The following is a 113,578-nucleotide window of genomic DNA, read 5'->3' as shown; positions in this document are numbered from 1 at the left end:
GGCCCGGATGCTCAGAAGCTGGCTGCATGCGCCGGCCCTGCGCCACCGGAAGCGGCTTGTCGCCGCGCCGGCCCTGTGGCGGGCGCGGACCGTCCTGAAAGACAAGCCGGGATCGCTGCAAAGACTGACCCAGGCCCTGGCCGGACTCAACACGAACATCCTGAGCATTCATGTCCACCCCGTGGCCGGCGGCGTGCTGGACGAGTTTGTGCTCTCGGCGCCGGGTGAGGTCCGTGAGACCGAGCTGCTCCGGGCACTGCGGGCAGGCGGCGGCGCGGATCCGCACGTCTGGCCCACTACGGCCCTGGCCATGGCCGACGGGCAGACCGGTGCACTGAGCCTTGCCGCCCGGATCGCCGCCAGCCCCGAGGAGCTGCCCCTGGCGGTCGCGGAACTGCTGCGGGCCCGGATCATCCCGGGGCCCGCCGCCGGCAGCCCGGAGTCGCCATCCCCAGCCGACGCGGACGGGACCGTCCTGAAGATCCCGACGGCGTGGCAGGGGCCCATCGCGTTTTCAAGGCCCGGCGAGCCGTTCACGCCGGCCGAGTCCGCCCGCGCGCACCGGCTGGCCGAACTCGCTGAGATCCTCGCGCACCGCCCGGACCACACCGGACCGGGACGGTAGCCCGGCCGGCCCGGCACTGCGGGCGGCGGGTCAGATGGCTGTCATCCGGATGCTGAGGACCCCGGGCTCCACCGTGACGCTGAGGTGCTTGGCCTTGCCGAGCGGGTCGCCGTCGAGCTGGAAATCCTGCTCGTGGGCGAGCTCGATCTCAGCCGACTTTCCGGCGAAGTATTCCACCGAGGCATCCTTGGGCTTGTTCCGGCCGAAGACCCCGGCCAGCACTCCCAGCCAGCCCAGGCGGCCGACGGGCGCCAGGATCACGACGTCGAGGATTCCGTCGTCGATCTTGGCTTTGGGGAAGATCTCCACGCCGCCCATGATCTTGCCGCAGTTGCCCACCATCACGCTGCGGATCCGGCGGCGCACGGCGTGCCCTCCGTCAATGCTGATCCTCGCCCGGATGGGCTTGCCCGGCAGGTGCCGGATGCCGGCTTCAACATAGGCGAGCCAACCCACGCGGTCCTTGAGTTCATCCACGGTGTTCGCCATGATGGCGGCGTCGTAGCCAAGCCCTGCCATGACAAGGAAGAGGTGTTCGTCCTCGGCGTGGTCCAGCCTGGCCTTCACCACGTCCACCTTGACGTCCGTGCCGCTCAGGACGTCGTAGCTGGCGGCCACGGGGTCGGTGATGTCGACGCCCAGATTGCGGGCCAGCAGGTTGCCGGTGCCCATAGGCACCAGGCCCATCGGTGTGCCGGTGCCCGCAAGGACCTCCGCCACGCAGCGGACGGTTCCGTCGCCGCCCGCGGCGATGACGACGTCGACCCCGGCGTCCAGGGCCTGGCGCGCCTGGCCAAGCCCGGTGTCCTCTTTGGTGGTTTCCAGCCACAGCGGCTCGGCCCAGCCCTGGGTCTCGCACAGGCGGAAGAAGGAGGCCCGAAAGCTCTCGCCGGGAGATTTCATCGGGTTGATAACCACTGCGGCCCGCAGGGAGGCGGTGGTATCGGGGGTCTCCGGCGTCGCCGTTTTGTTCTCTGTCATGACGTCCTTAGGGCAATTAGGCGGGAGAAGTCCCTAACGTGAAATCCTAGCCGCAGTGTCCGCGCAACCTCCGCAGCACCGGCGCCAATCGTGGACGTCGGCTCGTGTGCCTCACTAGACTGGGCTTCGTGATGTGCCGGAGCCTGCGCTCCGGACGCCGAAAGTGGGAGCAGATGACTGAACCAGAGAACTATTCGGCTACCGCTGAATCCTCCAGCATGGATCCCCATGACTGGGGCCGGGCGATGGCCCTGGCGCTCACCCGGCTGGCCGAGCAGCTGGCCCCCGGCGACAGCGAGGACATCCATTCCTCGATAGTGGGCCGGGGACTGCATCTGAAAATCAGTGACGAACCCGGGGGCGTCACCATCACGGTTTCAACAGGGCCCGTCCCGGATTCCGCCCCCTGAACTGACGGCGCTCTTCCGGCCGTCCTGTCGGAGGGGTGTTTCACCGCCCCGAGGTCAGGTCCTCCGAGATGAGTTCCGCCGTTGCCACCGTCGCGTCGCGCACGGCATCGAGGTAGGCAGCGGGGTCGGGCTGTGCCGAAACGCTCTGGGCCTGCAGCGAGACGTTGATCGCCGCCACCACTTTGGGCCCGTCATGGACCGGCGCCGCGATGGACATCAGTCCCAGCTCGAGTTCCTGGTCCAGCAGGCACCAGCCCTGGGCACGGACAGTGTCCAGTTCCGCCAGGAGTGCGGCCCTCGTTCCGATGGACCCGGGGGTCAGGGGCCGGATGTCGGCGGCCGCGAGGTACTCTTCCAGCTTCGCCGGGGCCAGGGCCGCCAGCAGCACCCTGCCCATGGAGGTTGCGTAGGCGGGGAAGCGGGTGCCCACCGTGATGCCCACCGTCATGATCCGCCGGGTGGACACCCGCGCGATGTAGGCGATGTCGGTGCCTTCGAGCACCGCTGCCGACGTCGACTCCCCCAGCTCGAGCGAGAGCTCCTCCAGGTGCGGTTGGGCGAGCTGCGGCAGGGACAGTCCGGACAGGTAGGCGTAGCCGAGCTGCAGCACTTTGGCGGTCAGGGCGAAGATCTTGCCATCGGTGCGGACATAGCCCAGCTCCACCAGGGTGTGCAGGAACCGCCGGGCCGTGGCCCGGGTCAGTTCGGTCCGGGCCGCCACCTCGGTCAGCGTCATTTTGGGGTGTTCCGTGTCGAAGGCACGGATCACGGCAAGCCCGCGCGCCAGCGATTGCACGTATTGGTCGCTGGCCGCGGGCGCGCCGCCGCTCCTGGCTGGCTCAATCATTTTTCGCCTTTCGGTCCCGCATCACTTTAGCGGGGCGCAAGGTCTCCGGCCGCAGGACTGTCAGCGTGGATCCGCCGGACGCAGCGGCACGGGGACCATGGCCTGGAGTTCCTCGAGGGTGCAGCCGAACGTCTCGCGCACCTGGACGCCGTCGGGCCCGGTCAGGAAGACGGCCTTGTCCGTGTAGACGCGGGTGACGCAGCCGATCCCGGTGAGCGGGTAGGTGCACGCCTCGACGATCTTGGATGCGCCGTCGCGGGTCAGAAGCGTCATCATGACGAACACGTCCTTGGCCCCGGTGGCGAGGTCCATGGCGCCGCCGACGGCGGGGATCGCGTCCGGGGCGCCGGTGTGCCAGTTGGCGAGGTCACCCGTGGCGGAGACCTGGAAGGCGCCAAGCACGCAGATGTCCAGATGGCCGCCGCGCATGATCGCGAAGGAGTCTGCGTGGTGGAAGTAGGATGCGCCCGGCAGTTCGGTCACGGGGATCTTGCCGGCGTTGATGAGGTCGCCGTCGATCTGGTCCCCGGCGGCTTCCGGGCCCATGCCCAGCATGCCGTTCTCGGTGTGGAGCGTGATGTTCTGCTCCGGCTCGAGGTAGTTCGAGACCAGGGTGGGCTGGCCGATGCCGAGGTTCACGAAGGATCCGGGCTCGATGTCGCGGGCCACGAGGCGGGCGAGATCGTCCCGGCCCAGGGGTTTGTCGGAGGTCTGGATCGTGGTTTGGATGCTCATCTCAGGCCACCTTCACAATGCTGTTGACGTAGATTCCGGGGGTCACGATGACCTCCGGGTCCAGGCCGCCGGTGGGGACGATCTCGGAGACCTGGACGATGCTGTGCTTGGCCGCGGCGGCCATGATGGGACCGAAGTTCCGTGCGGTCTTGCGGTAGACGAGGTTGCCCTTCCCGTCGGCCGTGAGCGCCTTGATAAGGGCGACGTCGGCGTGGATGGGCGTCTCGAACACCTGCCATTTGCCATCCAGGAAGCGGGTTTCCTTGCCCTCGGCGAGCATGGTGCCGTAGCCGGTGGGCGTGAAGAACCCGCCGATCCCGGCGCCGGCGGCCCGGATCCTCTCGGCCAGGTTTCCCTGCGGGACGAGTTCGAGCTCGATCTCACCGGCCTTGTACTTGGCGTCAAAGTGCCAGGAGTCGGACTGCCGGGGGAACGAGCAGATCATCTTCTTCACCCGGCCCTCCTTGATGAGCAGGGCCAGGCCCTGGTCGCCCTGGCCGGCGTTGTTGTTCACCACGGTCAGGTCGGTGGCGCCGCACTCCAGCAGCGCGTCGATCAGTTCGAAGGGCTGGCCGGCGTTGCCGAACCCGCCGATCATCACGGTGGAGCCGTCGTTGATCCCGGCGACGGCCTCGCCGACGGTGTCAATGAAATTCAGCATCGCTTACGCCTTTCCTGTGTTGGTTCCGGCAGCGGTCATGTTTTCGAGGACGACGGCGAGGCCCTGGCCGACGCCGATGCAGATCGCGGCGACGCCCCAGCGTTCGCCGGAGGCCTGCAGGCTCCGGGCCAGGGTGCCCAGGATCCGGCCGCCGGAGGCGCCGAGCGGGTGGCCCATGGCGATCGCGCCGCCGTGCCGGTTCACGATTCCCGGGTCGATGGCCCAGGCGTTGATGCAGGCCAGGGACTGCGCGGCGAAGGCCTCGTTCAGTTCGACGGCGCCCACTTGGTCCCAGCCGATCCCGGCCTTCGCGAGGGCCTTGTTGGCGGCCTCCACCGGGGCGTAGCCGAAGTACTGGGGGTCGTTGGCGTGCGCGCCGCGGCCGGCGATGCGGGCCAGCGGGTCCAGGCCGAGCAGCCCGGCGGCGGCCTCGGATCCCAGCCAGGCCGCGGAGGCGCCGTCGGAGAGCGGGGAGGCGTTCCCTGCCGTGACGGTGCCGTTTTCGGTGCGGAACACCGTCTTGAGCCCGGCGAGCTTCTCCGCCGAGGACCCGGGCCGGATGCCCTCGTCGCGGACCAGGTCCGTGCCCGGGACCGGGGCCACGAGGGTGTCGTAGAAGCCCTCGTCCCAGGCCGCTGCGGCGAGGTTGTGGGAGTTCGCGGCGAATTCGTCCTGCGCCTCGCGGGCCACGCCGTATTTCTCCGCGAGCCGTTCAGTGGCCTCGCCCAGGGAGATAGTCCAGTCCTTGGGCATGGCCGGGTTCACCAGGCGCCAGCCCAGAGTGGTGGAGGCCAGGGTCATGTCCCCGGCCGGGTAGGGCTTCTCGATCTTGGGTAGCACCCAGGGAGCCCGGGACATGGACTCGGCGCCGCCGATCAGCATCAGCTCCGCGTCGCCGGTGCTGATCTGCCGGGAGCCGATCATCGCCGCGTCCAGGGAGGAGCCGCAGAGCCGGTTGACCGTGGTGCCCGGGATCGAGACCGGCAGCCCGGCCAGCAGGGTGCCCATCCGGGCGATGTTCCGGTTCTCCTCGCCGGCGCCGTTGGCGTTGCCGAACACCACCTCGTCGATCCGTTCGACGTCGAGCTTGGGTGCCCGCTTGACGATCTCGCGGATCACGTGGGCGGCGAGATCGTCCGGGCGGACGGCGGCCAGGCCGGACCCGAACTTGCCGAAAGGCGTCCTCACGGCGTCGTAGATAAAGGCCTGGTTCATGCGTTTGTATCCATTTCTGTCTCGTCCATGGAATGGAACACCTGCTGGGCGGTCTTGAAGGCGGTGTTGGCGGAGGGTACCCCGCAGTAGATGGCGGTCTGGAGCAGGATTTCCTTGATCTCGTCCCGGCTCAGGCCGTTGGTGATGGCGGCGCGGATGTGCATGGCCAGTTCTTCCCAGTGCCCGTGGGCCACCATGGCGGTTATGGTGACGGCCGAGCGCATCTGGCGGCTGATCCCGGGCCGGGTCCAGATCCCGCCCCAAGCGATCCGGGTGATCATGTCCTGGAAGTCCTCGGTGAAGGAATCCTTGTTGGCGTTGGCGCGGTCCACGTGCGCGGCGCCCAGGACCTCGCGGCGGACCTTCATGCCGCCGTCGTAGATTTCCTGGCTGGTCGCGCCGGGCTGGACTACACCATTCCGTTCTGGGCCGGTCATGCGCCCGCTCCCTGCGACTCGGTCCAGGTGATGAGGCCCTTCAGCAGTTCGGCGATGTGGCCCGGCGCCTCAAACGGTGCCAGGTGTGCCACTCCCTCCAGGCTGACGGCCGTGGCCGTACCGCCGCCGGAGGTGATGCCGGCGGCCACCTCCTGGGCCATCGACGGCGGCGCCACCGCGTCCAGGACGCCGGCGACAACCTGGGTGGGGACGCGGATGGTGCCCAGCTGGTCCCGCACGTCGAAGCCGGCCAGGGCCTCGCAGCAGAAGGCGTAGCTGAAGCGGTCGGCGTCCCGGAGGGTGTGCAGGAGCCGGCTGCTGAGCTCCGGCTGGCTGTCCATGAATCCCGGGGCGAACCAGCGCTGCGCGGAGCCCTGGATCATGACGGGGGTTCCCTGGGTGCGCACGGTTTCGGCGCGCTCCAGCCAGCCCTCGGGGGTGCCGATCTTCGCGCCGGAGCACTGCACGGACAGGCTCTTGAGCCGGTCGCCGTGTTTGATGCCAAGCTGCAGGCCGGTGGCGCCGCCGAGGGACACCCCGGCGTAGTGGAAACGCGCACCGGGGGCGATCGAATCGACCAGGGCGATCACTGCGTCGGCGAGGTCAGCGACCGTGAAGATCTCCTGGGCCGCCGGTGAGACGCCGTGCCCGGGCAGGTCCCAGGCGACGACGTCGACGACGTCGCCCAGCGCGGCGCCGGCCTGGCTCCACACGAGGGAGGATGTTCCGAGCGAGGGGCCAACGATGAGGAGGGGCTTCTCGCCCAGCGGGCGCTGGGGCGAGAGCAGGACTGCTTTGACGGTGGGTCTAGCCACGGGAGGCTCCATTCTGGAGTTGGTGGGCGGTGGCGCGGTCATCTTCCGGTGAGGCATCTTCCGGTGAGGAATCTTCCGGTGAGGCCGGGCCGGCGGTGTATTCCGGATACGCCGCAAGGATGCGGCGCGAGATGTCAGCGGCCTGGCCCAGGTAGTTGGCCGGGTCCAGAAGCTCCTCCAGCCGGGTGTCGGTGAGCAGGTCTTCCGGGACGGCCGCGCGGAGCAGTGCCCGGTAAGTGGCCGCCTGTTCCGCGGCCGGGGCCTGGAGCGTTGCGTCCACGACGGCCTGCAGACGCTGCTTCCCGGTCCTGCCCGGCTCCGCCTCGGCGCTGTTTGCGTCCAAAAGCGGAGGCACGTCCAAAAGCGGCGCGACGGCCGCGTTGACGGCTTCGGAGAGCAGCAGCGGACCGGCGAGGTCCAGGTTGCGGCGCATCGCCGCCGGGAAGACCTGCAGCCCCTCGGCCAGTTCGCGGAGCTGGTCCGCGGCGCCGAGGGCCAGGCGCAGCAGCTGGCGCAGGGCCGACCATTCGCTGTGCCATGCGCCGTCGGGGCGTTCGTCGTTGAAATTGGCCGCCGCGAGGTGCAGCTGTGCGGCCAGGGCCGGGGACTGCAGGGCCGCGCTGCGGATCAGCACGGACAGCACGGGATTCTGCTTCTGCGGCATGGCCGAGGACACGCCCCGCCCCGCGGCGCGCGGTTCCGCGAGCTCCGCCACTTCCGGCCGGCTCAGGAACAGGACATCCGCGGCCATCTTGCCGGCGGCGTCCGTCACGGCCGCCAGGGCGTCACCGAGGGAGGTCACGGCCAGCCGGTTGGTGTGCCAGGGCGCCGGAACGGTGGCGAGGCCCAGGCGGGCGGCGAGCCGGTCCGCGAGGTCCAAAGGGGTCAGCCCGGCTCCGGCGGTCCACCCACCGGCGGTCAACAGCGTCCCGGCGGCGAGAGTCCCGGCGGCGCCTCCGGTCTGCACGGGCAGTTCGAGGGCTTCGAGCCGGCGCGCCGCGGCGGCCAGGCCGCCGAACCACTGCGCCGCCCGCAGCCCGAAGCTGTAGGGCAGCGAGTGCTGGGTCAGGCTGCGGGCCACGCACAGCGTATGCGCATGGGCCTCGGCAAGGCCGGCGAGAGCGGACGTGGCCGCCCTGAGCTCGGCGAGGAGCTCTCGCACGGCCCCTGCAGCCAGCAGCATCAGGGCCGAATCGAGCACGTCCTGGCTGGTCAGCGACGTGTGGACAGCCTGGACCGCGCCAATTCCGGCAGCGTCCAGGTCCCTGACCTGTTCCCGGAGGTCCGCGAGCAGCGGGATGACGGGGTTGCCGCCGCCCTGGGCGCGGACGGCGAGGTCCGCGACGTCGTAGCGCTGCACGTCCGCGGCGGCGGCCACCACCGCGGCGGATCCGGCCGGGACGAGCCCGGCATCCTCCAGGACCGCAGCCCAGGCGGCCTCGACGGTGAGCATGGCCGCGAGCACGGCGCAGTCACCGGTCAGCGCTGCCACGCGGGGCGACGCCGACACCGGACTCAGCAGGCCAACGTCGCCGTCGGTCTCGAAGGACGTCACTTTGAGGCGCCCGCGGCGTCGCTGAAATCCAGGAACACGGTTTCGCCCTCGCCCTGCAGGCGGATGTCCCAGCTCAGGCCGCCGTCGGGATCCCTGCGCGCGATCAGCGTCCGGCGCCGGTCCGGTTCCAGCGAGCTGAGCAGCCGGTCCTGGGCCAGGGCGGCCTCGTCCTCGGGCAGGTAGACCCTGGTGAACAGGCGGTTCATGAGGCCGCGGGCAAACACAGCCACGGCGATGAACGGTGCCACCCCGGGTTCGGTGGGGCCAGGGTTGAGGGTGGTGAACGTGAAGGTGCCGGTGTTCCCCACGGCTGAGCGGCCGAAGCCGGTGAAGGTGTAGCCGTCGCGGACCAGGGAGCCGGTACGCTGCGGGACCTTGCCGTCCGCGTCCGCCTGCCAGATCTCCAGGATTGCGTCAGGGATCGGGTGGCCTGCGCCGTCGTACACGGTGCCCTGGAGCCGGATGGATCCCGGGGAACCGGGCGGCAGGAGCTCGCGGTCCTTGGCGTAGGGCAGGGCGTAGCCGAAGAACGGCCCGACCGTCTGCCCGGGGGTGGGGGCCAGTTTGCTGGGGTTACTCATGGCGCTCCTATTCATCCTCGTCGCCTCCTGCGCCCAGGGCCTCGTTTTCGGTCCAGGTCCGCTTGGATCCGGTCAGGACGATGTCCCAGTTGTAGGCCATGGCCCATTCCGGTTTGGTCTGCTCGTGGTTGTAGGTGGCCACGAGGCGGTCGCGGGCGTCCTGGTCCACGATCGACTGGTAGATCGGATCCAGCGGGAACAGCTGGTCACCGGGGAAGTACATCTGGGTGATGATCCGCTGGGTGAATTCGGAGCCGAACAAAGAGAAATGGATGTGGGCCGGCCGCCAGGCGTTCAGGTGGTTCTTCCACGGGTAAGCGCCGGGTTTGATGGTGGTGAAGCTGTAGCTGCCATCGGCCGCCGTGATGCAGCGGCCGACGCCGGTGAAGTTGGGGTCGGTCGGCGCCGGGTGCTGGTCGCGCTTGTGGATGTAGCGGCCGGCGGAGTTTGCCTGCCAGATTTCGACGAGCTGGCCGGCGACGGGGCGGCCGTCGCCGTCGAGCACGCGGCCGGAGACCACGATGCGTTCGCCCAGCGGCTCGCCGTTGTGCGCGATGGTGAGGTCGGATTCGAGCGAATGGACGTCCATGTGCCCGAACGCGGGCGAGTACAGCTCGATCGTTTCCGGATCTGCGTGGTGCAGGCTCTTCGTCGGATGGCGCAGGACGCTGCTGCGGTAGGGCGCGTAGTCGAGCCGCGGCTGGACCTCGGCCGGGGCTCCGTCTTTAAGGGCCCGCGCGTAGGCCTCGCCGATCGCCTTCATCTCGGCGCTGAGGTCCGCCTGGGACTCCGCTGCGGCATCGAGCGGCGCGTACGTCTTTGGTGCGGCCTCCGTGGCTTCGTCGGACACGTCCTCGGTGATGGGGTCGGCATTGAATATCTCGAGGTTGATTTCTTCAGGCACAGCAGCCTCCTTTCGATGGTGTGATTGTTGTTCGGGTGGGGATCAGGAACGGCGGGTCAGTTCGTGGACATGGTCGTATTGGACGGCGTGCCGCACGGGGGCGTTCGGAGCGCCGTAGCCGTCGTAGCTGCCGCGGCGTTCCACCATTTCGAAGAACACGCTGCCCACGGTGGCGGTGTAGAAATGCAGGAATTCGCCGTCGGCGTCGCGGTCGTAAAGCAGGTTGAGCTCGCGGAGCGTCGCCAGGAATTCCGGGTCCAGCGCGAACCGGGCATCGAGGTCCTCGTAGTAGTTCGCGGGGATCTGCAGGAAATCCAGTCCGCGGTCCCGGGCGGACCGGGCCGTCGCCACGAGGTCGCCCACTGCGAATGCCACGTGTTCCTGGTAGGTGCGGCGCTGGCCCGTTCCTGGTGTGTCCGTTCCGGACGTTCCGGCGGGGGCTTCCTGCTGCAGCAGCGGCGCCAGGTTCAGCACCAGGCGGACGCCCCGGTCCTGCGTCAGCATCACCTGCGACCGGACCAGCCCGGTGGGGCTGGCCACCTCGGCATACGGCTGCGGTTCCAGCGCGAGGGCGCTGGTGTAGAACAGCACGGCCTCGTCAAAGTGCTGCCACGGCTGGGCCAGGTTCACGTGGTCGATCACGGCACCGTCACCGCCGGCTGCGGGGGCCTCCAGGCCGTCGCCGAATTCCCGGGTCCACGCCGCGGTGCCATCGGGGTTGCCCTGGCACAGGAAGATCTCGGTGGAGTCGGGGGCAGCGAACCCCTGGAATATCTCCTCGTTGGCCTGGCTCTTGCGCGGCACGGCCGGGGCCTTGAGCTGCTGGGCGCGGGCGGCGGCGATCACGGGGGAATCGACGTCGAAGCCCAACGCGGAGATCGCTGGCGGCGCTGCCGCCGTTCCGGCGGACGGCTCTTCGTTGATGACAACGCGGGCGTGGCCCATGGTCCACAATTGCACGTTCTTGGTCCGATGCCGGCCGTTGGAGGCGAAGCCGAGCTGGCCCAGCAGGGTCTCGAGCGCGGCCGTGTCCGTTGCCCTGACTTCGGCGAAGTTGAAGCCGGCGGGCTCGGCCACCCGGGGAAGCGTGGCGAGTTCCATGGGATAGCGGCGGCGGCCCGGGGCGCCTGCCGCCGGCCCTGCCACCCCGCCTGCGGCGGGGACAGGGTTTGCCTCAAGCCAGGCGGCGCTCTGTTCTTCGAGCCAGATCAGCGACCGCATCGCGTCGACGGCGGTGCGTTCGACGTCGGACTGGCGGAAGACATCGTTGAACACCTCCAGCGATACCGGGCCGGTGTAGCCGGCGCGGACCACGTGGCCCATGAACTTGGCGAGTTCGAACTGGCCCTCGCCGGGGAACACCCGGTAGTGCCGGCTCCAGGACAGCACGTCCATGGACAGCTTGGGGGCGTCGGCCACCTGGACGAAGAAGATCTTCTCCGGGTTGAAGGCCTCGATCGGCGCGGTGTCCCAGTCGCGGGAGAGGATGTGGAAGGAGTCCAGGCAGGTGCCCAGGTTGGGGTGGTCCACGAGCTCCACGAGCCGGTGGGCGTGCTCGTAGTCGTTGACGTACTTGCCCCAAGCCAGGGCCTCGTAGGCGACCTTGACGCCGTGGTCGCCCGCGAGCTCCGCGAGCCGGGAGAGCTGGGCGGCCCGGAGCTCGTCGTCGTCGATCGTGGCCGTGCCGACGTTGGAGCACAGCAGCATGGTGTCCATGCCCAGCCGGGACATGAGCCGGAACTTGGCGTCCGCGCGGCGAAGGTTGGCGGCGAGCAAGTCCTCGGGAACGCTGTCGAAGTCGCGAAACGGCTGGTAGAGGTCCAGCGTGAGGCCAAGGTCGGCGGCAAGTTTCCGGACGTCCTCCGGGCTTAGCGGGGACGTCACGAGGTCCTGTTCGAAGATTTCGATCCCGTCGAAGCCGGCCACGGCGCAGGCCTGCATTTTTTCCCGCAGGGTCCCGGCGAGGCAGACGGTGGCGATTCCGGTGCGCATCAGGCGGACACTTCTTCCGCGGCGACCAGTTCCAGGAAGTGGGAGCGCATGCGCTCGGCGTCGGCCTGGCGCCCGGTGAAGATCCGGAAGGCGTCCGCCGCCTGGCCCACGGCCATCCGGCCGCCGTCGAGCACGTCGCAGCCCTTGGCGCGGGCCTCACGCACCAACTCGGTTTCGATCGGCCGGTACACGATGTCGGCCACCCAGTGCCGGGACTGTACGAGGGACATGTCCAGTGGAACACCCGGATGGGCGGCCATACCCACTGGAGTGCAGTGCACCAGGCCGTCGGCCTGCGGCATGAGCCGCGGCAGCTCCGCCGTCGTCCGGGCGGTAACGGTCTGGTCCGGGAAGAATCCGGCGAGTTCGGCCGCCCGGTCAGCGCAGCGGGCCGGGTCGGTGTCCACGAGGTCAAGCTGGCGGACACCGGCGGTGAGCAGGGCGTAGGCGACGGCGGATCCGGCGCCGCCGGCCCCCAGCTGCACCACTCGGTCCAGGGTGGCGCCGGGGAGTCCGGAGGCCAGCGCCGCCGCGAAGCCGGAAAAGTCGGTGTTGTGGCCGATGAACCGGCCGTCGCGGATAACCACGGTGTTGACGGCGCCCAGGCGACGGGCGTCGGCGGAGACCTCGTCGAGGTAGTCGAGCACGAGCTGCTTGCAGGGGTGGGTGATGTTCAATCCGTTGAAGCCCAGGTTCCGGGCGCCGGCCAGCAGCTCCCCCACGGCTTTGCCCGGCAGGCCGAGCTCGGTCAGGTCGATGGGGCGGTAGAGGTACCGGAGGCCCTGGACGTCCCCTTCCCGTTCATGCATGTAGGGCGTGAGGGAGGGCATGACGCCGTCTCCCACGAGGCCTACGAGGAAGGACTCTGCTCGATTGCTCATCCGGTTAGCTCCTTTGACAGCGGCACTCGGCGGGCTCGGGACGCTTGCGGCGTCTCCGGCGGGCCGGTGACAGGGATTACATTACAGACTTTGTTCACATGTTGCACTGTTGTTCGAATCACGAACTTTTTGTTACAGCGGCGCCGGCTTCAGCCGGCAGCGCCCGTCACTGCTGGGGCAGCCTTGCCGACAGCTCGGCGGCGGCCGCCTGAAGCAGCGGCACGAGGGCCACGAGGGCCTCCATGCTGAGCCGAAACACCGGGACGGCCGTGGCCAGGGAGGCGAAGGCGTGCCCCTGGTCGTTGAAGACCGGGACGGCGACGGCCCGCATGCCGAGCTCGTTTTCCTCGTCCATCGTGGCGTAGCCCTGGCGCCGTATCTGCTCGATTTCCGCCCGGAATGCCTCGCGGTCCGTGATCGAGAGCGCCGTCAGCGGCTCGAGCGGCAGCTCCTCGACGAGCTGCGCGCGCGTGGCGTCGTCGGCGAACGCCACGAGCGCCTTGCCCACCGAGGTGGTGTGCAGGGCGCCGAGATGCCCGGGATCACTCGTGACCCGGAAGGTCTGCGGGCCGTCCACCTTGTTCACCGTCAGGTGATGGATGCCGTCCCGGACGGAGAGGATGGTCGCTTCGCCCGACTCCTCGGTCACGCGCCGCAGGATGGGCAGCGCCGTGCCCGCGAAGCCGTGGTGGTTGGAGACCCGCTGGCCGAGCTGGAAGACCCGCAGGCCCAGGTGGTAGCGGCGGCCGTCCGGCTCATAGTCCACAAAGCCGTCCCGGGTCAGGGAGCCGAGCAGGCGGTACGTGGTGCTGAACGGCAGCGCGGCCCGCCGCGAGATCTCCGCGGCACTGGCGCCCCGCGGTTCATCGCCCAGGAGGACCAGCAGACCCAGGGCCTTGCCCACCATGTCCGTCCGCGAGTCGTCCTTGGCGGCTTTGGCCGGTTTTGCAGCGGCTTCCGGCTCGGCGGCGGCCTGCTCGAGGGATCCGGAAACGGCGGCCGTATCTGTGGCTTGATTCACACTCATGTATCGATGTTCCCACATAGTGAGAGCTATTTCTAGATGGTGATTATTTTTCTTGACAAGTGACTGCGCTCACAGTCATGATTGCTACATCGCACAAGTAGCTTCCACCATGTGGCTACTAGTCCGGGTCTTTCCACGGACCTCCGGTTGCACCACACTTAAACCAGTGGCAGCCGAGACCTTCCTGATCCATCCGCGACAACGTCGTCACACCAAAGGAACACCATGAGCCACACAGTCCCGTCCACGACGCCGGGTACCGTCACAGGAGGGACGCCGAAGAAGGCGGCCCTTGCCAGCTTCCTGGGCAGCGCCGTCGAGTATTACGACTTCTTCATCTTCGGTTCCGCAGCGGCACTGATCTTCCCGCACGTGTTCTTCCCTGATGCGGACACCAACGCGGCCATCATGTCCTTCGCTACCTTCGGCTTCGCCTACGTGGCCCGTCCGGTCGGCGCCGTCGTCCTTGGCCACTTCGGGGACCGGGTGGGCCGCCGAAAGGTCCTGATGTTCACGCTGCTGCTGATGGGAGCCTCCACGTTCGTTATCGGCTGCCTTCCGGACTTCAAGACGGTCGGCTGGTGGGCTCCGGCGCTGCTGGTGCTGGCCCGGCTTTGCCAGGGCCTGTCCGCAGCCGGCGAGCAGGCCGGCGCGTCGTCCATGACGCTCGAGCACGCCCCGGACGGCCGCCGCTCCTTCTTCACCTCCTGGACCCTGACCGGAACCCAGGGCGGCCAGATCCTCGCCGCCCTCGTCTTCATCCCCGTCCTGGCCCTGCCCGACGAGATCAAGTACACCATCGGCTGGCGCATCCCGTTCTGGCTCAGCGCCGTGGTTGTGCTGATCGCGTTCTTCATCCGCCGCACCCTGCATGAGCCGCCGGCGTTCGAGGAAGCCAGGAAGACCGCGCAGATCTCCAAGCTCCCGGTTGCCGACCTCCTCAAGGACCACTGGCGCGATGTCCTCCGCGTCATCGCCTGCGCCTTCATCGCCGCCGTGTCCACCGTTTTCGGCACACTCGCCATCAGCTACGCCAAGAACGTCGCCGGCGTGGACGGCACCACCACGCTCTGGCTCGTGGTGGGCGCCAACTTCATGGCCCTGGGCACCCAGCCGCTCTTCGGCATGCTCGCGGACAAGATCGGCCGCAAGCCGGTCTTCATCTACGGCGCACTGTCCAGTGCGGTCCTGACCCCGGTATTCCTGCTGAGCCTCGAATCCGGCAGCGTCCCCCTGATGTTCCTCGCGGCAGTCGGGTTCTTCTCCTTCGGCTACGCTGCAGCCAACGCGGTCTGGCCCTCCTTCTACGCCGAAATGTTCAGCACCAACGTCCGCTTCTCCGGCCTCGCGATCGGCACCCAGCTGGGCTTCCTGATGGCCGGGTTCGCCCCGGCGATCGTTGCGGCCATGGGCGGCATCCAGCCCGGCGGCTGGGTCCAGATCAGCATCTTCACCGGCATCATCTGCCTGATTGCCACGGTTGCGGCCCTGACAGCCAAGGAAACCTTCAAGGTCCCCACCCGGGAGCTCGGCCAGCACTAGTTTCCCGCCCGGCGCAGCCGGCAGTTCCGCACCGTACGACGGCGGCCCGTCCCTTCTGGGGCGGGCCGCCGCCTGTTTTTGGGGTTGCCGGCGCTTTGGGTCTCGCCGCCGCCCGGGCGTCAGGGAGTGGCGCCGAGCACCGCGGCGAGATCGAACTTCACCGGCTCCTCCAGCTGGCCGTAAGTGCAGGAGCGGGGTTCCCGGTCCGGACGCCAGCGGACGAACTGCGCGGTGTGGCGGAACCGCTCGCCCTCCATGTGGTCGTACTTCACTTCCACCACGCGCTCGGGCCGGAGCGGGGTGAAGGACAGGTCCTTGCTGCCGCTCCACCGGCTCCCCTCGGCGTTCCGCGGCGTCCGCGCACCGTCCTCCTGCCGGGCCCAGGCCCAGGGGTGGTCCTCGAACCCGGTGACCAGCTCCTGCAGCTCGGCAAACAACCCCTGGCGCCGCGCCATCGGGAAGGCGCCCACCACCCCGACACTTGCCAGCACCCCCGCGTCGTCGTAGAGCCCCAGCAGCAACGAACCGATCCGTTCAGGGCCCGACGTGTGCACCCGGTAGCCGGCGAGCACGCAATCGGCGGTGCGCTCGTGCTTGACCTTGACCATGGCGCGCTTGTCCGGCTGGTACGTGCCCTCCAGCGTCTTGGCCACAATGCCGTCGAGTCCGGCGCCCTCGAACTGCCGGAACCAGCGCTGCGCCGTGTCCCGGTCTGGCGTGGCGGCCGTGACGTGGACGGGGGCCGCGCTTGCCGCCAGGGCGCGTTCGAGTTCACTCCGGCGCTCGGCAAAGGGTTTGCCCGTCAGGTCCTCATCCCCCAGGGCCAGCAGGTCGAAGGCCACGAACCGCGCCGGGGTCTGCTGCGCGAGCAGCTTCACGCGGCTTGCCGCCGGATGGATGCGCTGCTGCAGCGCATCGAAGTCGAGCCGGTCCCCGGAGGCCGCCACCAGGATGATCTCGCCGTCCACCACGCAGCGCTCCGGCAGCTCTGCTTTCAGCGCCTCGACGAGCTCGGGGAAGTAGCGCGTCATCGGTTTGCCGTTGCGGCTGCCGATCTCCACCTCGTCCCCGTCACGGAAGATGATCGAGCGGAAGCCGTCCCATTTCGGCTCGAACAGCCATCCCGTTCCGGCGTCCGTCGCCGGCAGGGCGGGGAGTGCTTTGGCCAGCATGGGCGCAATGGGAGGCATCAACGGCAGTCGCATAGCGCCCATTCTTGCGCCGCGGACCCGGTACCGCCAGCCCCGGGGGCGGGGATTCCTCGCGCGCCAGGGGTCAAGGCAGGGCGGGTAACCGCGGCGCCGTCGAAAACTAACCCGCCCCTTACCGTGCTGAAACGCCGACGCAACATTGGCGCAGGACACTGGAAGTGCCGGCAAGAGCAGGCACCAGCTCCAGTCCAGGAGGCCCCCGCCATGTTGAAGGAAGCCAAAGCCCATGTGACCCGTATCCGTGCCCTCGACCAGCTGCATCGCGGCGATGAGATCGAGGCCCGCCTCAGCGTGGGCCCTAACTACGACGACGTCGTGATCCGCCGCGGCCGCGTCCAGGAAACGGCCCCCGGAATCGGCGTCGTCTGGATCATGGACCGCCATACCGGCATGCGCAAGGCCATCAACACGGACGAATGCACCGTCTGGCGGGTTGCCTGAGGCTCAGCCTCCCGCCACTGACTGGATGATGAGGACTTCCTGGCCCGGGGCCACGGCAGTCACCAGGCCCTGCAGCCGCCGGATCTCATTCCCGTTGACGTATATATTCACGTAGCGGCGAACTGTTCCGGTCTCGTCCCGCAACCGCCGCGACAGCGCGGGGTAGTCCCCGGTCACGGTATCCAGCAACCACTCCACCGTCACCGCAGCCTCCGCGGGCGCAGTCAGGATGGACTGCCCGCCGGCCAGCGGCTGGAGAACGCTGGGCAGGACCACACTGATCGCGGACCCGGCAGGCACGGATTCGCCGTTGGCCGTGCCGCCGTTATTGCCCTCGCCGTCCATGCGCTTGTTCATCCCGTCACGGTTGCGCCGGTACGAGGGCCGCGGAAACCACGGCCGCGCGAACGCACAGCACGTCCGGAAGGTGCGAGGCGATTTCGGCGAAGTGTTCCCCCTCGTCAGCGCTGGCGTAGACACTCCCGCCCCGCGTCCCGAAGTAGACACCCGTGGGCTCGGCTTGGTCGACGCTGGCAGCATCGCGCAGCACAACGTTGTATTCGGCCCCGGGGAGCCCGGCGTCGAGCCGCTTCCAGCTGGCGCCGGCGTCATCCGTCCGGTGCACGGCCAACTTGCCGTCCGGCGGAATTCGCTCACCGTCTGCCTTCAGCGGGATCACCCAGGCCGTGCCGGACCGGCGCGGATGCGTCAGCATCACAAAGCCGAAGTCCGCCGGCAGCCCTTCGGCGATTGATACCCATGACTCGCCGCCGTCGTCGCTGCGGTAGACGCCGTGGTGGTTTTGCGCGTACAGGCGTCCGTCGTCGGCGGCGTCGGCCGCGATCTTGTGGACGCACTGGCCGAATTCCGGGTTGGGATCCGGCATGAAGTAGGCGGAGATCCCCTTGTTGCGCGGCTCCCAGGAGGCGCCGCCGTCGAGCGAGCGGTAGACCCCTCCCGTGCTCATGGCCACGTGGACCTTCTCGCCCGTGGGGTCCACGACAATCGAGTGCGCCGCGGCACCGCCGTAGCCTGCACCCCATTCGCTGCGGTGCGGATGGTCCCAGAGGCCGCGGTTAAGCTCGAAGTGCTCGCCGCCGTCGGTCGATTTCCAGACGGAGATCGGCTCGCAGCCTGCCCACACGACGCCCGGGCGGGACTCGGCGTCGGGGTGGATCTGCCAGATCCGTTCCAGGGCGGCGTCCGTGCCGTCGGGGAACGTGATGGCGCCGTTTTCGGGCTCGCTCCAGGTTCCGCCCAGGTCATCGGAGTGGAAAACCGTGGGACCCCAATGCTCGGAGCGGACCCCCACCAGGATCCGGGTCCTGCCATCGCGGGTGTCGATGCCGATGCTGGGCACCTCGTTCATGAGGAAGTGCGGCCCGGACAGGAACCAGTCCTTCCGGTCCGGGCTGGTGGCCAGCCAAAGGCCTTTTTTGGTCCCGATCGCCAGGACATAACTCTCTGCAGCAGTAGCCATGCCACCCATGCAACCATCCAGGCCCGAAGGCCGCAATGGTTTTATGCCGGCGCCACCGGCGCCGGCGCACCGGTGTCAGTCGACGAACTCCGACTGCGTCTCGATGAAGTCCCAATCCGCCGTCGTCAAGAGCACGGCGACTTCGGCGGACGATTCCGCGGGACTGGGCCCGCCGGCGTCGGCGATACCGCGCAGCACGGCCTCCGGCAGTTCGATGGTCCGGAGATTCTCCCGGAGCCATTCCTTGCTCGCCAAATCCAGATCCAACCACCACATGTAGATCTCCACGGGGGCCTCCTCCATCCTGTTTCTTCAACCGTAGGCCCCGGCCCCGGGGTGTTCAAGGGGCGCGCCTGCGCCGTCCCGGGCTGCGGGAACGGGAAGTAAGCCCCTGTTCAGGGCAGTGCCCCGGCGCCAGAATGAAGTATGTCTGAGAACTCCGGCAACAGCCCGGCGCCCCTTGTGGTGGGCGTGGTACCGGGGCAGCATCCCGAGGTGCTGCAGACGGCGGCATTCCTTGCCAAGAGCCTCGCCGCGCCCCTGATCTTCGCGTACGTGGACGAGGCAAGCTACCTCGTGGAATGGGACCCGGCGCGGTCCGCGCACCGCTTGTCGCTGCACCCGGACGCGGACAACGCCCGGATCCGGGAGACCACCCAGGAGTTGCGTTCCACCCTCGAGGCAGGCTGCGCAGACCTGGGAATCGAGTGGAGCCTGCGGACCCTGGCCGGGGATCCCGCGCGGGCGATCGGCAGGCTGTCCGCGGACGTCAACGCGCGCATGATCGTGGTGGGTACCCCCGAGCGCGGCATGGGCCACCGCATTTCCGCGGCCCTCAACGGCTCCGTGGCGGCGTGGTTGAGCCACCATCAGGAGCGTCCGATCCTGGTGGTCCCGGCGGCCGTTCCGGCGGGAAGAAAATAAAGCGAAAGTACTTATTCGGAGCGCTGGCGTTATCCCACTACCGCCGAGTAAGCTCGATGTGTAGGCCGGATGAGCCGCCTACCCCAAAGCTGCTCCGGAGTGCGTATCCCCCAATAACGCACTCCGGAGCTCTTTAACGTGCGCATCGCCCCGGCTTTTGCGCCGGCTCCTCCCCGGACCTTGAAACATACCCCTAGGGGGTATAGGTTGGGGGCATGAGCGAGTCAGAAGTTCCGCCGTCGGATTCAGCGACCTTGGATACAGCACCCTTGGATTCAGCGACCTTGGATTCAGCACCCCAGGAGCAGCACGGCTACACCTCCAACAAAGACGCCTACCTGCGCCGGCTCAAGCGAATCGAAGGGCAGGTCCGCGGCATCGCCCGGATGGTTGACGAGGACAAGTACTGCATCGACATCCTCACCCAGGTTGCCGCCGTCAACAAGGCCCTGCATGCCGTGAGCCTGGGGCTCGTCGAGGAGCACATCGGCCACTGCGTTGTCGGCGCCGCCGCCGAGCCGGATCCGGAGCTGCGGGCTGAGGCCATCGATTTCAAAGTCAAGGAAGCCACCGATGCCATCGGGCGCCTCCTGCGCTAGGACCTGCACCACCCACTACACCACCGGGCCGGGAGTCCATCCCCCGCCCAGCGACAAGGAGCACGCCATGGCCACCGTTTCCACTACCGTCAACGTTTCAGGCATGACCTGCGGCCACTGCGTGTCCTCCGTCAGCGAAGAACTCGAGGCGCTCTCCGGCGTCGAAAAGGTCGACGTCGACCTCAACGCCGGCGGCATCTCCACCGTCACGATCACCTCCAGCGAATCACTCTCGAACTCCGAGATCGGCGAGGCCGTCGCAGAGGCCGGCTACCTCGTGGTCGCCAGCGAGGCCTGACCGCCGCTCCCGGCAACGGCCGGCACAGCCAGGGAATCCAACAGAATCAGGAAGGCGCCGTGAGCAGGGAGCAGTTGTTGGACCAAGCCGGAAGCCGCGTCATTGACCTCGATATCGAGGGCATGACCTGTGCCTCCTGCGTCAACCGGGTCGAGCGCAAGCTCGGAAAGCTCGGCGGCGTCGAAGCCAGCGTCAACCTGCCCCTGGAGTCCGCCCGTGTCACGGTCCCGGCGGATATTTCCGACGAGCAAATCACCGCCACGGTTGCGGCCGCGGGTTACAAGGCCACCGTCAGGCCCTCCAGGTTCCCGGGCATGATGGCGGAGCCCACAGAACGCGCCGGCAGCGGTCTCGACGCTGGTCCCACAGCTGGTATCGAAGCTGGTCTCGAAGCTGGCGCCGCGGCTGGGGACCACCCGGCGTCGAACGCAGCCGCCAAACTCCGCCCGCGGCTCATCGTGGCGGCTGTGCTCACCGTCCCGGTGTTCGCGATCTCGATGATCCCGGCGTTGCGGTTCCCGGACTGGGGCTGGGTGGCCGCCGCCCTCGCCCTCCCGGTGGTCGCCTGGGCGGCGTGGCCGTTTCACCGGGCCGCGGCCATCAACGCCCGGCACCTGGCCTCGACCATGGACACACTGGTTTCCATCGGCGTGATTTCCGCCTATGCGTTCTCCGTCGGCCAGCTCCTTGCCGACCCGGGCATGACCGCACACCCGGCAGCGGAGGGCATGGGCTCCGGCGGCCTCTACTTCGAGGTCGCCTCCGTGGTCACCACCTTCCTGCTGCTGGGCCGCTACCTGGAGGCCACGGCCAAACTGAAGGCCGGCGACGCCCTCCGGGCCCTGCTCAGCCTCGGCGCCAAGGATGCCACCGTGCTGCGTGAGGGCCGCGAGGAGAAGATCCCCGCCGGGCAGCTGATGGTCGGAGACGTGCTCGTGGTCCGCCCGGGCGAGAAGATCGGCACGGACGGCGTGGTCCTGGACGGCTCCTCGGCCGTGGACGCCTCCCTGGTGACCGGAGAATCGGTGCCGGTGGAAGTCGGCCCGGGCAGCCAGGTCACCGGGGCCACCATCAACACCTCCGGCCGCCTCCTGGTCCGCGCCACCCGCGTCGGGTCTGAAACCACCCTGGCCCAGATGGGACGGCTTGTATCCGCGGCGCAGACCGGGAAGGCACCCATCGCCCGGCTCGCGGACCGCATCAGCGCGGTCTTCGTCCCCGTCGTCCTGGTGATCGCGGCCCTCACCTTCGGAGCCTGGCTGCTCGCCGCCGCGCCCGCCGGTGGCCCCGACGGGGTCCGCGCCGCCTTCACCGCCGCGGTAGCGGTCCTGGTCATCGCCTGCCCCTGCGCCCTGGGACTGGCCACGCCGGTGGGCCTGCTGGCGGGAACCGGCCGCGGCGCCCAGCTGGGCATCCTCATCAAGGGCCCGCAGGTCCTCGAGGACACCCGGACCGTGGATACCATCCTGCTGGACAAGACCGGCACCGTCACCACCGGCCGCCTTGCCGTGGAGGGTATCGAGGGCTTCGGAACGCACACCGAAGCCGAAGTCCTGCGCCTTGCCGGAGCGGTGGAACACGCCTCCGAGCACCCGATCGCCCGCGCCATCGCGGCCGCGGCACTGGCCGTGGAGCCGGGGCACGACGGCGCCGGCCCGGCCGCCGTCGCCGGCTTCCGGTCCGCGCCCGGCGGCGGGGTCCTGGGCACCGTGGAGGGCCGGCTGGTCGCCGCGGGGCGCACCGGCTGGCTGCTGGACAACGGCATCACGCCGTCCCCGGCACAGCAGGAGGCGTTCGCCGCCGCCGAAGACTCCGGCGCCACGGCCATCTGGGTCGCCGTGGACGGCGAACCCGCCGGAATCATCCGGCTGCGCGACACCCTCAAACCCGGCTCCCGGGCCGCGGTGGACCGGCTCCGCCAGCTGGGGCTGAGGCCCCTCCTGCTGACCGGGGACAACGCCGCGGTGGCCGCCCAGGTCGCTGCCGCCGTCGGAATCCCTCCGGAGGACGTGTTTGCCGGCGTGCTGCCCGAAGGCAAAGTCGAGGCCGTGAAGAGGCTGCAGGCCGCGGGCGCCACCGTGGCGGTGGCCGGCGACGGGGTCAACGACGCCGCGGCGCTGGCCCAGGCGGACTTGGGGGTGGCCATGGGCTCCGGGGCGGATGTTGCCATTGAAGCGGCGGACCTGACGGTCATGGGCAACGATCTGGGGCACGTGGCGCAGGCAATCGAACTTTCGCGCCGAACGCTGTCCACCATCAAGGCCAACCTCTTCTGGGCCTTCTTCTACAACGCCGTGGGCATTCCCGTGGCGGCCCTGGGGCTCCTGAACCCGATGATCGCCGGGGCAGCCATGGCCGCGAGCTCGGTGCTGGTGGTGGCCAACTCGCTGAGGCTGCGCAGCTTCGGCAGGTAGGCCGGCGCACAGGGGTCCGGCCTTCGTAGGCCGCGCCGTCGGGCCGTCCAATCAGGTCGCGCCGTCAGGCCGCGGCCTCAAGCCGCCCCGAAGCGGACGGCAGCCCTGGCTTTGGCCTTGGCGGCTTCCTCATCGCGGTCCCTGGCCGGAGCGTGGGTCACCAGGGCGTCGAGCAGGTGCTGCGTCGCGTGCGCGATCTCATGCACAGCCCGGTTGAAGGCCTCTTCATTGGCCTTGGACGGCTTGGTGCTGCCACTGATCTTGCGGACATATTGCAGCGCGGCGGCCTCCACCTCGGCGGTGGTCGCGTGCGGCTCAAAATTGTGGAGGGTCCGGATATTTCGGCACATATCCCCATGGTAAGTGCCTTCGCGTCCGGGAACGAGGGTCCCGGGAGCAAAAAGCGGCACCCGGCGGGCAAGGCCTGCCGGGTGCCGCAATGCGTGGCTTAGGGCACCGGCTCGCAGTCGTTCGCGTGGTCCAGCGCCGCCGCACTGGTGCCCGCCGGGGCCCGGAGCTCGTCCAGCCGGACCAGCACCACGCCGCCGACGATCAGCAGCCCGCCCAGGAGCTGGATGGGTCCGGGCAGTTCGCCGAGCAGCAGCCACGCCCAGATCACGGCGAACAGCACTTCGGTGAGCGAGACAAAGGACGCCACTTTCGAACCGAGCGCCCGCGCGGCGACAATTCCGGACACGTACGCCACCACAGTGGCCAGGACCACGAGGCCGCCCAGCGCCACCCACCACGGGGTGACCCAGGGTCCCAGGCGGGTGTCGGCGGTGCTGAAGGCCATCGGCAGCAGCCCGGTTGCCGCGGTCAGCCACATGACAACCGCACCCACCATGAGCCCGCCCGAGGCCAGGACAATGGGCGGGAGCGTGTCGTTTTCCTTGGCGGTGATGAAGAAGTAGATCGCGAGGCAGACGGCTGCTGCGATCCCCCACAGCACGCCGATGACGTCGATCTTCACGGCTCCCGTGAGGTCCAGGACCAGGACCAGCCCGCCGAGGGACAGGAGGGTTCCCGCGATGGTCAGCGGCCGGGGCCGTTTCCGGCTGGCGGCCCACAGCCAGAGCACAATGAGCACCGGTGCGAGATACTCCAGCAGCAAGGCGACGCCGACCGAGAGCCGGGACACGGCGTTGAAGTAGAACAGCTGGCAGGCGGCGACGCCGATGAATCCGAACAGCAGCACGGTCAGCCAGTTGTCGCGGAGCTGGTGCCAGCGCCCGCGCAGGGCGAAAACGGCGGGGACGGCCAGAATCAGCGCCGCGCCGGTGAGCCGGGCCGTGACCGCCGCTCCGGGTGTCCAGCCCGTTTCCAGAAGAGCCTTGGCGAAAGATCCGGAGAGCCCGAACACCGCGGAGGAAAACAAGGCGACGCCCAGGCCCGAGGCCATGAATCCGGACGAGGCGCCGGCCCGGCCGGCAGGCTGCGGGGTGTCCTGTTTGGTGCCCTGCTGGCGGTCCCGCGTGACGCCGGCCGGTTCGGAGGCAGCCCGCTGGGCGGCAAGGTCTCGTACCGGGGCGGCGGCGGAGCGCTGGGGGGCAGACACGGGCATTCTCCTGTCAGGAGTAAAGTAGGGTTATGGTCATGACGTTACGCCCCGGCGAGGTAAGGAGTCAAGATGGTTTTTGCCCCTGACACGGAAGTTGCCCTGCGTTCTGTGGTCAACCTCATAAACACCGCCGCCAACGGTGAGGAACATCTGGCCACCGGCAAGGACCTGGACGACTTCCTGGAGGCCGAGGGGTTCACCGGCTCCCGGACCCGGGACGAGGCGGAGCTGGCCAGCGTGCGGCACCTGCGCAACGAGCTCGCCGAGCTCTGGCTGGCGGACGAGGCCACGGCCGCGGAGACCGTGAACCGCCTGCTACGGGAGGCCCGGGCGCTGCCCCATCTGGTCAAGCATGATCCCTGGGACTGGCACCTGCACGCCACGACGCCGGAGGCCCCCCTGGCCGACCGGATGAGCACGGAGGCGGCCATGGCGATCGTCGATGTGATCCGCAGCAAGGAAATGGACCGTCTGCTGGTGTGCGCGGCGGACGACTGCGACGCCGTCGTACTGGATCTGAGCCGGAACCGCTCGAAGCGCTACTGCGACACGGGAAACTGCGCCAACCGCGCCCACGTGGCCGCGTACCGGGCCCGGAAAGCCGCGTCCTGACAGCGGCCGCGGGCCATTCTTTTCATGATCAGGACCGCGGGGTTAGGGCTGGGAAGTCAAGGCTGCGGGCTTAGGCCTGCGGGCCGCCGTCGCGGGTATCGGCGGGGCCCGCCTCGGGACGGGACTGCCCGCCGCGGCCGGAGGGCGTCCGCTTGGAACTGAGGTTGACGCCCGAGCCCTTCCCCAGGTCCGCGGGGTTGTCCTTGTGGCTCATCGCGAGCATGGCCGCCACCACCAGGATCACTATGAAGGCGATCCCGGCGCCGATGAGTGCCAGGTCGAAGCGGGGCGAGCGGGCGCTGCCGCCCGAGGCGAAGATCAGGACGCCGAAGAACACCACCACGGCCCAGAACGCGGAGAACATGAGCGGTCCCTTGACCGAGGTCCGCAGGCTGCGGGGCGCTCCGGGTTTCTGCTGTGCCAAGGTGATTTCCTCCTGCAGCCCGCGCGGGGAGGCGTGGCTGTCTTGTTACCGCAATTGTTCTACGCCGGGTAGAACCTGTCGGTACTAGTTTACGGCCTTTGCGGAATCGCCCCGAGCATCGTGCCGCAGGGTCAAGCCGGACAGCATCCAGAGGACGCCGCTGATGATGGCTCCGCCGCCCGCAACGCCGAGGAGGGCGTGCGGGCCCAGGCCGATGAAGAACGGCAGCGCGATCGCAGTGCCCAGTCCGATGACGCCGGAGGTGATCCAGTCGCGGGCCAGCACGGACCGGCCGCGGCCGAGGATGCCGGCGAACAGCTCAGCAGCGCCGGCCACGCCCAGGCCCAACGCGGCGATTGTTCCAAAGATGAGGGAGGCGGGAATCAGGGCCACGGCCGCTCCCGCGCCCGCCAGGGCTGCCCCGCCGGCGGAGAGGATCCGGCCGGCACCTTCCCGCGGGGAGTACCCGGTCTTGGGCACGGTCCAGATGATGACCACACCGGTGGCCAGCAGGTAGAGGCCGCCGGCCCAGCCCATGCCCGCCTCGGGCGGTGCGGCCCAGAACACGGTTACGGCGCCGAACACGAGCGCAACGGCGGCCCGGACAAGGACGGGCTTCCATAGGTCGGCCGCGGCGCGGATGGCAGGGGTCGCGTCAGGCGCTGCGGGAAGAGTCACCCGTCCAGTTTAGTGCGAAGCCGCCCCGGCGCGCGCCGGGGCGGGCGGCATCTGCCGGCACCCGGGGGCCTTTCCGGCTCAGCGCGCGCCGAGGACCATCCATTTCTCCGTCCTGGCCCGGAGGCCCAGCGTCAGCGCGCGTGCCGCCATGTAGCCCAGGGAGAAGGCCGCCCACAGCCAGAGCAGGCCCGCGCCGGTACCGGCGCCGGGATTCCGCACTGCCAGCAGCAGCGGCAGGTAGGCCGCGAGATTGACGACGCCGGCGATCGCCAGATAGCGGGCGTCGCCCGCCCCGATGAGGACGCCGTCGAGGACAAAGACGTATCCGGCGAGGGGCTGCCCGGCGGCGAGCACCCACAGGGCGAGCGTCAGCGCCGCCCGGACGTCGGCGTCGGAGGTGAAGAGTGCGCCCGCCCACGGCGCCGCCACCGCGAGGAGGATCCCGGTCAGGACGCCGAAGCCGATCCCCCACCGGGTCATGGTGCGGGTCAGCGCGCGGGCCGCCGCGGGCCGGGCCGCGCCAAGTTCTTTGCCGATCAGCGCCTGGGCCGCAATCGCGAGGGCGTCCAGGGCGAAGGCGAAGAATGTGAAGATGGTCATGGCCAGCTGGTGCGCCGCGAGGTTGACCGGACCCTGCGCGGTGACCACCACGACGGTGGCGAGGATCGCGATGCGCAGGCTGAGCGTGCGCAGCATCAGCCAGGAGCCCACCCGGGTCAGGGCCCGGATGCCGTGCCAGTCCGGCCGCAGGGGCACCCCGTGGTGGCGGGCATTGCGCCGGACGATCAGCACGTAGACGGCCGCCATGGCCCATTGTGCGATGCTGGTGCCGATCGCCGAGCCGGCGACTGAGAGCTGGAGCCCGTAGACCAGGAGGAAGTTCAGCGCGATGTTCAGGGTGAACCCGGCGGCGGCGACGATCAACGGGGTCCGGGTGTCCTGCAGCCCGCGCAGCACTCCGGTGCCCGCGAAGATCAGCAGCATCGCGACGAGTCCGGGCATCGAGGCGCGCAGGTAGTCCACCGCGAACGCCAGCACTTCGCCGCGGGCGCCCATCAATTCCAGGAGCGGCCCGGCGGACAGGAAGCCCGCCACGGCGAGGACGATTCCGAGCAGCAGGGCCAGCCAGACGCCGTCGCGGCCGGCCGCGAGGGCCTTGGGCAGTTGGCCGTTGCCGATCGCGCGCGCCACGGCCGGGGTGGTGGAGTAGGCGAGGAAGACCATGAGGCCCACCACCGTATGCAGCACCGCGGAGGCCAGCCCGACGCCGGCGAGCTGCGCCACGCCGAGGTGGCCGACGATCGCCGAATCGGCCAGCAGGAACAGCGGTTCGGCGATCAGGGCGCCGAAAGCGGGGACGGCAAGGCGCAGGATTTCCCGGTTCCGGCTCGCGGCGGCCGGCAGGGTGGCGGAGGTCGGGGACAAGGCGGGCACGGATCCACCCTAGCGGCACTCCCGGCGTCATACATTTCCATATTAGTTGACATTTCAACTAAAACTCGGGAAGACTTGATCCTGAACGCAACCGAAGTCGCGGCGGAACACAGCCGCGGCGCCTCCTCTTACGAAACGGTATTTCCCATGAACCAGCCCGCCCTCACCACCTCGGCCCGCACCATCCTGCGCCTCGTCACCGGATTCCTCTTCGCCGCCCACGGCTGGCAGAAGTTCTACGAATTCACCATTCCCGGCACCCAGGCCGCGTTCACCCAGATGGGTGTCCCCGCGGCACAGGTTGCCGCACCGGTGGTCGCGACCCTGGAACTGGCCGGCGGCATCGCCCTGATCCTGGGCGTCCTGACCCGCGTGTTCGCCGTTCTGCTCGCCGTGGACATGCTGGGCGCCCTGTTCCTGGTCCACGCCTCCGCCGGAGTGTTCGCCGCCACCGGCGGCTACGAACTGGTGCTGCTGCTGGCCGCCGCAGCCCTGGCCGTGGCCCTCGTCGGCGCGGGCAAGGTCTCCGTAGACAAGGTGCTGTTCGGCCGCGCCAGCTCCAGGCTCGGCGTCCTGGCCTAGTCCCCCCGCTTCCCCAGGCACACTTCTTCAGCGCACTTCTTCAACGCATATATTCAGCTACGGCGGGCGGTCACCTTAAGGTGGCCGCCCGCCGTCGTATGTCATCGGGTTATGGCGTCCCGGACAGCGATTGTGTCGCCGGTCCGCGGCACCTGCCGGGCCCTTCAGTAAACTCACAGCATGAGCGAGAATGCGCCCAATGCCGTGACCCTGCGCTTCCTGGCGGCCCCCACCGATGTCGGCCACAGCGGCTCGGTGGACGCCGGCACCGTGCTCGAGTGGGTGGACAAGGCGGCCTATGCCGCCGCCGTCGGCTGGTCCAAGTCCTACTGCGTGACGGCCTATGTGGGGAACATCCACTTCGCGGACCCTGTCAACAGCGGGGACATGGTGGAGGTCGAGGCCACCATCGTCTATACCGGACGGTCCTCGATGCACATCCGCACGGTCGTGTCCTCGGGCGATCCGAAGGGCGGCCCTGCCACCATGCGCAGCCAGTGCATCGTGATCTTCGTGGCCGTGGGCGCCGACGGCAAGCCCATCCCGGTGCCGCAGTTTGAACCGGTGACGGGCGAAGAAATCGAACAGCGGGATAACGCGCTGGCCCGGATCAAGGTCCGCGAGGACATCGTGGAGGCCATGAGCGGCCAGGAATATACCGACGCCGGCACTGCAGAGCAGGTGGTGCTGCGGTTCATGGCGGCGCCGACGGACGTGAACTGGGGCGGCAAGGTCCACGGCGGCATCGTGATGAAGTGGATCGATGAGGCCGCCTACGTCTGTGCCTCCCGCTACTGCGGGAAGGACACCGTGGCCGTGTTTTCCGGCGGCGTGCGGTTCTACCGGCCGCTGCTGATCGGCGACGTCGTGGAGGTGGAGGCCCGCCTGGTCTACACCGGCACGAAGGGGATGCACATCGCCGTCCATGTCCGCTCGGGGGACCCCAAGGGGCGCGAACTGAACCTCACCACCTACTGCCTGACCGTCATGGTGGCCCGCGACGAAGCCGGCACCTCGGTCCCGGTTCCGCAGTGGGTGCCGGTCTCCGCCGAGGACACGCGGCTCCACGCCCACGCCCGCGAACTGCTGGAAATCCGCGGCCGGGCGCCAGGGAACCGGCTGCCCAACCACCTGCTCGCGGCCGGCGAGGGCTAGGGCAGGCTGAGGGTTAGGGCGGGCTAGAAGCCGCCGCCCCCGCCGGCGTCGGCCGCCATGTTGGCGAACCGCGAGTAGTGGCCCTGGAAGGCCACAACAATGTCCTTTGTGGGACCGTTACGGTGCTTGGCGATCAGAATGTCCGCCTCGCCGGCGCGCGGGGACTCCTTGTCGTAGACGTCTTCGCGGTGCAGCAGGATCACCATGTCGGCGTCCTGCTCGATGGAGCCGGATTCGCGCAGGTCCGAGACCATGGGGCGCTTGTCCTGGCGCTGCTCGGAGCCACGGTTCAGCTGCGACAGCGCGATCACGGGGACCTGGAGTTCCTTGGCGAGCAGCTTCAGGGCTCGGGAGAACTCGGAGACTTCCTGCTGGCGGGATTCGACCTTCTTGCCCGAGCTCATGAGCTGCAGGTAGTCCAGGATCACGAGCTTGAGGTCATGTTGCTGCTTGAGCCGCCGGCACTTGGCCCGGATTTCCATGAGCGACATGTTGGGGCTGTCATCGATGAACAGCGGGGCATCGTTCATGCGGCCCATGGTGGTGGCAATCTTGGACCACTGCTCGTCCTTGATGGTGCCCTTGCGGAGGTCCTGGAGACCGATGGTCGCCTCGGCGGACAGCAGGCGCATCGCGATCTCGTTGCGGCCCATTTCGAGGGAAAACATGACTGTGGCCAGGTTGTTCTTGATGGCGGCCGAACGGGCGAAGTCGAGGGCGAACGTGGATTTACCGACAGCCGGGCGGGCGGCGATGACGATCATCTGGCCGGGGTGCAGGCCATGGGTCAGCTCATCGAGCTCGTAGAAACCGGTGGGGACGCCCACCATGCCCTCGCCGCGGTGCCCCGAGGCTTCGATCTCGTCCACCGTGGACTCCATGACGTCCTTGAGGACCACGTAGTCCTCGGCGGTGCGGCGTTCGGCGACGGCGTAGACCTCGGCCTGGGCCTGGTTGACGAGGTCTTCTACCTCGCCGTCCTGTCCGTAGCCGAGCTGGACAATCTTGGTGCCGGCGTTGACCAGCCTGCGGAGCACGGCCCGTTCGGCCACGATTTCGGCGTAGTAGCCGGCGTTTGCAGCGGTGGGAACGGTCTGGATGAGCTCGTGCAGATAGGCCGGGCCACCGATCCGGTTGATCTCGCCGCGCTTGGTCAGCTCGTCCGAGACCGTCACGGCGTCCGCGGGCTCGCCGCGGCCGTAGAGGTCGATGATCGCCTCGTAGATGGTTTCGTGGGCCGGACGGTAGAAGTCCTGGCCACGCAGGATCTCGACGACGTCGGCAATCGCGTCCTTGGACAGCATCATGCCGCCCAGGACTGACTGCTCCGCGGGAATGTCCTGCGGGGGCTTGCGGCTGCCCTCGGCTCCCCGCGTACCCTCGACTGAGTCCAGATGCGTAACTGACAAAACTGCGTCCTCCATAGTGAGCCGTGGCGGATATCCGTTCGCCGCGGCGCGTAAGCGCTGTGCCTCGAGGCCCAGCCGCTGTGATGCCAAACTGCGTTGGTGCTGAACTGCGGTGACACCGACCGGCGGTGACGCCCAACTGCGGTGACGCCCAACTGCGGTAATGCCAAACTGCGGTGACGCCCAGCGGCAAACCCGGCGCATGCCGGCCGCTCAATTCTTATCAGTCAGCTCCGACAGTTCCCGCCGGTCCGCCGCACCGCCGTTATCCACAGCGCTGGTGCGGCTGCAGAGCCACCGGGATCCGGGGATGGGTTCCTTGCGGGCACCACCCGGCGGCCACAGGATTTTCCGCTTCCAAGGCCCGATACCCTGCAACGTTATCCGCCGATCGGGCAGGCACCAACCCGGCCACCCCACTCCCCTGTGGATAACCTGTGCACTACTGCCTGATGCTTGTGCACAGTCTGTGGGTAGGGCTGTGGATAGAAAAAAACTTGTGTCCGCAATCCGCCCTTGACCTGCAGAAACATTGGATTCATGTTGTGGACACAAAAGATTTTCCACCAAGCTTCATCCACAGCCTGCACCTTGCGGCTGGGGATTCAGCACCGCGCCGGAGGCCATATTTGCCGCCCAATGCACGAATTTTGTGGCCGGACTCACGCCGCAGCGCCGAATTGACGCCGGCCGCGGGGGCACTGTACGTGCGGTGCGGAATATGCTGTGGATAACCGCAATCTGGCATAAGCTCTAAGCATGGCCGATGTACTGATAGTCATGTTGCCTGCCCTCATTCTGACGGCGGTGCTCTGGGCGATGGTCACGGCGCTGAAACCGCGGAATTTCGGCATTTCCGACGCAGAGCGCTACCAGCGGGAACTGGCGGTGAAGTCACAGGCGCACTACGCTGCGCAGGTCCAGGCTGCGGTTGCCGCCCGCGCAAAGATCGAAGCGACCACCCGTCCCAGCCAGAACTCCGCGCAGCAGTCACAACAGGCCGACCACGCCCGCTCCGCCCTGCTGGCCCACAGCGCCGCGACCTTTGCCGGGGCCCGCCCCGGCCACCAGGACACCCTGCTCGCCTTCGGACAGCTCAGCCCCCAACTCTTCCTGGAGCTTCAGTCGATGGCCCGCAGCGGCCACAAGATCAAGGCAACGCGGATGCTGCAGCAGGCGACGCACTCGGACCACAAGACCGCCAAGAATTACGTAGAACGGCTCTAGCGCATGGATTCGCTGCTCATTCCCGTACTGATCCTGGTCCTAGTGGCCGCAGGGGTGCTGATAGTGGTCCGGGCCTGGAGCCGCCGCGGCGAACGCCCCACGCCCTCGTCCAGGCCGCAGCCGGCGCCCGACTCCGCCGACGTGGCCCGCGCCGCGGCCGCCAGGCTCAACGAGGAGCAGCACCGGCGGCTTTACGCACTGATAGCCCAGGGGCAGGCTATGGCCGCCATCAAGGTGTACCTCGAGGCCACCGGTGAGGGCCTCCGGGCGTCCCGCGACGCCGTCGCAGCCCTGGCGGCGCACCCCCAGCCCTACCGGGCCCCCGAGGCCGCACCGGAAGCCGTTGCGGACGAGGAGGACGTGCCGCAGCGGTTCCCGTACCGCTACCGCGCCATCGCCAGCAAGGGAGATGTCACGCGCGAGGTGAGCAGCAACATGCTCAATGATGAGATTTACGGCAGGATCCGCACTCTCGCCAAGAGCGGCGACACCGAGGCCGCAGCGACGGCCCTGACCCGCCACTCGGATATTTCCATGAAGCAGGCCAGGGAATTCATCGCCCTGCTCGGCGACTGAGCACGACTCCCGTTCCGGCGCTACCGCGTGCCCGAGATGCCGGCGAGCAATTGCTCAAACGGCAGCGACTCCAGGGGCACCGGCTTCTGCTGCGGCCCTGAGTCCTGCAGCAGGCTGACAAACTCCCCCGCTGCCCGGTCCACCCGCGCCGAGAGCGGCGAGCCGCCGTCGTCGTTGTTGCCCCAGTCCTGGGGCCCGGCGAAGACAGCGGTGGCCGCGATCCTGGTGCGCAGGTAGGTGAAAAGCGGCCGCATCGCAAAGTCCAGCACCATCTGGTGCCGGTCCGTTCCCGCGGTGGCGCCCAGCACGACCGCCTTGCCCTCCAGCGACTTGGGATCGAGGACATCGATGAAGGATTTGAAAAGCCCGCTGTAGGAGGCGCTGAACACGGGGCTGACGGCGATGATGCCGTCGGAGGCATGGACGCCGGCGATCACTTCGGCCAGCCGCGGAGCCGCATAGCCGGTCACGAAGTTGTTGGCGATGTCCACGGCGAGGTCCCGGAGTTCCACGACCTCGACGTCGGCGGCGTAGCCGGCCGCGGCAAGCTGCCGCTCGGCCGACGCCGCCAGCTGGTCGGCCAGCAGACGGCTCGACGACGGGACGCCCAGTCCGGCGGAGATAACGGTAATACGGCGGGTTTCCACGGAGTGCTCCTAAGTTGAATCCAGGTCAGCAACGCTAATACATGCGTTTGCATCTACCCTTTCAAGGGCCCGAGGCGTGGATTTATTCCCGGGCTTTCGCTCCCCCACAGGCCGCGCCGACTGACAGGGATTCCGCGCTCTGGAAGACTGCCCTCATGGCTGAAAACAAAACGCAGGCAACCGGCGCGTCTGTCGAGGAGTTCCTGGCCGCCGTCGAGCACCCGGTCCGGCGCGGCGACGGGCTGCGGCTGCTCACGCTGATGTCCGGAATCACTGGGGAAGCGGCGGAAATGTGGGGCCCAACCATCGTGGGCTTCGGCCGCTACCACTACAAGTACGCGAGCGGCAGGGAAGGTGATGCCCCTGCGGTCGGATTCTCGCCCAGGAAATCCAGCCTGTCGCTCTACGGGCTCACCGACGGGCCGGAGGCTGTCGATCTGCTCGGCCGGCTGGGCAAGCACAAGCTCGGTGCCGGCTGCCTGTACGTCAACAAACTCGACGACGTCGACGAGGCCGTGCTGGCGGAACTGATCCGGCACGGCTATCGGCACGTCACCACGGTGCTGCACCACGGCTAAGGCGAATCCGCCCCGCGTGACAGTTAAAGCGGAAGTTAAAGCGGAAGGCCCCCGCCTTCGGTCCCTCAAAGGGGTCCGGAGGCGGGGGCCTTCCAGCAGTTCAGGACTGCCTGGCCGGTGAGGCCGGGAGTCGAAAGACTACTTGCCTGCGACGACGTCGAGTTCGATCACAGCGGAAACGTCGTCGTGCAGACGGACGTTTGCCTGGTAGGAACCGGTCGACTTGATGTGTGCCGGCAGTTCAACCTTGCGCTTGTCGATGCGGCCCAGGCCAGCGGCCTCAACAGCGTCGGCCACGTCGCCCTGCTTGACGGTGCCGAACAGGCGTCCGGTTGCGCCAGCCTTGACGACCAGCTTGACCGGCTTGGCGGAGAGTGCAGCAGCCTGCTTCTGAGCGTCTTCCAGGGAAGCGTGCTCGCGGGCAACGCGGGCAGCCTTGATGGACTCAACCTGCTTCTCGCCACCCTTGGACCAGGTCAGGGCGAAGTTGCGGGGCAGCAGGTAGTTACGTGCGTAACCGTCCTTGACCTCGACAACGTCGCCAGCAGCACCGAGACCGGTTACTTCGTGGGTCAGAATGAGCTTTGCCATTTTAGTTAATCCCTTCCCTTAACCGCGGCCAGCGCCGGAGTAGGGCAGCAGAGCAACTTCGCGGGCGTTCTTGATTGCCTGGGCGATCTTGCGCTGTTCCTGCACCGTGACGCCAGTGACGCGACGGGCGCGGATCTTTCCGCGGTCGGAGATGAACTTGCGCAGCAATGCTACGTCCTTGTAGTCGATGACAGTGATGTCAGCGGCCTTCAAGGGGTTGGACTTTGGTTTGGGCTTACGGAGTTCAGCCTTAGCCATCGTGGAGCTCCTATTCGATGGAGCCCGTGGATATTGATCCACGGGATGGTGGTGATCCGGCGCGGTCTGCACCCGGGCGCCTTGCGGCGTCCCGGCGGTTTTCGTTGCCGGACCTTAGATGTTGTTTAGAAGGGAGGTTCGGAATCCGGGCCGTTGCCCCAGCCGCCGCCCGCATTGCTGACCCCGGGCGTGGCCCACGGGTCTTCCTGCGCGGCGGGCTGGTTGCCGCCCCATTGTCCGCCGGTGTTGCCGCCCTGGTTTGCACCCTGGCCGCCACCGAAGCCACCGCTGTTGCCGCCGCCGAAGCCACCCTGTCCACCCTGACCGCCGGAGCGCTGGGTGCGGTTGACCTTGGCATTGGCGTACCGCAGGCTCGGGCCGATCTCGTCGACCTCGAGCTCGATAACGGTGCGCTTCTCGCCTTCTTTTGTTTCGTAGGAACGGCTCTTCAGGCGGCCGGAGACGATCACGCGCATGCCCTTGGTCAGGGATTCGGCGACGTTTTCGGCTGCTTCGCGCCAGACCGACGCGCGGAGGAACAGGGTTTCCCCGTCCTTCCACTCATTGGACTGCCGGTCGAAGGTGCGGGGAGTAGAAGCGATGGTGAAATTCGCTACGGCCGAACCGGACGGTGTGAACCTGAGTTCGGGGTCATTGGTGAGGTTACCGACAACCGTGATAGTGGTTTCGCCTGCCATCTACTGCCTCCTTGTGCGTTCCTGCGGGGATAAAGATTGAAGGTTGAGCGCTGAATTACTCAGCAACAACTTTCTGCTCTTCGGGGCGGGTGATCTTGGTGCGCATGATGGTCTCGTTGAGACTCAGCTGGCGGTCAAGTTCCTTGGCGGTAGCCGGCTCAGCGGTGAAGTTCACCACGGCGTAGATACCTTCGGACTTCTTCTGGATTTCGTAAGCCAGGCGACGACGGCCCCAGATGTCAACCTTTTCGATGGTTCCACCATCGTTGGTGATGACGTTCAGGAACTTCTGAAGCGACGGCTCAACGGCACGCTCTTCGACCTCGGGGTCGATGATTACCATCAATTCGTAAGGACGCATATGTGAACCCACCTCCTTTGGGCTAAGCGGTTACGGCATTTCCGTAACAGGAGGTTCATTTGCGGTGCCATGCAATGCCCGGCCACCGGATCGGAGGCAGGGCGCAGCACAGACTTCAATAGCTTAGTGCATCCGCGCCGGTTTCGGCGATTCCGTGCCCCCACTGTACGACCCTGCGGCCGGGCCCGGAAGAGTACCGGAGGGGCATGTGGATAACCGTTGCGGCGGTTGCCGCCGTCGGCATGCCATGATCAGGGAATGAACACCGGATCCCCGCACCGACGTGCCGTGCGCACCAGGAAGAGCCGCCTGCGTTTCGCCGTCATGTTGCTGGCGGGGTTGCTTGCCGCGACCGCAGCCGGAGTGGCGGGGCACTGGGTGCAGGCTCCCACGATTGGCTGGTGCGGGGCTGCCCTGACCTACATCGTCTGGGTCTGGCTGGTCATCGGGGGCCTCGATCCGGCGGATACACGGCTGCACGCCACAGCGGAGGATCCATCCCGGAGCACCACGGACCTGCTCATTCTGGGGGCAAATGTGGCCAGCCTGGGCGCGGCAGCGGCGGTCATCGTGGATTCCCACAACAACACCGACTTCGTGTCCCGGATCGGGGGCGGCCTGCTCGCGGTGGTCTCGGTGGCACTGTCCTGGACGCTCGTCCAAACGCTCTTCACACTGCGCTATGCCGAGCTGTACTACGGCACCGGACGGAAAGCAGGCTCCGCGGTGGGCGGCATCGACTTCAACCAGACCCGGCCGCCGCAGTACACCGACTTCGCGTACCTGGCCACAAGCCTTGGCATGACGTACCAGGTTTCAGACACCGCCCTCCAGAACCATGGCATCCGGGCAGAGGCGCTCAAGCACAGCCTGCTGTCCTACCTCTTTGGGACAATCATCCTGGCTACCACCATCAACCTCGTGGTCGGGGTCGCCGCGTAGTCCGTACCGGGACCTTACGCCGCCGTCCGGAAAAACGTCCGCGTCACCGTGGCCAGCCGGTGCGGGTCCTGGACGCCGCAAAGCTCGCGCGCCGAGTGCATCGAGAGCAGGGGAACACCGACGTCGACCGTCCGGATTCCCAGCCGGGTGGCGGTCAGCGGGCCGATCGTCGAGCCGCACGGCATCACGTTGTTGGAGACGAATTCCTGGTACGGAATCCCGGCGTCGGTGCACAGCCGCGCCCAGAGGGCGGCCCCGGTGGCGTCGGTCGCGTAGCGCTGGTTGGCATTGATCTTCAGCAGCGGCCCGCCGTTGAGGACGGGCCGGTTGGCCGGATCGTGCCGTTCCGGATAGTTCGGGTGCACGGCATGGCCCGCATCCGCCGAGACGCAGAACGACGCCGCGAAGGCCTGCCGACGCTGGCTGGCCGAGGCCCCGAGCCCGTCGGAGATCCGCACCAGGACGTCCTCGAGGATGGGTCCGCACGCGCCGGAACGGGATGCTGAGCCGATTTCTTCGTGGTCAAAGGCGGCCAGAACGGCGATGGGTGCACCGTCCGGCAGCGGCGTGCCGGCGTGGGCGATCAGCGCCGTGAGCCCGGCGTGCGTCGCGGAGAGGTTGTCGAGCCGGCCGGAGGCGAAGAATTCGCCCCGCGCGCCGAACACCGCCGGGGCCTGGGTGTCCGCGATGACGACGTCGTACCCGCCGATCTGGTCCGGATCCACGGTGGCACCGGCGACCCGGTCTGCGAGGAGCCCGAGGAGGTCCTCGCCGGCGGGATCGCCCAGGCCATAGACCGGATTCATGTGCTGCTGCTTGTCCAGGGCCAGGCCCTCGTTCACGGCCCGGTCCAGGTGGATGGCGAGCTGCGGGAAGCGCAGCAGCGGGCGCGTGGCCGTCAGGTGCTGCGTGCCGTCACGCATGACCAGGCGGCCGGCGAGCTGGAGTTCGCGGTCCAGCCAGGAGTTCAGGAGCGGTCCGCCATAGACCTCGACGCCGGCCTGCAGCCAGCCGAACTTGCCCGTGGTGGCCTTCGGCTTGAGTTTGAAGGACGGCGAATCCGTGTGCGCGCCCAGGATGTTGAAGCCGGTGGTCGGTCCGGCACCGGCGGGCACCACCCAGGCGATGAGGGCGCCGTCGCGGATCACGTAGAACTTGCCGGCCGTGGCGGCTCCGGCGGCTCCGGGTTCCGGCCACGCGTGCAGTTCGTCCAGGCCCGTAAAGTCCGCAGCATCCAGCCGGCGCGCGGCTTCGTGGACGGCGTGGAAGCTCGACGGCGACGCGCTGACATACGCGCCGAGGTCCTGGATGTGCTCTGCTGCGGTGCTCGGTGTTGGCATGGCTCCGAGTCTAGTCCGGCACACCCGGCCCCTGGGTGTGCCGGACACGCCGCTCTGACCGAGCCGAGACCAGGCCGTCGGGCCGGATCCGAGGAGCCGAGACCGTGCCGCCTGGCCGGATGCTCCGCTGTGGCTCGGATCCGCCGCTGTGTCTAGACGGTGACGTTGAGACCGGCGGTGTAGCCCGCGGTTACCGAGCCGCTCATGGCGGCCAGCTGGTAGATGCCGCCGTCGTCGCCGAAGACGTTGTCGGATTTCAGCGTGGTGCGGGGGAAGTTCTGGGCACTGGTTTCGTAGCCGGTCGACGCGTAGACCTCTTTGCAGGCCGCCTCGGTCAGCGCGATCTGGGACACGGCCAGGACCTGGCCGGCCGCCGTCGCATTGCTCATGGACTCGAAGACTTCAAAGTGGATGTGTGGCCAGCGGCCGCTGTAGGCCCCGGGGTAGATGGTTTTGAATGTGACCTGCCCGTTGGCGTCGGCCTCCTGGACGCCGCGGAGGTAGTTCTCGTTCTGGAGCCCGGAATCGTACATGGAGTATTTGCCGTCGCGGTCGCAGTGCCAGGCGTAGACGGCGGCTCCGGCCAGCGGGGTGCAGCCGTTGGCGTTGTCGAGCAGGGTCAGTGTGACCGTCAGCGGCACGCCCTCGGCGGTGCTGGTGGCGGTGCCGAAGCTGGAAGTGATGTCCTGGCGGACCACCCCGGAGGCCTCCAGGACATTGGGGCCGTTGGAACCGTCGCCGGGGTAGGGGCCGGCGGTTTCCTGAGGGATTTCTGCGCCGCATTCGGCGATCGCACGGGTCAGCGTCGGCGTGGCCGAAGACGAGGCCGACGGCGTTGCTGCCGCGGCCGACGTCGCCGGAGTTGTGGCCGCCGAAGCCGCGGCGGACGAGGCCGACGTCGAACTGCCGCTGGTGCCGGCCGGGCTGCAGGCTGCCAGGGCGGCTGCGGTTCCCGCGCCGAGGAACATGCCCAGCGAGCGGCGGCTCATGAGCGTGGAAAGATCGAACTCCAGGCCGCGGTCGTGGTTGGGATGCGGCTGGTGCGGGGGCTGGGGCGTTTTTGTCATGGTCCCATGGAACCCGGCGGCACTATGGGCTGGCTAGCCCTTTCCTGTGAAGCGGCTGTGGCCTTGCTGGACATGCCCCTTTGCCAGCGCAGCGACCGGACATGTCCCTGGTGCGCCGGACATGCGCTCCCCACGCTCCCAGGAATGGACATGATGGCATTATGTCCAGCCTTGGTTTCCGAGCGAGGGCATGTCCGGTGGTGCTGGGGGGTGACGTGGGGGGCTTACGACACCGGGCGGGCACCCACCGTGGCGTCCTCAGCGTCAACCACCTGGGCTTCGGCACCAGTGGCGTCACCGGCTGCGGAAACGGCGGCCTGGGCGCCGTTCCTGCGGTATCGGAAGACTCCGATTCCCACCACGACGCCGGCGAGGGCGAGCGAGAGCAGCAGCGATTCGCGGGTGGATTCCAGGATCACCATGCCGATCAGGAGGGCGACGATGCTGACGATGGACACCCAGGTCAGGTAGGGGAAGAGCCACATTTTCAGCTGGAGGTCCTTGGCGGCGGCGCCCATGCGGCGGCGCAGGATCAGCTGGGAGGAGGCGATCACGAGCCAGACGAACAGCGCGATGGCGCCGGAGGTGTTGACCAGGAACAGGAAGACGGTGTCCGGGGCGATGTAGTTCAGGCCCACGGTGATGAAGCCGACCACCGTGGAGGCCAGCACTGCAGCTGCAGGCACTCCGCGCTTGGAAATCCGCATCCATGACTTGGGGGCGTCGCCGCGGCGGGAGAGCGAGAAGAGCATGCGGCTGGCGGTGTAGAGGCCCGAGTTCAGGCAGGAGAGCACCGAGGTCAGGACCACGACGTCCATGATGGTTCCGGCGCCGGGGATGCCGAACAGCTCGATGACCGCAACGTAGGGGCTCTTGGCGACGGACGCGGAGTTCCAGGGCAGCAGGGTGACCACAATGGCGATGGAGCCGATGTAGAAGACGAGGATGCGCCAGACGGTGGACTTCACGGCCTTCTTGACGGCGTCAACCGGGTTCTCGGATTCGCCGGCGGCGATGGTGGCGATTTCTGCCCCGAAGAAGGAGAACACGACCACGAGGATGCCGGCCAGGACGGCGCCCGGGCCGTTGGGCATGAACCCGCCGTTGCCGATCAGGTTGTCCAGTCCGGGGGCCGGAACACCGGGGATGAAGCCGAGGATCGCGGCGACACCGAAGAGCAGGAAGAGCACGATTGCCGCGACCTTGATGGAAGCGAACCAGAACTCGAACTCGCCGTAGGACTTCACGGACCCGAGGTTGGTCAGCGTCAGCAGCACCATCAGGGCAAGCGCCCACACCCACTGGTCGATGCCCGGAACCCAGCGGTGCATGATGGCCGCCCCGGCCGTGGCCTCGATGCCAAGGACGATGATCCAGAACCAGGCGTAGAGCCAGCCGATGCTGAACCCTGCCCAGCGGCCCAGCGCCTTGTCCGCGTACGTGGAAAAGGAGCCGGTTTCCGGGTTGGCCGCAGCCATCTCGCCCAACATCCGCATGACGAGGATGACGACGAGACCCGCCGCGGCGTAGGCAACCAGGATGCCCGGTCCGGCCTGCTGGATCGCCGCACCCGAACCGACAAACAGTCCGGCGCCGATCACGCCGGCGATGGCGATCATGGACAGGTGCCTGGGTTTCAGGGATTTTGAGAGCTGTTGGTCAGCGGGCATGGAAGCGCCGTCCTTCGTGGGGGGTTCAGGCCCGCTCGTTGCCGGCACGGAATCGAACCATGCTGTGCGGCGGACCACAGTGTCGTTTCACACTAGACCGCCCGGCGCACGCTCCGTCTTGTGCAATCCCACAAATGACGACGGGCAGGACCGGGCCATTCCCCAACAAAAGAGCCTCCAAGGCAACCAAAGTTGCCCCATTGGCAATTCGGCAATGTGCCTGAAACCACTGCTTCAGGCACTACCCGCCGGTAACCGTTCGGCACCGCCGGCAGGCAGCCCCCGTCAGTAGTCGGCGTTGCTCGGCACGACGAGGCCGGTCTCGTACGCGTAGACGACGGCCTGGACGCGGTCCCGGAGGTGGAGCTTGGTCAGGATCCGGCGCACGTGGGTCTTGACTGTGGCCTCGGACAGGAAGTACCTGTGCGCGATTTCGGCGTTGGAGAGCCCCTCCGCCAGCGTTCCGAGCATCTCGTTTTCGCGGGGCGTCAGGTCTTCCAGCAAGGGATCCCGCGCGGGGCGTGCCGGGCTGCCGGCCGGCTGGCCGCCGTCGTCCGCCCCATCACGCTGACCGCCGGTGCGCTGACCGCCGCGGTCCGCCCAGGAAGGGCCGGTACCCGCGGAAGGATCCACCGCCCCGGCACCGCGGACGTAGGTCTCCAGCAGCCGCTGCGTAACGCGGGGCGCCACAACGGCGTCGCCGCTGGCCACAACCCGCACCGCGCTGATCAGTTCCGCCGGCGCCACGTCCTTGAGCAGGAAGGCCGAGGCCCCCGCCCGCAGCCCGGCAAAGGCGTATTCATCAAGGTCAAAGGTGGTCAGGATGATGATCTTGGCGTCGGAGCCCGAGTCCGCGATGGCCCGGGTGGCCTCGATCCCGTCCAGGACGGGCATCCGCACATCCATCAGGACGACGTCGGGCGCGAGCTCCCGGGCGTGCCGGACCGCTTCGGCGCCGTTGGATGCCTCGCCCACGATGCACAAATCATCTTCACCCTCCAGGATGAGGCGGAACCCCATCCGGAGCAGCGGCTGGTCATCCACCAGCAGAACGCGTACCGGTCCTTTGTCGACCATTGTCCCCCCTTGTTTCGGTTGCATTGTCCCCGGTGCAGTTCAGTTCCGCACGCACCCGCCAGCCGCGGTCGCCGGTGCGTCCGGCGTGCACGGTGCCTGCGTAGATCCTGGCTCGCTCCCGCATCCCGTCGATTCCGTGCCCGGTGCCGAGCGAATCCAGGGAGTCGGCCTTGCCTTGCGGGCCGGCGCCGTGACCGCCGGGGTCAACTGTGCCCCGGCCGTCGTCGACCACTTCGATGACCACGCTGGAACCGTCGCGGGCAATGCTGACATCCACCCGGCTGAGCGCACGGCCGTAGCGCAGCACGTTGGTCAGCGATTCCTGCACGATCCTGTAGACGGTCAGCTGGAACGCCGCATCACCGGGCAGCGACGGGCCGGTGTGCGTGTAGTGCAGCGGAAGTCCCGCGGTGCGGAAACCCTCGAGCAGCGTGGCCAGTCCGTCTCCGGCCACCAGCGGCTCGCGCGGGGCGTTTCCCGCGGCCGAATCCTCGCGGAGCACGCCCAGGACGCGCCGCATGTCGGCCAGAGCCGTGCGTCCGGTCCGGGAGAGTTCCTCGAGGACGCCGGCGGCGCGTGCGGGATCCTTCTTGAGGACGACGGCGGCGCCGTCGGACAGGCTGATCATGACCGTCAGGGAGTGGGCCACGACGTCGTGCATTTCACGGGCGATCCGGTTCCGTTCGGTGACTGAGCCCAGCTGCTGGGCCCGGGCGGCCCATGCGGCAATCTCCTGCTCATGCTCGCGGCGCTGCCGGACCGAAATTCCGATCCCCGTGGCAATCACGTTGGAAAGCGTAATGCCGATGCCGGCGGCGATGCTGGTGATCAGCTGGAAATTCTCCGGCGTGCGGACCGCCATGTCCGGGAGCCGCCCATCCAGCGGGCCCACGGCCAGCAGGAAGTATACGAGGACCAGCGGGGCGGTGGTCAGGGCCAGGGCCGTCAGGGCGAACCGCCGCGAGCGGACCACGGCGACGGCGTACAGCGAAAACCAGAGCCCGGCGGAGACGTTGGATCCCCAGGGGTGCAGGAACGTGACGGCCAGCTCCAGTACCCCCACGGCCGCCGCCACCTGTACGGGATAGGCCCGCCGGAAGAGCAGGACGGGTGCGGCCGCCGCAAGAAGCACGGCCACCGGCCAGTCGCCGTGGGTGACCGACTCGACCGCGGTGGGCGTGACCAGGAGCAGGTAGCAGAGCACCACCAGGACATCCATGACCCGCGGGTTGGCCAGCAGGTAGCGCCGGAGGCGGCCGCGGCGGCGGGCGGTGAGTTCGGCAAGGAACGCGTCAGCCGAACCGGCTGACGCGTCCCTTACAGGCACAGCATCGATCATGCTCCGAGCCTAGGCGCTGGGCGCGTGGCGCCGGCCTAGACGTCCCGCTTCTTGAGCATGAATCCTGCCAGGAGCAGCGGGATGACCACCCAGGCGCCCAGCACCAGGCCGGCCTGCCAGGCCTCCAGGGTGTCCGGGAGATGTTCGGCGGCGGTCATGGGTGCCAGCGTGTTGTCCGGGATGAACTTGCGCAGTTCCTTGACGAAGTCGCCCTGGATAATCTGCAGTGCGATCGGAAGCACAAAGAAGATGCCCACCAGGCTCATGATGCCGCCGGCGGAGTTCCTGATCAGGGCGCCGAGGGCCATGCCGATCGCTGCGACGGCGGCAACATAAACACTGTTGATCAGCAGGGTCCGGTAGTACTGCCCGCTGGAGACGTCCAGCGTGTGGCCGTACTGGTCGAAGATCGGCACCGCCACGAGGCCGGCGAGGTAGAGCGAAACGGCAGTGACCAGGAACGCCGAGACCACGACGACGAGGAGTTTGGCGACGAAGGCCGGGATTCGTTTCGGGACGGCGGTAAATGTGGACCGCGCCATTCCCGTGGTGAATTCGGAGCTGATGATCAGCACGGCCAGGGAACCAAGAATCAGTTGCGCGAACGAGATCCCCGCGCTGGGTGCCGATGCCGCGATGTCGCCCTGGGCGGCCAATGCCGCGGAACGTTGCGGATTCGAGCCGGAGGCCTGCAGCGCCTGGCCGATTCCCCAGGCCGCGAGGGCGCCGATTCCAACAATGACGACGATTGTGGAGCCGAGCAGGATCAGCGTGGAGAGCAGGGTGCGGAACTTGATGAATTCGGAGTTGAGGACCCTCAGGAAGCTGGGGCCGGGGCCGGAACTGGTGCCGTTTCCGGAGCGCTTCGCGGACGTGTCGGCGCCGCGGGGGGACGTGGATTCAACGGTTGTGGAGCTCATGGCTTAGTTGCCTCCGGCTTCGACGGGAACGGCGCCCGTGGTGATCAGCGAGTGGTATTCGACCTCATCCTTGGTCAGCTCCATGTAGGCCTCCTCGAGGCTGGCCTGCAGCGGGGTGAGTTCGTAGATCATGACGTGGTTATCCAGGGCTGCGGTGGCGATCTGCCGCGGGTCCAGGCCCGTGACTTCGAGGAGCTCCCGTTCCTGGACCTCCACCGAGACGCCGGCGCCGGCGAGCAGCTGCATGAGCCGGTCCGGCTGGTCGGTGCGGACCCGCGCGCGGCTCTGGCCCTTCCCGGTGATGATCTCCTGGATCGGGGCGTCCGCGATGATCTTCCCGCGGCCGATCACGATCAGGTGGTCCGCCGTGACGGCCATTTCGCTCATGAGGTGGCTGGAGAGGAAGACCGTGCGCCCCTCAGAGGCAAGATACTTCGCCAGATTGCGGACCCACACCACGCCCTCGGGGTCAAGACCGTTGACGGGCTCGTCCAGGATGACGGTCTGCGGGTCGCCCAGGAGGGCGGCGGCGATGCCCAGGCGCTGGCCCATGCCGAGCGAGAAGCCCCGGACCTTCTTCCGGGCCACCTCGGCGAGCCCGGTCATCTCAATGACGTCGTGGACCCGCTTTTTGGGGATGCTGTGCGTCGCGGCCATGGCGAGCAGGTGGTTGTAGGCGGAGCGGCTCGTGTGGACGGCCTTGGCGTCCAGCAGCGCGCCGACGTCGCGCAGCGGCGCAGCGTGGTCGGCCAGGGGCGCACCGTTGACGGTCACCGAGCCCGACGTCGGCCGGTCCAGTCCCATGATCATGCGCATGGTGGTGGATTTTCCGGCCCCGTTCGGCCCCAGGAAGCCGGTAACCCGGCCGGCTTCGACGGTGAAGTTGACACCGGCGACGGCGGTCTTGTCGCCGTAAACCTTGGTCAGGCCTCGTGCTTCGATCATGGAAGCGTTCCTTTGCGTAGCGGGAGATATGTCCGGGTCACCGCGATCACGGGCCCGTCTGCACCCCACGCTACCGACACCGCCGGCGGTTTTCGCCGGTCTCAGGGATGATTCAGGGGCGAATCAGGGTAGTCCGGGAGGATGACGCCCCGGGCCCCCGACGTTCGACCGGAGGCCTGGCGGGCCTGTCCGGGGCCCGCCCGGGCTCAGTCGAGGGGCGAGTAATAGGTCAGCGCGCCGCCCCGGACGGTGATCTCCACGCTCCGCACCCCCGGCACCACCTCGCCGTCGACGGCGAGGACCATGGGCCCGTTCCCGGGTTCCACGGTGATCCGGTCGGTCTCGCTGAGGTGGGTGATGCCGGACGTGGCCACGGTGCCGGTGAGCACGGCCCAGAGCAGCCGCAGCCGGGCGAACGGCTCATCGGCGGTGATCATCCGCAGGTCCAGGACCCCGTCGTCGAGCACGGGGCGCACGAGCGGCGCGTGGTCGCGGGGGTAGTAGCGGCCGCGGCCGATGTAGAGGATCCACAGCCGGTGCCGCACCCCGTTGACGACCAGGGTCGTGGGGGTGCCGGCGGCGAAGGTCCGGAACATCGCCACGATTCCGGCCAGGGGTTTTCCAAGTGCCGGCTGGAGCTGCTCCCGCCGGCGGACCAGGTTCGGGTAGAGGCCGATGCTGGCCGTGTTGAGCATGATCATTTCGAGGTGCTCCGGGCTGTCGGGGAGCCCGCGCTCGACCCTCACGTGGCCGACGTCGGCCACTGCCGCCTGGCCGTTCGAGGCCGCCTGCACCGCCGCCATCATGGTGGGCGTCCCGGCGTCGCGGGCGAAGTGGTTCAGCGTCCCGCCGGGGAGCACGAGCAGCGGAAGGGAATGTTCGACGGCGGCGGCTGCCGCGGCGCCCACGGTTCCGTCGCCGCCCCAGACGCCCAGGGCCTCGATCCCCGGCCGGGCCGCAATTCCTGCGATGCCGGCCTCAACGGACTCGTCATGCCCGATTTCCTTTATATACGCCTTGGGGAATGTTTTCTGCAGGGTGGCAACGGTCTCGTCAGCATAGGACCCGCCGAGGGTATTGATCGCGATGCAAAGTCCCTGGCCGTCCGGGAGTTCCGCGGCACGGACTGTACTGCGGTGGGTTTCCGGGAAGGGTGGCCGGACGGGCCACCATTTCCGCGTCACCATGGCCGCCCCGGCGCCGATCGCCGAACCAAAGAGCACATCCGAGGGCCAGTGGGCCCCGGTGTGGACCCGTGAGTAGGCCACGCCGGCCGCGACGGGGGCCAGCGCCGCCCCCAGCGCCGGGCGGACCAGGCCGACTCCCAGGGCGAAGGCCACCGCGGAGGCGGAATGGCCCGAGGGCATCGATGAACTCGTCGGCTGCGGGTTGACGAAGCGGAACACCGGAAGGTGTTCGGGCAGGGGACGGGTCCGGGGCAGGAGGGTCTTGAACGCCAGGTTTGTCACGGCCGATGCCACGCCCTGCGCAAGGACTCCGTGCAGGGCTGCCCGCCGCGTCTTCCCGGGCACAAGCGCCATCACTCCGGCAACGCCGAACCAGAGTTTGCCATTGTTGGCAGCTGCGGACAGGCGGCGGAAGAACTCATCGTGGCCACCGGCGGGCAGATTGGAGACGGCGCGCACCAGTTTGCGGTCGAACGTCGACAAGCGGCCTGGAGCCTTCTTCAGCATGGTTCGCATCTGACCACCATACTGCCGGACACTGCGTGCCAGAGTTGGAAACACACGAAGGCAGCGGGGAGCCTAGCGAGGCCGCAGCGGGCGTAGCGGGGCTTGCTACCTCGAGGGCAGCGGCTTCGCGGCACCGGCGAGCAGCAGGGCCACGAGGATCGGGATTCCGATCGCCAGCAGGGCCGTCCTGATACCGGTCAGATCTCCCAGATAGCCCAACAGGGGCGGCCCGGCGAGGAAGGCGATGTAGCCCAGCGTGGACACGACGGACACCCGCGCTGCCGCCTTCCTGGGGTCATCCGCCGCGGCGGACATGCCGATCGGAAACGCCAGCGCGGCGCCCACGCCCCAGAGCACGGCACCGGCCGCGGCCAGCCAGATGGTTCCCGCGAAGACGAAGAGGCAGAGGCCCGCGGTTGCCGCGGCCATGCTGGCGCGCAGCACGGCCACACGGCCGTAGGCGTCGATCGCGCGGCCGCCGAAGAAGCGCATGGCGGTCATGGCCAGCACAAAGGCGGCGAACAGCAGCGCCCCGGTGGACTGTTCGGCGCCCAGGCCGTCAACGGCGGCTTTGGCAATCCAGTCGTTGCCGGCGCCTTCAGTCAGGGTGGCTCCCAGAACGACGACGCCGATCAGCAGCGTGCGGCCGTCCCGCCAGGCCGAGGCGCCCTTGCCGGCCTCCAGGTCCCCTGCGGTGGGGGCTTCTGCGGCCACATGCGGCAGGAAGTACCGCGGGGCCACTGTGGTCAGCACGGCAACGACGGCGGCGATGACCAGCAGGTGTGCCGGGAGGCCGACGCCCAGAGTGGACAGGCCGGCGCCGATCAGGGCGCCCACGAACGCGCCGCCGCTGAAAGCCGCGTGGAACTGCGGCATGATGGTGCGCCCGAGCTGGTGTTCGACGTCGGCACCTTCAATGTTCTGCGAAACATCCCACAACCCGACGCCGATTCCGAAGAAGAAGAGGGCGATCGCCGTCCCCGGGACGGAAGCGGCCATCAGGGAAAATGCCACGGCGACGCCGGCCGCCGCGGCCACAAGTCCGGCGCTCCGGACGGCGTTCGCGGTGCCGATCCGGCCGACGACGAACCCGGCCGTGGGCAGCGCGATCAGCGAGCCGACCGCCAGGCACAGCAGCAGCGTTCCCATTTGCCCGGCGGTGATGTTCAGGATCTCCGTCACCGCGGGGATCCGGGCGGCCCAGCTGGCGAAGACCAGGCCGTTGATGCCGAAGACTAGGAAGGTGGCCCCTGCGGCAGCCTTCAGCTGCGGGACGGTTGCGGTACTGGTCATACGATCACTGCTTCCACCGAGTGTTGTGCGAGTTGGTCACGTTCTTCAGGACTGAGCTGGCGGTCGGTCACGATGGTGTCCACGGCGTCCAGGGGCGCCACGAGGGCGACGGCGCTGGCGTTCCATTTGGATCCGGCACAGGCGATGATCACCCGGGCTGCGGATTCCAGGCCTGCGCGCTTCACGGCAGCGTCGTCGAGGTCGTGGGCCAGCAGCCCGTCCTTGAGGTTCAGGGCGCAGGGCGTCACGACGGCGGCGTCGAAGCGCAGGGAGCGGATGTTGGATTCCGTCATCGGCCCGCGGAAGGACAGCTCGCCGGGGATGAGGCTTCCGCCGGGCATCAGGATGTCCGGGCGCCGGCCGGCAGTCGCATCGTCGGGGGACAGTGCTGTGACCGCCCGCAGTGACATCGGCATGATCGTCATCTCGCGCTGGCGCAACTGCCGGGCGATTTCCGTGGCCGTGGTGCCGCTGTCCAGCCAGACGTGCCCGCGGTCCTGGAGCAGGGCGACCACTCCGGCGGCGATCCGCACTTTGGCGGCGTGGTCCTCCAGCTCGCGTTGGCCGTACTCGGGGTTTTCGCCGCCGAAAACCAGGCTCTTGGCGCCGCCGTGGACCCTTCGCAGCACGCCGTGCTGGGCCAGGACGTCGAGGTCGCGCCGGATGGTGGCGCCGGAGGCGCCGCAGGCGGCCATCAGTTCGTCCACTGTGACCTGCTCCCGGCTGCGAAGCAGTCCACCGATCAGGCGGTGCCGCTCATCAGTATTCATGATCAAATGCTAATGCTTTTTGATCATTTAATCATCTGTTGCGCGGGACGCGGAAGCAACGCTGTGCGGACCCGTCGTCGTCCTTTGGGTCAGCGGGCGCGCTCGACGCGCTTTTCGTCCCAGACGGGTTCAGCGGATTCATAGACCCTGCCGTCGGAGCCGAAGACCAGGAAGCGGTCGAAGGTGCGGGCAAACCAGCGGTCGTGGGTGACCGCCAGGACTGTGCCCTCGAAGTGGTCGATGGCCCGTTCCAGGGCTTCGGCCGAGTGCAGGTCCAGGTTGTCCGTGGGCTCGTCGAGCAGCAGCAGGGTGGCGCCGGAGAGCTGCAGCAGCAGGATCTGGAACCGGGCCTGCTGGCCGCCGGAAAGGGACTCGTACTTCTGCTCCGACTGCCCCGCGAGCCCATAGCCGTCCAGCGCCCCGGCGGCGGCTTCGCGGCCCAGCCCGGAGCGGTGCTCGTCGCCGCGGTGCAGGATTTCGAGCAGGGTCTTGCCCAGCAGGTCGGGCCGGACGTGGGTCTGGGCGAAGAAACCGGGCCGGATCCGGGCGCCGAGTTTCACGGTGCCCTCGTGCGGGACCTCGGCGATCTCGACGTCGGACACCGGCAGGTGCTCCCGCTCCGGGTCGGTGCCGCCGGTGGCGAGCAGGCGCAGGAAGTGGCTCTTGCCGGAGCCGTTGGACCCCAGTACGCCGACCCGGTCACCGAACCAGACCTCGGTGGAGAACGGCTTCATCAGACCCGTCAGTTCCAGCTTCTCCGCCACAATGGCGCGCTTGGCGGTGCGCCCGCCCTTGAGCCGCATCTGCACATTCTGCTCAATCGGCAGGGCCTCGGGCGGTCCGGCCTCCAGGAACTTCGCGAGCCGGGTCTGCGCGGCGTGGTACCGGTTGGCCATGTCGGAGCGGAACGCTGCCTTGTTTTTGTACATGTTGACGAGTTCCTTGAGCTTCACGTGCTCCTCGTCCCAGCGTTTGCGCAGCTCTTCGAAACGCGCGTTCCGGTCCGCGCGGGCGTCCACGTAGGAGCCGAAGCCGCCGCCGTGGATCCAGGCGCCCGCACCGTTGATGCCCGGCTCCAGGGTGACGATGCGGCCTGCGGCGTTGTTGAGCAGTTCGCGGTCGTGGCTGATGAAAAACACGGTCTTCTTCGACTCGTTCAGCTTGGCCTCGAGCCAGCGCTTGCCCGGGACGTCGAGGTAGTTGTCCGGCTCGTCCAGGAGCAGCAGCTCGTCGGGGCCGGCGAAGAGGGCTTCGAGGACCAGCCTCTTCTGCTCGCCGCCGGACAGGCTCGACGCCGGGCGGTGCTGCGCGCGGTCGAACGGCAGGCCCAGCGCGGCCATGCACACCTCGTCCCAGACGGTCTCGACGTCGTACCCACCGGCGTCGCCCCAGTCCACGATCGCCTGGGCGTAGGCCATCTGGGTAGGCTCATCGTCGTGCTCCAGCATGGCGAGTTCCGCCTCGTCGACGGCACGCGCGGCGGCGGCCAGCGCCGGCGGGGCCGCGGAAACCAGCAGGTCCCGGACCGTGGAGTCGTCACGGACCTGGCCCACGAACTGGCGCATGATCCCCATGTTGCCGGACCGGCCGATCACGCCTTCGTCCGCGACCAGGTCGCCGGAAATGATCCGGAACAGTGTCGTCTTGCCCGTTCCGTTAGGCCCGATCAGCGCCGTCTTGGTGCCGTCCGGGACCTTGAAGGTCACGCCGTTGAGCAGCTGGGTGCCGTCGGAGAGGAAGTAATCGATGTTCGAAACGTCAATATGAGCCACGCGTTCAATCTTCCCACGGTCTTCCCGCGGCCTTGCCTCGGCCATCCCGTAGACCGGCGGCACGGGCAGCTTCCGGGGGGCGTCAGCCGGCCTTGGTCAGGAACTCCTTGAGCAGCGGGCCCGAGGTGGTGGCCCCAAGGCCGCCGTCCTCAACGAAGACGGCGACGGCGAGGTCGCCGTGCACGGCCACGATCCAGGCGTGGGTCTTGGGCGGGCTGTCGTTGCCGAACTCGGCCGTGCCGGTCTTCGCGCCGACGGGCTCACCCGGGACGGACGCCAGGAACCCGGCGTGCCCGCTGGTCACGACGGCACGCATCATGTCGGCCAGCGAGGCGGCCTCCGCTGCCGTGACCGGCGTTTCGGCGGCAGCGGCCGGTGCGGGGGCCGGCGTCGTCGCCGTGTCAGCCGTCGCGTCACCGGACGCCGGGGCTGCCGGCGATGAGCCGGTTGAGCCATTGCCGGCTGTGGGGGAGCTCTCGGCGGCCGGGGAAGTGACGCCCTCGTTCGGATTCAACACCAGCTGGGCTGCCACCGGGGCTCCCTTAGCCACGGAGCCGGCCATGATGGCGGCGGCCAGCGGGGACAGGAGCACCTTGCCCTGGCCGATCATGGAGGCGGCGTGTTCGGTGCCTTCGGCGTCCCCGGGGACGGAGCCGAGGAACGCGGTGGCTCCGAGCGCGGGCGCTTCGACTGCCACGCCCAGCGAGGTCGCGGCCGATTCGAGCTGCGCCTGACTGACGGTGTCGCGGGCATTGATGAAGGCGGTGTTGCAGGAGTGCGCAAAGGCATCGCGCAGCGTCACGGAGCCCAGGGAGGACGCGGGGTATCCCTCGGCGTTCTTGAAGGTGCGGCCGTCCACGGTGAGGGTGGACGGGCAGTCCACCTTGGAGTCGGGGGTCATTCCGTTGCGGAACATGGCCAGGGAATCGACCATCTTGAAGATCGAACCGGGGGCGTACTGGCCCAGCATCGCGGTGTCGTAGCCGTTGCTGCCCGGCCCGGAGGCGGCCGCCAGGACGGCGCCGCTGGAGGGCCGGAGCGCCACGATGGCCGACGCCGGGCCGACCTTGGCGAGGACGTCCTCCGCGAGCTGCTGCAGCTTCGGGTCCAGGGTGGTTTTCAGCGGGGTTCCTACTTTTGTCTCAGTCTGGAACTGCACGCGGCGTCCTTCATTGGGCAAAGTCTGCTTTTCTTCGGCTGTGAGGCCTGCCTTCTCGGCGAAGACCTGAATGCCGTCGCTGCCGCGAAGCTGCGCGTCGTATTGCTGTTGGAGCCCGCCGGTGCCCGTGGTGTCCCCCGCCTTGAGTGCCCCATTGGATTTTTCAATCTGTTCGGCATTCGCCTCGGCTGCAGTACCCAGCAGGGCGCGGGCGAAGGTGCGGGTAGGTGCCAGCGGGAGGAAATCCCGGACGGCGCGGGCGCCGGGAATCTCGCCGATCTGGCCGTCGGTGATGGTCCGTCCATCCTCACGCAGAGTGATGGCGGCAACGAACGCCTCGGGGCCGGACGCCTGGACCTGTTGGGCGTACGCCGCGGGGTCGACTCCAACCAGTTGGGCAAGCTTGGTGGCGGAGTCAGCGGGGTCCGCCCCGCCGAGTGTGGGCTTGTCGATGCCAACGTTGACCACCTGCCGGTACGTGACCAGCGGAACGCCACCGGCGCCCAGGATGTCGGCCCGCGCTGGCGTATGGGTCGCCGAGTAGACGATCTCGCCGTCGGCCAGCTCGGGGACCAGGGTGGCCGGGTTCCATACCGTCAGCCACTTGTCGCCGGACTTCTTGAACTCGGCGGAGGTGGTGTACTTCCACTCCCCGGAGCCGATCTTCCAGCTGTAGTTGAGCGGTACCGTGGCCTTACCGGACTCCAGCGTCAGTTGGCCGCTTTCCACGGCAGGCTTGACCGGGTCCATTCCCTTGAAGATTTCCTTCAGCTGGTCGTTGGCGGCACCCGACTCCTTCCCCTCAAAGGCGACGGATCCGACGTCGAGCGCGGACACCGCGGAGGCAAGCTGCTTGGCGGCGCTTTCGGCGCCGGCACGGCCGTCGTCGCAGGCGACCAGCGAGGCGCCAAGGACAAGGCCCACGAGGGCCAGTGCAAGTTTTGGTGAGTTCCCCATGGCGACATTATGCCCCGGACCACTGACTATCCCGTTGTCACATAACGCCGTCACGTGACGCAAGGACCTGCAACAGGCTAGGGCCGCCGGATGATCCTGCGCTGTGCGGCCACGGCGATTGCGGCGGTGCGGTTGTCCACGCCGAGCTTGGTGTAGATGTGTACCAGGTGGGTCTTGACCGTGGCCTCGGAGATGAAGAGCTGCTTCGCGATTGCCCGGTTTCCCAGGCCGGTGGCCAACAGTTCCAGCAACTGGATCTCGCGGGCGGAGAGGGCCGGCTCCGGATTCCTGATACGGCCCATCAGCCGGGCCGCGACCTCCGGTGCCAGCGCCGTTCCGCCGGCCGCGGCCGAGAGCACCGCCTGGCGGATCTGTTCGGGCGGGGCGTCCTTGAGCATGTAGCCGCTGGCGCCGGCCTCGATAGCGGCGAGGATGTCGGCGTCGGAGTCGAAGGTGGTGAGGATCAGCACCGGCGGCGCAGGCTGGCCGGCCTCTCCCGCTTTGATCCGCCCTGTAGCTGTGACCCCGTCCATGCCGGCGCCCATCTGCAGATCCATGAGCACCACGTCCGCAGGTTCGCCCAGGGTATGGAGCTTCGCCAGCCCGGCCAGGGCGGCGGCGCCGTCGGCGGCCTCGGCCACCACGGTGATGCCCTGCAGATCGCCCAGCATGGCCCGCAGCCCGGCGCGGACCACCGGGTGGTCGTCCACCAGGAATACCCGGATGCTGTTCATGGCAGCTCCTTGCCGGCTTGGGCCACGGCGGCGTTGGAGTCCGCTTGGTTGCCCAGCGGCAGCCGGATGGCCACCACAGTGCCCTCGCCCGGTGCGGATTCGATGTCCAGCTGGCCGTTGAGGGCGGCCACCCGTTCGCGCAGCGACCTCAGGCCGTAGCCGGAGCCGTCCGGGCGGGCGGCCACGGCCGCCGGGTCGAACCCGCCGCCGTCGTCGTAGATGTCCATGGCCACTTCCGGGCCCAGGAAGGACAGGGTGACGACGGCGACGCTCGCCTGCGCATGAATCCGGACGTTGGCCAGGCTCGCCTGGGCGGCCCGAAGCAGGGTGCTCTGGTGGGCCGCAGGGAGTTCGGCCGGCGGGCCTTCGACATCAAGGCGGCAGCGCAGTCCGGCACCGCGCGCGTCAGCTTCCGCTTCGGTCTTCTCGCACAGCCGGTGGAGGCTGGCCACGAGGGAACCGTCCTCGAGGTCGGGGGACTGGAGGGCCCGGACGAAGTTGCGGGCTTCTGCAAGATTGGCGGCCGCCGTGTCCTGGACAATGCGGAGCCTTTCCCGAGCCATGGCGGAATCGCCGTCGTCCAGGGCCTTTTCGGCCGCGCGGCCCATCAGCACAATGCTGGACAGGCCCTGGGCGAGGGTGTCATGGATTTCGCGGGCCAGCCGGGTGCGCTCGGCCAGTGTGCCGGCGTTGTGCTGGGTCCGGGCGAGTTCGGCACGGGTCCGGCGGAGTTCAACGGCTGCCAGCCGCTGGTTTTCCGCCTCCAGGAACAGCGCCCGGTAGGCGAGTCCTGTGACCACGGCGAAGGCCGCGCCGAACACAGGGCCCAGCACCATGGGCAGCTCCGGTCCCGGGCTGGCCTGTCCTGCACCGGCCTGTCCCGAGGGTGCGGTGCCGCCGCCGTGGAACCAGAGGGCCGCGATGACCAGCCCGGTGCTCAGGGCGATCGCCGGCAGCGCCAGCCGCCGCCGGAGCACGTGCAGCTGCAGGAAGAACAGCGGGAAGGCGAGCCAGACGAAGTCGGCACTGGCCCAGACCAGCAGCAGCCAGAGCAGGCTGACGCCGCCCAGCCACCAGCCCGAGTAGGGCCTCGGATCGAACCGTGCAGGGTCCGAGGAGTGCCGCTTCTCCAGGACGGTGCCAACTAGGTAGACGGCGGCCAGGAGCGGTGCCAGCAACAGGGCGATCCAGCCGGGGCCGTGGACGCCGCCGGTGAGGAACCGGACGAGCGCCACGAGAAGCAGCACCGCGAAGCCGACATGCAGGCTCACGCGCAGGACACGCAGAATGACGGCCGCCCCGGTGGGCTCCGCGCCCGCGTGCATCGCGCCGTCCTGACCTGTGCCGCCGGGAATTGTGCCGTCGTTGACCGGGTTTCCGGCGTCGCCCTCCATGCTTCCAGCCTAGTGCCGGGCAGGACAGCACTTGCGCGGAAAGCGGTACCTCGCCGGTGGAATCAACCGATTGGTTGACCGCCCGGTGGTCCTCCCGGCGGCGGCGGTCCAGCCGGTCGGACGATGCCTCTAAAGCTGGCGCGCGGAAGGCTTGAACCTAGGCCACCAACGTCACTGACAAAGAAGGACAACCATGTATCTCGCCATCCGCGACATCCGCTTCGCCAAGGGGCGGTTTGCCCTCATGGGCGCGGTCGTCGCCCTCATCACGCTCCTGCTCGTCATGCTCTCCGGGCTCACCGCCGGCCTCGGCAACCAGTCGACGTCGGCCCTCGCCGCCCTCCCGGCCGACCAGCTGGTCTTTGGCGCGCCGGCCGGAAGTGAGCCCAAGGCCTCCTTCACGGAGTCCGAAGTATCGCGCGCCCAGCAGGCGCAGTGGGCGGCACGCGACGGTGTCGCCCGGGCCGATGCGCTGGGGATCAGCCAAAGCCGGTTCCAGGCCCTGGGCGCCGGTGGCGTACCGGCACGCACGGCAAGCGTGGCGGTCTTCGGCGCCGAGCCCGGCACCGGGCTGGCTCCCGCCCCACTGTCCGAGGGAACTGTCACTGTCGGAGCGGGCCTCGCGGCGGACTTGGACCTCAGCATTGGCAGCCGAGCCTCGGTTGGCGGTTCGGACCTGATTGTGACGGCCATCGTCCCGGACCAGTGGTACTCGCACACCGGCGTCGTGTGGACCACTCTGGCCGACTGGCAGAAGCTCTCACACATCCCAGACGGCGGCGCTGCGACGGTGCTGGCCGTGAAGTTTGGCGCCGGTAAAACAGACGCCGGGACCGGGGTTGATATCGCCGCCGCCAACTCGGCCGCGGGAACCGTCAGCACCACCGTCGAGGGATCCTTCCAGGCCCTCGGCTCCTACAAGAGCGAGAACGGCTCGCTGCTGCTCATGCAGGCGTTCCTGTACGGCATCTCGGCCCTCGTCATAGTCGCCTTCCTGACGGTCTGGACGGTCCAGCGCACCCGCGACATCGCCGTCCTCAAGGCCCTGGGCGGATCGGCCCGCTACATCCTCCGGGATGCCATGGCGCAGGCGGCCCTGGTCCTGCTGGCCGGCGCCGCGGCGGGCGGCCTGGCCGGCGTGGCGGGTGGGACCCTCGCCTCCCGGGCCGCACCGTTCCTTCTTACCCCCTGGACAACGCTGCTACCCATCGCCGGCATTGTGCTCCTGGGCCTGGCAGGCGCGGCCCTGGCGGTCCGCAGCGTTGCGCGCGTCGATCCGCTCATCGCCCTCGGCGGCAACTGATCTGCCGGCTCCCCGGCTCCCTGCATTCCCTGCATTCCCTGCATTCCCTGCATTCCCTGAAAGGCATATCTCGTGAAATCTACACCGCACCAGCCCGCCCTAAACCTTGTCAACGTCACGCTGGAGTACCCGGACGGCGACGGGACCCTCAAAGCCCTGGACGACGTGAACCTCAAGGTCCAGGCGGGGGAGTTCGTATCCCTGATTGGCCCCTCGGGGTCCGGAAAGTCCTCCCTGCTGGCTGTCGCCGCCACTCTCGTCCGGCCCTCCTCCGGTCTGGTGATGATTGACGGACAGGACGCGGGCGGGCTGCCCGACGCCGGCCGTACCGCACTGCGCCGGGACAAGATCGGCATCATTTTCCAGCAGCCTAACCTCCTGCCGTCCCTCACCGCCGTGGAACAGCTGGTAATCACCCAGCGGTTGCGCGGCGGGGCCGTCAGGGCCGCGGCGGAACGCGCCGCGGCCCTGCTGGACCTCGTGGGCCTCGGCCAGGCGCTGGCCAAGCGGCCGCACCAGCTCTCCGGCGGGCAGCGCCAGCGCGTCAACATTGCCCGGGCGCTCATGGCGAACCCTGCCGTGCTGCTCGTGGATGAGCCGACGGCGGCCCTTGACCACGACCGCAGTGAGGCGATCGTCCGGCTGCTCCGGCAGATCACGGACGAGTTCGGCGCGGCAACCGTCATGGTCACGCACGACACCGATTTTGTCCCGTTCACCGATGCCGTGGCGGGCATGCGCGACGGCCGGCTCTCGGCCACGGCGACGCCTGCGTCGGCAGTCCCGCGGCTGGGCTAGGCGGCGCCGATCCCAAGATCCGGGACGGCAAGCCCGAACATGTCCCTGAGGGCATATTTTGCCGCGTGGAAGCCGGGCATCCCGGTGACGCCGGGACCCGGCGGGGTGGAGGACGAGCACAGGTACACGCCGGACAGCGGCGTCCGCCACGGAACAGGACTCAGCACGGGCCGCCGCAGCATGCCCCAAAGGTCCATGCGCCCGGCGCCAAAGTCCCCGCCGACGTAGTTCTCGCTGTAGGCCGCCAGCCCTGCGGCTGTGGTCACCTTGAACTCGACCACGAGGTCCCGGAACCCGGGTGCGAAGCGTTCCAGCTGGGCGATGACCGCCTCGCCCATGTCCACAGTGGAGCCCGCCGGAACATGGCAATACGTCCAGAGGATGTGCCGGCCGGCCGGAGCGCGGCCGGGATCAAAGCGTGAGGGCTGGGAAACGAGCACGTACGGCCGGTCCGGATGCCGTCCCGCGGCGACCAGGCGCTCCGCTTCGGCGGTCTCGGCCCGGGTGCCGCCCACATGCACGGTCCCGGCATCGCCGAGGCCCTCCGCCGCCCACGGAACCGGTCCGGACAAGATGAAATCTACCTTGCACGCCGCGTTGCCGAAGCGGAAGGACTCCAACACGCGCCGGTAGCGTGCCGGGAGCCGCGCCCCCGCAAGGTGGAGCAGGGCCGGAGGCGCCACGTCCAGCAGGGTGGCCCGCACCGGCGGCAGCTCCGCGAGGGACGTGATCCGCCGGCCGGTCTCGATCACCCCGCCATGGGCCTCGATGTCGGCGGTCAACGCCCGGGCAATCGCGGCCGATCCGCCGCGAGGAATGGGCCAGCCGCCGGCGTGCCCCAGGGCGCCCAGCATCAGGCCGGCACCGGCCGCGGTGACCGAGGGCAGCGGCGCCACGGCATGCGCGGCGACACCGCTCAGCAGCGCGGGAGCCAGGTCCTGGCTGAACCTCGCGTTCCACAGCGGCGAGCCCTGTTCAAGCGTCCGGAGGCCAAAGGCGGCGGCAGCCGCCGGGTTCCCCGGAATCCGCAGCAGCTGGTTCAGGGTGAGGTCCGCGACGCCCTCCACCCGGCGGACGAGAGGCGCCATGAGCCGGCGGTAGGCGGCGCCATCGTGCCCGAGTTCTGCAGCAGTGCGGTCCAGGGACCGGTATGCCAGGGCCGCGCGGCCGCCGTCGAGCGGGGATCCGTAGGAGACATCCGGCACTTCAAGGGACACGCGCCGGGACAGCTCGAACTGGCGGAAGAAGGGCGAGACCAAAGCCATGGGGTGCACGGCCGAACAGACGTCGTGGAAGTGCCCCGGTTCCATCAGTTCCGTGGTGCGCAGTCCGCCGCCTGCGATGGCAGCCGCCTCGAACACGTGGACTTTGAGCCCGGCCCGCGCCATGGTCACCGCCGCGGCCAGCGCGTTGGGGCCGGAACCGACGACGGCGACCTCGGTCATGCCCGGCGGTCCTCCGCCACGGCAGCCTTCCGCCACGGACCAAGGGACGCCGCCGGTCGGCGGAGATCAATCCGCAGCCAGTCCGGGGCGCCGTCGAAGGGCCCGCCGTGCGGATCGTCCACGCGGTTGCGGCGGATCACGTCGTAGGAAGGATCCCAGATGTCCCAGGCGACGCGCGCCATCAGGTAGGCGGTGGCGAGCATGTGGGCCACCACTGCCAGGACGTAGTAGGGCATATCGATGTTGTGCTGGGTGGAGCCGCCGCTGGTCGCTTGCCCGAGGTACATCCAGATGGCGCCCCAGTGCAGTGCCTCGATGGTCTGCCAGATGAGGAAGTCGCGCCAGCGCGGCCGGGCGAGGGCGATCAGGGGGATCAGCCACAGCACAAACTGTGGCGAGTACACCTTGTTGGTCAGGATGAAGGCGGCCACGATCAGGAATGCCAGCTGCGCTATCCTCGGCCGCCGGGGTGCGGTCAGCGCGAGGACACCAATCAGGATGCAGGCCAGGAGGAACAGGTCCAGTGCAAGGGAGTTGATGGCCTCGGCCTCAAGCGGGTTCCAGCCCAGCCTCTCGGCCACCAGGTTGTAGGCGAACCAGGGTGAGCTGTACCCCGCGGGCCGCTCCTGGGTGAACTGGTAGAAGTACTTCCAGCCGTCCGGATTCGTCGCGGCCACCGGGACGTTGACCGCCAGCCAGGCCGCGGTGGCCGCTCCGGCAGTGACCAGCAGTGCGCGGATGCGCCCGCTCCGGAGCGCCAGCAGCAGGACGGCACCGAGGATCAGCAGCGGGTAGAGCTTGGTGGCCGTGCCCAGGCCGATGCAGATCCCGGCCAGGACAAGCTTGTTGCGCGAAAAGAAGTACATGCCAAGTGCCAGCAGGCACACGGCCCACATGTCCCAGTTGATCACGCCCGCCAGGACAATACCGGGGGCGAGGGCAACCATGGCCGCATCCCAGGTCCGCCGCCGGTACGTCCGTGCCGTGGCCAGCACGGTGACAATCCAGACGGCGGCGATCAGGGTGGCGTTCACATCGAAGTACCCCAGGACGCGGGAATCCCCGGTGCCGGCTCCGGGGACCAGGAGTGCCGTGGCGCCCGCGATGAACCCCATCAGCACGGGGTATTCAAAGAGGGTTCCCTGGGTAATGAAGGGGAAGGCGCCATCGCCGAGGCCACGGTTGCGGAACAGCTCCGGAAAGTCCGAGTAGCACGTGGCGTAGAACTGGCCGGGGGTTTCCCAGCCGTTGGTGCGGCAGAAGTTCTTGAGGAGAATCCCGGCCAGGGCGGCGAGGACTGTGAGGATCACGAGGACGCGCTCCACCGTGAAGAACCCTGGCGAGACGATCCCTGGCGCCGAACGCTGGCCCAGGGGCCCGCCAATCAGTTCCGTGAAGTTTCGGAGAAAGGGGTCGCTGCGGCTCGGGATGACCAATCGAACCCGTTTGCGGTCCGCCTGCGGCTTTGTCTCCTGCATGACCTTGAGCTTACCGGGGGCCATTGCCCCGTGCTTAACAACGCGTGCTTAACAACCAGTGCTTAAACGCATGCTTACCACCCTCGCGTTTGACGGCGATGGGGCTTAGACAGGGGAGAGCCCGTGCGTCGCCGCACGGGCTCTCTGGTTTCATGATCAGCCATCAGGTGTCTCCTTCGCTCTGGGGTTCAGCGAATCAGGCCGGCCTGATGCATGGCGAGGAACGTGTCGTCGCGCATTTGGTCCAGGAGCTGGCCGTTGAAGCGGGATGGCTCCCTGCCTGCGGACTTCCGGAACAGGATCGTATAGAGCTTGTTCAGCATGGTTGCTACCTCCTCTCGGGGACTTGATCGGCGCGGATCAGCGCGGTTAGGGGCAGGTGCGGCGGTGCTGCGGGCTGGAGCAGTAGTCACGGGGACCTTTCGTGGATGGGGATTGCGGGCCGGCCGGGGATCAACCTGGAATGTCCAGGCGAATACAATCGGACGCCTTTTGGGCATGAAAAATAGAGCCATAGATGAAATGAATTCGAATAGCCGATTCCGGGCGCGACTAATAGCCGAGAAATTACCGGGCTTAAATTAAGCCGAAATTCCGGATGCCGAGAGATATTCGATGGGAAATGGCCCCTGGACGCGGTAGCGCTGAAAACCCCAACAAGAAGCTGGGTTCCGAACTATAGGGGTGTCTGCGCAACCGCGTGGTTCCGCCTGTTCAGGCTGCTGTTACCGGGCTTTCCGTCGAGGAAGCCAGTTGCCGCCGGCCCCGGGGAGAATTACCGGGACGGGAAGGCGTCAGGAAACAGTCAGTCCGACATTTGGGCGCGGCTCAGCGAACGAGGCCGGGATCGCGGTGGTGGAGTACATCCGTCCGCTAGTCAAAGTAATCATCATTTTCCCAACCTCCTTTTCTGTTCTGCCGTGGCTCCGGCTGACTGGCCGGGCGACGCGCGCCGTGACCCCGGCAAGTCGCTCTGGGGTCAGAAATAAAAATACACTATGAATGTGGCAGTTGCCTACCGAATTCACAAACTTTCTTGGACTTTATTTTGTAAACCGGATTTAGAGTCCCCAGCGCACGATTGCGGGCGTCTTCTTGTCCCATCCCAGCGTGCAGACTTTTGCGGTCCCCAACACGAAATGCCGGCCCTCGCGCGGGTCAAGTCCGAGCCAGCGCGCGGTGAGGATACGGGAGAAGTGTCCGTGCGCGACGATCAGCACGTTGTCCAGGCCCGACTCCAGCACGCGGGCCACGATCTTGTCCGCCCGGGCGGCAACGTCGTCGAGCGCTTCACCGTTCGGCACGCCGTGCGTCCAGATCAGGTATTCGGGGTTGTCCTTGCGGATGAGGTCCGAGCTGATGCCCTCGTAGTCGCCGTAGTCCCATTCCACGGCCAGCGGCTCCAGCTGGGCGTCGGGGTAGCCGGCGAGTTCGGCGGTCCGGCGGGCGCGGCGCAGGGGTGAAGTCAGCACGAGGTCGAAGTCGACGGTCTCGAGCACCCTGCGCGCCTCGACGGCCTGCTGCTCGCCTTCCACCGTGAGGGGCATGTCGGTGAGGCCGGTGTACTGCCCGCTCTTGGACCACTCTGTTTCACCGTGGCGCAGGATCCACAGTTGGGGTCGGGGGCCGTTGGCTGGTGCAATCACTTAGGACTCCTCTGTGGTGGAAGGTTCGACGCCGGCGGGCGCCGCCTCGGGCTGGGCCGCCCACCAGTCCCGCAAGCGGGATTCGGCGACGGCGGGATCGAGCGGACCGTGTTCCATGCGCTCTTCCAGCAGGAACTTGTAGGCACGGCCCACGACCGGGCCGGGCTTGAGGCCCAGCATGGCCATGATCTGGCCACCGTCCAGGTCCGGGCGGACGGCGTCGAGGGATTCCTGTTCGCGCAGCGCCGCAATCCTGTCCTCGAGGTCGTCATAGGCGAAGGACAGCCGGTCGGCCTTGCGCTGGTTCCTGGTGGTGACGTCGGAGCGGGTGAGCCGGTGCAGGCGCTCCAGGAGCGGCCCGGCGTCGGTGATGTAGCGGCGGACCGCGGAATCGCTCCAGCCGGCCTCGCCGTAGCCGTAGAAGCGCATGTGCAGCTCCACAAGCCTGGCCACGGCCTTGATGGTGTCGTTGTCGAAGCGGAGCGCCTTCATGCGTTTGGCGGTCAGTTTGGCGCCCACCATGTCGTGGTGGCGGAAGCTCACCGCACCGCCGGGTTCGAAGCGGCGCGTGGCCGGCTTGCCGACGTCGTGCATCAGCGCCGCGAACCGCAACACGAAGTCCGGGCCGGGCACCGGGCCGTCCGCCTCCGTTTCGAGGGCGGCGGCCTGTTCCAGGACCTGGAGCGAGTGCTGGTAGACGTCCTTGTGGCGGTGGTGCTCATCGGATTCGAGCCGCAGTGCCGAGACTTCAGGCAGCACCAGGTCAGCGAGTCCGGTGTCCACCAGCAGATCCACGCCCGCCCTCGGATGCGCGGCGCAAATGAGCTTGGTCAGTTCATCGCGCACGCGTTCAGCCGAGATGATGCTGATCCGTTCCGCCATCCGGACCATAGCCTCGCGGACATCGGCGTGCAGCGACACCCCGAGCTGGGCCGCGAACCGTGCCGCGCGCATCATGCGCAGGGGATCGTCGGAGAAGGACGTTTCCGGCGGCCCCGGCGTGTTGAGGATCGAGGCGTGCAGGTCGCGGACACCGCCGAAGGGATCGACGAGCTCCAGCATGGGCAGCCGCAGCGCCATGGCGTTGATCGTGAAGTCGCGCCGGAGCAGGTCATCGGTGAGCGATGTTCCGAAGGCCACCACCGGCTTGCGGGACTCAGGATCGTAGGCGTCGGCACGGTATGTGGTGATCTCGATCTGGAAGCCGCCCTTGCGCATCCCGATCGTGCCGAAGGCGCGGCCGATTTCCCAGTAGTTGTCCGCCCATTTTTTGATAAGGGCAACCGTCTGGTCCGGGTTGGCGTCGGTAGTGAAGTCGAGGTCGGGCGAGATCCGGCCAAGGAACAGGTCACGGACGGGCCCGCCCACGAGGGACAGTTCGTGGCCGGCGTCGACAAAGCGCTGCCCAAGCTCCAGAACCACCGGATCCACCTGGAAGGAAACGGTGTGGGAGTCAGTCTTGTGATGTGCGTGCGCCATAGTTACTTAAGCTTGTCAGAAAACCGCGCCAGCACCACACCGGAACCCGCCAGGATCCGGCCGGTTCGTAACGATTGCCGACGAACGGGCGCAGTCCTACTTTCCCGGCCGTCCACTTTCCGGCCATGTTTAGGTCATCAACAGCGGGCAAGAGTCGTTAGAGTGGACATCATGGCCCATCCCGTACCGAGCGCTCCCGGCAGGAGGACAAACGCACCGTTGCCGTCGGCAATAGGTGCCAACGTCGCGCCTGTCCAGCACACGGGCCACGCTTCCCTGCCCACGGTCGAGGAAATTTCCGCCGGAGGCGTCGTGGTGGACATGTCCGATTCCGACCTGCGGGTAGCGATCATCGCCCGTCTCAACCGCGGCGGCCGCCTCGAGTGGTGCCTGCCAAAGGGGCACCCGGAAGGCAAGGAAAGCAACGAGGAAGCTGCCGTCCGCGAGATCGCCGAGGAAACCGGGATCGAGGGCAAGATCCTCGCACCCCTGGGAAGCATCGACTACTGGTTCACCGTGAGCGGGCACCGCGTCCACAAGACGGTGCACCACTACTTGTTGCGTGCCACGGGCGGGGAACTCACCATCGAAAACGATCCGGACAAGGAAGCCGTGGATGTCGCATGGGTTCCCATCCAGGAGCTGGCCCGCAAGCTGTCCTTTCCGAATGAGCGCCGCATCGCGGACCTGGCCAAGGAAGTCCTCCCGGAGGACCGCTGAACGCCGCCGGAGCCACCGTCCGCGGGCATCGATAGCGACTTATGCCCCGCCCGGGTGAGACGATGAAGACGATGTCATCAGCCAAACCCGCCCCCGTCCCCTCCGGCTCCGCCGATTCCAAGGCTGTCCAGCCCGGAGAAGCCCGTTCCAGCGCCATCATGGCCGCCGGCACGCTCGTGTCGCGTTTCCTGGGCTTCGCCAAGACCTGGATGCTGGCGGCCGCCCTGGGCCTGGGCTCTACGGTCAACGACACGTTCATCAACGCCAACAACCTTCCCAACCTGATCTTCCTGCTGGTGGCGGGCGGCGTATTCAACGCTGTCCTGGTGCCACAGATCATCAAGGCCAGCAAAGCGCCGGACAAAGGCGCGGACTACATCAGCCGGCTGCTGACGCTGGCGGTGCTGGTGCTGCTGGTACTCACGCTGCTGGTCACGCTGCTCGCACCTCAGGTCATTCAACTGACCACCCAGGGCTACTCGCCGCAGCAGAAGGCCCTTGCGGTCTCGTTCGCGTTCTGGTGCCTTCCCCAGATTTTCTTCTACGGCCTGTACGCCCTGCTTACCCAGGTCCTGAACGCCCATGGAGCCTTTGGGCCCGCGATGTGGGCGCCTATCATCAACAACATCGTGGCAATAGCCGGCCTGGGTATGTTCATCGCCATCATGGGCGCCAACGCCGTCAACCCCCACACGATCGACAACTGGGGGTCCACCCAGACCATCCTCGTGGCCGGGTTCTCCACGATCGGCGTCGTCGCGCAGACCGCCATCCTGCTCATTCCGGTCTTCAGGCTCCGGCTGGGTCTCCGGCCGCGCTTCGGCTGGCGCGGGGTGGGGCTCGGCCATGCCGCGAAGCTGAGTGTCTGGACCCTGGCGACGGCCGCCGTCGGGCAGCTGGCGTTCCTGTACGTCATGCGCATCGCCACCATCCCGGGCGCGGAGCGCCTGCGCCTGCAGCAGGCAGGGGATCCGGCGGCAGACTCCATGCCCGGCAACGCCGTGCTGGAGGTGGCCAGCCAGCTGTATCTGCTGCCGCATTCCATCATTGCGCTGTCCCTGGCCACCGTGCTGTTCAACCGGATGACGCGGGCGTCGCAGGAGGGGGACCGGGCTGCACTGCGCAGCGCGCTCTCACACGGACTGCGGACCATGGCAGTCGCCACTGTTTTCGGGGCGCTGGCGCTGTTCGCGCTGGCCGGACCGCTGGGCATGTTCTTCTCCGGCGGCGTGCGGCAGGACGGCGTCATGCTGGCCCAAACCCTCACTATCCTCGCCCTCAGCACCCCCTTCATGAGCGCCAACTTCATGATGTCGCGGGTGTTCTATGCCAACGAGGACGCCCGGACGCCGTTCTTCATCCAGCTGGTGCTGGCCCTGGTCAACGTGGTGGCCGCTTTCGCGATCCAGTTCCTGGCCTTCGATAAGATCATTTTCGCGATCGCCCTCCTCTATACCGGAGGCAATATCCTCTCCGTGATCGTCAGCGCGTTTTTCCTGCGCCGGCTCCTGGGCCACCTGGACGGCCCCCGCATCGCCAACTCCTACATCCGCATGGGCTACGCGGCGCTCGGGTCCGCCCTGGCCGGAGCCGTGGCCCTGTGGCTGCTGGGCAGCTACAACCCGGACGGCTACGCCTGGAGCGACCGGATCGCCGCCTTCGTGACGATCGTCGTCGTTGGCCCGGTGATGCTGGTTGTCTATTTCCTGCTGCTGAAGGTTTTCCGGGTCACCGAGCTCCAGGACCTCCTGCAGCCGCTGCTTGGCCGGCTCCGGCGCAGGGCGGCCGAGCCGGTTCCCGAGGCGGGCACTGAGCCGCAGGCCGGCGGCGCAGCAGAAGTGCGGAGGGCGCCGGAGCGGGCCACGATCTCCGTGGATACCGGCCTGATTCCGCGAATTTCCGGTGGGTTCGACGCCGAGTCGTTCCGCGCCGGTCCCGACATCCGGGAAGAGGACTCGTTCCCGTACGGCCGTCCGGCCGGTCCGGAGGGCGGCTACCTGCCGGCCGAAGACCTGCCCAGCACCGCGCTAGGCGGTTTGGGCCGGGGCGATGCTCCCTTGCCGGGCCGCCGGACCTACCAGGGCCCGGCCGGCCACAACCCCTATTTCCCGTTTAGCCGGAAAAAGAAAAAATAAAGCCCTGCTCCGTTTCAAACCGCCGTGCTCACACGGCCTGGACAGAGCATCGGCTAGGATCGAAGACTAACAAGGGAAGTTGCGGACCAGCGGTCAACCGGCTTACCGGAGGGCACACGGTCGCTCTCAGAGTGACCACGTCGGCAGGTCCCGGACAGTCTAGGAGGAGCCCGTGTCCCACCCGATCGATGTCGGATCAGTACTCGGTGGCCGCTACAAGGTCACTGCCACCGTACTGACCTCACATGACCAGGATCTGGTGCTGGACGGTGTGGACCAGGTGCTCAACCGTCCCGTAAGCATCCTCGTCGCCGGGCCCGGCAATGCCGACCAGGTGGCCCAGAGCGCCCGTGAAGTGGCCACCGGCGAACGTCCGGGCAACGTGCAGATCCTTGACCTCGGCGTCAGCGATTCCACCACGTATCTGATCACCAACCACACCTCCGCGGCGGACCTGCTGGATCTTGTGGTGTCCTCCAACCCGCCCTACGTCGAGCCCTTCTTCACCGACACCCTGGGCAGCGAGATCTTCGGGCAGGCCCGCTCCCACGAACCCGAAACCTACGACGGACTCTACGACGACGAGGAAGTCGACGCCGGGTACATCGACTACGGGAAGGCCCAGCCCGCAGCCGGCCAGCAGCCGGTTTCCCCGACGGCGCCGCCAGCCGCGGTACCCTCCCGGCCCACATCTGCACCGTCGGCCGTTACGGGCGCGGCGGCAGCAGCGGGAGCCGCAGCCGCCAGGTCTCCCAAAGCACCCACAACCGCGCCGCAAGAGACCGCGGCACACACAACGGCGCCGCAGCCCGTCCAGGAAGGCACAGCGCCCCGCCAGGCCGAGCCGGTAACGCCGCAGCCGGCGACAGCCGCGGCACCCAAAGTTTCTTTGTGGTCCGAGGACGACTACACCGGCGAGGACTACGCCGACGCCGATCAGCGCGGTGGCGGAGACCGCCACGGAGGCGCAGCTGCCGCCGGACTGGCTGGAGCCGGTTACGCGGCCGCGGATCGGGCTCCGGGCCAATTCCCCGCGTCTGCCCGGGCCCAGGTCGATGAGGACGAGTACGAGTACGAAGAGGAACCGCCCAAGGAACCGCGATCCATGCGCTGGCTGGTGGGTGGCCTGCTGGCTGCCGTGCTGGTGGTGGGCCTCATCTTCGCCGTCACCAACCTTGGCAGCCTCTTCAAGAGCAGCCCGCAGACGACCGCCGCGTCCTCCGCGCAGTCCAGCGCACCGGAACAGTCGACCGGGCAACCGTCGTCGACCGCCAGTGAGGCACCTGCCGCCGGGCCGCCCGTCATCGATGACGTGACGCGACTGGGGAACTTCGACTTCGCCGGAAATTACGACTCCGACCTCGTCAAGACTTTTGACGGCAACGGCGCAAGCTACTGGTCCGACATGGAATTCGCCACCGACGACTGGGGCGGCCTCGCCTCCGAGGTTCCGCTGGTGGTCAAGCTGAAGGACCCCTCTAAGGTCTCGTCCGTCACCCTGAGCCAGCTGGGCGCCTCCGGCGGCAGCATCAGCGTCTTCACCAATGACAAGCCGTCGCTGGACGGCGCAAAGCAGATTGGCAGCAACAGCTTCACCTCGCCGGATCTGACCATGCCGCTGGCCGAACCGGTCACCGCGGAGTACGTGATCGTGTCCATCAAGAAACTCCCGAAGCTGGCTGCTCCCAAGACCCGCTACGGCTACGGCCTGCGCCTGGCCGAGATCAAGGTTCAGTAGCCGAACTCGTCCGTTGGCGGCCCTGTCACGCGGGGCCGTCTCCGGCCTCGGCGCGGGCAACCCGGTACCCTGAGTAGTGGTGTTGCTCCGTGACGCCCATTTCGGCCCGGAATATTCAATGCCCGGCAAGAGTTGTGCCATGTGGCCGGCCATCAAGGCGGGCGCATCGACAAAGGAAGAGGTTCACCGTTCAGTGAGCAACGCAGAAAACACTGCCTCCGAAGTACGTGATGTCATCATCGTCGGCTCCGGCCCGGCGGGCTACACCGCAGCGGTGTACACGGCGCGCGCGAACCTGAAGCCGCTGCTCCTGGCAGGCTCGGTTACCGCCGGCGGCGAACTGATGAACACCACGGACGTGGAGAACTACCCGGGGTTCCCCGACGGCATCATGGGCCCGGACCTCATGGAGAACTTCGAGAAGCAGGCCGCCCGGTTCGGCACGGAGATCCAGTTTGAGGACGTTACCGAGCTGGACCTCGACGGCGACATCAAGACTGTCACGATCGGCACGGGGGAGACGTTCAAAGCCCGCTCCATCATCCTCTCCACCGGCTCCGCCTACCGTGAACTGGGTTTGCCGAACGAGAAGCGGCTTTCGGGCCACGGCGTCAGCTGGTGTGCAACCTGCGACGGCTTCTTCTTCAAGGACCAGGACATCGCTGTGATCGGTGGCGGCGACTCCGCCATGGAAGAGGCACTGTTCCTCACCAAGTTCGCCAAGTCCGTGACCGTGGTGCACCGCCGCGACACCCTCCGGGCCTCGAAGATCATGGCTGACCGCGCCCTGGCCCACGAGAAGATCAACTTCGTCTGGAACTCCGGCGTGGAGGATGTCCTGGGACAGGACAAAGTGACCGGATTGCGGTTGAAGAACCTGGTGGACGGCGCGGAAACCGAACTGGCCGTGACCGGTGTCTTCGTGGCAATCGGCAACGATCCGCGGACCGACCTGGTCAAGGGCAAGCTTGAGCTGACCGCCGAGGGAACCATCGCAGTGGACGGCCGCACCTCGAAGACGAGCGTCCCGGGCGTTTTCGCTGCCGGCGACGTCATTGACCCGACCTACCGCCAGGCGATCACTGCGTCGGGTTCCGGCTGTGTTGCGGCTCTCGACGTCGAGCACTACCTCGCAGATTTCCACGCCTAAACGGCGCGCAGCAAACCACCGAAGAGAGAGACAAGGGTTATGAGCAACGCAAAAGACGTAACTGACGCAAGCTTCAGCACTGACGTGCTGGCCTCCGACAAGCCTGTCATCGTCGATTTCTGGGCCGAATGGTGCGGCCCCTGCCGCAAGCTTGGACCGATCCTTGATGAGATTTCGGTCGAGTACAGCGAAAAGGTCGATGTGGTCAAGGTGAATGTTGACGACAACCCGGCCATCGCCGCCGAATACGGCATCACCTCTATCCCGGCCGTCTACCTGTTCCAGGGCGGCGAGGTCAAGAGCACGGTGATCGGCGCCCGGCCCAAGCAGTTCTTCGAAAAGGAATTCGCGGACGTCCTGTCCTAGTTCCAGCTCGTAGTCAGCCCGCTGTGGGCTGAGTGAAAGTGGCCCCCGCTTCTCGCGGGGGCCACTTTTTTGTTGTGCTCCAGTGCCCCGCAGGGGTGCCCGCAGAGGGGAGTGGCCGGGTACTGGCCGGCCCGATGTCGCCTGTCGGTCTCACTGGGCGAAATTGCAAGCGAAAAAGGTTGTCTTTGGGGATGGGTTTCTGTAGATCGACCATTCTCGCTGAGCGATCGAATTTCGCGTTGAGGGAGGCTCCGACCCGCCCTCTTTTTCTGTTGGTCGGGCGAAGGACTTCCTTGATTGCACGGCCTGTCGGCGTGTTTCACGTGAAACATAATTCAGTCCCCGAATAGTCGTCGCTTGTGACATCCTGGATGGTCAGCGGCGCACTTGTATCGGATACTGATTGGCTGCCGACATGCGATCGTGCTCCGATCAGCAAACCGGTGGTTTCCGGCAGCCGAGGTCTCTTCGCGGAATCCGGGCGGATCTGGGTCGAAAAGGGCTAAAAGTGTACTGGCCCCGCGGTGACGGAACACGCGGCATTGGTGCCCGTTTCACGTGAAACATTCACTGCTCACGACTGACTGAATTTGGCGCAAATGGACGTCAAACGTTGGATGAGCCGCTGCTCCGGCAGTCTTTGAAACAACGGGCGATATGACATATGGGGCCCATCCCGCCGTGAGCTTCGTTTGCACAGCGAATGTGTTGCAAGTGAACGCGCCGGCAGCTGATTGGCATTCGGTGGTGATTCGATCGTCATTTTAACTTGCAACTGAAGGACCCCTCGATCCCCACCGCCCAGCCTGATCGATCTCGGTCCTCTGGCAGGTCTGGGGGACCACATGAGTGAAGTTCAGACCAGCGGCGCTTCACTGCGATGACTATTTCCATCACCGCACCGGACGCGCGGACCGAATGGTAGGCGATGTTTCACGTGAAACAATGCCACGCAGCGCCGGAGAACTGAGAGGGGCATCCTCGGACAAGTGCGTCTCCTCGGACAGTGGTTGTTGCAAGAAAGGGGCAACAGAGTTTCGATATCCCATGTTTCACGTGAAACAGTCTTGCAACCAGCCGCCAAGCGGTAAGGGACCTCGAAGGCAAGTGACAGTTGACTCTCAGATAACCCATTGACCATATTCTCTGTCTTGTTGTCCAACATATTTGTCGGCCGGATGGGAAGCTTGGACTCATCAGGCCAATGCCGACCCGCTAGTTCTCCACGACCGTCCAGGGGAGAGCTACTCCCGGGGGTACGACCACGCAGTCCGCAGGAGCGGACACCGACAAAGCCACGACGAGTGCGGGCGAAGTAGAGACTCATGGCCAGCAACCGATCTCCCGAGGGACCACTGCCATCCAATCGGGACATGGACCCTCCGATTCAAAGCCCATTCTCAATGCTGCACCACGGGAGAACCGCGCTGCTCCTCCACGGATTGGGGCAGAAAGTTGGCGCTGCTCCGTTTCACGTGAAACATGGCGATCGATTCGGCCCGGCCTGAGGGTAGGCAGCCGCTTACACATGCCGTTGCCGCGACGCCGCCAGCATCAATCCCTGTTCGGTTCTGGCGGCGTCGGACCAGAGCGAGCCAGGGGAGAGTTGGCCCGCAAGCGGAGTCAAAGGGGCCACCCAGGGGGGAGCACTCGGCCTGAGCTCAGGCCGCCGCCTACGCCTGCAGGCCATCCCACCCTCGGCCAATGCAGGAGCCCTCAGGTCAGGACAACTCGGCACCCGGGCTCAGCAGCAAGGGGCGGACCGTGAGCCGAATCCGTCAGGCAGAACAGTATCGACCGCCGGTTGCTCCTCGGCGCCAGCGTTCCCTTGCATCCCGGAATGCCAGAACCCCGACGGCTTGCGGATCCAGCCCACGAACTCCGGCGTTCGCACTGCTGAAGCAATGTCTACGGCGCTCGGCTCCCTTTCAGTCCATCGCTGATGGGCGACCGGCGGTTGACTTTCCTTAGTGGTTCGCGAGGAATCATGTTCACACCGGCTCCCACGATCAGCATTCAGCGTCCGGCTTTCAGCAGTTTGGCCGAACATCGCGCCGCCGGCTCACGCGAGTTCGGGTCGCGATCCTCGCGAGTCTCCGTCTAGATGACCGGTAGTTGGGGGACCCCTCGATTGCACCTGCCTCGACCGCGGTCCAACGGGTCCGTCCCCCTTCCTTGTCGATCACAGTCTGAGCTCACGTCGACAGCCAGTTCAGCACCGGTTGGTAGATCAAATGCTGGGTCCAGGCTCCCAACCAGTTCAGCAGAGGTTCGTCGATCAAGGGCTGAGCTCACGTCGCCAACTAGTTCAGCAATGACTGGTCGATCAAGTGCCGGGTCCAGCTCTCTCATCAAGTCAGCAACGGTTCGTCTATCAGCCGCGTACTTTCCACCGGACCATCGGGGCGTCCTCGTCCCTGGACTACTTCGCTAGCGGTCCCGTCCCCACTCCGCCTAAGCTCTGTCACGGCCCATGAACCCATGCTTGCTCCGGCGATCAATTTGCTCCGGGGCTGATGAAGAGGGCACAGCCCGTCTGCCGGTTCGTCTCCCGAACGGTGCCCGGAGTTCCCGTGCGGTGGACAGGGACGACCTTGACTCCTCCCCATCTCCTAGTTCACGTCAATCACCCTCGCCGCCGAATGGCACTCTCGAACGGCCCTTCGACAACACAGTCACGGGATCACGTCTTCCTTGGCCCTGCCAATCGTTCACGACCATCCCGGAGCTGGGAGGGGAGACTACGGATTCCTGCGTGTCCAACCGCAAAGAACCAGGGGCTTCAGAAGCAAAGGGCTGGTGCTTCGCGGTCATCGCCCGGACCATCGCCGCTGCCCACCAGGGCGGAAAATTGGGGGTCACGGAAGGCCCTCGCTCATGCAGACCGGGCGCGTCCAGACGACCCGGACTCTTACCGACTCGCCGATTTCCACCGTGTTCTCCACAGAAGTTATTCACATGGTTATCCACAGGGTCTGAGAGATTATTCACACCCGTTTTGAACTGGCCAGTATCCGTCAATCGATGCCCCCGACGCTGCCTCGCAGGCGAGTGTCCTCGACGACATATAACGGTCAGAAGAAGCCGCTCAGCGTTCGGGCGGTGCGGCGGAGAGAACAGGCCTGAGAGAGCGGGTATTTAACCCTAGGACGGCGATTTGATACGTACTCGCCGCAGTTTCTCCGGTAGCTGGTGCAGTCGGGGATCTTGTTTCACGTGAAACATGTCACCGGCAGGGATATCGAACGCTCACGCAATTGCCTCGACCTCGAAGGGGCCTCCGGTACGACCGTCGGAGCGGGCCGGAGCATGTGGGTAATCCACAAAGTTATCCACAGCAATATCCACCGCTGTATCCACCGCCGAAACCGCCCAGGTCAGACAGGGGCGCGCACCCGAAGCGACCCCTGGCGCTCACGCGCTGCTCCGCCCAAACCGCATGTCGCGCACCCCGGGACATCGAAGGGACAGCTCATTTTTGCAGCGCCGACCGCAGTACCCGCGCGCACGTCGCCGCTCCAGACGGTGAGGCCGAGATGCGCCCCGTTTGACCGAGCCGCTTCGCAAAGCGGCCTGCGCACCACATCGGTACACAGCCCCAGCGGTTGGAGGCACCAAGAGGATGAGCGGTTTCAACCCCAAGGCCAAGCTCATGGATGCCCACGTCCCGACCTCAATGCCGGGACGCCATCTGCGTGGAACCGTCGCAGTGCGACATCGCTTCAAGCGTCGACCGCTACTCTCGTTGGCATTGTTCGATATGGTCTCGTCGCAGACGGGAGCTGCGACGCGGCCATCAGGAGAGGGGCGTCCCCGCCCGCCGCACCGTCGAACAGGCGGCCGCGGAGTACAAGCCGTGGACGGGGCGCTGCCCTCGGAAGGGGAGCGGGTGTGCGCTGTCCCTGGAAGGGGGGGCGGATTCGTGCTGCCCGGGAAGGGGAGTGGATGCCGGTATGCCTGCCGGACGCCATTCGCTCGCTCAGTCATGAAGGCTCCAACTACCTTGCATCGCCCGTCGATGGTCACAAGAGAAGGATCACGCCATCCGCGGCTTTGCGCAGACCGCATATCGCCTCGATGCTGATCATCGCACCGACAGGCCAGGTGGCCAACCTCCCAGCCGTCTCGAGAGGTATGACCCCCGTACCTTTCGGCTCAGTAATGAGCACCATCGTTCGGCACGGCGATGACGCCTACCGTACGTGCTCGACCAGCGCTGCGGGGGAGGCACACATGCCATGGCTCCTCGAGTCGTCCATCTCCCGGCCGGCTCGGCTTGTCACACTGGGGGAATCGCCCGACGGGTCGTTGTGGTCAGAGGTGCCGGCGCCGAGGGCGATCATTCTTGCTCCACGGTCCCACAAGGTCTCGTGGCAAGGAGATCATAGGAGCCATCGTCCAAGGGGAAGGAACGCCGTTCCCCGGTGGTGGGCTGATGCGTAAAGTTCGATCGACGGACTGATGGACAGAACAGGTTCCCGGGACAAGAGTTACCGAACGGAAGGCGATCGCCGACCCAGCCCGCGAGTCGGGGGACAGGAGCTACCGAGCAGATCGCGATTGTCGCCCCAACCGGGAGTCGGGGCCTGCAGATCCATCCGGGCGTATCAGCCAGGCGACAGACGAGTCGCGATGCTCCGGACCGTTAAGTGGGTGACCATCTCCCGGGAGCATCGAAGCCGTCCTGGCATCTCCATAGGGGCTCCCGTCCGGCCCACTAGACCGACGATCAGAGCCAAGCGGAGACCTGACTAGGAAGAGCTCCAACATCAAGGACAAGCAGAGGTGGCACATGGCCTCTGGGGTGGTGTGGTGACGGAGGGCTCGCGGCTATGGTCAGGAAGTCGCGGACTGGACGAATGGATTGAAACCTCAGCTCTCGGCGCGTGGTGGATAGTAGTGATCTACGGAGTGCGGCGGAGGGCTGGCGGATAGCAGGTGGGCGAGGGCTCCGTGTCCTGCTTGTCTCAACTCTGGGCACTTAGACGAGAGTTGCCGGCTTTGGGTCGCGGCGGGAAATCAGCACTCGCCACTGTGGCGAGACTCAGTGCTACTCGTGGGAGCCTCGGCTCAGGGCACGAGGGCAACAGCCTGGTGTTTTACGGAGGAAGCGCAACTCTGGCGAGCTCTCCCCGCTCTGCCAGACCGTGGCACCCATACGCGCAGGCTCAACCTCATTCGACCAGCGCCTCGACCGCCTACCGTTTGGATCTGCTCGGGCCAGCTCACATCAAGCAACTTGCAGGCCTTGGGGGTGTCTCCACGGGCGCGCATCGACATCAGGGAGCGCTCGAGGGCGCGCGAGAGACGAAACGTTGCCCGCTCCAGTACCCTCCAAGGCTCACCCACACTCCGTGGACCGCCAGCGTGCGTGCATCTATTGGATCCACATCGCCCCGTTGCGTCCACAGGCGCAACGCAGTCAGCCAGCGCAGTACAACGAAGTGCAGTTCAGTCCAGCGCATTCCAGACCAGACCAGACCAATCCAGTCGGGAGTCCATTGCACTTCGCTGGACTCTGGACTGGGCTGAAATGTGTCCAGATAACGGCGACCGACGCCGTTGTGGAGTGAATCATGGGCATGAGCGGACGATCTCGCGACAGGGGAGTGTGCGCACAGGGCGTCATGTCGATTCAGCCGTCCCAAGTTGGTCCACTCTGCTCTGCAGTTGCCCCGCAGGTATCCGCGGAACTGATGTGGCTATTGGCCTGTCCCGTACCCGCATCGGCTGGAATGGACGAAGGATTTTTTGTCGAGGAGCGAAGGAGTAACCCCGGATAGCGTGCCATGTCGCCCCAAGTTCTCCGGCAGCTTCCGCGCTCATTTAGGAGCAAAAGTTCCCTTCGCGCCCAGCAGAGGCGTGGTTGACGGTCCAAAGAAAGTCGATTGCAAGAAGTAGATTTTAGAACTGGCCTCGCCGGCCAGAAGTGCGGGGGAGCCATTCCAGCCGGTTCGCGCCCTGCCGGCTCGATCACTGACATCCGGGAGAAATCCCCAAGCTGACAAGGGCGACTACGGGCCGGTGGTCATCCGGTCAGAGACTTCCGCAATCACGTGTTTGGTCGGAAGACTACCCACCTAGAGTCCGCGCCCAAGAAGGTCCGTTAGGCGGGGTGATGTCTGCTTGGTTTCACGTGAAACGGAGGCGATCCTGTTTCACGTGAAACATGGATCCTTCAGTTCGGATCGCACGGACACGACGCCAGGAGCGGTGCCCGGTTACGACAGCAGGGCCCCCGGTGCCGGCGCGGATTTCATACAGTAGTTCCTAACCGGCAATAGCCCCTTGCAGCCCGCAGCCTGCATCGAAGCGTACAGGGACTCAATAGCCCTCGGCGAAACGATCTGGCCGCATCAGCAGCAAAACCAAGGGCCGCATCCTGGCCCACAGAAATACCTGGCCCACCTAGTTCAAAGGGCGCCCACCCCCAAGACAGGCGTCGAGCCCCCAAGGAGAGCGCCCACCCCCGAGGCAGGCGCCGGGACCCTCCAACGAAGGAGCTTCGCCCCATGCACCGCTTAGCGATGCGCCGAAGTTGTCTCGCCATGCAGTTGCGCTCACACGTACGAGAGCAGGCCGCGCCCAGAGCGGGAACATATTCGGCTTCCGTGCCGTCAACAGGTCTCGACAGCGGCTTGGGGGTTACCTCGCCACCTACACGAGTTCCGTCCCCAAACTGCGAAGGACAACACCGAAACGCGGTTTGCCACCACAATCGAGACCCGGACATCCCGGCAGCTGGGCCGAGGGAGGGACAAGCGGAGAGTCCTCGAGGGAAATCGGCGATACACGGGAAACATCATCAGCAGCACAACAGCACCCACACCAGCATGGGCGCCAACAAAAAAGGAGGGTCTGTTTCACGTGAAACAGACCCTCCTGGGACTACGAAGCAGTCGGTGATCTAGCTGGGCGTCCCGGGCGTCAGCACATCCATGATGCGGTTCAGGTCCTCGACGCTGGCGAACTCAATGCTGACCCGCCCCTTGCGTGCGCCGAGGGAGATCTTGACGTTCGTATCGAGGCGATCGGAGAGCGACGATGCCAGGTAGTCCAGGCGCTCGTGGCGGGCGCCCGGCCGCGGGATGTTGTTCTTGGTCGGCGCGGCGGGGCTCTGATACAAAGTCACAGCTTCTTCGGTCGCCCGGACCGACATGCCTTCCGAAACAATCTTCTGCGCCAGCCGTTCCATTGCCGCAGCGTCCGGGAGTGCCAGCAATGCGCGTGCGTGGCCTGCCGAGATGACGTTTGCGGCAACACGACGCTGCACCAGCGGCGGAAGCTTCAGGAGACGGAGCGTGTTAGACACCTGGGGCCTTGAACGCCCGATCCGGTCCGCAAGCTGTTCGTGTGTGGTTCCGAAATCTTCAAGAAGCTGTTGGTAGGCCGCTGCCTCTTCGAGGGGATTCAGCTGGCTGCGGTGCAGGTTCTCCAGCAAGGCGTCGCGCAGAAGGTCATCATCGGTGGTGTCACGGACAATCGCGGGAATAGTTTCCAGCCCCGCGGCCTGTACTGCCCTCCAGCGGCGTTCACCCATGACGAGCTCATAGGGCTCGCCACCCTCTTCGGTTGATGTACGGACCACAATTGGCTGGAGGACGCCGATTTCCCGGACAGAGTGCACCAGCTCGGCCATGTCGTCCTCATCGAAGACGGAACGGGGCTGTTTACGGTTGGGGTGGATGTCCGTGACCGGAATTTCGGCAAACCGGACACCGGGCACGTCCACGAGTTCGACGGCGTCTTTGTCGCGCTGCTCGGAAGATGACTCGAACGGCAACTGCTCGTCGGCGTTGGGCTCAGCAGGCTTGGCAGCAGCAGGTGAGGACTTCGGGGCAGCAGTCTTGCGGGCCGGTGCCTTCTTGGACGCAGCCGACCCGGCGCCAGCGTCGTCGGCGCCGTCAGTCTCGGCGGCACCGTCGGCACCGTCGGTCACGTCGTCTGCAGGAGCTTCAACAGTCGCAGCAGAGGAAGCGCGGGTCTTGGCGGCCACCCCGGACTCTGAGGCCTCGGGGACGGGAGCGTCCTGGACGGGCTCGGCGTCGGAGGTCTTCTTGCGGGCTTCGGGAAAGAACAGGTCCACAGGCCTGGATGGGGCGGCACCGTTTCCGGAGGCGCTGGTCGCGGCGGAACTTGGAATGAGTGCGCCAAGTCCACGGCCGAGGCCGCGTCGCTTATCGCTCATGGATAAATCCCTCCAGTGGAAGAGCCGGGATTCACCTGGCTCTGGTTAGTGCAATTCTTGAAAAGATTCTAACGTTCTGCGATTTCCGCTGCGGCTTCCAGATAGGACAGGGCACCGCTGGAAGAAGGGTCATACGTCATGACAGTCTGCTGGTAGCTCGGCGCTTCGGAAATACGGACCGAGCGCGGCACCACGGCACCGAGCACCTGCTGCGGGAAGTGCTCCCGGACCTCGGCTGCCACCTGGGCGGCGAGGTTGGTGCGGCCGTCATACATGGTCAGGAGAATCGTGGAGACAACCAGATCGGCGTTCAGGTGCTTCTGGATCATCTCGATGTTCTTCAGAAGCTGGCTGAGGCCCTCGAGCGCGTAGTACTCGCACTGGATCGGGATGAGGACTTCGCCGGCGGCGCAGAAGGCATTCACCGTCAGAAGCCCAAGGCTCGGCGGGCAGTCAATGAAGATGTAGTCCAGCCGCTCTTCGCCATTCTTGGCGCGCTCCTTGGAATACACATCGATGGCGCGGCGCAGCCGCTGCTCCCGGGCCACCAGGCTGACGAGTTCGATTTCGGCGCCGGCAAGGTGGATGGTGGCGGGAGCACAGATCAGGTTGTCAATGTCCGGGCACGGGGCCACAACGTCCTTCAGCGGGACATCATTGATCAGGACATCGTAGATGCTGTCGACGTCGGCGTGGTGCTCGATTCCCAGGGCAGTCGAGGCGTTGCCCTGCGGATCGATGTCGATCACGAGCACGTTCAAGCCAGCGGCCGCCAAGGCAGCGGCGATGTTTACCGTCGTCGTCGTCTTGCCGACGCCGCCCTTCTGGTTGGAAACGGTGAAGATGCGGGTTTTCTCAGGCTTGGGCAGCTTCCGGCCGAGCAACCGCTCGCGGCGCTTGTTTTCGTGCGCGAGCTCCCGGGCGATGGGACTGGAATCGTCAATGGAGTCCAGGACGTTGCCCGTATGGGTAAGAGATGTTTCACGTGAAACACCGGCCATCCCGGTAGCCTTTGCAACCGAAGACGTGTGATTTCCGCCGAAGTCAAAAGCGGCGGAAGGAGCGGTAAACGCCCGTGCGGACCCCAGGGACATAAACGGCGGGATCCGTTGTGTGGAGGCCTCGCTACTGCTCACTATGACACGCTCACTCTCATTCGGCTTTTACTGCCGGTTACTAGCCTAACCTCTTCCCCTCAGACTCCCCGGGCACCGGGGCCGGTGCTAGGCAATCTTTTGAGGCTTGTTCACTACTATTCGGACAACAGTGGTGGGTTCCTCGAGCAGGTCCTCACCCACCACAACCACGGAAGTCTCAATGCCGCCCAGCTTACGGATAACCTTGGCGGCCTTTTCGATTTCCTCGCCGGCGCTGCGTCCCTTGATGGCAACAACTTCGCCCTTGCCGGCCAGCAGCGGAATGGTCAATCCCGCGAGATTGGCCAGCGCGGATACCGCACGGGCCGTCACGACGTCCGCGTTCACGAGTCCCACAGCCAGTTCGGCACGGGTGCGCATGATGGTGACGTTCTCGAGGCCGAGATCATCCACAACTTCCTGGAGCCAGATGACACGGCGTTCCAGCGGTTCGATCAGGGTCAGTTCCAGATCCGGCCGGGCGATCGCCAGGCACAGGCCCGGCAGTCCGGCCCCGCTGCCGACGTCGGCGACGTGGCTGCCGTGGGCAATCTGGCTCTCGATGACGGCGCAGTTGAGCACGTGCCGGCTCCACAGCCGCGGCACTTCGCGGGGACCAATCAGTCCCCGCTCGGTGCCGGATGTCGCCAGATGTTCCACGTAGCGCTTCGCCAGGTCCAGGCGGTCACCAAAGATGGACTCTGCTGCCTTGAGTTCCGGAGCGGTAATTTCAACCATCAAGCTAGTCAACGGTTCAGTCTGCGGAAACAACGATGTGCCGGTCTGCGCCTTCGCCTTCGGACTCGCTGACGAGCCCCAAATCGGCGACGGCGTCGTGCACGATCTTGCGCTCGTAGGCACTCATCGGAGCCAGGGCAACAGCCTCGCCGGATTCCTTGACCGCGGCGGCGGCGTCTTCGGCAATCTTTTGCAGGTCGCCGGCACGCTCGGCGCGGTAGCCGTTGATGTCCAGCACCAGCCTGGACCGGTTCTCGGTGGCGGACAGGACGGCGAGCCGCGTCAGCTCCTGGAGCGCCTCAAGGACTTCTCCGTCGCGGCCCACAAGGCCTTCCAGCCCGGCTGATTCCTCTTCGGCCACGATCGAGATGTACGTACGCCCGTTGCGGACCTCGATGTCGATGTCGCCGTCGATGTCAGCGATGTCCAGCAGTTCCTCGAGGTAGTCCGCGGCGACGTCGCCCTCTTCTTCGAGGCGGCTGGCGGTGACGCTCTTGCCGGCGCCGGCCTCCGCACCCTTCGACGAGTCCTGCGACCCGTCCAGGACTGCCTCCTGGGCGTCGTCCCGGTCGTCCTCAAACTCGGCGGAAATAGCGTGTTCGGTGCTCTCGGCGGACATTACTTCCTCTTCCTGTTCTTACGTTGCGGCTGGACGCGCTGGGTCTTGGCTTCCACGGCGGTCGCAGCGGAGGCCTCCGCTGCCTCGGCGTCGGCCTTCTTTCCACCCAGGAGGGGCAGTGCGGGAAGGCCCCTGGCTGCCCGACGCTCGGCGAGAGCCTTGGCGGCGGGGGAACCCGGCGTCGGCATCCGGCGGATCACGAAGAATTGCTGTCCCATGGTCCAGAGGTTGGTAGTGGTCCAGTAGATCAGTACGCCGATGGGGAAGTTGATGCCACCCACACCGAACACGATCGGCAGGATGTAGAGCATCATCTTCTGCTGGCGCATGAACGGGCTCGCCAGGGCTTCTTCGGACATGTTCTTGGCCATGATCTGCTTTTGCGTGATGAACTGCGAGGCCGTCATGGCCAGGATCATCACGATGGAGAGAATCCACACGGACGTTTGGTTGCCGCCGCCGCCGTGCAGCAGCGATGCCGAGAGCGGGGCACCGAAAATCGTGGACTGGTCGAACTGCACTACCTGCTCGTGGCTCATAGCCCCGATTCCCTCGCCCTTGTTGGCGGCCGCCGTGATGCCCGAAAGCACCTGGAAGAGCGCGAAGAAGAACGGCATCTGGATCAGCATGGGCAGGCAGGCCGAGAAGGGGTTGGTGCCGTGCTTCTTGTACAGGGCCATCTGTTCCTGCGCCATGGCCTGGCGGGACAGCTGGTCGGTCTTGCCCTTGTACTTGTCCTGCATTTTCTTCAGGTCCGGCTGCAGCAGCTGCATCCCACGCTGGGCCTTGATCTGCTTGACGAAGACGGGAATCAGGGCCGCGCGGATCACCAGCACCAGCCCGATGATGGCAAAGGTCCACGTCCAGCCGCTGGCCGCCGGCATGCCGATGGCGCTCAGCCCGTCGTGGAAGCCCACCATGATGGCTGAGACCAACCATTTGAACGGGGCCAAGAGTGTTCCAAAGATATCCATACGATTCCCTATTCGTCAGGCCGCAGTGCGGCCTTCTCCATCAGGCTGAGCAGCCAAGTACTTGTCCGGATTGTTCAGCACAACAATTGTGGGGGTGTGGTCGGCCGGCCATTCCCGGTGCCCGGCGGGGACATGGTCCACTCCGCCGGCATTCCATGGGTGGCAGCGCAACAGGCGCCTGGTAGCCAGCCAGCTTCCTTTCACGGCACCGTGCACCGTGATCGCCTCAAGGGCATAGGCCGAGCAGGAGGGGAAGAAGCGGCAGACCTGGCCGTACAAGGGTGAAATCACCTTGCGGTAAGCCATCAGCAGCAGGATGAGGATGTTGCGGGGCAGGTTCCAGACGGCAGTGGCCAGCCGGCTCAGGACCGTTCCGGGCATTGCAACGAGCAGGCGGGGGACGCCGGCGGTAGTTGAGTTACGCACGCGGGGTCCCTTCCTGTGTTGTCTCGTAAGAACCTGGTGATGCAGCCTGTGGAAGGCGGTTGCCCAGCCGTTTCATGGTCGTTTCCAACGCGGCGTCATAGTCGGCGAGCAACTGATCCCAGCTGGCCCCCGCCGCGGCGGGCAGTGCCCGTACCACGATGGCGAACCCGCTGCCGTATTTCTGCAACGACAATGCACCGGCTTCTCTCAGTCTCCTCTTAACGAGGTTCCTGACAACAGCGTTCCCGACACTCTTGGAAACGATGAATCCGATCCGGCTTGGTTCGTCGGCAGCCAGAGCTGCCGCATATAACACTACGTTCCGGCGTCCATTGCGGACACCGGAACGTACAGTTGTTGAAAAATCGGTTGATGTCCGCAGTCGGTTCCTGGTGGCTAGCACCGTTCAACTCGCACAGGGATACAGACCGACGAGTCAGTTATTTAGGCCGACAGTTCGGTGCGGCCCTTGCCACGACGGGCTGCCAGGATGGCACGGCCGGCACGGGTACGCATACGAAGGCGGAAGCCGTGCTTCTTGGCTCGACGGCGGTTATTCGGCTGAAAAGTCCGCTTGCTCACGTTAGTTACTCCAGTGGATCAAAGGTGCGCCCACCCGATCAAGGGGAAGAACTGGCCGACGCTAAGTTTTGGTATGTGCCACTTCCCTCGTAACTCGCACGACGCGGGGCGTCGGGAAAGATTCAGATGAGGCGAAAAGCGTACACATGGGACTTCACAACGTTAGGGCTTGCCGCCCTCCAGAGTCAAACCGGCGGGGGTTCGGCAACCTTTCCCCAGCTGTGGCTAACCCACCTGCCAGCCTGTGGATGAAGTGCGTCACGCGCCCCGTTTGAGAACAACAACGGTGTAATTATCCACAGGACTGAACCCAGCTATCTTCTAGCGTTTTCATCCCCTACAGTGTCTCAGTAACCCCTTATCCACGGACTGTGCATAACCCTGTGGATTGAGCCGGGCCGGCGTACAGCTCCGGACCGCGTGGATGCACGTAATGCAGGCCAGCAAGTTTGAGGAACTGATTGATGACAGTAGACGAAGCCAACCAAGCCAACACTGTCGGAAGTTCCTGGCGGCGGGTTGTGAGCCTCCTGGAGAACGACCACCGTGTCTCTCCCCGGCAGCGCGGCTTCGTTATCCTCGCCCAGGCCCAGGGCCTGATCGGTTCCACCCTTCTGGTGGCCGTCCCCAACGAACTCACCCGCGAAGTGCTGCAGACCCAGGTCAAGGAAGCGCTCGACGACGCGCTCCGCAGCGTTTTCTCGGACGAAATCCGCTGCGCCATCGACGTCGACACCGATCTGGTGCCCCTGCACACAGAACCCGAACCCGCCGTCGAACTTTCCCTCGCCGCCGACCCCACCGTGGAGCTGAAGCCGCAGCCGATGCTGCCGAGCACCTCCCACGAATTCGGCCGCCTCAATCCGAAGTACGTCTTCGACACCTTCGTGATCGGGTCCTCCAACCGGTTCGCCCATGCGGCGGCCGTGGCTGTGGCCGAAGCACCGGCCAAGGCATACAACCCGCTGTTCATCTACGGCGACTCAGGACTGGGCAAAACCCATCTGCTGCACGCGATCGGCCACTATGCGCGCCGGCTCTACAGCGGGATCCGGGTCCGCTATGTCAACTCCGAGGAATTCACCAACGACTTCATCAACTCCATCCGCGACGATGAAGGCACCAGCTTCAAGACCACGTACCGCAACGTGGACGTGCTGCTGATCGATGACATCCAGTTCCTGGCCGGCAAGGACCGGACGCTGGAGGAGTTCTTCCACACCTTCAATGCCCTGCACAACAACAACAAGCAGGTGGTCATCACCTCGGACCAGCCGCCGAAGCTGCTCGCCGGCTTCGAAGACCGCATGAAGTCGCGCTTCGAGTGGGGCCTGCTGACTGACATCCAGCCGCCCGAACTCGAGACCCGCATCGCGATCCTCCGGAAGAAGGCCCTCAGCGAAGGCCTCTCCGCCCCGGATGATGCCCTCGAATACATCGCCTCGAAGATCTCCAGCAACATCCGCGAGCTTGAGGGCGCCCTCATCCGCGTCACCGCCTTCGCCAGCCTGAACCGGCAGCCCGTTGATGTGGCCCTGGCCGAGATGGTCCTCAAGGACCTCATCACCGACGACGGTGCCCAGGAAATCACCTCGGCCCAGATCCTCACGCAGACAGCGGACTACTTCAAGCTCAGCATGGAAGAGCTCTGCAGCAAGTCGCGCACCCGCACGCTGGTGACGGCGCGGCAGATCGCCATGTACCTGTGCCGGGAACTCACCGACATGTCCCTGCCCAAGATCGGACAGGAGCTGGGCGGCCGCGACCACACCACCGTGATCCACGCCGACCGCAAGATCCGCGAACTGATGGCCGAGCGCCGGGTCATCTACAACCAGGTGACCGAGCTGACCAACCGGATCAAGCAGCAGCAGCGCAATTCCTGAGCCGTCCCTCGGCGCACTCTTACCTTATTAACAGGGCCCTGTGGACAACCCTGTGGATACTTAAGGGGACAACCGCGGTTAATGGGCTTAAAACCCTTAAGGCGCCTGTGGATCGCCGACTCGGCCAAAAATCTTGTCCCCATCCACACCCTGTTTAAAACCTGCTCCACCCACAATCCATGAACAGGGCTTAACCGCGGATTTCCGAGGCCGGATCGAGTTATCCACAGTTTCCACAGCAGTTATTAACACTACTAATCCCAAGAAAATGAAATTCCCTCAAACAACAATCTCCTTCCCACCTCCGAACAGCGCCCAGGCACGTTCCGGACCGGCGCAGGATGGCGGCCCCGCGAACAACACTGTTGTAAGCCGGGGATGGGAGAAACGCTCGCCTTGGGGCTAAGCTGTCTGCAGTGCGTCCGTCCCGGACATCTTTTGTGGTTCCCTACCGGGCCATGAGACCCGGGGTGGGCGGGCGATTCCCTTGTTGATGGATTTCGGCATCCCTGCCGGGGTCCGCGGCAGCTTGAGCAGTTCCAGCTATTTTCAGCACTAACAGCAGCAATGAAAGGCGGCACCCTTCCGTGAAGTTCAGAGTCGAACGGGACGTCCTGGCAGAAGCCGTGACATGGACCGCCCGGTCGTTGTCTCCGCGGCCGCCTGTTCCCGTCCTTTCAGGCCTGCTCCTGAAGGCTGAAGCCGGCACCGTCAGCCTCTCGAGCTTCGATTACGAGACCTCTGCAAGGCTCGAAATCCCTGCTGACATCACCACCGAAGGCACCATCCTGGTCTCCGGCCGGCTGCTCGCGGACATTTGCCGGAGCCTTCCCTCCGCACCCGTCGAGGTCGAGACCGATGGCAACAAGGTGACACTCACTTGCCGTCGAAGCAGCTTCCACCTGGCCACCATGCCCGAGGCCGAATACCCGCCGCTGCCGGCCCTGCCGACCATCAGCGGCACCGTTCCCGGAGATTCTTTTGCCCAGGCGGTTTCCCAGGTGATCATCGCGGCCAGCAAGGACGACACGCTGCCCATCCTGACCGGCGTGCGGATGGAAATCGAGGACGATCTCATCACCCTCCTGGCCACCGACCGCTACCGCCTGGCCATGCGTGAAGTCCCCTGGAAGCCGGTGACCCCAGGCATCTCCACCAGCGCCCTGGTCAAGGCCAAGACACTGAACGAAGTAGCCAAAACGCTCGGCAGCAGCGGCGACATCAACATCGCCCTGGCCGACGACGACAGCCGGCTGATCGGTTTCGAGAGCGGCGGCAGGACCACGACGTCGCTCCTGGTCGACGGGGACTACCCCAAGATCCGTTCGCTCTTCCCGGATTCCACGCCCATCCATGCCACCGTGCAGACCCAGGAACTGGTGGAGGCCGTGCGCCGCGTCTCGCTCGTGGCCGAGCGCAACACCCCTGTCCGGCTCGCCTTCACCCAGGGCCAGCTGCACCTGGACGCCGGCACCGGCGAGGACGCGCAGGCCTCAGAAGAGCTCGAAGCCCAGTTGTCCGGTGAGGACATCACGGTGGCCTTCAACCCGCACTACCTGATCGAGGGCCTGAGCGTCATCGAAACCAAGTTTGTGCGCTTCTCCTTCACCACCGCTCCCAAACCGGCCATGATCACGGCCCAGCAGGACGCCGAGGGCGAGGACCAGGGCGACTACCGCTACCTCGTCATGCCCGTCAGGCTGCCCAACTAGTCCCCACCGCCACCCTCGCCTCGCAAGCTCGGCCAGGGAACCCTGGCGGCGTGGGCCCACGCAGAAATCCCAGCGCAGAAAAGAGTTCATCCAATGCACATCGGACTAATCGGCCTTGGAAAAATGGGCTTCAACATGCGCGAACGCCTGCGCAACGGCGGGGTCGAGGTCACCGGATTTGACCGCAACCCCGACGTCACCGACGTCGCCAGCGTGGACGAACTCATCGCCGCCGTGCCGGCTCCGCGCGTCATCTGGGTCATGGTCCCCTCGGGCGACATCACCGACGCCGTGATCACCGAACTCGGCAACAAGCTCGACGCCGGCGACCTCGTGATCGACGGCGGCAACTCCCGGTTCACCGAGGACCAGAAGCACGGCGCCGCGCTGGCCGAAAAGGGCATCCGCTTCGCGGACTGCGGTGTATCCGGCGGAGTCTGGGGCCTCCAGAACGGCTACGGCCTCATGGCCGGCGGCGATGCCGCGGATATCGAGCGGGCCCTGCCCGTCTTCGACGCACTCCGTCCCGCCGGTGAGCGGGCCGACAGCTTTGTGCACGTGGGCGGCATCGGCGCGGGCCACTACGCCAAGATGGTCCACAACGGGATCGAATACGGCCTGATGCAGGCCTACGCCGAGGGGTACGAACTCCTGGCCGCCAAGGAAATCGTCGCTGATCTTCCCGGGACGTTCCGGGCCTGGCAGAAGGGCACGGTTGTCCGGTCCTGGCTCCTGGACCTCATGGTCAAGGCCCTCGACGAGGATCCCGGACTGGAATCGATCTCCGACTACGTCGAGGATTCCGGCGAGGGCCGCTGGACCGTCGAGGAGGCGATTGCCAACGCCGTGCCCGCACCGGCGATCACGGCTGCGCTGTTCGCCAGGTTCTCCTCCCGCGAGGACAACTCGCCCGCCATGAAGATGGTGTCCGCGCTGCGCCACCAGTTCGGCGGCCACGCGACACGGCCGGCCAAGTAATCCTGCCGGCCCATTGATCTTGCGTGTGAAGTCCTGAATCCCGCGTGTACCTAGAAAAACTCTCGCTCACAGATTTCCGTAGCTACGCCCAGGTCGATCTCAATTTTGAGCCCGGGGTCACCGTCCTGGTGGGCTCCAACGGCATCGGCAAGACCAACCTGATGGAAGCGATCGGCTATCTGGCCACGCTCAACTCGCACCGGGTCAGCACGGACGCGCCGCTGCTGCGGTTTGGTGCCGAACGGGCCATGATCCGGGCCAAGCTGGTCCGTGGCGAGCAGTCCACCGTGCTGGAACTGGAAATCAATGCGGCGCGGGCCAACCGGGGACGGATCAACCGGAGCAATCCTGTCCGCGCCAGGGACCTGCTCGGCATCTGCCAGACAGTGCTCTTCGCTCCGGAAGATCTGGCGCTGGTCAAGGGCGATCCGTCCAACCGCCGCCGGTTCCTGGACGAGCTCCTGGTCAGCCTCATGCCGCGCCACGCCGCGACCAGGAGTGACTATGACCGGGTCCTGAAGCAGCGCAACGCACTGCTCAAATCGGGCCGCGCCGGAAAATTCAGTGCCGGCCATGAGGCAACGCTCGATGTCTGGGACCAGCACATGGCGCGGGCCGGGGCGGAACTGCTCCATGCGCGCCTCGAGCTGGTGGACCGCCTGCAACCTCACCTGAACAAGGCCTATGCGCAGCTCACCGACGGTTCCAAAGAGGCCTCTGCCGTGTACCGCTCCACGCTGCAGGACATGCTGGATGACGACGGCGGGGCGGCGGCGGCAGACGCCGGCGACGGCGCCGCGCCGTCAGAGGACCTGCGGCTGCTCTCGGTCGATCAGCTCGCAGACCGCTACATCCAGGCCTTCGCGGCAGCGCGCCGCAAGGAACTGGAAAGGGGAATCTCGCTGGTGGGACCGCACCGCGACGAGCTTGAGCTCGTGCTGGGATCGGCGCCGGCCAAGGGCTACGCCTCGCATGGAGAAACGTGGTCCATGTGCCTGTCCCTGCGGCTGGCCTCCTACTACGTCATGCTCGACGACGCCCGCACCGGAGGGTCGCCTCCGATCCTGATCCTGGACGACGTGTTTGCCGAACTGGACGTCCAACGGCGGCGTAAACTGGCGGCAATAGTATCCGGCGCCGAGCAAGTGCTGGTCACTGCCGCCGTCGAGGCCGACATCCCGGCGGAACTGACCGGACGGCGGGTGAAGGTCATCCCGGGAGGAATCGATGAGCAGGAAAATCGATGAATAAGGATACCGACGGCGGCCTGCAGCCGGGCCGTGATCCCGACGCCATTGATGCCGCGCAGGCGGCACTGAACAGGATGCGCGACGCTGCCGCGGCCCGTGGCGAAATCCGGCGCGCGGTTCCGCGATCGGGTACCAGCGCCCAGAAGCCGGCGCGCGCCGCGCGGGGAACCCGAGGATTCTCCCAGTTCCATGGCACCGGCAGGGATCCGCTGGGCCTGGGAAAGGTCGTGGGGCGTCTCGTGGCCGAGCGTGGCTGGAGCTCGCCGGTGGCCGTAGGTTCCGTGATGGCGCAGTGGGCCGTCCTGGTGGGCCCGGAAATTTCGGCGCACTGCACACCTGAGAGTTTCACGGACACCACCTTGCACGTGCGGACCGATTCCACGGCCTGGGCCACCCAGCTGCGGCTGCTCAGCAGCAGCCTGCTGGAAAAATTCCGGACCGAGCTGGGCGAGGGCGTCGTCACCAGCATCCAGGTCCTCGGACCCGCCGCCCCGAGCTGGCGCAAGGGCCTCCGGACCGTCAACGGCCGCGGCCCGCGCGACACCTACGGATAGCCCAAAGCCCATCCCGTGCGCCGGATATGAAGCACTTCTTGCAAAAACCCTTGAAATATCCGCGAACGGCGTGTAGGGCGCTCGAACGCCCGGGAGCCGTATAGGAACCCTAGGGCTGGACCCTGAATGCCTTGCAGGGGGAGCCAGCGGCCTCCCAGCGGCACTTTCCCGCCCGTTTGGGGCCCTGGAATGCGGGTTTGGGTCCTATAACACGATAGAATCGATGTAGATAACTGGGCGCCGGTGAAGCGTTGACTGAGTCCGTTTCCGACGCAATTTCGGCGTGCGGCGGACGGGATCCCATGTCAGCGGAACACGCCGGCGCCGTCAGTGACGTGCCTGTTGGCAGGACCCTTTTCCACGGAAGAGGCAAGGGCCGGCCTTCAACGAACATAGAGGAGTCGAAAGCGCCTGTGGCTAACGACAATGCAGAGATCCCGGCAGTGGAAGACGTAGCGGAAGCGGTAGTGCCAGAGGCGGCGGCGTCGTCCGGGACCGCGACAACGCGCGAATACGGCGCCAGCGACATCACCGTACTTGAAGGCCTGGAAGCTGTCCGGAAACGTCCCGGCATGTACATCGGCTCCACCGGACCCCGCGGTTTGCACCACCTGGTCTACGAGGTGGTGGATAACTCGGTGGACGAGGCCCTGGCCGGCTACTGCACGCACATCGAGATCGTGCTGCAGGCCGACGGCGGGGTCAAGGTGGTCGACAACGGCCGCGGCATCCCCGTGGACATGCACCCCACCGAGCTCAAGCCCACGGTGGAGGTCGTCATGACGATCCTGCACGCCGGCGGCAAATTCGGCGGCGGCGGCTACGCCGTCTCCGGTGGCCTCCACGGTGTCGGCATCTCCGTGGTCAACGCGCTCTCCAGCCGTGTCGACACCGAGGTTCGCCGCCAGGGACATGTCTGGCGGATGTCCTTCGCCGACGGCGGCAAGCCCCAGGGCGGTCTGGTCCAGGGCGAGGAGACCTCCGAGACCGGCACCACGCAGACGTTCTACCCGGACGCCAGCATTTTCGAGACCACCTATTTCGATTTCGAAACCCTGCGTGCCCGTTTCCAGCAGATGGCCTTCCTCAACAAGGGACTGCGCATCACGCTGACCGACGAGCGGAGCGATCCGGCGGACCCGTCCGAGGACGACGACCTGGACCTGGACACCGTGCCCACCGAAGGTGAGGTCCCGGCGGAATTCCACACCGTGGTGTACCAGTACGACGACGGCCTGCTGGACTACGTCAAGCACCTGAACTCCGGCAAGAAGGTTGATGTGGTCCACGAGGACGTCATCGCCTTCGAGACCGAGGACACCGAACGGCACATTGCCCTGGAAATGGCGATGCAGTGGACCAACGCGTACTCCGAGAGCGTCCACACCTACGCCAACACGATCAACACGCACGAAGGTGGCACCCACGAAGAGGGCTTCCGCGCCGCGATGACCTCGCTCATCAACCGCTATGCGCGGGAGAAGAACATCATCAAGGAAAAGGAAGACAACCTCACCGGAGACGACATCCGCGAGGGACTGACGGCTGTCATTTCCGTGAAGCTCTCCGAGCCACAGTTCGAGGGCCAGACCAAGACCAAGCTCGGTAACTCCGAGGTCAAGGGCTTTGTCCAGCGCGTGGTCACCGACGGGCTCGGCGACTGGCTCGAACGCAACCCCGGCCCCGCCCGGGACGTCATCCGCAAGGCCATCTCGGCAGCCCAGGCACGCATGGCCGCGCGGAAGGCCCGGGACAACGCCCGCCGCAAGAGCCCGCTGGAATCCTTCGGCATGCCCGGCAAGCTCTCTGACTGCTCCTCGAAGAACCCGGAACTGTGCGAGGTCTACATCGTGGAGGGTGACTCGGCCGGCGGTTCCGCCAAGCGAGGCCGCAACCCGGAGACCCAGGCCATCCTGCCGCTGCGCGGCAAGATCCTGAACGTGGAACGGGCCCGCCTGGACAAGGCGCTGGGCAATGCCGAGGTCCAGTCCATGATCACGGCCTTCGGCACCGGGATTGGCGAGGACTTCGACCTCGCCAAGCTGCGCTACCACAAGATCGTGCTCATGGCCGATGCCGACGTCGACGGCCAGCACATCACGACCCTGCTGATGACGCTGCTGTTCCGCTACATGCGCCCCCTGATCGAAAACGGCTACGTCTACCTGGCACAGCCGCCGCTGTACCGGATCAAGTGGTCCAATGCGCCGCACGATTACGTCTACAGCGACCGTGAACGTGACGCGAAGCTGCTCTCGGGCGCGGCCGCCGGCCGCCGTATTCCCAAGGACAACGGCATCCAGCGCTACAAGGGCCTCGGTGAAATGGACTACACGGAACTGTGGGACACCACCATGGACCCGGACCACCGGACCCTGCTGCAGGTCACGATGGACGATGCCCTGGCGGCGGACCAGATCTTCTCTGTCCTGATGGGCGAGGACGTTGAATCGCGCCGAAACTTCATTCAGCAGAACGCCAAGGACGTTCGGTTCCTGGACATCTAGCGGGCTTCCACGCCCCGAATATGCCCGGACTGATATATACCTGAAACGGAAAATATAGACTATGAGTGACGAAACACCCGAGGTGCCGGCCGGCTCCGAGCCCGTCCTTGAAGGCGCCATCCTCGACGGCGACGTACTGACCGACCGCGTCGAGCAGGTGGACCTGCAGACCGAAATGCAGCGATCCTACCTCGACTACGCCATGGCCGTGATCGTGGGCCGCGCCCTGCCGGATGTCCGCGACGGCCTCAAGCCCGTCCACCGCCGCGTGCTCTACGCGATGTTCGACGGCGGCTACCGCCCCGACCGCTCTTTCAACAAATGCGCCCGTGTGGTGGGCGAGGTCATGGGCCAGTACCACCCGCACGGTGACACCGCGATCTACGATGCCCTGGTCCGCCTGATCCAGGACTGGACCATGCGTTACCCGCTGGCACTGGGCCAGGGCAACTTTGGTTCGCCCGGCAACGACGGCGCTGCCGCCCCGCGGTACACCGAAACCAAGATGGCCCCGCTGGCCATGGAAATGGTCCGGGACATCGACGAGGAAACCGTCGACTTCCAGGACAACTACGACGGCAAGAACCAGGAACCCACCATCCTGCCGGCGCGGTTCCCCAACCTGCTGGTCAACGGCTCCTCGGGCATCGCCGTCGGCATGGCCACCAACATTCCGCCGCACAACCTCCGCGAAGTAGCCGACGGCGTCCAGTGGTACCTCGCGAACCCGACGGCCACCCGCGAGGAACTGCTCGAAGAACTCCTCCTGCGCATCAAGGGACCGGACTTCCCGACCGGCGCCACGATCCTCGGCCACAAGGGCATCGAGGATGCCTACCGCACCGGCCGCGGTTCCATCACCATGCGCGCCGTGGTCAGCGTCGAGGAACTCCAGGGCCGCACATGCCTGGTGGTCACCGAGCTGCCCTACCAGGCAAACCCGGACAACCTGGCCATCAAGATCGCCGAACTGGTCAGGGACGGCAAGATTTCCGGCATCGCCGACCTCCGCGATGAGACCTCGGGCCGCACGGGCCAGCGCCTGGTGATTGTGCTCAAGCGCGACGCCGTGGCCAAGGTGGTGCTGAACAACCTCTACAAGCACACCCAGCTGCAGGACAACTTCGCCGCCAACATGCTCGCGATTGTCGACGGCGTGCCGCGCACGCTGAGCCTGGACGCGTTCATCCGGCACTGGGTCACGCACCAGATGGACGTCATTGCCCGCCGCACCCGGTACCGGCTGCGGAAGGCGGAGGAGGAAGCGCACATCCTCCGCGCCCTGCTCAAGGCGCTGGACATGCTCGACGAGGTCATCGCCCTCATCCGCGCCTCCAACACCACCGAGGCCGCACGCGACGGCCTCATGCAACTGCTCGACATCGACGAGCTGCAGGCCAGGGCCATCCTGGACATGCAGCTGCGCCGGCTTGCGGCGCTGGAACGCCAGAAGATCCAGGACCGCCATGCCGAGCTTGAGGCCCTGATCGCCGAGTACAACTCGATCCTGGCCTCCGAAGAGCGCCAGCGCGAGATCATCAGCACCGAACTGGCCGAAATCGTCGCCAAGCACGGCGATGACCGCCGCACCAAGGTGCTCATGGGATTCGACGGCGACATGTCGATGGAGGACCTGATCCCCGAAGAGGAAATGGTGGTCACCATTACCCGCGGCGGATACGTCAAGCGCACCCGCAGCGACAACTACCGCTCCCAGCAGCGCGGCGGCAAGGGCATCAAGGGCGCCCAGCTGCGCGGCGACGACGTCGTCGAGCACTTCTTCGTCACCACCACGCACCACTGGCTGCTCTTCTTCACGAACCTCGGACGCGTCTACCGGGCCAAGGCCTACGAGCTCGCCGAAGCCGGACGCGACGCCAAGGGCCAGCACGTGGCCAACCTGCTGGCCTTCCAGCCGGATGAGCACATCGCCCAGGTGCTGGACCTTCGGGACTACCAGCACGCCCCGTACCTGGTGCTCGCCACCAAGCGCGGCCTGGTCAAGAAGACCCGGCTGGAGGACTACGACACCAACCGGTCCGCCGGCGTGATCGCGATCAACCTGCGCGACGGCGACGAACTCGTCTCGGCCCAGCTGGTCTCCGAAACCGACGACCTCATGCTGGTCTCCCGCAAGGGCCAGTCCGTCCGTTTCACCGCGACAGATGATGCGCTGCGCCCGATGGGCCGCGCCACCTCCGGTGTGACGGGCATGAAGTTCCGGGAGGACGATGAACTGCTCGCGGCCGACGTTGTCAAGGACGGCTCGTTCGTCTTCATCGTCACCGAGGGCGGATTCGCCAAGCGGACCGCTGTGGAGGAATACCGGCTCCAGGGCCGCGGCGGTCTCGGCATCAAGGTCGGCAAGTACCAGGAAGAACGCGGGCACCTCGTGGGCGCCCTCATTGTCCAGGAAGAGGACGAAGTCCTGGTGGTCATGGAGGGCGGCAAGGTGGTCCGCTCTTCGGTCACCGGTGTGCCGGCCAAGGGCCGCGACACCATGGGCGTGATCTTTGCCAAGCCGGACAAGAACGACCGCATCATCGCCGTTGCACGCAACAGCGAACGCGGGCTGGAAAGCGAGGACTTGGCCGACGGCGAAGCGGCGGGTGAGGACGCAGAAAATCGGGCTTCCTCGTCGGATGACGTAACGTTGGCTGAAGATGGCGGACAGCAGGACGAGTCCGCAACGGCAGAATCAGTACCGGCCCCGGAGTCAGATGAGTCATCAGGCAATGCCGAGCTGGACGAAGACAACACCGGAGGTAACGAGTGAGTAATTCCGACTCATATCCCAAGCCGAGCAGCGGCGCGCCGGGCGGGGTGCGGCAACCCGCCGCTGCGCCGCGCGTAGGCGCCCCCTCGCGTCCGCAGCAGCGCCCCGGCGTGTCCGGCGCAGCCAACGGAACGGGACAGCGTCCCCCCGCCCCCGGCCAGCGCCCCACGGTCCCCGGACAACGCCCCGCTGTTCCGGGCCAGCGCCCCGCCCAGGCGGGCGGACAGGGCGGGCTGATCAAGCCGGCACCCAAGGCCAAGGTGCGCCGTGCCAGGCTGCTGGTCAGCAAGGTGGACCCCTGGTCCGTGCTGAAGATGGCCTTCCTGCTCTCTGTGGCCCTGGGCATCGTCACCGTCGTGGCGGCGATCGTGCTCTGGACCGTCCTGGACCTGACCGGGATCTTTGACCAGGTGGACAGCCTGCTGGGGACCCTCGCCGGCTCCGAGGGCGGCGGTTTTGAATTGAAGAAGGTGGCATCCCTGGGACAGGTGGCGTCCTTCGCGACCATCATCGCCGTGATCAACGTGGTGCTGCTCACCGCCCTGTCGATGCTTTCCGCGGTGCTGTACAACATTGCCGCGACGCTCGTGGGCGGCATCGGCGTGACCCTCACGGACGACTAATTCCCGTACTTTTCCCCGGAATTCCGCGGGAAAAAGCCTCGATTTGAGATCGGGCCGGGATGTGCTGTACAGTCATATCTCGGCCCGATGAGGCATCGGGGCGTATAGCTCAGGCGGTTAGAGCGCTTCGCTGATAACGAAGAGGTCCCAGGTTCAAGTCCTGGTACGCCCACGGAACCTGTACTGGTTCTGGCAGAGGTTAGTGAAGGTTCGTCGAAGACTGAACCGGAACGGGGTGCATGTGAAGAAGTTGCTGGTTATCGCAGCCACGGTCGCAGGCGTCCTCCTCTACAGGAAAGTGCAGGAATCCGAAGCCCGGAAAGTGATCTGGAGCAATTCAACCGATACGGTTGACTAGCCCGGAGCCTGGGGCTGGACGCTGGAGATCAGCGCTCCGGTCCTAGGGTATGATTGACGGGTTGCTTCTTATGGGGGCATGGCGCAATTGGTAGCGCACCTGCTTTGCAAGCAGGGGGTTCGGGGTTCGAGTCCCCGTGCCTCCACCATAGAATAAGCCCCGGACCGCGGAAACGCGGTCCGGGGCTTTTTGCATGCCATTTTAGTCTGCGCTGTTTGCATGCGCGGCGGGCACGGCAGGAGCCTGTCCCCTCACTCCTTCGGTTTGGCGTAGTCGGCCATCCCTTGCCAGTCGATGTACACATACGGCTCGTCGCCGAGCACCCAGGCGTCATGCCCCGGCGGGATGACGCCGAAGTCGCCGGGACCGAATTCGAGTTCTTCGCCGTCGTCCATGACCACCTTGATGCGGCCGGAAATCGTGTACCCGATGTGGCTGGCCATGCAGCTGTCCGTCTTGGCGATCGGCTTGACGTGATCCGACCATTTCCAGCCCGGAAGGAACGTGGCCCGCCCAACGGGGCCGGAGTCGAGGTTGACGAGGTCCACCCGGCCCATGCCTTGGGCTACAGGACGTGATTCTTCTGGTTCGTCCAGGCTCTTGCGAATCATTGACGCCATGATGGTCTCCTTCTTCGATAATGGCGAGATCGGGATGTGAGACCGCGACTTAAGGTTGGCACCGGGCCATACGCCGGTCAAGGCATAGGCACAGCTATCGGCACGGCATAGGTCCAGACCGCGGTAAGGGCGCCGAGGTCCGTCCCATTAGTGTTGGAGCGTGAACTTCTTCCTCGCGGCCGTAGGCGTACTTGGCGTGGCGTCCTCCGGGCCCCTCATCGCCGCCACACTGGGTGCCACATCGGTCAGCGCCCTCGCCATTGCCTTCTGGCGCAACGCCATTGGAGCAGTCGTGATGGCTGGCCCGGTGGTGGTCCGCAATCCGCGTCAGTTCACAAGCGTCACCGGAGCCGAGTTCCGCTGGTCGCTCGCCGCGGCGGCGGCCCTGGCCCTGCACTTTGCCTGCTTCATCACCTCCCTGCAGTTGACGTCGGTCGCGGCGGCGACGGCACTTGTGTGCCTGCAGTCCGGCTGGATCGCGATCTTCCAGCTCTTCCGGGGAGTCCGGCTCCGCTGGCCGGTCCTGGTGGGGCTGGGGCTCGCTTTCGGCGGTGTCGTGACGATCACCGGGTTTGATATGGGCACCTCGCCCGGGGCGCTCGTGGGCGATCTCCTGGCGGTCGCCGGCGGAGCCCTGGCGGGCATCTACACGCTCGCGGGAGGCAAGGCGCGGCAGAGCATGGGCACCGGCGTCTACACCACCCTGTGCTACGGCATGTGCGCCGCGATTGTGGCGGTCCTGGCGCTGTTCGTTGGGGCGCCGCTGGCAGGGTTCGAATCCGGCGGCTGGCTGGGAATCCTGGCCATCACTGTGTGCGCACAGCTGGTGGGGCACACAGCCTTCAACCACTTGCTGGCGACCATGAGCCCGCTGCTCGTCTCCATGATCATCCTGCTGGAAATACCGGGCGCGGCGCTCCTGGCCGCGGCGTTCCTGGGCGAGACGCTGCCGGCCGGAACCTACGCCGGACTGGCGATGATCCTGGTGGGGCTCGCCGTCGTGCTGCTGGGCCAGCGGGGCTCAGGTTCCGCCAGGGGCGCGGCAAAGGGGCGCACAGCCGAGGGGGCCGGTCCGGAGCGGCTGGCGGAGCTCGGCACCGACTAAGCCGCTGTTATTGGCCGCCGCGGCGGGCCGGCTGGGCAGTGTTGACCGTGTGGATGGCGCGGAGCAGTTTCGCCGGGAAATAAACCGAGAAGAAGACAACCATGGGTGCCTTCAAGGCCATCTTCTTGACGTTGTGAGCCTTGTACGTGCGGTCAAAGCGCGTCACGTAGTACCGGTAGTCCCGCGGCGAGTCCTCCAGCCGCCGGGCTGACATCCCCGAGACCATCTGCGGCCAGTACTGGATCCGGAGCTCGTGCTCGGCCAAATGCAGCGACAGATCAATGTCCTCGTGCATCTCGTCCCGCTCGTCCCGGCAGGATTCTGCACGGATGGCTTCCCAGGCAGAGCGGCGGAGCGCCATGTTGGAGCCGAAAAGAAAGTGATACTGGTGCTTGGCCAGCCTGAGCATCAGCTGGCGCATCCTGTCGTCTGCTTTGAGCCCGAACCGGCGCAGGGGCATGTCGTAGTAGACCACCGGGCCGGTCGCAGCGTGGACGGATTCGTCAGCGAACGCTTCCTGGACTTGCTCCACCCAGTCCGGTTCCAGCACCGAATCGGCGTCGATCCTGCCGAGGATATCGCCGGTGGCATGGTCCAGACCCAAATTGCGCGTCGGGATGAGCCCCTGCTCACGGTCCTGGCTGAGCAGGATGATCGGACTCTCCGGGTACTCCAGCTGCATCTGCCGCACGATCTCCGCCGTGCGGTCCTTGGACATGTTGTCCACGACAATGATTTCGTGGGCTGGCACTGACTGGTAGACCGCGGCGATCAGGCACTGCCGGATGACGCTTTCCTCGTTGTACGCCGGGATCACAACAGATACAGCCGGCGGCGCAACAACGAGCATGGCATCCTGGGGTGATCTATGGGGTGACATCACCACAAACTTAGCACCTAGCCTGCCGTTTGAAGCCGGACGGCGGCGCGGCGACGGGTACGCCGGATGAACAAAAGGAGGGATCCCGCCCGGTGGCGGAATCCCTCCCTGGGAGAGTTGCAGGGCACCTGCCGGCAGCCGATCGGCCCTTGGCAGGGCCCCGTCGCGGCCGGCAGGTGCCAGCCGGAATTACTTGGCCGGCTTGTCGGTGCCGTTGTTCAGGCTGGCCGCGATGTTGCGAACGGCCGTCTTGGCATCGGTGGCAACCTTGGCAGCGGCGTCCGCGGCGGTGCCGGCAGCATCCTTGGCCGCCTCCGTGGCCTTGTCCGCGGCAGCAGCCACGGAACCGGCTGCATCCTTGGAAGCATCGGCCGCGGAGTCCGCAGCAGCAACTGCTGCGGAGCCGGCCTTGTCGGCGGCGTCCTTCAGCGTTTCGCCGGCAGGGGTGGCCGCAGGGGCCGGCGTTACCGGCGTCGGTACCTTCCACGGGTCCTCCACCGGCCGGGACGCCTTCCAAGCGGCGACGCCGGCGGCAACTGCGGCAGCGATGACGGCGAAAATCAGCAGGCCGCGGTGCTTGGGTTTCTGCTGCTTGGCTAGCTTGGCATTCGCGGTCTTGCTGACCTCGTTGGCGGCCGCCTTGATGTTCTTTCCGGCCTTCTTTGCGTGTCCCTTGGCAGTCTCGGCCTGCGCCTGGACGGTGTGGACCACGCCGGAATCAACAAGCTTCTGTGCAACGGCGTCCACGTGGGCCGGGGCATTTTCCAGTGTGCGGTGGACAACCACGGAAGCCTGCCCGATCTGGTCGGAAAGCCTGGGAAGATACTCGACAACCACCCGGTCGCGTGCGTTGAGGATCACCGGTGCAGCCTTGTCCACAGCGTCGTGCAAGCGCGGAGGGGTGCTTTCCGCGACCTCATGGATCTTCGGCGCAAGCTGGGCCAGGCCATCCTGAAGGCGCGGGGTAACCGTGGCAACGCTGCCGGCCAGATTGTGGGCCGCCGACTTGAGCCCCTCCTGGATCTTGGGAGAGGCGGTATCCAGCCCGTGCTGCAGGCGGGGAACAGCCCAATTCACGGCAGCCTCAACCCGCGGGGATGCCCAATCCTTGGCGCTGTCTACTCCAGTGCTGACTGACTGCTCCAGGTCACGGGCAATACGATCCGTTTTCTTCACAACTACCTCCCGATTAATGTGACGGTTCTGCTGTTAGCCTACGTGTCTAGGAACGCACCGGCTATTCTTCAGACCGATTTCCAGTGGATTTCACCCAGCGCGGAACTGACTGTGCGGCCCTATACGGGCAGAGCCGTCATGGAAGAATAGGCCCTATGACTGCCAACGCAACAGCAAAAGCCACCATCCACACGAGCCTCGGCGACATCGTCGTCAACCTTTACGGCAACCACGCGCCGAAGACGGTCGACAACTTCGTCGGGCTGGCCACCGGTGAGAAGGCCTGGACCCACCCGGAATCGGGCGAGGACAAGACCGGCACGCCGCTCTACAACGGCACCATCTTCCACCGCATCATCAAAGACTTCATGATCCAGGCCGGCGATCCCCTGGGCCGCGGCACGGGCGGACCGGGCTACAAGTTCGACGACGAAATCCACCCGGAACTGACGTTCAACGAGCCCTACAAGCTGGCCATGGCCAACGCCGGTGTCCAGATGGGCCGCGGCACCAACGGTTCGCAGTTCTTTATCACCACCATCCCCACCGGCTGGCTGCAGGGCAAGCACAGCATCTTCGGTGAAGTTGCAGATGACGAATCCAAGAAGGTCGTCGACGCGATCGAGGGCGTCCGCACCGGCATGGGCGACCGTCCCGTCGAGGATGTCACCATCAACAGCATTGACATCGAAAAGCTCTAGCACCACATCATGAGCTACGGAATTCCGGCGGCTGAGCCGTCCGCGGAGGTCCCGGTATGCCCCAGGCACCCGGACCGGCCCGCCTATGTGCGCTGCCAGCGGTGCGGGCGCCCGGCGTGCCCCGACTGCCAGCGGGCGGCCGCCGTCGGATTCCAATGCGTTGACTGTGTCAACGAAACCAAGCGCACGACGCCGGCCGTCAGGACCGTCTACGGCGGCGCCGTCACCGCCGGCAAGCCGGTGGTCACTTACGTGATCATCGGACTGTGCGCCCTTGTCTATGCATTGCAATGGATCGTTCCCAATGACGGGATCTATCAGCAACTGGCCTACGCGCCCGCCCTGACGGACAGTGAACCCTGGCGGATGCTCACCTCGGCGTTCCTGCACTCACAGGGATTCCTGCTCCACATTGTGCTGAACATGTACACGTTGTGGATCTTCGGCCAGATCCTTGAGCCGCTGCTCGGCCACGCCCGCTTCCTCGCGATCTACCTGCTCTCGGCCGTCGGCGGCTCGGCGGGCTTCCTCCTGCTGACCCCGGTTTATCCCCTGAACGGCCCCGTGGGCCTCGTCGGCGCCTCCGGCGCCATCTTCGGACTGTTCGGCGCCCTGCTGGTGGTCCAGCGTCAACGCGGCGGAGACGTTCGCCAACTCCTGGTCCTGATAGCCATCAACGGCGTCGTCGGCTTCATGGTCCCCCAGATCGCCTGGCAGGCCCACCTCGGCGGCCTCGTCACCGGTGCGCTGAGTGCCGCTGTCATCGCCTACACCCCGCGCGGCCCCCGGCAGACCCTGCTGCAGGCCATCGGCCTCGTCGGAGTCCTTGCCGTTGTGATCGTCGCGTCTGTCGTCCGAATGGCCGGCGCCGCCGTCTAGCCCGCTCCTGGAGCTCTCCTCTGCGAGATGTTCCCAGCATGATATTTCCAGCCGCAGTCTGCTGCCTGGGACCCCTCACCCTCCCCTTGGTTCCCACGGGGTGTGCTCCCTTTTGCGTGCAAACCCCTGGCCTGGCCCCAGCGCCCCAACCCACAGGTGTAGGTTCCAGGGTTTTCCACAAGGGTTATCCACATTGTTAATAACTTACAAGCGTGTAGTTCATGCCCCCATCCCCGATCTGACAGCCCGGGCTGGCGATTTTGCAGCGCACGGGCGGGGCTGCCGGCTCGATCTCCACACCTGTGGATAACTTCTGTGGGTTGGCCTGTGAGTAAGTGGAAAACTTCAGGCGCTGAGGCTGAAAAGTTTCACAGTCTGGCGTGATCGTCCGTCGTCTTTTCGTGGCTCCCGGCCGTGCAGGCTTCGACGCACTGTCCTTGGCGGCCCGCCCTTTGCACTCTGCCCTTTGCACCCCGCCACCGCATTGGCGTCCTGCGGGCACAACCCTGACGACACAGCGGACTTGCGCCTGCCTGGGGCTGGAGTGCGCCCATACAGGCTGTGCTTGCTGCATGGGTGTGCAGCGGAGCCCGCCTGTGTTTCAACAGGGTTATTCACAGTGTTAATAACTTGATGGTCCAAGTGTCACCGAGAATCAAACCCGCCTAGGGCGGCACAGCAGGGTTCGCTGCCGCTCAAACCCGGATGTTATCCCCAACTGTGGATAACGTGTGGGTAGTGAAGTGTTATTAAGTGGACAACTTCCCCGGTGCCTTTCCTGCCCTGCCAGGCCGCTCCGTTCGGGGCCGGGCCTGACCCCAGAGCGGCGCCCGGGGCCAAACACCAGCCCGATGGCCGGTCAGCGGGACTTGTCCACAGGCAATCCACACTGTTAATAACTTACAGCGCTGTAATTCAACCCCTGACGGGAATGCCGCCGTCGCCTGTGCGCCCCGACATGGCCGTCGAACGGGCCCGGAACGCGCGGCTGGAGCGAAACTTATGAACAGTGTGGATAAGTTTCCCCAGACTTGTGCACAGCTGTGGATAAAGGCGAGAGCGGCGAAACCGCCGTGCCGTCACGCGGGCGTCAGTGCTGCCAGACTCCAGAAGTGCCGCGCCGGTGGCTGTCCACCAAATGGGTGTCCACCATTCCAATAGCCTCCATGAGGGCGAACATCGTGGTGGGCCCGACGAACGCGAAGCCCTTCTTGCGCAGCGCCTTGGAAAGGGCCACGGACTCGGCCGAGGTGGTGGGGACTTCGTCGAGGGAACTGGGGCGCGGTGTTGTGGACGGCTGGAAGGACCACACGAAGTCAACCAGGCCGCCGTCGTCCCTCATCGCCAGAGTGGCCCGGGCGTTGGTGATGGTTGCCTGTATCTTCAACCGGTTCCGGACGATTCCGGCATCGAGCATGAGCCGTTCGACATCGGCGTCCGTGAAGAGGGCGACCAGTTCCGGGTCGAAGTCCTTGAAGGCGGCGCGGAATGCGGGCCTCTTGCGCAGGATCGTCGCCCAGGACAAGCCCGCCTGGAACCCCTCGAGGCTGATCCGTTCGTAGAGGCCCTGCTCATCCCGGACGGGCATGCCCCACTCCGTGTCGTAGTACTCACGCAGCATGGGATCCACGGATGCCCACACGGGCCGTGCCAGTCCGTCGTCGCCTATTGTTGAGCCGTTTACTGCCGGGGTCATCTGGAATCCTTCGCTGGGGTAAAGCCTCTCCCAGCATTATCGGTCACAAAGACCTCGCCGGTCGGCGCCGGACGACCGGCCGCCGGAGCGCCGGGAACGCCGGGAGCAGCGCCGGTTTAACGCTGACGGGCCGGCACACAGTGTGTGCCGGCCCGTCAGGGAATTGCGTCGCTGGGACTTGGTTCAGGAACGCCAGCGTGTGGTCATCAGGAAGCCGATGATCGCGATGCCGAAACCGGCCACGATGTTCCACGAGGCCCATGCCTGCACCGGGAAGGCGCCCTCGGTGATGTAGAACGTGATAATCCACAGCAGGCCAATGATCATCAAGCCAAACATGACGGGCTTGAACCAGACCGGGTTGGGCTTGTAGGCCTGCGCAGCAGAAGTCTGCGGCGCCACACGGGCAGTCCTCTTACGCGGCTTCGACTCGGGCACTGATCCTCCTTGGCGGGCTGGAACAAGAGCGGCAGCGTTGCTTGATATCCTGCAGGAACTGAGCCCCGGCGGCCAACACGCTCTTGGTCGAGTTTGAATTCTTTTGTCGCACAATTCTAGCTGTAGTTCAGGCCGCACCGTCGGACCCCGCATCCGCCCCCAAGGAGAACCCGCACTGCCCCGGGACCGGATCTACGTCCAGACCCGCGAAGGCTATTATGTCTACGTGTTCAGGAACAGCCTGATAGTCCTCTCCTCGCGGACGGATGTGCTGTTGACGGTGCCGACGCGGCCGGGGGCGGCTGATGGATGTATGCCTGGCTTTTCCGCCGCCTTACCGGCCCCTTGCGGCTCAAGATTGCGACTGCGCTGGTGCTGGCGGCCGGAGCACTGGTATTGATGGTTCAGTTCCTTTTTCCCTGGCTGGCGCAATTCACCCAGTTAACAGATTCAACGATTGGTTCAGCAAAGCACCCATGAGCACAACCAAGATCTTGGTCGTAGACAACTACGACAGCTTTGTCTACACCCTGGTGGGCTATCTCCAGGAGCTCGGTGCGGAGACCACCGTGGTCCGCAACGACGACGTCACGCTCGCCGAGGCGATCGAAATGGCCGAGGCACGCGACGGGGTCCTCATCTCTCCCGGTCCGGGGAACCCTGCAGGGGCCGGGGTCTGCATTGAGCTGATCAAGTGGTGCGGCAGCCATGACAAACCCATGCTGGGAGTGTGTCTTGGCCACCAGGCGCTGGCAGAGGCCTACGGCGGAACGGTCACGCACGCTCCCGAGCTGATGCACGGCAAGACCTCGCTGGTTGAACACCACGGAACCAGTGTGTTTGCCGGGCTCCCCTCGCCCCTCACGGCCACGAGGTACCATTCACTGGCCGCTGTCCGGGAGAGCATCCCGGAGGTCCTGGAGATCACCGCGGAAACGGGCACGGGTGTTGTGATGGGCCTGCAGCACCGCACCGCGCCGCTGTGCGGTGTGCAGTTCCACCCGGAGTCTGTCCTGACCGAGGGCGGCTATCAGATGCTGGGCAACTGGCTTGAGTCGCTCGGCATGGCCGGCGCCGCCGAACGGGCAGCGGACCTAAGCCCGCTCATCAAGCACTGATCCAGTAGATACAGCACAGCCGGCGCAGCGGTAGGAGGCCCGGCCGCGCTGCCCCGCCCGGATCAGGGGAACAGCCCGCCCAGGACCGCTTCCTCCTTGGACGTGGTCTTGCTCGGAGTCGGCGTGGGAGATGGCGGGGGCGGCGGTGCAGGTGCCTTCGCCACCGTCACGGTGATGGTTTTGCCCTGCTCCACGAGCGAATCCGCGGCGTCGGCCTGGCCGGTGACCTTTCCCGGTCCGACCTGCGAATTTTCCACCTCTGTGGCGTTGAGCTTCAGCCCTTGCTCTTTCAGCTTGGCCTCGGCCTCCGCCAGCGGCAGGCCGATCACCTGCGGCACCGCAACCTTTCCGGTGGACACGACGATTTCAACGGCATCGGCTACGGCCACTACCTGGCCCGGGGCCGGATTCGTGGTGATGACGATGCCGACCGGGACCGTGGGGTTGTTGGACATCTTGGTGATGAGGGAACCGGTCAGTCCCGTTTGGTGCAGGAGATCGCGGGCCGCCGCCTCCGTCCGGCCGGGCAGGTCGGTGGGGATGGTGATGGCGCTGGGCCCCTCGGAAATGTTCAGGATGATGTCCGAGTTGGCGTCCATCGAGCTTCCCGACGTCGGCACCGTACCGATGGCGGTGCCCTTCGGGATGGTCTGGTGCTGCAGCCGGCTGAGTTGCGGCTTGAACCCGGCGTTGTAGAGCCTTTGCAGGGCCTCTGATTCCGTCAAGGACGTCACGGTGGGCACCAGGACCTTGGTTGCCTGCGGCGGGGCCTGGTTGGTGAGGCTGTATAGCCACAGACCGCCCCCGGCCAGCACCAGCAGTGTAAGGACCACCAACGTCGCGATCCAGGTGCGGCGGCGGGACTTTTGGCCCGGCGTGTGGTCGCGTTCGGCCGGCAGCGCCAAGGGCAGGCTTCCGGTGTCCGCGGTGCCATACAGCTCGGTGTCGGCGGGTAGCAGGAACGGATCCTCGTCCGGTGCTTCTTCCTCCGCGGGCCGCAGCCTGCCGCCGGGGGTATCGTCGAGGAACTTGGCCCCGGTCAGGGAGAATACCGACGTGGGTGCCGAAGCGTCGTGCCGGGGAACGGCGTTCGTGGGGTCGGTAGGGGCCTCACTGGCGGTCGGCGCGGCCACGGGGACCCCGCTGCGGGCGGCCCGCAGGGCACGGCGGAAAGCGGCTGCGTCCTGGAACCGGTCCGCCCGGTTCTTCTGCAGGGCCTTCATCAGCACACTGTCCAGCGCCGCGGAGACTTCAGGGTTGAGGCTGCTGGCCGGTTCGGGGATCTCACGGACGTGCTGGTACGCCACGGAGACCGGGCTGTCCCCAATAAAGGGGGGCCGGCCGGTCAGCATTTCATACAGGAGGCATCCGGCGGAGTAGAGATCGCTGCGCGCGTCAACGGCCTCGCCCCGCGCCTGTTCCGGGGACAGGTACTGGGCGGTACCAACCACGGCCTGCGTCTGCGTCATGGTGGCCGACGAGTCAGCGATGGCACGGGCGATCCCGAAGTCCATGACCTTGATGCTGTTCGAATCCGGGCAGAACATTACGTTGGCGGGCTTGATGTCGCGGTGCACAATCCCAGCCTTGTGGCTGTAATCCAGCGCGGAAAGCACGCCCAGCGTGAAATCGATCGACTGGTCGATCGTGACGTCCTTGGCCCTGACCATGTCCCGGATGGTCTTGCCGGAAACGTATTCCATCACGATGTACGGCACCCGGACGCTGTCGTCGTGGTCACCGGGGACCGCATGGTCCCCGGTGTCGAAGACAGCCACAATCGAGTGATGGTTGAGCGCGGCGACAGCCTGGGCCTCGCGCTTGAACCGTGCCTGGAACTGGGGATCCCTCGCCAGGTCCGGACGAAGCAGCTTGACGGCGACAGTGCGTCCCAGCCTCGTGTCGACGCCGCGGAACACGTCCGCCATGCCGCCTCGGCCGATCAGTTCACCCAGCTCATAGCGCCCACTGAGGACGCGCTGCGTGTTCACAGGGCGATCCTCCCTGTGCGACGGTGTGCGGGGTGTATTGCTCATGATTGCTTAGGGTCCGGACTTGGTAGGGGAAGGAGTTGTGGCCGAGGCCTTGGCGAGATGATAGGTCACGACGCTGCCGGAGGCCACCTTGCTCCCCGAAGGAGGCTCCGAGCTTACGAAAGTGCCCGGATCTTCGTTCTTGTTCGTGGGACTGACGTCGGCTCCCTTGGCCCAGCGAAGCCCGGCATTCTGGATGGCCTGCTGGACCTCACCCTCGCTTGCGCCGGCCTTGATGGACGGAACGGAAACCATTTCCGGGCCCTTGGAGTAGCTCACGGTGATGGTGGTCCCGGGCTGGACCGGACCGGACGGGTCAATATTGGTGACCGTGCCAGGTGTCGCGTCGTTGACCACCTCGGCGCCGGTGACTTGCAAGCCCTTGCCGATCAGCTCATTGCGGACCTCGTTGTACGGCCGCCCAAGGTAGGCGTCCGGGATCAGGTTGATGGCAGCCGGCGTGGACTCCGTGGGTGTCGCGGAGCTGGCGCTGGGAGTTGGAGTCTCCGACGGCGACGCGGAGGACGCCGTCGGAGTGGCGCTGCTCGGCCTCGCGGAGGTGGAGATGGCGCCGGTCGTGGCCGGTGCCTGCGAAGGGAAGAGATTGCCGGCCTGGCTCAGCACCACACCGGCGAGCACGAACACGACCAGCAGGATCAGGGCAATCAGAGGCCAGGTCCACGGGCTTCGGCCGCGGCGCTTCGGCGCCTCCTCCGGCTCGTCGTCGTAGTCTTCCTGTTCCTCATCCTGCGCCCAGCTGCGCTCGGCCGCCAGGGCATCTGCGCGGTTGAGCGCGTTGCGCGCGCCGTAGCCACTGGCGGCGGCAGCACCGGCCGCCAGGCCAGCCGCCGCACCCGCGCCGGCCGCGCCGACGACGGGCAGCGCAGACGTTGCCGACCTCGACTTGTCCTCCGCGGCGCTGGAACCGATGACGCTGGTTGCTGCCGTGGGGACATCCACGGGGGCCGTGATGGGTCCGGTGGCCGCCTCGAAGAGCAACATGCCCGGCACTGCCGCGTGCGCGGCGGGGATGTCACCGTTGCGGATGGCCTCGGCTGCCTCGGACAGCTTGATGGCGTCAGCCGGGCGGTTCTTCGGATCCTTGGCCAGCATGGACATCAGCAGGGCGCGGACGGGCCTGGGCAGTGTGTCAGGCAGCGGCGGCGGCGCGTCGTTGACCTGGGCCAGGGCGATGGCGATCTGGGATTCCCCGGAGAACGGCCGGTGGCCCGTGAGGCACTCGTAGCCGATCACGCCAAGGGAGTAGATGTCCGAGGCTCCGGTGGCGGTCTGGCCCGTGGCCTGTTCCGGTGCCAGGTACTGGGCGGTGCCCATGACCTGTCCGGTCTGGGTCAGCGGAACCTGGTCGGCCAGGCGGGCGATGCCGAAGTCGGTGACCTTGACCCGGCCGTCCGGGGTGATGAGCAGGTTCCCGGGTTTGATGTCGCGGTGCACGAGGCCCTGGGCGTGGGCGACGGCCAGGGCACGGGCTGTCTGCGCGATCATCGAGAGGGTCCGGTCGGGGGACAGCACCTGCTCGTGCTCGATGATGCTGCTCAGCGGCTGCCCCGGAACCAGTTCCATGACGAGGTAGGCAGAACCCTCCTCTTCGCCGTAGTCGAAGACGTTGGCGATGCCCACGTGGTTCAGGAGTGCGGTATGGCGGGCCTCGGCGCGGAAGCGCTGCAGGAATCCGGGATCACCCGTGTATTCCTCCTTGAGCACCTTGATGGCGACGATGCGGCCAAGGATCAGGTCTTTGGCTTTCCAGACTTCTCCCATGCCGCCGATCGCTATGCGCGTGGTCAGCTGGAATCTGCCGCCGAGGGTGATTCCCGAAGTAGGCCTCACTTATTCAACACCGCCTCAAAAATCTTCTTCGCGTTCGGACTGGTTAGGTTTGCGCCAGTGGTGATGTCTACGCCTTCCATGACGATGGTGACAGCCACTTGCGGGTCATTTGCCGGGGCAAACCCGGTAAACCATGAGTTGTTCAGGCCGTTGCCGAGTTCGGCGGTACCGGTCTTGCCGGCCACCTGCACCCCGGGCACGGCTGCCCTCTTGGCGATGCCGTCGTCGACGACGCTGACCATCCACTCGTTGATCTGCCGTGCGATCTCCGGGCTCGTGGCGGTGCGCAGGGCCTGGGGCTTCGGCTCGCTGATCGCCCGGAGGTCCGGCGCGCGGACGGCCTTGATCAGGTTCGGCTGCATCTGCACACCGTCGTTGGCGATCGCGGCCGTCATCGTGTTGATCTGCAGCGGTGTGGCGCGGACGTCGCGCTGCCCGATCGAGGACTGCGCCAGTCCGGCCTCGTCCAGCGGCTCGGTCGGGAAGAAGCTCGGCGCGCTGTCCAGCTTGAGTTGGCCGCCGAAGTCCTGGCCGAAGCCGAATTTCTCCGCCTGGTCGGCGATGGACTTCTGTCCCAGGTCCCGGGCGATGCTGGCGAACGGGGTGTTGCAGGACTGCTGCAGGGCAAAGGCGAACGACGCCGTGCTGCGGGTGTAGCAGTTTCCTCCCGCGTAGTTGGGGAGCTTGTAGTCGATGCCCGGGAACGACATTTCCGCCGGGTTGGGCAGGACGCTGTCCTTGTTGTACTTGCCCGAGTTGAGCGCCGCGGCCGTGTCGATGAGTTTGAACACCGAGCCGGGCGCCAGCAATGCGCCCGTGGGTCCGCTGACGTTCTGGTTCAGGTTGATCCCGGGAACCTGGTTCAGCTGGGTGTAGTTGGCCTGTTCGGCAGCTGCATCCTGGGTGGCAATCAGGTTGGGGTCATAGGAGGGTTTGGAGACCATGGCCAGGATTGCGCCGGTCTTCGGGTTGGTCACCACGATGGACCCGCGCTGGCCGTCCGGAATCAGGTCGTAGGCAAGCTTCTGGATCTTGGGGTCCAGTGTCAGCTCCACGGACGCTCCCTTGGGCTGGTTGCCGAGGAACAACTGGCCCACGCGGTCCAGGAACTGCTGGTCCGAGCTGCCGGCCAGCTCATCGTTCATCGACTTCTCAAGCCCGGTGAGGCCGTAGTTCTTCGAGAAGTAACCGGTGATGCCGGCGTAGAGCTCAGGCTGGGAGTAGGTCCGCTGGAATTTGCAGCTCTCCGTGGCAGGCACGGACTCGGCCACCGGGGTGCCGCCGACAATGATTGCGCCGCGGTCGTTGCAGTAATTCTGCAAGATGGCGCGCCTGTTCCAGGCGTTGGCTTTGAGCTCGTCGGCGCCAACCACCTGTACATAGCTGAGCGCGCCGAAGACCAGCACGAACATCGCGATCGCGGCGATCCATGAATTGCGGATGGCCTGGTTCACAGCTGTTTCACCGCCTCAGTGGGTGCGTCGGGACTGGTTTGGGGGGCAGGTGCCGGTTTGGACGGAATTGCGGGGAGTTTCCTGCCGGCGTCTGTTCCCTGGCCGGGCGGCAGCGGCGTCGTGTCCACCGGACCTCGTGCAGAGTGCGAAATCATCAGCAGCAAGCCCACAATGATCCAGTTCGCCAGGAGCGAGGACCCGCCGGCGGCGAGGAACGGTGTGGTGAGTCCGGTCAGCGGGATCAGTCGGGTCACGCCGCCGATCACCACGAAGCACTGCAGCGCGATCGCGAAGGAGAGCCCGGTCGCGAGCAGCTTGCCGAACGCGTCGCGGGTGCCCAGCGCGGCGCGGAAGCCCCGGGTGAACAGCAGCAGGTACATCAGCACGATCGCGAAGACGCCGATCAGCCCGAGTTCTTCACCGAAGGAGGCGATGATCATGTCGCTGTTGGCGAAGGGGACAAGGTTCGGGCGGCCTTGGCCCAGGCCGGTGCCGACCAGGCCGCCGTTGGCCATGCCGAACAGGCCTTCGACAATTTGGAGGCTGCCGCCGAACTCCCGGCCGTAGACCTCAGGGGTGAAGGCGTTGAGCCAGCCGTCGATCCGGAGGGCCACGTGCGAGAACGCTTTGGCTGCCACGAAGCCGCCCACCACAATCAGGACGAGGCCGATGATGACCCAGCTGATGCGGCTCGTGGCGACATAGATCATGGCGAGAAACAGGCCGAAGAACAGGATCGAGGTGCCGAGGTCGCGCTGGAAGACCAGCACGCCGATGCTCACGAGCCAGGCGGTGATCATGGGGCCCATGTCCTTGAACCGCGGGAACTGCAGCGGGCCGATCTTGCGGCCGGCGAGCAGGATCAGGTCCCGGTTCGAGGACAGGTACCCGGCGAAGAAGATGGCCAGCGTGATCTTGGCTATTTCTCCCGGCTGGAAGGTGCTGGACCCGATCTTGATCCAGACGCTGGCGCCCAGGACTTCTCCGGCCGAAATGCCGGGAACGAGCGGCAGGATAAGGAGGACGGCGCTGACGGCCAGCGAAATGTAGGTGAAGCGCCGTAGGATCCGGTGATCCTTGAGGAACCAGATGACCGCGATCGCGACCGCCATGGCCACGACTGTCCAGCGCAGTTGGTTATTTCCGGTGTCCTCGCCCACCCGGTCTAGCCGGTGGATCATGGCCAGGCCCAGTCCGTTGAGGGCCACCACAAGGGGAAGTATTACCGGATCTGCATATTTCGCGCGGATCCGCAGCACGACATGGAAGGCGAGGGCGGCTGCTGCCAGCAGGCTGGACTGGAACCAGAAGTCGGTGTCGAACGCTTTCTGCCGGTCCACACCCACGAGGGCCTGGGCGCCGATCCCAACCGCGAGGGCCAGCACCAGAAGGACCAGCTCCACGTTTCGTCTTGGCTTGGGCACGGGGTCGATGGCTGTCATTTGGCCCCCTCGCAATTCGTAGTCGGGGTGGCGGACGGCGACGGCTTGGCCGTTCCAGGGGAGGCCGTGGAACCTGGCGTCGCCGCGGGACTTGGCGTGGCTGTGGCGCCCGGGGATGGCGTGATGCCGGTGGCTGTTGCCGTTGGCGATGCCGTGAGGCACTCATCGGCCGGGGCGGTGGTGCCAGTGCGCTCGAGATTCTTGACGATCCGCTGCGCGTCGTAGAGATCTCGGGCGGGCACGGTCTGACGAACGCGCTGCTGGGAAAATTCGGGAAGATCGGACATCTTGATATCGGTCACCGCTTCAAGGGTGGAAAGCTGGATGGGCCCAAGGCGCTGGGAGACGCCGTTGAAGATGGCCACATGTTGATCGTGCTCGCCGATGTAGTAGCGGGTCTGGGTCCAGGCGTAGCCAAGCCACAGTCCGATGCCCAGCAGTGCGACAATCGCGGCGGCGATGGACACCGTGAGCCATCGGCGCGGGCGGCCGGTGGGCCTGTCCTCTTCAGTGTCCTCGCGGGCCTGTTCCGACTTGTGCGTCAGGACGGTGGCCGCGCGCCGGGCGACGGTGCGTCCGGCGATTGAAGGAATGGACCCCGAATCCGCTGCTGCCGCGGCGGCCCCGACGAGTTCGTGCGGGCGGGAGGAGAGTTCTTCACGCAGGACTTCGGCCGAGAGGTGTTCGCCCAGGTGCGGGTCGGTGGTGGTCTCAGGCTCTTTGTTTTCGGCAGCCTTCTCGGAGGCACCAGCCGGCGTGCCGTCGGCCGGAATGCCGGGGACAGGTTTGGCGGACGTCTGGGGCGTCGCAGCCCCGGAAGAAGCTCCGGCGGCACTGCCGGCGTCTTCCGGCTTTCCCGGCCCGGGGGACTTCGCGGCACCAATCGTGCTGCCGGTCGGCGGTGCGGCCGATGCCGCGGGCGACGATGCCGCCGCTGCCGCCGCTGCCGGCGCGGGGATGACGTCGACGGCGGCGGTCCGGACGTCGTCGCGCGTCTCTTCGGCGATGTCGAGCACCACCACAGTGACGTTGTCCGGGGCACCGGCCTCCAGGGTCAGGTCGATCAGGACCTCGGCGCATTCCGCGAGGTCCTTCGTCTCCCGTACCGTGCGTTCCACGACGTGGCCGGCCACGTAGTTCAGGCCGTCCGAGCACAGGAGCCAGCGTTCCCCGGCGTGGACGTCCAGTGTGTCAAGGTCCAGCTCCGGGCTGGCATCGACGTCCCCCAGCACGCGCATGAGGACGTTCTTGTGCGGATGCGTTTCGGCCTCTTCGGGGCGCAGCCGGCCTTCGTCGATCAGCCGCTGGACAAAGGTGTGGTCGATGCTGACCTGTTCAAACTCGCCATCGCGCAGGCGGTAGGCCCGGGAGTCGCCGATGTGGGCGAAGTGGAGCTTGCCTTCAGCGAGCAGCAGCGCTGTGACCGTGGTGCCCATCCCTGCCAGTTTGGGATTGACATGCACCAGCTCGGACAGCAGGGAGTTGGCCGTTTGGATCTCGTCCGCAAGGACGGTGCCCGCGTCGCCGTCGTAGTCGTCATGATCCAGGTGGATCATGTCCAGAACGGTCGCGGCGGAGGCGACGTCACCGCCGGCGTGGCCGCCCATGCCGTCGGCAACGACGGCGAGGTGCCGGCCAACGTAGGCGGAGTCGTCATTCTTGGCACGCACTCGGCCGACGTCTGATCGCGCGGCATAACGCATGATGAGCGGCCGCTTCGGGGAAGTTGTTTTGCCTTCGGCCCTGTCTGCGGGAATATCCGGGGCAGCCATGGCTACGGCCTCAATTCGATGACCGTCTTGCCGATTCTCACGGGGACGCTCAGCTCCACCGGGAGTGCCCGGGTCAGCTGCTGGTCTGCCAGGTATGTGCCATTAGTCGAGCCGAGGTCCTCGATGAACCAGCGGCTGCCCTGCGGAAACAGGCGGGCGTGGCGGCCCGAGGCGTAGTCGTCCTCCAGGACAAGGGTGGCCTCCTGCGCCCGGCCAAGGAGGATGGGGCTCGCCGCGAGGGGGATGGTGGTGCCCTTAAGCGGACCCTCGGTCACCACCAGCTGGCGGGCCTGCTGCTTGACGGGCGCGGGCGGGGGCTCGGCGAGGGCCGGATTCTTGCGGACCTGGCGCGCTGTGGGAGCCCCGGCGGCTGCCTTACGGCCGATCATCAGATCGCGGCGCATGGCGGAGACAATGCTGAAGATCAGCACCCATAGAAGGATAAGGAACCCGAAGCGCAGGGCCGTGATGGTCAGTTCGCTCATGCGCGGCCGCCTGTGTTGGCGGTCAGTAGGCGGAAGATGATTTTGGTCCGTCCCATCGTGATCGTGGCGCCGTCAGTAAGTTCCGAACTGCCCACGATCTTTTGGCCGTTGACATAGCTGCCGTTCGTGGAGCCGAGATCGATCGCCTGGGCTGTGCCCGGCCCCGTCCGGATTTCCAGGTGACGGCGCGAAACGCCGGTGTCGTCAATGAGGATGTCTGCTTCCGAGGAGCGCCCGAGGACGATCGAGGGCGCATTCAGCGAGTAGCGCTGACCGTCGATGTCCAATACGGGCTGCAGCTGTGCCGGCCGGCGCGTCGGAGCCGCCGGTAGGTTGCCTTGGCCGCCTGCCGGCTGGGCCGGGGCGGAAGGGGCGGTGGCTTTCTCGGTCCGCGACGTGATGTCGAAATTCCCGGCGCGGTGCTCTTCGTCGCGGCGGAAACTGATCCGGACCGGCCCCTGGAGGGTGTAACCCTGGCTGCGGACGTGGTTGATGACGACGTCGCACAGTTCTTCCGCCAGCGGTGTGCCCCATTCCTGGGCGCGCTGGAAGTCGTCACTGCTAAGAAGCACGTCAAAAACATTCGGGGCAAGGGTGCGTCCCGCGGCGATGGTGATGGCTTTGTTGTCCACCTCGCTGCGGAGTCGGCTTGCGATTTCGACAGGCTCAACCTGGGCGCGAGAACCGGTGGAGAAGACTCCGCGGACGGCCTTTTCGATGCCGCGCTCGACTTTGTCCAGCAATCCCATGGTCCCTCTCCTTTCCTGATGGCTGCGGGGCAGCGTTCGTTTCCGGAACTCGGTTTCCAGCTTTTGCGAGCCCGCGATCAGCAGACACTCTTACATCAGATACTACTGGGCGTGTCTGGGAATGGCCTCAACGCGCACCGCCGGGCGGCCGCCCAAATGGGGGCATACCGCGCCCTGACGTGCGCGGACATCCCCCGCCCGGCCCTGTCGGAGCTGCCCGACGTAACGTTCGGCAACCGGGCCCGCCTGGCTGGGAAGCGACCGTGATCCGGGGCCGCTCTGGCTCGATTGGTGTTTTCCGGCAATTGTCCGTTATGCTTGATCTCGCTGCTTTTACGAGGTTGGCGGTCCGGGAAATCGGACCTATCCGAGTGGAAGAAGTTGCGCGCGAGTGGCGGAACGGCAGACGCGCTGGCTTCAGGTGCCAGTGTCCGAAAGGGCGTGGGGGTTCAAATCCCCCCTCGCGCACGCATCAGGACCCCGGGAAATCAACGATTTCCCGGGGTCCTTTTTTGTCTTTACCCACGCCAGAGGCCTGTTCGCCCACACGACTCCCGACACGCGACCGCGCGCTGTGGGGCCCGACCGGACCCGCGTCATGAGTCAGCCTGTGTTTCTAGGGCCCACCCGGTCCACCGAATTCAACGACGAGCGGGACCACCTCACTCCGTCAGCCTGCCGAGCTCATGCTCTGCCTCGATGAGCATTGCGGCAAGGCGCCCTGGGTTCGTGAGGTGTACCATGTGCCCCTCGTCCAGGGTCAGGACGGGGATCCCCTGGGACCGTAAGTCGATGGCGGTGTCATCGAAGAACTGCCCGCGGGCGCAGTGCACAAAGACGATTCGCACGGTGCTCAGATCTCCTGCCTCGTCGGGAAGCTTTTTGTCGACGGCCTTCCACAGCATGGGTGTGAGCAGCGGCGCGGCCCACTCCCGTACCTGCGGGTCCTCGACTCCGAGTGCCTCGAGCGGGAATGGCGCAAACAGCCATGGACGCTCGGGCAGAGCCAGGCTCGCAAAGGCGTCCCGGAGCGACGGCAAGATGTCCAGGGCGGACTGCCCCGGCTTTGGGACGAATGCATCCACATACACGATCCCCGCGATCCGCTCCGGAACACGGCCTGCGACACCGGCCACCACCATTCCGCCGTAGCTGTGCCCCACCAGGACGACATC

At 66.4% G+C, this 113,578-nt stretch carries 103 protein-coding genes and 3 tRNA genes (1 of these 106 cut by a window edge); 38 read left to right on the top strand and 68 right to left on the bottom strand.

Going from position 1 to position 113,578, the window contains the following annotated elements:
- Positions 1-625: the 3' portion of an ACT domain-containing protein gene (locus AC1DDO_RS15350; protein ID WP_476867416.1), read on the top strand. It extends 257 nt beyond the left edge of the window; the window shows 625 of its 882 coding nt (coding positions 258-882); the start codon falls outside the window, past its left edge; its stop codon occupies positions 623-625.
- A gap of 30 nt (positions 626-655) precedes the next feature.
- Here AC1DDO_RS15350 and AC1DDO_RS15345 read toward each other — a convergent pair whose 3' ends face one another.
- Positions 656-1,606: a diacylglycerol/lipid kinase family protein gene (locus tag AC1DDO_RS15345; protein ID WP_476867415.1), complete on the bottom strand. Its 951-nt coding sequence runs from the start codon at positions 1,604-1,606 to the stop codon at positions 656-658.
- 173 nt (positions 1,607-1,779) lie between these two features.
- Between AC1DDO_RS15345 and AC1DDO_RS15340 the strand changes: the two genes are divergently transcribed.
- Entirely contained in the window at positions 1,780-2,016 is a 237-nt protein-coding gene (locus AC1DDO_RS15340; RefSeq protein WP_441409232.1) for a hypothetical protein, read from the top strand.
- A 40-nt stretch (positions 2,017-2,056) separates the two neighbouring features.
- Here AC1DDO_RS15340 and AC1DDO_RS15335 read toward each other — a convergent pair whose 3' ends face one another.
- From AC1DDO_RS15335 to AC1DDO_RS15280, 12 genes are all read right to left on the bottom strand, one after another.
- Positions 2,057-2,863 (bottom strand): IclR family transcriptional regulator domain-containing protein, encoded by an 807-nt coding sequence (locus AC1DDO_RS15335; protein WP_476867414.1) that lies wholly within the window; start codon positions 2,861-2,863, stop codon positions 2,057-2,059.
- A gap of 60 nt (positions 2,864-2,923) precedes the next feature.
- Complete coding sequence (locus AC1DDO_RS15330) at positions 2,924-3,598, bottom strand: 3-oxoacid CoA-transferase subunit B (protein ID WP_476972200.1); 675 nt, start codon at positions 3,596-3,598, stop codon at positions 2,924-2,926.
- 1 nt (position 3,599) lies between these two features.
- Entirely contained in the window at positions 3,600-4,259 is a 660-nt protein-coding gene (locus AC1DDO_RS15325; protein ID WP_476972199.1) for a 3-oxoacid CoA-transferase subunit A, read from the bottom strand.
- 3 nt (positions 4,260-4,262) lie between these two features.
- Positions 4,263-5,474: a thiolase family protein gene (locus tag AC1DDO_RS15320; protein WP_476972198.1), complete on the bottom strand. Its 1,212-nt coding sequence runs from the start codon at positions 5,472-5,474 to the stop codon at positions 4,263-4,265.
- The gene (pcaC, locus tag AC1DDO_RS15315) at positions 5,471-5,911 is read right to left on the bottom strand and encodes a 4-carboxymuconolactone decarboxylase (RefSeq protein WP_476867896.1); all 441 of its coding nucleotides are present in this window, start codon (positions 5,909-5,911) and stop codon (positions 5,471-5,473) included. The genes AC1DDO_RS15320 and pcaC overlap by 4 nt, the downstream gene beginning before the upstream one ends.
- On the bottom strand, positions 5,908-6,726 hold the full coding sequence (locus AC1DDO_RS15310; protein ID WP_476867895.1) for an alpha/beta fold hydrolase: 819 nt from the start codon (positions 6,724-6,726) through the stop codon (positions 5,908-5,910). Before AC1DDO_RS15310 ends, pcaC begins: the two co-directional genes overlap by 4 nt.
- On the bottom strand, positions 6,719-8,281 hold the full coding sequence (locus AC1DDO_RS15305; RefSeq protein ID WP_476972197.1) for a lyase family protein: 1,563 nt from the start codon (positions 8,279-8,281) through the stop codon (positions 6,719-6,721). Before AC1DDO_RS15305 ends, AC1DDO_RS15310 begins: the two co-directional genes overlap by 8 nt.
- Complete coding sequence (pcaG, locus tag AC1DDO_RS15300; protein WP_476867893.1) at positions 8,278-8,862, bottom strand: protocatechuate 3,4-dioxygenase subunit alpha; 585 nt, start codon at positions 8,860-8,862, stop codon at positions 8,278-8,280. Before pcaG ends, AC1DDO_RS15305 begins: the two co-directional genes overlap by 4 nt.
- A 7-nt stretch (positions 8,863-8,869) precedes the next feature.
- Entirely contained in the window at positions 8,870-9,766 is an 897-nt protein-coding gene (gene pcaH / locus AC1DDO_RS15295; RefSeq protein ID WP_476867892.1) for a protocatechuate 3,4-dioxygenase subunit beta, read from the bottom strand.
- A 42-nt stretch (positions 9,767-9,808) separates the two neighbouring features.
- The gene (locus tag AC1DDO_RS15290; RefSeq protein WP_476867891.1) at positions 9,809-11,758 is read right to left on the bottom strand and encodes a bifunctional sugar phosphate isomerase/epimerase/4-hydroxyphenylpyruvate dioxygenase family protein; all 1,950 of its coding nucleotides are present in this window, start codon (positions 11,756-11,758) and stop codon (positions 9,809-9,811) included.
- Positions 11,758-12,639, bottom strand: a complete 882-nt coding sequence (locus AC1DDO_RS15285; RefSeq protein WP_476867890.1) for a shikimate dehydrogenase — start codon at positions 12,637-12,639, stop codon at positions 11,758-11,760. Before AC1DDO_RS15285 ends, AC1DDO_RS15290 begins: the two co-directional genes overlap by 1 nt.
- Before the next feature lie 166 nt (positions 12,640-12,805).
- Positions 12,806-13,666, bottom strand: coding sequence for an IclR family transcriptional regulator (locus AC1DDO_RS15280; RefSeq protein ID WP_476867889.1), 861 nt, complete (start codon positions 13,664-13,666; stop codon positions 12,806-12,808).
- Positions 13,667-13,891: 225 nt separating this feature from the next.
- Between AC1DDO_RS15280 and AC1DDO_RS15275 the strand changes: the two genes are divergently transcribed.
- Complete coding sequence (locus tag AC1DDO_RS15275) at positions 13,892-15,208, top strand: MFS transporter (protein ID WP_476867888.1); 1,317 nt, start codon at positions 13,892-13,894, stop codon at positions 15,206-15,208.
- Positions 15,209-15,327: 119 nt separating this feature from the next.
- Here AC1DDO_RS15275 and AC1DDO_RS15270 read toward each other — a convergent pair whose 3' ends face one another.
- Complete coding sequence (locus AC1DDO_RS15270; RefSeq protein WP_476867887.1) at positions 15,328-16,413, bottom strand: ATP-dependent DNA ligase; 1,086 nt, start codon at positions 16,411-16,413, stop codon at positions 15,328-15,330.
- A gap of 210 nt (positions 16,414-16,623) precedes the next feature.
- Between AC1DDO_RS15270 and AC1DDO_RS15265 the strand changes: the two genes are divergently transcribed.
- Positions 16,624-16,860 carry a hypothetical protein gene (locus AC1DDO_RS15265; protein WP_476867886.1) on the top strand — a complete coding sequence of 79 codons (237 nt, stop codon included), beginning with the start codon at positions 16,624-16,626 and terminating at the stop codon, positions 16,858-16,860.
- A gap of 3 nt (positions 16,861-16,863) precedes the next feature.
- Here AC1DDO_RS15265 and AC1DDO_RS15260 read toward each other — a convergent pair whose 3' ends face one another.
- The 3 genes from AC1DDO_RS15260 to AC1DDO_RS15250 form a co-directional block, all read right to left on the bottom strand.
- Complete coding sequence (locus tag AC1DDO_RS15260; protein WP_476867885.1) at positions 16,864-17,217, bottom strand: MoaD/ThiS family protein; 354 nt, start codon at positions 17,215-17,217, stop codon at positions 16,864-16,866.
- 4 nt (positions 17,218-17,221) lie between these two features.
- The gene (locus AC1DDO_RS15255) at positions 17,222-18,349 is read right to left on the bottom strand and encodes a WD40/YVTN/BNR-like repeat-containing protein (protein ID WP_476867884.1); all 1,128 of its coding nucleotides are present in this window, start codon (positions 18,347-18,349) and stop codon (positions 17,222-17,224) included.
- Positions 18,350-18,415: 66 nt separating this feature from the next.
- Positions 18,416-18,628 carry a hypothetical protein gene (locus tag AC1DDO_RS15250; RefSeq protein ID WP_441409215.1) on the bottom strand — a complete coding sequence of 71 codons (213 nt, stop codon included), beginning with the start codon at positions 18,626-18,628 and terminating at the stop codon, positions 18,416-18,418.
- Between the two features lie 138 nt (positions 18,629-18,766).
- On the opposite strand from AC1DDO_RS15250, the gene AC1DDO_RS15245 reads away from it, so the two are divergent.
- From AC1DDO_RS15245 to AC1DDO_RS15230, 4 genes are all read left to right on the top strand, one after another.
- The gene (locus AC1DDO_RS15245) at positions 18,767-19,264 is read left to right on the top strand and encodes a universal stress protein (protein WP_476867883.1); all 498 of its coding nucleotides are present in this window, start codon (positions 18,767-18,769) and stop codon (positions 19,262-19,264) included.
- 215 nt (positions 19,265-19,479) lie between these two features.
- A complete protein-coding gene (locus AC1DDO_RS15240) occupies positions 19,480-19,863 on the top strand; it encodes a metal-sensitive transcriptional regulator (protein ID WP_476867882.1) in 384 nt (127 codons plus the stop codon).
- A gap of 67 nt (positions 19,864-19,930) precedes the next feature.
- The gene (locus tag AC1DDO_RS15235; RefSeq protein WP_441409212.1) at positions 19,931-20,161 is read left to right on the top strand and encodes a heavy-metal-associated domain-containing protein; all 231 of its coding nucleotides are present in this window, start codon (positions 19,931-19,933) and stop codon (positions 20,159-20,161) included.
- A gap of 59 nt (positions 20,162-20,220) precedes the next feature.
- Positions 20,221-22,575, top strand: coding sequence for a heavy metal translocating P-type ATPase (locus AC1DDO_RS15230; protein ID WP_476867881.1), 2,355 nt, complete (start codon positions 20,221-20,223; stop codon positions 22,573-22,575).
- 77 nt (positions 22,576-22,652) lie between these two features.
- On the opposite strand, the gene AC1DDO_RS15225 is transcribed toward AC1DDO_RS15230, so the two are convergent.
- Together AC1DDO_RS15225 and AC1DDO_RS15220 are read right to left on the bottom strand one after the other, a co-directional pair.
- Positions 22,653-22,925, bottom strand: a complete 273-nt coding sequence (locus AC1DDO_RS15225) for a DUF2277 domain-containing protein (RefSeq protein ID WP_441409210.1) — start codon at positions 22,923-22,925, stop codon at positions 22,653-22,655.
- A 98-nt stretch (positions 22,926-23,023) separates the two neighbouring features.
- On the bottom strand, positions 23,024-23,977 hold the full coding sequence (locus AC1DDO_RS15220) for an EamA family transporter (RefSeq protein WP_476867906.1): 954 nt from the start codon (positions 23,975-23,977) through the stop codon (positions 23,024-23,026).
- Positions 23,978-24,205: 228 nt separating this feature from the next.
- Between AC1DDO_RS15220 and AC1DDO_RS15215 the strand changes: the two genes are divergently transcribed.
- Positions 24,206-24,748: a CGNR zinc finger domain-containing protein gene (locus AC1DDO_RS15215; RefSeq protein ID WP_476867880.1), complete on the top strand. Its 543-nt coding sequence runs from the start codon at positions 24,206-24,208 to the stop codon at positions 24,746-24,748.
- Between the two features lie 70 nt (positions 24,749-24,818).
- Here AC1DDO_RS15215 and AC1DDO_RS15210 read toward each other — a convergent pair whose 3' ends face one another.
- From AC1DDO_RS15210 to AC1DDO_RS15200, 3 genes are all read right to left on the bottom strand, one after another.
- Entirely contained in the window at positions 24,819-25,172 is a 354-nt protein-coding gene (locus AC1DDO_RS15210) for a hypothetical protein (protein WP_476867879.1), read from the bottom strand.
- 84 nt (positions 25,173-25,256) lie between these two features.
- Positions 25,257-25,850, bottom strand: coding sequence for a hypothetical protein (locus AC1DDO_RS15205; protein WP_476867878.1), 594 nt, complete (start codon positions 25,848-25,850; stop codon positions 25,257-25,259).
- A 78-nt stretch (positions 25,851-25,928) separates the two neighbouring features.
- Positions 25,929-27,284 (bottom strand): MATE family efflux transporter, encoded by a 1,356-nt coding sequence (locus tag AC1DDO_RS15200; protein ID WP_476867877.1) that lies wholly within the window; start codon positions 27,282-27,284, stop codon positions 25,929-25,931.
- Positions 27,285-27,431: 147 nt separating this feature from the next.
- On the opposite strand from AC1DDO_RS15200, the gene AC1DDO_RS15195 reads away from it, so the two are divergent.
- Both AC1DDO_RS15195 and AC1DDO_RS15190 read left to right on the top strand, forming a co-directional pair.
- A complete protein-coding gene (locus AC1DDO_RS15195) occupies positions 27,432-27,866 on the top strand; it encodes a DoxX family protein (RefSeq protein WP_476972196.1) in 435 nt (144 codons plus the stop codon).
- 180 nt (positions 27,867-28,046) lie between these two features.
- A complete protein-coding gene (locus tag AC1DDO_RS15190; protein ID WP_476867875.1) occupies positions 28,047-29,021 on the top strand; it encodes an acyl-CoA thioesterase in 975 nt (324 codons plus the stop codon).
- 23 nt (positions 29,022-29,044) lie between these two features.
- On the opposite strand, the gene dnaB is transcribed toward AC1DDO_RS15190, so the two are convergent.
- A complete protein-coding gene (gene dnaB, locus AC1DDO_RS15185) occupies positions 29,045-30,430 on the bottom strand; it encodes a replicative DNA helicase (protein WP_390201354.1) in 1,386 nt (461 codons plus the stop codon).
- A gap of 759 nt (positions 30,431-31,189) precedes the next feature.
- On the opposite strand from dnaB, the gene AC1DDO_RS15180 reads away from it, so the two are divergent.
- Positions 31,190-31,657, top strand: coding sequence for a hypothetical protein (locus tag AC1DDO_RS15180; RefSeq protein ID WP_476972195.1), 468 nt, complete (start codon positions 31,190-31,192; stop codon positions 31,655-31,657).
- Between the two features lie 3 nt (positions 31,658-31,660).
- Positions 31,661-32,233, top strand: a complete 573-nt coding sequence (locus tag AC1DDO_RS15175) for a hypothetical protein (protein ID WP_476972194.1) — start codon at positions 31,661-31,663, stop codon at positions 32,231-32,233.
- A gap of 20 nt (positions 32,234-32,253) precedes the next feature.
- Here AC1DDO_RS15175 and AC1DDO_RS15170 read toward each other — a convergent pair whose 3' ends face one another.
- On the bottom strand, positions 32,254-32,880 hold the full coding sequence (locus AC1DDO_RS15170; protein ID WP_476867872.1) for an FMN reductase: 627 nt from the start codon (positions 32,878-32,880) through the stop codon (positions 32,254-32,256).
- 155 nt (positions 32,881-33,035) lie between these two features.
- On the opposite strand from AC1DDO_RS15170, the gene AC1DDO_RS15165 reads away from it, so the two are divergent.
- Positions 33,036-33,458: a DUF1801 domain-containing protein gene (locus AC1DDO_RS15165; RefSeq protein WP_476867871.1), complete on the top strand. Its 423-nt coding sequence runs from the start codon at positions 33,036-33,038 to the stop codon at positions 33,456-33,458.
- A gap of 138 nt (positions 33,459-33,596) precedes the next feature.
- Here the strand turns inward: AC1DDO_RS15165 and rplI are convergent, their stop codons facing one another.
- The 4 genes from rplI to rpsF form a co-directional block, all read right to left on the bottom strand.
- Positions 33,597-34,049, bottom strand: a complete 453-nt coding sequence (gene rplI, locus AC1DDO_RS15160) for a 50S ribosomal protein L9 (protein ID WP_018775331.1) — start codon at positions 34,047-34,049, stop codon at positions 33,597-33,599.
- Between the two features lie 18 nt (positions 34,050-34,067).
- Complete coding sequence (rpsR, locus tag AC1DDO_RS15155) at positions 34,068-34,307, bottom strand: 30S ribosomal protein S18 (RefSeq protein WP_003800144.1); 240 nt, start codon at positions 34,305-34,307, stop codon at positions 34,068-34,070.
- 125 nt (positions 34,308-34,432) lie between these two features.
- Positions 34,433-35,005 carry a single-stranded DNA-binding protein gene (locus AC1DDO_RS15150; RefSeq protein ID WP_390201359.1) on the bottom strand — a complete coding sequence of 191 codons (573 nt, stop codon included), beginning with the start codon at positions 35,003-35,005 and terminating at the stop codon, positions 34,433-34,435.
- Positions 35,006-35,060: 55 nt separating this feature from the next.
- Positions 35,061-35,366, bottom strand: a complete 306-nt coding sequence (gene rpsF / locus AC1DDO_RS15145) for a 30S ribosomal protein S6 (RefSeq protein ID WP_026266755.1) — start codon at positions 35,364-35,366, stop codon at positions 35,061-35,063.
- 258 nt (positions 35,367-35,624) lie between these two features.
- Between rpsF and AC1DDO_RS15140 the strand changes: the two genes are divergently transcribed.
- Positions 35,625-36,308: a DUF1345 domain-containing protein gene (locus AC1DDO_RS15140; protein WP_476867869.1), complete on the top strand. Its 684-nt coding sequence runs from the start codon at positions 35,625-35,627 to the stop codon at positions 36,306-36,308.
- Positions 36,309-36,322: 14 nt separating this feature from the next.
- Here AC1DDO_RS15140 and AC1DDO_RS15135 read toward each other — a convergent pair whose 3' ends face one another.
- The 14 genes from AC1DDO_RS15135 to AC1DDO_RS15070 form a co-directional block, all read right to left on the bottom strand.
- Positions 36,323-37,648, bottom strand: a complete 1,326-nt coding sequence (locus AC1DDO_RS15135; protein WP_476972193.1) for a M18 family aminopeptidase — start codon at positions 37,646-37,648, stop codon at positions 36,323-36,325.
- 152 nt (positions 37,649-37,800) lie between these two features.
- Positions 37,801-38,715, bottom strand: coding sequence for an intradiol ring-cleavage dioxygenase (locus tag AC1DDO_RS15130; RefSeq protein ID WP_476867867.1), 915 nt, complete (start codon positions 38,713-38,715; stop codon positions 37,801-37,803).
- A gap of 224 nt (positions 38,716-38,939) precedes the next feature.
- Positions 38,940-40,385, bottom strand: coding sequence for an amino acid permease (locus AC1DDO_RS15125; protein WP_476867866.1), 1,446 nt, complete (start codon positions 40,383-40,385; stop codon positions 38,940-38,942).
- Positions 40,386-40,670: 285 nt separating this feature from the next.
- Complete coding sequence (locus AC1DDO_RS15120) at positions 40,671-41,462, bottom strand: response regulator (protein WP_476972192.1); 792 nt, start codon at positions 41,460-41,462, stop codon at positions 40,671-40,673.
- Positions 41,422-42,801 (bottom strand): sensor histidine kinase, encoded by a 1,380-nt coding sequence (locus AC1DDO_RS15115; protein WP_476867864.1) that lies wholly within the window; start codon positions 42,799-42,801, stop codon positions 41,422-41,424. Before AC1DDO_RS15115 ends, AC1DDO_RS15120 begins: the two co-directional genes overlap by 41 nt.
- Before the next feature lie 35 nt (positions 42,802-42,836).
- Positions 42,837-43,721, bottom strand: a complete 885-nt coding sequence (locus AC1DDO_RS15110) for an ABC transporter permease (RefSeq protein ID WP_476867863.1) — start codon at positions 43,719-43,721, stop codon at positions 42,837-42,839.
- 3 nt (positions 43,722-43,724) lie between these two features.
- On the bottom strand, positions 43,725-44,666 hold the full coding sequence (locus AC1DDO_RS15105; protein ID WP_476867862.1) for an ABC transporter ATP-binding protein: 942 nt from the start codon (positions 44,664-44,666) through the stop codon (positions 43,725-43,727).
- Positions 44,667-44,872: 206 nt separating this feature from the next.
- Positions 44,873-46,369, bottom strand: a complete 1,497-nt coding sequence (locus tag AC1DDO_RS15100) for a phosphatase PAP2 family protein (RefSeq protein WP_476867861.1) — start codon at positions 46,367-46,369, stop codon at positions 44,873-44,875.
- Positions 46,370-46,465: 96 nt separating this feature from the next.
- Positions 46,466-47,653, bottom strand: a complete 1,188-nt coding sequence (locus tag AC1DDO_RS15095; protein WP_476867860.1) for an MFS transporter — start codon at positions 47,651-47,653, stop codon at positions 46,466-46,468.
- Positions 47,650-48,423 (bottom strand): DeoR/GlpR family DNA-binding transcription regulator, encoded by a 774-nt coding sequence (locus AC1DDO_RS15090; RefSeq protein ID WP_476972191.1) that lies wholly within the window; start codon positions 48,421-48,423, stop codon positions 47,650-47,652. Before AC1DDO_RS15090 ends, AC1DDO_RS15095 begins: the two co-directional genes overlap by 4 nt.
- A gap of 89 nt (positions 48,424-48,512) precedes the next feature.
- Positions 48,513-50,195, bottom strand: a complete 1,683-nt coding sequence (locus tag AC1DDO_RS15085; protein WP_476867858.1) for an ABC-F family ATP-binding cassette domain-containing protein — start codon at positions 50,193-50,195, stop codon at positions 48,513-48,515.
- Positions 50,196-50,277: 82 nt separating this feature from the next.
- Positions 50,278-52,311 carry a penicillin-binding transpeptidase domain-containing protein gene (locus tag AC1DDO_RS15080; RefSeq protein WP_476867857.1) on the bottom strand — a complete coding sequence of 678 codons (2,034 nt, stop codon included), beginning with the start codon at positions 52,309-52,311 and terminating at the stop codon, positions 50,278-50,280.
- A gap of 77 nt (positions 52,312-52,388) precedes the next feature.
- On the bottom strand, positions 52,389-53,045 hold the full coding sequence (locus tag AC1DDO_RS15075; protein WP_476867856.1) for a response regulator: 657 nt from the start codon (positions 53,043-53,045) through the stop codon (positions 52,389-52,391).
- Positions 53,042-54,370: a sensor histidine kinase gene (locus tag AC1DDO_RS15070; RefSeq protein WP_476867905.1), complete on the bottom strand. Its 1,329-nt coding sequence runs from the start codon at positions 54,368-54,370 to the stop codon at positions 53,042-53,044. The genes AC1DDO_RS15075 and AC1DDO_RS15070 overlap by 4 nt, the downstream gene beginning before the upstream one ends.
- A gap of 262 nt (positions 54,371-54,632) precedes the next feature.
- Between AC1DDO_RS15070 and AC1DDO_RS15065 the strand changes: the two genes are divergently transcribed.
- Both AC1DDO_RS15065 and AC1DDO_RS15060 read left to right on the top strand, forming a co-directional pair.
- Positions 54,633-55,742 carry an FtsX-like permease family protein gene (locus tag AC1DDO_RS15065; RefSeq protein WP_476867855.1) on the top strand — a complete coding sequence of 370 codons (1,110 nt, stop codon included), beginning with the start codon at positions 54,633-54,635 and terminating at the stop codon, positions 55,740-55,742.
- A gap of 72 nt (positions 55,743-55,814) precedes the next feature.
- Positions 55,815-56,540, top strand: coding sequence for an ABC transporter ATP-binding protein (locus tag AC1DDO_RS15060; RefSeq protein ID WP_476867854.1), 726 nt, complete (start codon positions 55,815-55,817; stop codon positions 56,538-56,540).
- Here AC1DDO_RS15060 and AC1DDO_RS15055 read toward each other — a convergent pair.
- From AC1DDO_RS15055 to AC1DDO_RS15035, 5 genes are all read right to left on the bottom strand, one after another.
- Positions 56,537-57,985, bottom strand: a complete 1,449-nt coding sequence (locus AC1DDO_RS15055) for a phytoene desaturase family protein (RefSeq protein ID WP_476867853.1) — start codon at positions 57,983-57,985, stop codon at positions 56,537-56,539. The genes AC1DDO_RS15060 and AC1DDO_RS15055 overlap by 4 nt on opposite strands.
- Positions 57,982-59,463 carry a glycosyltransferase family 87 protein gene (locus AC1DDO_RS15050; RefSeq protein ID WP_476867852.1) on the bottom strand — a complete coding sequence of 494 codons (1,482 nt, stop codon included), beginning with the start codon at positions 59,461-59,463 and terminating at the stop codon, positions 57,982-57,984. Before AC1DDO_RS15050 ends, AC1DDO_RS15055 begins: the two co-directional genes overlap by 4 nt.
- A gap of 188 nt (positions 59,464-59,651) precedes the next feature.
- Positions 59,652-59,786 (bottom strand): hypothetical protein, encoded by a 135-nt coding sequence (locus AC1DDO_RS15045; protein WP_476867851.1) that lies wholly within the window; start codon positions 59,784-59,786, stop codon positions 59,652-59,654.
- A 738-nt stretch (positions 59,787-60,524) separates the two neighbouring features.
- A complete protein-coding gene (locus tag AC1DDO_RS15040) occupies positions 60,525-61,109 on the bottom strand; it encodes a histidine phosphatase family protein (protein ID WP_441409180.1) in 585 nt (194 codons plus the stop codon).
- Positions 61,110-62,588, bottom strand: a complete 1,479-nt coding sequence (locus AC1DDO_RS15035) for a CCA tRNA nucleotidyltransferase (protein ID WP_441409179.1) — start codon at positions 62,586-62,588, stop codon at positions 61,110-61,112.
- Positions 62,589-62,759: 171 nt separating this feature from the next.
- Between AC1DDO_RS15035 and AC1DDO_RS15030 the strand changes: the two genes are divergently transcribed.
- From AC1DDO_RS15030 to trxA, 5 genes are all read left to right on the top strand, one after another.
- Positions 62,760-63,308, top strand: coding sequence for an NUDIX hydrolase (locus tag AC1DDO_RS15030; RefSeq protein ID WP_441409178.1), 549 nt, complete (start codon positions 62,760-62,762; stop codon positions 63,306-63,308).
- A 71-nt stretch (positions 63,309-63,379) separates the two neighbouring features.
- Positions 63,380-65,443, top strand: coding sequence for a murein biosynthesis integral membrane protein MurJ (murJ, locus tag AC1DDO_RS15025; protein WP_476972190.1), 2,064 nt, complete (start codon positions 63,380-63,382; stop codon positions 65,441-65,443).
- Between the two features lie 172 nt (positions 65,444-65,615).
- Complete coding sequence (locus AC1DDO_RS15020) at positions 65,616-67,181, top strand: ABC transporter substrate-binding protein (protein WP_476867848.1); 1,566 nt, start codon at positions 65,616-65,618, stop codon at positions 67,179-67,181.
- A 193-nt stretch (positions 67,182-67,374) separates the two neighbouring features.
- Entirely contained in the window at positions 67,375-68,331 is a 957-nt protein-coding gene (gene trxB, locus AC1DDO_RS15015) for a thioredoxin-disulfide reductase (protein ID WP_476867847.1), read from the top strand.
- A 39-nt stretch (positions 68,332-68,370) separates the two neighbouring features.
- Positions 68,371-68,697, top strand: a complete 327-nt coding sequence (gene trxA / locus AC1DDO_RS15010) for a thioredoxin (RefSeq protein ID WP_091248528.1) — start codon at positions 68,371-68,373, stop codon at positions 68,695-68,697.
- A 6,907-nt stretch (positions 68,698-75,604) separates the two neighbouring features.
- Here trxA and AC1DDO_RS15005 read toward each other — a convergent pair.
- From AC1DDO_RS15005 to rpmH, 8 genes are all read right to left on the bottom strand, one after another.
- On the bottom strand, positions 75,605-76,885 hold the full coding sequence (locus AC1DDO_RS15005; RefSeq protein ID WP_476867846.1) for a ParB/RepB/Spo0J family partition protein: 1,281 nt from the start codon (positions 76,883-76,885) through the stop codon (positions 75,605-75,607).
- 68 nt (positions 76,886-76,953) lie between these two features.
- A complete protein-coding gene (locus AC1DDO_RS15000) occupies positions 76,954-78,021 on the bottom strand; it encodes a ParA family protein (protein WP_476867845.1) in 1,068 nt (355 codons plus the stop codon).
- Between the two features lie 87 nt (positions 78,022-78,108).
- Positions 78,109-78,759 carry a 16S rRNA (guanine(527)-N(7))-methyltransferase RsmG gene (gene rsmG, locus AC1DDO_RS14995; RefSeq protein ID WP_476867844.1) on the bottom strand — a complete coding sequence of 217 codons (651 nt, stop codon included), beginning with the start codon at positions 78,757-78,759 and terminating at the stop codon, positions 78,109-78,111.
- 16 nt (positions 78,760-78,775) lie between these two features.
- Positions 78,776-79,378 (bottom strand): Jag family protein, encoded by a 603-nt coding sequence (locus tag AC1DDO_RS14990; protein ID WP_441409171.1) that lies wholly within the window; start codon positions 79,376-79,378, stop codon positions 78,776-78,778.
- Positions 79,378-80,352 (bottom strand): membrane protein insertase YidC, encoded by a 975-nt coding sequence (gene yidC / locus AC1DDO_RS14985; protein WP_476972189.1) that lies wholly within the window; start codon positions 80,350-80,352, stop codon positions 79,378-79,380. Before yidC ends, AC1DDO_RS14990 begins: the two co-directional genes overlap by 1 nt.
- A gap of 15 nt (positions 80,353-80,367) precedes the next feature.
- Positions 80,368-80,733, bottom strand: a complete 366-nt coding sequence (yidD, locus tag AC1DDO_RS14980; RefSeq protein WP_476867904.1) for a membrane protein insertion efficiency factor YidD — start codon at positions 80,731-80,733, stop codon at positions 80,368-80,370.
- 37 nt (positions 80,734-80,770) lie between these two features.
- Complete coding sequence (gene rnpA / locus AC1DDO_RS14975; RefSeq protein ID WP_441409168.1) at positions 80,771-81,181, bottom strand: ribonuclease P protein component; 411 nt, start codon at positions 81,179-81,181, stop codon at positions 80,771-80,773.
- Positions 81,182-81,222: 41 nt separating this feature from the next.
- Positions 81,223-81,360 (bottom strand): 50S ribosomal protein L34, encoded by a 138-nt coding sequence (gene rpmH / locus AC1DDO_RS14970; RefSeq protein WP_003800212.1) that lies wholly within the window; start codon positions 81,358-81,360, stop codon positions 81,223-81,225.
- A 464-nt stretch (positions 81,361-81,824) separates the two neighbouring features.
- Here rpmH and dnaA point away from each other — a divergent pair, with 464 nt between their 5' ends.
- The 11 genes from dnaA to AC1DDO_RS14915 all read left to right on the top strand — a co-directional run bounded on the left by dnaA (position 81,825) and on the right by AC1DDO_RS14915 (position 94,152).
- Positions 81,825-83,246 (top strand): chromosomal replication initiator protein DnaA, encoded by a 1,422-nt coding sequence (gene dnaA, locus AC1DDO_RS14965; RefSeq protein ID WP_018775671.1) that lies wholly within the window; start codon positions 81,825-81,827, stop codon positions 83,244-83,246.
- 587 nt (positions 83,247-83,833) lie between these two features.
- On the top strand, positions 83,834-84,958 hold the full coding sequence (dnaN, locus tag AC1DDO_RS14960; protein WP_441409167.1) for a DNA polymerase III subunit beta: 1,125 nt from the start codon (positions 83,834-83,836) through the stop codon (positions 84,956-84,958).
- A gap of 42 nt (positions 84,959-85,000) precedes the next feature.
- Positions 85,001-85,936 carry a phosphogluconate dehydrogenase (NAD(+)-dependent, decarboxylating) gene (gnd, locus tag AC1DDO_RS14955; RefSeq protein WP_476867903.1) on the top strand — a complete coding sequence of 312 codons (936 nt, stop codon included), beginning with the start codon at positions 85,001-85,003 and terminating at the stop codon, positions 85,934-85,936.
- Positions 85,937-85,980: 44 nt separating this feature from the next.
- Complete coding sequence (gene recF / locus AC1DDO_RS14950; RefSeq protein WP_476972188.1) at positions 85,981-87,183, top strand: DNA replication/repair protein RecF; 1,203 nt, start codon at positions 85,981-85,983, stop codon at positions 87,181-87,183.
- Positions 87,180-87,740, top strand: coding sequence for a DciA family protein (locus AC1DDO_RS14945; protein WP_441409164.1), 561 nt, complete (start codon positions 87,180-87,182; stop codon positions 87,738-87,740). Before recF ends, AC1DDO_RS14945 begins: the two co-directional genes overlap by 4 nt.
- A 413-nt stretch (positions 87,741-88,153) precedes the next feature.
- The gene (gyrB, locus tag AC1DDO_RS14940; protein WP_476972187.1) at positions 88,154-90,247 is read left to right on the top strand and encodes a DNA topoisomerase (ATP-hydrolyzing) subunit B; all 2,094 of its coding nucleotides are present in this window, start codon (positions 88,154-88,156) and stop codon (positions 90,245-90,247) included.
- Between the two features lie 61 nt (positions 90,248-90,308).
- Positions 90,309-93,023, top strand: a complete 2,715-nt coding sequence (gyrA, locus tag AC1DDO_RS14935) for a DNA gyrase subunit A (protein WP_476972186.1) — start codon at positions 90,309-90,311, stop codon at positions 93,021-93,023.
- A complete protein-coding gene (locus AC1DDO_RS14930; RefSeq protein ID WP_476972185.1) occupies positions 93,020-93,646 on the top strand; it encodes a DUF3566 domain-containing protein in 627 nt (208 codons plus the stop codon). The genes gyrA and AC1DDO_RS14930 overlap by 4 nt, the downstream gene beginning before the upstream one ends.
- Before the next feature lie 98 nt (positions 93,647-93,744).
- Positions 93,745-93,818, top strand: a tRNA-Ile gene (locus AC1DDO_RS14925).
- A gap of 30 nt (positions 93,819-93,848) precedes the next feature.
- Positions 93,849-94,004, top strand: a complete 156-nt coding sequence (locus AC1DDO_RS14920; RefSeq protein WP_441409160.1) for a DLW-39 family protein — start codon at positions 93,849-93,851, stop codon at positions 94,002-94,004.
- A 72-nt stretch (positions 94,005-94,076) separates the two neighbouring features.
- Positions 94,077-94,152, top strand: a tRNA-Ala gene (locus tag AC1DDO_RS14915).
- Positions 94,153-94,255: 103 nt separating this feature from the next.
- On the opposite strand, the gene AC1DDO_RS14910 is transcribed toward AC1DDO_RS14915, so the two are convergent.
- The gene (locus AC1DDO_RS14910) at positions 94,256-94,624 is read right to left on the bottom strand and encodes a cupin domain-containing protein (RefSeq protein ID WP_441409159.1); all 369 of its coding nucleotides are present in this window, start codon (positions 94,622-94,624) and stop codon (positions 94,256-94,258) included.
- Positions 94,625-94,784: 160 nt separating this feature from the next.
- Here AC1DDO_RS14910 and AC1DDO_RS14905 point away from each other — a divergent pair, with 160 nt between their 5' ends.
- Positions 94,785-95,729, top strand: a complete 945-nt coding sequence (locus AC1DDO_RS14905) for a DMT family transporter (RefSeq protein WP_476972184.1) — start codon at positions 94,785-94,787, stop codon at positions 95,727-95,729.
- Positions 95,730-95,736: 7 nt separating this feature from the next.
- Here the strand turns inward: AC1DDO_RS14905 and AC1DDO_RS14900 are convergent, their stop codons facing one another.
- Together AC1DDO_RS14900 and AC1DDO_RS14895 are read right to left on the bottom strand one after the other, a co-directional pair.
- The gene (locus AC1DDO_RS14900) at positions 95,737-96,609 is read right to left on the bottom strand and encodes a glycosyltransferase family 2 protein (protein WP_476972183.1); all 873 of its coding nucleotides are present in this window, start codon (positions 96,607-96,609) and stop codon (positions 95,737-95,739) included.
- 189 nt (positions 96,610-96,798) lie between these two features.
- Positions 96,799-97,785 carry a hypothetical protein gene (locus AC1DDO_RS14895; RefSeq protein WP_476972182.1) on the bottom strand — a complete coding sequence of 329 codons (987 nt, stop codon included), beginning with the start codon at positions 97,783-97,785 and terminating at the stop codon, positions 96,799-96,801.
- A 155-nt stretch (positions 97,786-97,940) separates the two neighbouring features.
- Here AC1DDO_RS14895 and AC1DDO_RS14890 point away from each other — a divergent pair, with 155 nt between their 5' ends.
- Together AC1DDO_RS14890 and AC1DDO_RS14885 are read left to right on the top strand one after the other, a co-directional pair.
- Positions 97,941-98,486: a peptidylprolyl isomerase gene (locus AC1DDO_RS14890; protein WP_476867835.1), complete on the top strand. Its 546-nt coding sequence runs from the start codon at positions 97,941-97,943 to the stop codon at positions 98,484-98,486.
- A gap of 9 nt (positions 98,487-98,495) precedes the next feature.
- Complete coding sequence (locus tag AC1DDO_RS14885; protein ID WP_441409154.1) at positions 98,496-99,365, top strand: rhomboid family intramembrane serine protease; 870 nt, start codon at positions 98,496-98,498, stop codon at positions 99,363-99,365.
- A gap of 1,090 nt (positions 99,366-100,455) precedes the next feature.
- Here AC1DDO_RS14885 and AC1DDO_RS14880 read toward each other — a convergent pair.
- Positions 100,456-101,061 carry a DNA-3-methyladenine glycosylase I gene (locus AC1DDO_RS14880; RefSeq protein WP_476867833.1) on the bottom strand — a complete coding sequence of 202 codons (606 nt, stop codon included), beginning with the start codon at positions 101,059-101,061 and terminating at the stop codon, positions 100,456-100,458.
- 183 nt (positions 101,062-101,244) lie between these two features.
- Positions 101,245-101,499 (bottom strand): cell division protein CrgA, encoded by a 255-nt coding sequence (locus AC1DDO_RS14875; protein WP_390201411.1) that lies wholly within the window; start codon positions 101,497-101,499, stop codon positions 101,245-101,247.
- A gap of 476 nt (positions 101,500-101,975) precedes the next feature.
- Between AC1DDO_RS14875 and AC1DDO_RS14870 the strand changes: the two genes are divergently transcribed.
- The gene (locus tag AC1DDO_RS14870; RefSeq protein WP_028278232.1) at positions 101,976-102,617 is read left to right on the top strand and encodes an anthranilate synthase component II; all 642 of its coding nucleotides are present in this window, start codon (positions 101,976-101,978) and stop codon (positions 102,615-102,617) included.
- A 62-nt stretch (positions 102,618-102,679) separates the two neighbouring features.
- On the opposite strand, the gene pknB is transcribed toward AC1DDO_RS14870, so the two are convergent.
- From pknB to AC1DDO_RS14835, 7 genes are read right to left on the bottom strand one after another with little or no spacing between them, the layout of a single operon-like run.
- Entirely contained in the window at positions 102,680-104,653 is a 1,974-nt protein-coding gene (gene pknB / locus AC1DDO_RS14865) for a Stk1 family PASTA domain-containing Ser/Thr kinase (protein ID WP_476972181.1), read from the bottom strand.
- Positions 104,654-104,659: 6 nt separating this feature from the next.
- On the bottom strand, positions 104,660-106,501 hold the full coding sequence (locus AC1DDO_RS14860) for a protein kinase domain-containing protein (RefSeq protein WP_441409150.1): 1,842 nt from the start codon (positions 106,499-106,501) through the stop codon (positions 104,660-104,662).
- Positions 106,498-107,955 (bottom strand): peptidoglycan D,D-transpeptidase FtsI family protein, encoded by a 1,458-nt coding sequence (locus AC1DDO_RS14855; protein WP_441409149.1) that lies wholly within the window; start codon positions 107,953-107,955, stop codon positions 106,498-106,500. The genes AC1DDO_RS14860 and AC1DDO_RS14855 overlap by 4 nt, the downstream gene beginning before the upstream one ends.
- Complete coding sequence (locus AC1DDO_RS14850; RefSeq protein ID WP_476867830.1) at positions 107,952-109,397, bottom strand: FtsW/RodA/SpoVE family cell cycle protein; 1,446 nt, start codon at positions 109,395-109,397, stop codon at positions 107,952-107,954. Before AC1DDO_RS14850 ends, AC1DDO_RS14855 begins: the two co-directional genes overlap by 4 nt.
- The gene (locus tag AC1DDO_RS14845) at positions 109,394-111,169 is read right to left on the bottom strand and encodes a PP2C family protein-serine/threonine phosphatase (protein ID WP_476972180.1); all 1,776 of its coding nucleotides are present in this window, start codon (positions 111,167-111,169) and stop codon (positions 109,394-109,396) included. Before AC1DDO_RS14845 ends, AC1DDO_RS14850 begins: the two co-directional genes overlap by 4 nt.
- 2 nt (positions 111,170-111,171) lie before the next feature.
- Positions 111,172-111,654, bottom strand: a complete 483-nt coding sequence (locus AC1DDO_RS14840; protein WP_441409146.1) for an FHA domain-containing protein FhaB/FipA — start codon at positions 111,652-111,654, stop codon at positions 111,172-111,174.
- Positions 111,651-112,403, bottom strand: coding sequence for an FhaA domain-containing protein (locus tag AC1DDO_RS14835; protein WP_476972179.1), 753 nt, complete (start codon positions 112,401-112,403; stop codon positions 111,651-111,653). Before AC1DDO_RS14835 ends, AC1DDO_RS14840 begins: the two co-directional genes overlap by 4 nt.
- 385 nt (positions 112,404-112,788) lie before the next feature.
- Here AC1DDO_RS14835 and AC1DDO_RS14830 point away from each other — a divergent pair.
- A tRNA-Leu gene (locus AC1DDO_RS14830) sits at positions 112,789-112,871 on the top strand.
- Positions 112,872-113,065: 194 nt separating this feature from the next.
- On the opposite strand, the gene AC1DDO_RS14825 is transcribed toward AC1DDO_RS14830, so the two are convergent.
- On the bottom strand, positions 113,066-113,578 hold a 513-nt coding region (locus AC1DDO_RS14825; RefSeq protein WP_476972178.1), incomplete at its 5' end, for an alpha/beta fold hydrolase.

Source organism: Arthrobacter sp. 10N43 (assembly GCF_056394525.1).
This window is presented reverse-complemented; position numbering and strand designations above follow the sequence as displayed.

Excerpts from the sequence above, each read along its gene's own strand:
- AC1DDO_RS15345 (WP_476867415.1), bottom strand. The coding sequence starts at position 1,606 with ATGACAGAGAACAAAACGGCGACGCCGGAGACCCCCGATACCACCGCC.
- AC1DDO_RS15340 (WP_441409232.1), top strand. The coding sequence starts at position 1,780 with ATGACTGAACCAGAGAACTATTCGGCTACCGCTGAATCCTCCAGCATG.
- AC1DDO_RS15335 (WP_476867414.1), bottom strand. The coding sequence starts at position 2,863 with ATGATTGAGCCAGCCAGGAGCGGCGGCGCGCCCGCGGCCAGCGACCAA.
- AC1DDO_RS15330 (WP_476972200.1), bottom strand. The coding sequence starts at position 3,598 with ATGAGCATCCAAACCACGATCCAGACCTCCGACAAACCCCTGGGCCGG.
- AC1DDO_RS15325 (WP_476972199.1), bottom strand. The coding sequence starts at position 4,259 with ATGCTGAATTTCATTGACACCGTCGGCGAGGCCGTCGCCGGGATCAAC.
- AC1DDO_RS15320 (WP_476972198.1), bottom strand. The coding sequence starts at position 5,474 with ATGAACCAGGCCTTTATCTACGACGCCGTGAGGACGCCTTTCGGCAAG.
- pcaC (WP_476867896.1), bottom strand. The coding sequence starts at position 5,911 with ATGACCGGCCCAGAACGGAATGGTGTAGTCCAGCCCGGCGCGACCAGC.
- pcaG (WP_476867893.1), bottom strand. The coding sequence starts at position 8,862 with ATGAGTAACCCCAGCAAACTGGCCCCCACCCCCGGGCAGACGGTCGGG.
- AC1DDO_RS15290 (WP_476867891.1), bottom strand. The coding sequence starts at position 11,758 with ATGCGCACCGGAATCGCCACCGTCTGCCTCGCCGGGACCCTGCGGGAA.
- AC1DDO_RS15285 (WP_476867890.1), bottom strand. The coding sequence starts at position 12,639 with ATGAGCAATCGAGCAGAGTCCTTCCTCGTAGGCCTCGTGGGAGACGGC.
- AC1DDO_RS15280 (WP_476867889.1), bottom strand. The coding sequence starts at position 13,666 with ATGAGTGTGAATCAAGCCACAGATACGGCCGCCGTTTCCGGATCCCTC.
- AC1DDO_RS15275 (WP_476867888.1), top strand. The coding sequence starts at position 13,892 with ATGAGCCACACAGTCCCGTCCACGACGCCGGGTACCGTCACAGGAGGG.
- AC1DDO_RS15270 (WP_476867887.1), bottom strand. The coding sequence starts at position 16,413 with ATGCGACTGCCGTTGATGCCTCCCATTGCGCCCATGCTGGCCAAAGCA.
- AC1DDO_RS15265 (WP_476867886.1), top strand. The coding sequence starts at position 16,624 with ATGTTGAAGGAAGCCAAAGCCCATGTGACCCGTATCCGTGCCCTCGAC.
- AC1DDO_RS15260 (WP_476867885.1), bottom strand. The coding sequence starts at position 17,217 with ATGAACAAGCGCATGGACGGCGAGGGCAATAACGGCGGCACGGCCAAC.
- AC1DDO_RS15255 (WP_476867884.1), bottom strand. The coding sequence starts at position 18,349 with ATGGGTGGCATGGCTACTGCTGCAGAGAGTTATGTCCTGGCGATCGGG.
- AC1DDO_RS15245 (WP_476867883.1), top strand. The coding sequence starts at position 18,767 with ATGTCTGAGAACTCCGGCAACAGCCCGGCGCCCCTTGTGGTGGGCGTG.
- AC1DDO_RS15240 (WP_476867882.1), top strand. The coding sequence starts at position 19,480 with ATGAGCGAGTCAGAAGTTCCGCCGTCGGATTCAGCGACCTTGGATACA.
- AC1DDO_RS15235 (WP_441409212.1), top strand. The coding sequence starts at position 19,931 with ATGGCCACCGTTTCCACTACCGTCAACGTTTCAGGCATGACCTGCGGC.
- AC1DDO_RS15225 (WP_441409210.1), bottom strand. The coding sequence starts at position 22,925 with ATGTGCCGAAATATCCGGACCCTCCACAATTTTGAGCCGCACGCGACC.
- AC1DDO_RS15220 (WP_476867906.1), bottom strand. The coding sequence starts at position 23,977 with ATGGCCTCGGGCCTGGGCGTCGCCTTGTTTTCCTCCGCGGTGTTCGGG.
- AC1DDO_RS15215 (WP_476867880.1), top strand. The coding sequence starts at position 24,206 with ATGGTTTTTGCCCCTGACACGGAAGTTGCCCTGCGTTCTGTGGTCAAC.
- AC1DDO_RS15195 (WP_476972196.1), top strand. The coding sequence starts at position 27,432 with ATGAACCAGCCCGCCCTCACCACCTCGGCCCGCACCATCCTGCGCCTC.
- AC1DDO_RS15190 (WP_476867875.1), top strand. The coding sequence starts at position 28,047 with ATGAGCGAGAATGCGCCCAATGCCGTGACCCTGCGCTTCCTGGCGGCC.
- AC1DDO_RS15180 (WP_476972195.1), top strand. The coding sequence starts at position 31,190 with ATGGCCGATGTACTGATAGTCATGTTGCCTGCCCTCATTCTGACGGCG.
- AC1DDO_RS15175 (WP_476972194.1), top strand. The coding sequence starts at position 31,661 with ATGGATTCGCTGCTCATTCCCGTACTGATCCTGGTCCTAGTGGCCGCA.
- AC1DDO_RS15165 (WP_476867871.1), top strand. The coding sequence starts at position 33,036 with ATGGCTGAAAACAAAACGCAGGCAACCGGCGCGTCTGTCGAGGAGTTC.
- rplI (WP_018775331.1), bottom strand. The coding sequence starts at position 34,049 with ATGGCAAAGCTCATTCTGACCCACGAAGTAACCGGTCTCGGTGCTGCT.
- rpsR (WP_003800144.1), bottom strand. The coding sequence starts at position 34,307 with ATGGCTAAGGCTGAACTCCGTAAGCCCAAACCAAAGTCCAACCCCTTG.
- AC1DDO_RS15150 (WP_390201359.1), bottom strand. The coding sequence starts at position 35,005 with ATGGCAGGCGAAACCACTATCACGGTTGTCGGTAACCTCACCAATGAC.
- rpsF (WP_026266755.1), bottom strand. The coding sequence starts at position 35,366 with ATGCGTCCTTACGAATTGATGGTAATCATCGACCCCGAGGTCGAAGAG.
- AC1DDO_RS15140 (WP_476867869.1), top strand. The coding sequence starts at position 35,625 with ATGAACACCGGATCCCCGCACCGACGTGCCGTGCGCACCAGGAAGAGC.
- AC1DDO_RS15135 (WP_476972193.1), bottom strand. The coding sequence starts at position 37,648 with ATGCCAACACCGAGCACCGCAGCAGAGCACATCCAGGACCTCGGCGCG.
- AC1DDO_RS15130 (WP_476867867.1), bottom strand. The coding sequence starts at position 38,715 with ATGACAAAAACGCCCCAGCCCCCGCACCAGCCGCATCCCAACCACGAC.
- AC1DDO_RS15125 (WP_476867866.1), bottom strand. The coding sequence starts at position 40,385 with ATGCCCGCTGACCAACAGCTCTCAAAATCCCTGAAACCCAGGCACCTG.
- AC1DDO_RS15120 (WP_476972192.1), bottom strand. The coding sequence starts at position 41,462 with ATGGTCGACAAAGGACCGGTACGCGTTCTGCTGGTGGATGACCAGCCG.
- AC1DDO_RS15115 (WP_476867864.1), bottom strand. The coding sequence starts at position 42,801 with ATGATCGATGCTGTGCCTGTAAGGGACGCGTCAGCCGGTTCGGCTGAC.
- AC1DDO_RS15110 (WP_476867863.1), bottom strand. The coding sequence starts at position 43,721 with ATGAGCTCCACAACCGTTGAATCCACGTCCCCCCGCGGCGCCGACACG.
- AC1DDO_RS15105 (WP_476867862.1), bottom strand. The coding sequence starts at position 44,666 with ATGATCGAAGCACGAGGCCTGACCAAGGTTTACGGCGACAAGACCGCC.
- AC1DDO_RS15100 (WP_476867861.1), bottom strand. The coding sequence starts at position 46,369 with ATGCGAACCATGCTGAAGAAGGCTCCAGGCCGCTTGTCGACGTTCGAC.
- AC1DDO_RS15095 (WP_476867860.1), bottom strand. The coding sequence starts at position 47,653 with ATGACCAGTACCGCAACCGTCCCGCAGCTGAAGGCTGCCGCAGGGGCC.
- AC1DDO_RS15090 (WP_476972191.1), bottom strand. The coding sequence starts at position 48,423 with ATGAATACTGATGAGCGGCACCGCCTGATCGGTGGACTGCTTCGCAGC.
- AC1DDO_RS15080 (WP_476867857.1), bottom strand. The coding sequence starts at position 52,311 with ATGGGGAACTCACCAAAACTTGCACTGGCCCTCGTGGGCCTTGTCCTT.
- AC1DDO_RS15075 (WP_476867856.1), bottom strand. The coding sequence starts at position 53,045 with ATGAACAGCATCCGGGTATTCCTGGTGGACGACCACCCGGTGGTCCGC.
- AC1DDO_RS15070 (WP_476867905.1), bottom strand. The coding sequence starts at position 54,370 with ATGCACGCGGGCGCGGAGCCCACCGGGGCGGCCGTCATTCTGCGTGTC.
- AC1DDO_RS15065 (WP_476867855.1), top strand. The coding sequence starts at position 54,633 with ATGTATCTCGCCATCCGCGACATCCGCTTCGCCAAGGGGCGGTTTGCC.
- AC1DDO_RS15055 (WP_476867853.1), bottom strand. The coding sequence starts at position 57,985 with ATGACCGAGGTCGCCGTCGTCGGTTCCGGCCCCAACGCGCTGGCCGCG.
- AC1DDO_RS15050 (WP_476867852.1), bottom strand. The coding sequence starts at position 59,463 with ATGCAGGAGACAAAGCCGCAGGCGGACCGCAAACGGGTTCGATTGGTC.
- AC1DDO_RS15045 (WP_476867851.1), bottom strand. The coding sequence starts at position 59,786 with ATGCTGAACAAGCTCTATACGATCCTGTTCCGGAAGTCCGCAGGCAGG.
- AC1DDO_RS15035 (WP_441409179.1), bottom strand. The coding sequence starts at position 62,588 with ATGGCGCACGCACATCACAAGACTGACTCCCACACCGTTTCCTTCCAG.
- AC1DDO_RS15030 (WP_441409178.1), top strand. The coding sequence starts at position 62,760 with ATGGCCCATCCCGTACCGAGCGCTCCCGGCAGGAGGACAAACGCACCG.
- murJ (WP_476972190.1), top strand. The coding sequence starts at position 63,380 with ATGTCATCAGCCAAACCCGCCCCCGTCCCCTCCGGCTCCGCCGATTCC.
- trxA (WP_091248528.1), top strand. The coding sequence starts at position 68,371 with ATGAGCAACGCAAAAGACGTAACTGACGCAAGCTTCAGCACTGACGTG.
- AC1DDO_RS15005 (WP_476867846.1), bottom strand. The coding sequence starts at position 76,885 with ATGAGCGATAAGCGACGCGGCCTCGGCCGTGGACTTGGCGCACTCATT.
- rsmG (WP_476867844.1), bottom strand. The coding sequence starts at position 78,759 with ATGGTTGAAATTACCGCTCCGGAACTCAAGGCAGCAGAGTCCATCTTT.
- AC1DDO_RS14990 (WP_441409171.1), bottom strand. The coding sequence starts at position 79,378 with ATGTCCGCCGAGAGCACCGAACACGCTATTTCCGCCGAGTTTGAGGAC.
- yidC (WP_476972189.1), bottom strand. The coding sequence starts at position 80,352 with ATGGATATCTTTGGAACACTCTTGGCCCCGTTCAAATGGTTGGTCTCA.
- yidD (WP_476867904.1), bottom strand. The coding sequence starts at position 80,733 with ATGCCCGGAACGGTCCTGAGCCGGCTGGCCACTGCCGTCTGGAACCTG.
- dnaA (WP_018775671.1), top strand. The coding sequence starts at position 81,825 with ATGACAGTAGACGAAGCCAACCAAGCCAACACTGTCGGAAGTTCCTGG.
- AC1DDO_RS14945 (WP_441409164.1), top strand. The coding sequence starts at position 87,180 with ATGAATAAGGATACCGACGGCGGCCTGCAGCCGGGCCGTGATCCCGAC.
- gyrA (WP_476972186.1), top strand. The coding sequence starts at position 90,309 with ATGAGTGACGAAACACCCGAGGTGCCGGCCGGCTCCGAGCCCGTCCTT.
- AC1DDO_RS14910 (WP_441409159.1), bottom strand. The coding sequence starts at position 94,624 with ATGGCGTCAATGATTCGCAAGAGCCTGGACGAACCAGAAGAATCACGT.
- AC1DDO_RS14900 (WP_476972183.1), bottom strand. The coding sequence starts at position 96,609 with ATGTCACCCCATAGATCACCCCAGGATGCCATGCTCGTTGTTGCGCCG.
- AC1DDO_RS14890 (WP_476867835.1), top strand. The coding sequence starts at position 97,941 with ATGACTGCCAACGCAACAGCAAAAGCCACCATCCACACGAGCCTCGGC.
- AC1DDO_RS14885 (WP_441409154.1), top strand. The coding sequence starts at position 98,496 with ATGAGCTACGGAATTCCGGCGGCTGAGCCGTCCGCGGAGGTCCCGGTA.
- AC1DDO_RS14880 (WP_476867833.1), bottom strand. The coding sequence starts at position 101,061 with ATGACCCCGGCAGTAAACGGCTCAACAATAGGCGACGACGGACTGGCA.
- AC1DDO_RS14870 (WP_028278232.1), top strand. The coding sequence starts at position 101,976 with ATGAGCACAACCAAGATCTTGGTCGTAGACAACTACGACAGCTTTGTC.
- pknB (WP_476972181.1), bottom strand. The coding sequence starts at position 104,653 with ATGAGCAATACACCCCGCACACCGTCGCACAGGGAGGATCGCCCTGTG.
- AC1DDO_RS14850 (WP_476867830.1), bottom strand. The coding sequence starts at position 109,397 with ATGACAGCCATCGACCCCGTGCCCAAGCCAAGACGAAACGTGGAGCTG.
- AC1DDO_RS14845 (WP_476972180.1), bottom strand. The coding sequence starts at position 111,169 with ATGGCTGCCCCGGATATTCCCGCAGACAGGGCCGAAGGCAAAACAACT.
- AC1DDO_RS14840 (WP_441409146.1), bottom strand. The coding sequence starts at position 111,654 with ATGAGCGAACTGACCATCACGGCCCTGCGCTTCGGGTTCCTTATCCTT.
- AC1DDO_RS14835 (WP_476972179.1), bottom strand. The coding sequence starts at position 112,403 with ATGGGATTGCTGGACAAAGTCGAGCGCGGCATCGAAAAGGCCGTCCGC.